Source organism: Streptomyces sp. NBC_00316, assembly GCF_036158715.1.
GTDB lineage: Bacteria > Actinomycetota > Actinomycetes > Streptomycetales > Streptomycetaceae > Streptomyces.
Window position 1 is genome coordinate 974,744 of sequence record NZ_CP108023.1, and the last position, 114,759, is coordinate 1,089,502.

At 70.2% G+C, this 114,759-nt stretch carries 98 protein-coding genes and 3 pseudogenes (2 of these 101 only partly in view); 47 read left to right on the forward strand and 54 right to left on the reverse strand.

From position 1 onward, the window contains the following. Positions 1-682, forward strand: partial view of a flotillin family protein gene (locus OG878_RS04485; RefSeq protein WP_328885532.1) — the final stretch only. Its footprint begins 863 nt before the window's first position; 682 of the gene's 1,545 nt are visible here — the last part of the coding sequence; its start codon lies off the left edge, out of view; the stop codon is at positions 680-682. Positions 683-858: 176 nt separating this feature from the next. Continuing rightward, positions 859-1,344, forward strand: a complete 486-nt coding sequence (locus tag OG878_RS04490) for a type II toxin-antitoxin system PemK/MazF family toxin (protein ID WP_328885533.1) — start codon at positions 859-861, stop codon at positions 1,342-1,344. Between the two features lie 269 nt (positions 1,345-1,613). Here the strand turns inward: OG878_RS04490 and OG878_RS04495 are convergent. After that, positions 1,614-2,445: pseudogene (locus OG878_RS04495) on the reverse strand (TIGR02452 family protein). 150 nt (positions 2,446-2,595) lie between these two features. Between OG878_RS04495 and egtA the strand changes: the two are divergent. Genes egtA through egtD form a run of 4 tightly spaced genes read left to right on the forward strand, consistent with a single transcriptional unit; the run spans position 2,596 to position 6,993 of the window. After that, positions 2,596-3,930, forward strand: coding sequence for an ergothioneine biosynthesis glutamate--cysteine ligase EgtA (gene egtA / locus OG878_RS04500; RefSeq protein ID WP_328885534.1), 1,335 nt, complete (start codon positions 2,596-2,598; stop codon positions 3,928-3,930). Continuing rightward, positions 3,927-5,279: an ergothioneine biosynthesis protein EgtB gene (egtB, locus tag OG878_RS04505; RefSeq protein ID WP_328885535.1), complete on the forward strand. Its 1,353-nt coding sequence runs from the start codon at positions 3,927-3,929 to the stop codon at positions 5,277-5,279. The genes egtA and egtB overlap by 4 nt, the downstream gene beginning before the upstream one ends. Continuing rightward, positions 5,279-6,034, forward strand: a complete 756-nt coding sequence (egtC, locus tag OG878_RS04510) for an ergothioneine biosynthesis protein EgtC (RefSeq protein ID WP_328885536.1) — start codon at positions 5,279-5,281, stop codon at positions 6,032-6,034. Before egtB ends, egtC begins: the two co-directional genes overlap by 1 nt. Further along, positions 6,031-6,993: an L-histidine N(alpha)-methyltransferase gene (gene egtD / locus OG878_RS04515; RefSeq protein WP_328885537.1), complete on the forward strand. Its 963-nt coding sequence runs from the start codon at positions 6,031-6,033 to the stop codon at positions 6,991-6,993. Before egtC ends, egtD begins: the two co-directional genes overlap by 4 nt. On the opposite strand, the gene OG878_RS04520 is transcribed toward egtD, so the two are convergent. The 3 genes from OG878_RS04520 to OG878_RS04530 all read right to left on the reverse strand — a co-directional run bounded on the left by OG878_RS04520 (position 6,936) and on the right by OG878_RS04530 (position 10,115). After that, positions 6,936-7,784 (reverse strand): lysophospholipid acyltransferase family protein, encoded by an 849-nt coding sequence (locus OG878_RS04520; RefSeq protein WP_328885538.1) that lies wholly within the window; start codon positions 7,782-7,784, stop codon positions 6,936-6,938. The two genes, egtD and OG878_RS04520, sit on opposite strands and share 58 nt — an antisense overlap. Beyond that, positions 7,781-8,659, reverse strand: coding sequence for a GNAT family N-acetyltransferase (locus OG878_RS04525; protein ID WP_328885539.1), 879 nt, complete (start codon positions 8,657-8,659; stop codon positions 7,781-7,783). The genes OG878_RS04520 and OG878_RS04525 overlap by 4 nt, the downstream gene beginning before the upstream one ends. 202 nt (positions 8,660-8,861) lie before the next feature. After that, positions 8,862-10,115, reverse strand: a complete 1,254-nt coding sequence (locus OG878_RS04530; protein WP_328885540.1) for an extracellular solute-binding protein — start codon at positions 10,113-10,115, stop codon at positions 8,862-8,864. Positions 10,116-10,317: 202 nt separating this feature from the next. On the opposite strand from OG878_RS04530, the gene OG878_RS04535 reads away from it, so the two are divergent. Further along, a complete protein-coding gene (locus OG878_RS04535; RefSeq protein ID WP_327127988.1) occupies positions 10,318-10,533 on the forward strand; it encodes a dodecin in 216 nt (71 codons plus the stop codon). A gap of 15 nt (positions 10,534-10,548) precedes the next feature. Here the strand turns inward: OG878_RS04535 and OG878_RS04540 are convergent, their stop codons facing one another. Next, complete coding sequence (locus OG878_RS04540; protein ID WP_328885541.1) at positions 10,549-11,037, reverse strand: phosphatase domain-containing protein; 489 nt, start codon at positions 11,035-11,037, stop codon at positions 10,549-10,551. Between the two features lie 116 nt (positions 11,038-11,153). On the opposite strand from OG878_RS04540, the gene OG878_RS04545 reads away from it, so the two are divergent. The 3 genes from OG878_RS04545 (at position 11,154) to OG878_RS04555 (ending at position 19,497) form a co-directional block, all read left to right on the forward strand. Then, positions 11,154-13,577 carry an excinuclease ABC subunit UvrA gene (locus tag OG878_RS04545; RefSeq protein WP_328885542.1) on the forward strand — a complete coding sequence of 808 codons (2,424 nt, stop codon included), beginning with the start codon at positions 11,154-11,156 and terminating at the stop codon, positions 13,575-13,577. A 329-nt stretch (positions 13,578-13,906) separates the two neighbouring features. Further along, complete coding sequence (locus OG878_RS04550; protein ID WP_328885543.1) at positions 13,907-17,095, forward strand: glycosyl hydrolase family 95 catalytic domain-containing protein; 3,189 nt, start codon at positions 13,907-13,909, stop codon at positions 17,093-17,095. 638 nt (positions 17,096-17,733) lie between these two features. Then, positions 17,734-19,497, forward strand: coding sequence for a glycosyl hydrolase family 18 protein (locus OG878_RS04555; RefSeq protein WP_328885544.1), 1,764 nt, complete (start codon positions 17,734-17,736; stop codon positions 19,495-19,497). Between the two features lie 63 nt (positions 19,498-19,560). On the opposite strand, the gene OG878_RS04560 is transcribed toward OG878_RS04555, so the two are convergent. Genes OG878_RS04560 through OG878_RS04575 form a run of 4 tightly spaced genes read right to left on the reverse strand, consistent with a single transcriptional unit; the run spans position 19,561 to position 24,535 of the window. Beyond that, positions 19,561-21,093 (reverse strand): acyl-CoA synthetase, encoded by a 1,533-nt coding sequence (locus OG878_RS04560; RefSeq protein ID WP_328885545.1) that lies wholly within the window; start codon positions 21,091-21,093, stop codon positions 19,561-19,563. 40 nt (positions 21,094-21,133) lie between these two features. Then, positions 21,134-21,880 carry a succinate dehydrogenase/fumarate reductase iron-sulfur subunit gene (locus OG878_RS04565; RefSeq protein WP_328885546.1) on the reverse strand — a complete coding sequence of 249 codons (747 nt, stop codon included), beginning with the start codon at positions 21,878-21,880 and terminating at the stop codon, positions 21,134-21,136. Beyond that, on the reverse strand, positions 21,877-23,826 hold the full coding sequence (locus OG878_RS04570) for a fumarate reductase/succinate dehydrogenase flavoprotein subunit (RefSeq protein WP_328885547.1): 1,950 nt from the start codon (positions 23,824-23,826) through the stop codon (positions 21,877-21,879). Before OG878_RS04570 ends, OG878_RS04565 begins: the two co-directional genes overlap by 4 nt. A gap of 1 nt (position 23,827) precedes the next feature. Next, positions 23,828-24,535, reverse strand: coding sequence for a succinate dehydrogenase (locus OG878_RS04575; RefSeq protein WP_328885548.1), 708 nt, complete (start codon positions 24,533-24,535; stop codon positions 23,828-23,830). Positions 24,536-24,630: 95 nt separating this feature from the next. Here OG878_RS04575 and OG878_RS04580 point away from each other — a divergent pair, with 95 nt between their 5' ends. Further along, a complete protein-coding gene (locus tag OG878_RS04580; RefSeq protein ID WP_328885549.1) occupies positions 24,631-25,551 on the forward strand; it encodes a LysR family transcriptional regulator in 921 nt (306 codons plus the stop codon). A 141-nt stretch (positions 25,552-25,692) separates the two neighbouring features. On the opposite strand, the gene OG878_RS04585 is transcribed toward OG878_RS04580, so the two are convergent. From OG878_RS04585 to OG878_RS04595, 3 genes are all read right to left on the reverse strand, one after another. Next, complete coding sequence (locus OG878_RS04585) at positions 25,693-27,867, reverse strand: putative bifunctional diguanylate cyclase/phosphodiesterase (protein ID WP_328885550.1); 2,175 nt, start codon at positions 27,865-27,867, stop codon at positions 25,693-25,695. Continuing rightward, the gene (locus OG878_RS04590; RefSeq protein ID WP_328885551.1) at positions 27,864-28,682 is read right to left on the reverse strand and encodes an SAM-dependent methyltransferase; all 819 of its coding nucleotides are present in this window, start codon (positions 28,680-28,682) and stop codon (positions 27,864-27,866) included. The genes OG878_RS04585 and OG878_RS04590 overlap by 4 nt, the downstream gene beginning before the upstream one ends. A gap of 201 nt (positions 28,683-28,883) precedes the next feature. Further along, complete coding sequence (locus OG878_RS04595) at positions 28,884-29,858, reverse strand: SCO0930 family lipoprotein (RefSeq protein WP_328885552.1); 975 nt, start codon at positions 29,856-29,858, stop codon at positions 28,884-28,886. 715 nt (positions 29,859-30,573) lie between these two features. On the opposite strand from OG878_RS04595, the gene OG878_RS04600 reads away from it, so the two are divergent. Beyond that, a complete protein-coding gene (locus OG878_RS04600; RefSeq protein ID WP_328885553.1) occupies positions 30,574-31,350 on the forward strand; it encodes a bestrophin-like domain in 777 nt (258 codons plus the stop codon). 163 nt (positions 31,351-31,513) lie between these two features. Beyond that, entirely contained in the window at positions 31,514-32,047 is a 534-nt protein-coding gene (locus OG878_RS04605) for a hypothetical protein (protein ID WP_328885554.1), read from the forward strand. A 110-nt stretch (positions 32,048-32,157) separates the two neighbouring features. Here OG878_RS04605 and OG878_RS04610 read toward each other — a convergent pair whose 3' ends face one another. Next, complete coding sequence (locus OG878_RS04610) at positions 32,158-33,003, reverse strand: polysaccharide deacetylase family protein (protein ID WP_328885555.1); 846 nt, start codon at positions 33,001-33,003, stop codon at positions 32,158-32,160. A 165-nt stretch (positions 33,004-33,168) separates the two neighbouring features. Here OG878_RS04610 and OG878_RS04615 point away from each other — a divergent pair, with 165 nt between their 5' ends. Together OG878_RS04615 and OG878_RS04620 are read left to right on the forward strand one after the other, a co-directional pair. Then, a complete protein-coding gene (locus OG878_RS04615) occupies positions 33,169-33,630 on the forward strand; it encodes a universal stress protein (RefSeq protein WP_328885556.1) in 462 nt (153 codons plus the stop codon). A 281-nt stretch (positions 33,631-33,911) separates the two neighbouring features. Continuing rightward, entirely contained in the window at positions 33,912-34,484 is a 573-nt protein-coding gene (locus OG878_RS04620) for a sigma-70 family RNA polymerase sigma factor (RefSeq protein ID WP_328885557.1), read from the forward strand. Here the strand turns inward: OG878_RS04620 and OG878_RS04625 are convergent. After that, a complete protein-coding gene (locus OG878_RS04625) occupies positions 34,415-34,615 on the reverse strand; it encodes a zf-HC2 domain-containing protein (RefSeq protein ID WP_328885558.1) in 201 nt (66 codons plus the stop codon). The two genes, OG878_RS04620 and OG878_RS04625, sit on opposite strands and share 70 nt — an antisense overlap. A gap of 129 nt (positions 34,616-34,744) precedes the next feature. Between OG878_RS04625 and OG878_RS04630 the strand changes: the two genes are divergently transcribed. Beyond that, positions 34,745-35,266: a hypothetical protein gene (locus tag OG878_RS04630; RefSeq protein WP_328885559.1), complete on the forward strand. Its 522-nt coding sequence runs from the start codon at positions 34,745-34,747 to the stop codon at positions 35,264-35,266. Positions 35,267-35,298: 32 nt separating this feature from the next. Here OG878_RS04630 and OG878_RS04635 read toward each other — a convergent pair whose 3' ends face one another. The 4 genes from OG878_RS04635 to OG878_RS04650 form a co-directional block, all read right to left on the reverse strand. After that, positions 35,299-36,528: a sensor histidine kinase gene (locus OG878_RS04635; protein ID WP_328885560.1), complete on the reverse strand. Its 1,230-nt coding sequence runs from the start codon at positions 36,526-36,528 to the stop codon at positions 35,299-35,301. Continuing rightward, a complete protein-coding gene (locus OG878_RS04640) occupies positions 36,525-38,009 on the reverse strand; it encodes a sodium/solute symporter (RefSeq protein WP_328885561.1) in 1,485 nt (494 codons plus the stop codon). Before OG878_RS04640 ends, OG878_RS04635 begins: the two co-directional genes overlap by 4 nt. After that, on the reverse strand, positions 38,006-38,368 hold the full coding sequence (locus OG878_RS04645; protein ID WP_328885562.1) for a hypothetical protein: 363 nt from the start codon (positions 38,366-38,368) through the stop codon (positions 38,006-38,008). Before OG878_RS04645 ends, OG878_RS04640 begins: the two co-directional genes overlap by 4 nt. A 62-nt stretch (positions 38,369-38,430) precedes the next feature. After that, a complete protein-coding gene (locus tag OG878_RS04650; RefSeq protein WP_328885563.1) occupies positions 38,431-39,243 on the reverse strand; it encodes a LytR/AlgR family response regulator transcription factor in 813 nt (270 codons plus the stop codon). Between the two features lie 72 nt (positions 39,244-39,315). Between OG878_RS04650 and OG878_RS04655 the strand changes: the two genes are divergently transcribed. Next, the gene (locus tag OG878_RS04655; protein ID WP_328885564.1) at positions 39,316-39,984 is read left to right on the forward strand and encodes an anti-sigma factor family protein; all 669 of its coding nucleotides are present in this window, start codon (positions 39,316-39,318) and stop codon (positions 39,982-39,984) included. Positions 39,985-40,018: 34 nt separating this feature from the next. Here OG878_RS04655 and OG878_RS04660 read toward each other — a convergent pair whose 3' ends face one another. From OG878_RS04660 to OG878_RS04685, 6 genes are all read right to left on the reverse strand, one after another. Further along, positions 40,019-40,879 (reverse strand): Fpg/Nei family DNA glycosylase, encoded by an 861-nt coding sequence (locus OG878_RS04660; protein WP_328885565.1) that lies wholly within the window; start codon positions 40,877-40,879, stop codon positions 40,019-40,021. Between the two features lie 34 nt (positions 40,880-40,913). Then, on the reverse strand, positions 40,914-41,771 hold the full coding sequence (locus OG878_RS04665; protein ID WP_328885566.1) for an amidohydrolase family protein: 858 nt from the start codon (positions 41,769-41,771) through the stop codon (positions 40,914-40,916). 1 nt (position 41,772) lies between these two features. Beyond that, a complete protein-coding gene (locus OG878_RS04670; RefSeq protein WP_328885567.1) occupies positions 41,773-42,084 on the reverse strand; it encodes an L-rhamnose mutarotase in 312 nt (103 codons plus the stop codon). Continuing rightward, positions 42,081-43,112, reverse strand: a complete 1,032-nt coding sequence (locus OG878_RS04675) for an aldo/keto reductase (RefSeq protein WP_328885568.1) — start codon at positions 43,110-43,112, stop codon at positions 42,081-42,083. The genes OG878_RS04670 and OG878_RS04675 overlap by 4 nt, the downstream gene beginning before the upstream one ends. 120 nt (positions 43,113-43,232) lie before the next feature. Beyond that, complete coding sequence (locus tag OG878_RS04680) at positions 43,233-44,639, reverse strand: wax ester/triacylglycerol synthase family O-acyltransferase (protein WP_328885569.1); 1,407 nt, start codon at positions 44,637-44,639, stop codon at positions 43,233-43,235. Positions 44,640-44,737: 98 nt separating this feature from the next. Next, positions 44,738-46,858, reverse strand: coding sequence for a SpoIIE family protein phosphatase (locus OG878_RS04685; RefSeq protein ID WP_328885570.1), 2,121 nt, complete (start codon positions 46,856-46,858; stop codon positions 44,738-44,740). Positions 46,859-47,062: 204 nt separating this feature from the next. Between OG878_RS04685 and OG878_RS04690 the strand changes: the two genes are divergently transcribed. The 3 genes from OG878_RS04690 to OG878_RS04700 all read left to right on the forward strand — a co-directional run bounded on the left by OG878_RS04690 (position 47,063) and on the right by OG878_RS04700 (position 49,747). Continuing rightward, a complete protein-coding gene (locus tag OG878_RS04690) occupies positions 47,063-47,503 on the forward strand; it encodes a cyclic nucleotide-binding domain-containing protein (protein ID WP_328885571.1) in 441 nt (146 codons plus the stop codon). A 259-nt stretch (positions 47,504-47,762) separates the two neighbouring features. Next, positions 47,763-48,311, forward strand: coding sequence for a DUF1990 family protein (locus OG878_RS04695; protein WP_328885572.1), 549 nt, complete (start codon positions 47,763-47,765; stop codon positions 48,309-48,311). Beyond that, positions 48,311-49,747, forward strand: a complete 1,437-nt coding sequence (locus OG878_RS04700; RefSeq protein WP_328885573.1) for a lipase maturation factor family protein — start codon at positions 48,311-48,313, stop codon at positions 49,745-49,747. The genes OG878_RS04695 and OG878_RS04700 overlap by 1 nt, the downstream gene beginning before the upstream one ends. Here OG878_RS04700 and OG878_RS04705 read toward each other — a convergent pair. The 3 genes from OG878_RS04705 to OG878_RS04715 form a co-directional block, all read right to left on the reverse strand. After that, positions 49,725-52,079: an alpha-L-fucosidase gene (locus OG878_RS04705; RefSeq protein ID WP_328885574.1), complete on the reverse strand. Its 2,355-nt coding sequence runs from the start codon at positions 52,077-52,079 to the stop codon at positions 49,725-49,727. The genes OG878_RS04700 and OG878_RS04705 overlap by 23 nt on opposite strands. Before the next feature lie 234 nt (positions 52,080-52,313). Further along, positions 52,314-52,487 carry a hypothetical protein gene (locus OG878_RS04710; protein ID WP_328885575.1) on the reverse strand — a complete coding sequence of 58 codons (174 nt, stop codon included), beginning with the start codon at positions 52,485-52,487 and terminating at the stop codon, positions 52,314-52,316. Positions 52,488-52,775: 288 nt separating this feature from the next. Continuing rightward, on the reverse strand, positions 52,776-54,260 hold the full coding sequence (locus OG878_RS04715; protein ID WP_328885576.1) for an SDR family NAD(P)-dependent oxidoreductase: 1,485 nt from the start codon (positions 54,258-54,260) through the stop codon (positions 52,776-52,778). Between the two features lie 183 nt (positions 54,261-54,443). Between OG878_RS04715 and OG878_RS04720 the strand changes: the two genes are divergently transcribed. Next, the gene (locus OG878_RS04720; RefSeq protein WP_328885577.1) at positions 54,444-55,322 is read left to right on the forward strand and encodes a SigB/SigF/SigG family RNA polymerase sigma factor; all 879 of its coding nucleotides are present in this window, start codon (positions 54,444-54,446) and stop codon (positions 55,320-55,322) included. Positions 55,323-55,424: 102 nt separating this feature from the next. Continuing rightward, positions 55,425-55,877, forward strand: a complete 453-nt coding sequence (locus OG878_RS04725; protein ID WP_328885578.1) for an ATP-binding protein — start codon at positions 55,425-55,427, stop codon at positions 55,875-55,877. A 74-nt stretch (positions 55,878-55,951) separates the two neighbouring features. Here OG878_RS04725 and OG878_RS04730 read toward each other — a convergent pair whose 3' ends face one another. From OG878_RS04730 to OG878_RS04745, 4 genes are all read right to left on the reverse strand, one after another. After that, on the reverse strand, positions 55,952-58,303 hold the full coding sequence (locus OG878_RS04730) for a GH92 family glycosyl hydrolase (protein WP_328891129.1): 2,352 nt from the start codon (positions 58,301-58,303) through the stop codon (positions 55,952-55,954). Between the two features lie 147 nt (positions 58,304-58,450). Then, the gene (locus OG878_RS04735; RefSeq protein ID WP_328885579.1) at positions 58,451-61,054 is read right to left on the reverse strand and encodes a PA14 domain-containing protein; all 2,604 of its coding nucleotides are present in this window, start codon (positions 61,052-61,054) and stop codon (positions 58,451-58,453) included. Between the two features lie 349 nt (positions 61,055-61,403). Beyond that, positions 61,404-61,595, reverse strand: coding sequence for a hypothetical protein (locus OG878_RS04740; RefSeq protein WP_328885580.1), 192 nt, complete (start codon positions 61,593-61,595; stop codon positions 61,404-61,406). A gap of 189 nt (positions 61,596-61,784) precedes the next feature. Next, complete coding sequence (locus OG878_RS04745; protein WP_328885581.1) at positions 61,785-62,498, reverse strand: (2Fe-2S)-binding protein; 714 nt, start codon at positions 62,496-62,498, stop codon at positions 61,785-61,787. Between the two features lie 210 nt (positions 62,499-62,708). Between OG878_RS04745 and OG878_RS04750 the strand changes: the two genes are divergently transcribed. After that, positions 62,709-63,983 carry a DMT family transporter gene (locus tag OG878_RS04750; protein ID WP_328885582.1) on the forward strand — a complete coding sequence of 425 codons (1,275 nt, stop codon included), beginning with the start codon at positions 62,709-62,711 and terminating at the stop codon, positions 63,981-63,983. On the opposite strand, the gene OG878_RS04755 is transcribed toward OG878_RS04750, so the two are convergent. Continuing rightward, positions 63,953-65,173, reverse strand: a complete 1,221-nt coding sequence (locus OG878_RS04755; protein WP_328885583.1) for a transglycosylase family protein — start codon at positions 65,171-65,173, stop codon at positions 63,953-63,955. The two genes, OG878_RS04750 and OG878_RS04755, sit on opposite strands and share 31 nt — an antisense overlap. Positions 65,174-65,836: 663 nt before the next feature. Here OG878_RS04755 and OG878_RS04760 point away from each other — a divergent pair. The 4 genes from OG878_RS04760 (at position 65,837) to OG878_RS04775 (ending at position 71,081) form a co-directional block, all read left to right on the forward strand. Continuing rightward, positions 65,837-67,366, forward strand: coding sequence for an SDR family oxidoreductase (locus tag OG878_RS04760; RefSeq protein ID WP_328885584.1), 1,530 nt, complete (start codon positions 65,837-65,839; stop codon positions 67,364-67,366). Between the two features lie 156 nt (positions 67,367-67,522). Further along, positions 67,523-68,965, forward strand: coding sequence for an NADP-dependent phosphogluconate dehydrogenase (gndA, locus tag OG878_RS04765; protein ID WP_328885585.1), 1,443 nt, complete (start codon positions 67,523-67,525; stop codon positions 68,963-68,965). Positions 68,966-69,213: 248 nt separating this feature from the next. After that, a complete protein-coding gene (locus tag OG878_RS04770; RefSeq protein ID WP_328885586.1) occupies positions 69,214-70,284 on the forward strand; it encodes a Dyp-type peroxidase in 1,071 nt (356 codons plus the stop codon). Next, positions 70,284-71,081 carry a family 1 encapsulin nanocompartment shell protein gene (locus OG878_RS04775; protein WP_328885587.1) on the forward strand — a complete coding sequence of 266 codons (798 nt, stop codon included), beginning with the start codon at positions 70,284-70,286 and terminating at the stop codon, positions 71,079-71,081. Before OG878_RS04770 ends, OG878_RS04775 begins: the two co-directional genes overlap by 1 nt. Before the next feature lie 23 nt (positions 71,082-71,104). On the opposite strand, the gene OG878_RS04780 is transcribed toward OG878_RS04775, so the two are convergent. Then, positions 71,105-72,481, reverse strand: coding sequence for a M64 family metallopeptidase (locus OG878_RS04780; RefSeq protein ID WP_328885588.1), 1,377 nt, complete (start codon positions 72,479-72,481; stop codon positions 71,105-71,107). 278 nt (positions 72,482-72,759) lie between these two features. Between OG878_RS04780 and OG878_RS04785 the strand changes: the two genes are divergently transcribed. Together OG878_RS04785 and OG878_RS04790 are read left to right on the forward strand one after the other, a co-directional pair. Then, positions 72,760-74,112, forward strand: coding sequence for a helix-turn-helix domain-containing protein (locus OG878_RS04785; protein WP_328891130.1), 1,353 nt, complete (start codon positions 72,760-72,762; stop codon positions 74,110-74,112). 567 nt (positions 74,113-74,679) lie between these two features. After that, complete coding sequence (locus OG878_RS04790) at positions 74,680-76,050, forward strand: diaminopimelate decarboxylase (RefSeq protein WP_328885589.1); 1,371 nt, start codon at positions 74,680-74,682, stop codon at positions 76,048-76,050. Between the two features lie 356 nt (positions 76,051-76,406). Here the strand turns inward: OG878_RS04790 and OG878_RS04795 are convergent, their stop codons facing one another. The 3 genes from OG878_RS04795 to panD are packed head-to-tail and all read right to left on the reverse strand — an operon-like array spanning position 76,407 to position 77,884. Further along, complete coding sequence (locus OG878_RS04795) at positions 76,407-77,033, reverse strand: aspartate/glutamate racemase family protein (protein ID WP_328885590.1); 627 nt, start codon at positions 77,031-77,033, stop codon at positions 76,407-76,409. Between the two features lie 39 nt (positions 77,034-77,072). Next, positions 77,073-77,432, reverse strand: a complete 360-nt coding sequence (locus OG878_RS04800; protein WP_443049057.1) for a GNAT family N-acetyltransferase — start codon at positions 77,430-77,432, stop codon at positions 77,073-77,075. Positions 77,433-77,458: 26 nt separating this feature from the next. Continuing rightward, the gene (gene panD, locus OG878_RS04805) at positions 77,459-77,884 is read right to left on the reverse strand and encodes an aspartate 1-decarboxylase (RefSeq protein ID WP_328885591.1); all 426 of its coding nucleotides are present in this window, start codon (positions 77,882-77,884) and stop codon (positions 77,459-77,461) included. A 420-nt stretch (positions 77,885-78,304) separates the two neighbouring features. Here panD and OG878_RS04810 point away from each other — a divergent pair, with 420 nt between their 5' ends. Further along, a complete protein-coding gene (locus tag OG878_RS04810) occupies positions 78,305-80,425 on the forward strand; it encodes a reverse transcriptase family protein (protein ID WP_328885592.1) in 2,121 nt (706 codons plus the stop codon). Between the two features lie 153 nt (positions 80,426-80,578). Here OG878_RS04810 and OG878_RS04815 read toward each other — a convergent pair whose 3' ends face one another. Beyond that, complete coding sequence (locus tag OG878_RS04815; RefSeq protein WP_328885593.1) at positions 80,579-81,292, reverse strand: EcsC family protein; 714 nt, start codon at positions 81,290-81,292, stop codon at positions 80,579-80,581. Between the two features lie 458 nt (positions 81,293-81,750). Here OG878_RS04815 and OG878_RS04820 point away from each other — a divergent pair, with 458 nt between their 5' ends. Together OG878_RS04820 and OG878_RS04825 are read left to right on the forward strand one after the other, a co-directional pair. Next, positions 81,751-83,568 (forward strand): GmrSD restriction endonuclease domain-containing protein, encoded by a 1,818-nt coding sequence (locus tag OG878_RS04820; RefSeq protein WP_328885594.1) that lies wholly within the window; start codon positions 81,751-81,753, stop codon positions 83,566-83,568. After that, a complete protein-coding gene (locus OG878_RS04825; RefSeq protein ID WP_328885595.1) occupies positions 83,565-84,608 on the forward strand; it encodes a CBS domain-containing protein in 1,044 nt (347 codons plus the stop codon). Before OG878_RS04820 ends, OG878_RS04825 begins: the two co-directional genes overlap by 4 nt. A 28-nt stretch (positions 84,609-84,636) precedes the next feature. On the opposite strand, the gene OG878_RS04830 is transcribed toward OG878_RS04825, so the two are convergent. The 9 genes and pseudogenes from OG878_RS04830 to OG878_RS04870 form a co-directional block, all read right to left on the reverse strand. Further along, complete coding sequence (locus tag OG878_RS04830) at positions 84,637-85,089, reverse strand: ATP-binding protein (protein WP_328885596.1); 453 nt, start codon at positions 85,087-85,089, stop codon at positions 84,637-84,639. 512 nt (positions 85,090-85,601) lie between these two features. Beyond that, a complete protein-coding gene (locus tag OG878_RS04835; RefSeq protein WP_328885597.1) occupies positions 85,602-86,189 on the reverse strand; it encodes a hypothetical protein in 588 nt (195 codons plus the stop codon). 732 nt (positions 86,190-86,921) lie between these two features. After that, complete coding sequence (locus OG878_RS04840) at positions 86,922-87,164, reverse strand: DUF5302 domain-containing protein (RefSeq protein WP_328885598.1); 243 nt, start codon at positions 87,162-87,164, stop codon at positions 86,922-86,924. A 212-nt stretch (positions 87,165-87,376) separates the two neighbouring features. Then, a pseudogene (locus OG878_RS04845) lies at positions 87,377-88,787 on the reverse strand (DEAD/DEAH box helicase). Between the two features lie 20 nt (positions 88,788-88,807). Next, positions 88,808-89,383 carry a hypothetical protein gene (locus OG878_RS04850; RefSeq protein WP_328885599.1) on the reverse strand — a complete coding sequence of 192 codons (576 nt, stop codon included), beginning with the start codon at positions 89,381-89,383 and terminating at the stop codon, positions 88,808-88,810. A gap of 134 nt (positions 89,384-89,517) precedes the next feature. Next, entirely contained in the window at positions 89,518-90,174 is a 657-nt protein-coding gene (locus OG878_RS04855) for a class I SAM-dependent methyltransferase (RefSeq protein WP_328885600.1), read from the reverse strand. A gap of 647 nt (positions 90,175-90,821) precedes the next feature. Next, positions 90,822-91,673, reverse strand: a complete 852-nt coding sequence (locus OG878_RS04860; protein ID WP_328885601.1) for an aldo/keto reductase — start codon at positions 91,671-91,673, stop codon at positions 90,822-90,824. A gap of 39 nt (positions 91,674-91,712) precedes the next feature. Further along, positions 91,713-92,741, reverse strand: coding sequence for a zinc-binding dehydrogenase (locus OG878_RS04865; protein ID WP_328885602.1), 1,029 nt, complete (start codon positions 92,739-92,741; stop codon positions 91,713-91,715). 48 nt (positions 92,742-92,789) lie between these two features. Further along, positions 92,790-93,767 (reverse strand): aldo/keto reductase, encoded by a 978-nt coding sequence (locus OG878_RS04870; protein WP_328891132.1) that lies wholly within the window; start codon positions 93,765-93,767, stop codon positions 92,790-92,792. Positions 93,768-93,981: 214 nt separating this feature from the next. Between OG878_RS04870 and OG878_RS04875 the strand changes: the two genes are divergently transcribed. Then, positions 93,982-94,890: a helix-turn-helix transcriptional regulator gene (locus tag OG878_RS04875; RefSeq protein WP_328885603.1), complete on the forward strand. Its 909-nt coding sequence runs from the start codon at positions 93,982-93,984 to the stop codon at positions 94,888-94,890. Between the two features lie 355 nt (positions 94,891-95,245). On the opposite strand, the gene OG878_RS04880 is transcribed toward OG878_RS04875, so the two are convergent. Beyond that, positions 95,246-96,388 carry a PP2C family protein-serine/threonine phosphatase gene (locus tag OG878_RS04880; protein ID WP_328885604.1) on the reverse strand — a complete coding sequence of 381 codons (1,143 nt, stop codon included), beginning with the start codon at positions 96,386-96,388 and terminating at the stop codon, positions 95,246-95,248. A gap of 483 nt (positions 96,389-96,871) precedes the next feature. Further along, complete coding sequence (locus OG878_RS42180) at positions 96,872-97,627, reverse strand: helix-turn-helix domain-containing protein (protein ID WP_443049058.1); 756 nt, start codon at positions 97,625-97,627, stop codon at positions 96,872-96,874. A 236-nt stretch (positions 97,628-97,863) separates the two neighbouring features. On the opposite strand from OG878_RS42180, the gene OG878_RS04895 reads away from it, so the two are divergent. The 9 genes from OG878_RS04895 (at position 97,864) to OG878_RS04935 (ending at position 104,832) form a co-directional block, all read left to right on the forward strand. Then, entirely contained in the window at positions 97,864-98,529 is a 666-nt protein-coding gene (locus OG878_RS04895; RefSeq protein WP_328885605.1) for a DUF4097 family beta strand repeat-containing protein, read from the forward strand. Positions 98,530-98,683: 154 nt separating this feature from the next. Continuing rightward, positions 98,684-99,502, forward strand: a complete 819-nt coding sequence (locus tag OG878_RS04900) for an alpha/beta fold hydrolase (protein ID WP_328885606.1) — start codon at positions 98,684-98,686, stop codon at positions 99,500-99,502. 263 nt (positions 99,503-99,765) lie between these two features. Continuing rightward, positions 99,766-100,440, forward strand: a complete 675-nt coding sequence (locus OG878_RS04905) for an ArsR/SmtB family transcription factor (RefSeq protein WP_328885607.1) — start codon at positions 99,766-99,768, stop codon at positions 100,438-100,440. After that, positions 100,437-101,174: an SRPBCC family protein gene (locus OG878_RS04910; protein ID WP_328885608.1), complete on the forward strand. Its 738-nt coding sequence runs from the start codon at positions 100,437-100,439 to the stop codon at positions 101,172-101,174. The genes OG878_RS04905 and OG878_RS04910 overlap by 4 nt, the downstream gene beginning before the upstream one ends. A 189-nt stretch (positions 101,175-101,363) precedes the next feature. Then, a complete protein-coding gene (locus OG878_RS04915; protein WP_328885609.1) occupies positions 101,364-101,936 on the forward strand; it encodes a dihydrofolate reductase family protein in 573 nt (190 codons plus the stop codon). A gap of 319 nt (positions 101,937-102,255) precedes the next feature. Beyond that, a complete protein-coding gene (locus tag OG878_RS04920) occupies positions 102,256-102,636 on the forward strand; it encodes a BlaI/MecI/CopY family transcriptional regulator (protein ID WP_328891134.1) in 381 nt (126 codons plus the stop codon). Continuing rightward, a complete protein-coding gene (locus tag OG878_RS04925) occupies positions 102,633-103,580 on the forward strand; it encodes a M56 family metallopeptidase (protein WP_328885610.1) in 948 nt (315 codons plus the stop codon). Before OG878_RS04920 ends, OG878_RS04925 begins: the two co-directional genes overlap by 4 nt. 268 nt (positions 103,581-103,848) lie before the next feature. Beyond that, positions 103,849-104,265: a MarR family winged helix-turn-helix transcriptional regulator gene (locus tag OG878_RS04930; protein WP_328885611.1), complete on the forward strand. Its 417-nt coding sequence runs from the start codon at positions 103,849-103,851 to the stop codon at positions 104,263-104,265. A gap of 141 nt (positions 104,266-104,406) precedes the next feature. Then, positions 104,407-104,832 carry a hypothetical protein gene (locus OG878_RS04935; RefSeq protein WP_328885612.1) on the forward strand — a complete coding sequence of 142 codons (426 nt, stop codon included), beginning with the start codon at positions 104,407-104,409 and terminating at the stop codon, positions 104,830-104,832. An 88-nt stretch (positions 104,833-104,920) separates the two neighbouring features. On the opposite strand, the pseudogene OG878_RS04940 reads toward OG878_RS04935, so the two are convergent. Further along, positions 104,921-105,178: pseudogene (locus OG878_RS04940) on the reverse strand (LacI family transcriptional regulator); the annotation flags it as partial. Positions 105,179-105,306: 128 nt separating this feature from the next. Between OG878_RS04940 and OG878_RS04945 the strand changes: the two are divergent. Further along, entirely contained in the window at positions 105,307-106,134 is an 828-nt protein-coding gene (locus OG878_RS04945; protein ID WP_328885613.1) for a calcium-binding protein, read from the forward strand. Positions 106,135-106,489: 355 nt separating this feature from the next. On the opposite strand, the gene OG878_RS04950 is transcribed toward OG878_RS04945, so the two are convergent. Further along, a complete protein-coding gene (locus OG878_RS04950; RefSeq protein ID WP_328885614.1) occupies positions 106,490-106,795 on the reverse strand; it encodes a hypothetical protein in 306 nt (101 codons plus the stop codon). 298 nt (positions 106,796-107,093) lie between these two features. Here OG878_RS04950 and OG878_RS04955 point away from each other — a divergent pair, with 298 nt between their 5' ends. Further along, positions 107,094-107,690, forward strand: a complete 597-nt coding sequence (locus tag OG878_RS04955; RefSeq protein ID WP_328885615.1) for a winged helix-turn-helix domain-containing protein — start codon at positions 107,094-107,096, stop codon at positions 107,688-107,690. Beyond that, the gene (locus OG878_RS04960; protein WP_328885616.1) at positions 107,680-108,645 is read left to right on the forward strand and encodes an MBL fold metallo-hydrolase; all 966 of its coding nucleotides are present in this window, start codon (positions 107,680-107,682) and stop codon (positions 108,643-108,645) included. The genes OG878_RS04955 and OG878_RS04960 overlap by 11 nt, the downstream gene beginning before the upstream one ends. Positions 108,646-108,747: 102 nt before the next feature. On the opposite strand, the gene OG878_RS04965 is transcribed toward OG878_RS04960, so the two are convergent. The 3 genes from OG878_RS04965 to OG878_RS04975 all read right to left on the reverse strand — a co-directional run bounded on the left by OG878_RS04965 (position 108,748) and on the right by OG878_RS04975 (position 111,405). Continuing rightward, positions 108,748-109,494: an IclR family transcriptional regulator gene (locus tag OG878_RS04965; RefSeq protein WP_328885617.1), complete on the reverse strand. Its 747-nt coding sequence runs from the start codon at positions 109,492-109,494 to the stop codon at positions 108,748-108,750. 99 nt (positions 109,495-109,593) lie between these two features. Continuing rightward, entirely contained in the window at positions 109,594-110,496 is a 903-nt protein-coding gene (locus OG878_RS04970; RefSeq protein WP_328885618.1) for an ABC transporter substrate-binding protein, read from the reverse strand. Between the two features lie 153 nt (positions 110,497-110,649). Continuing rightward, positions 110,650-111,405, reverse strand: coding sequence for an SDR family NAD(P)-dependent oxidoreductase (locus OG878_RS04975; protein ID WP_328885619.1), 756 nt, complete (start codon positions 111,403-111,405; stop codon positions 110,650-110,652). Between the two features lie 897 nt (positions 111,406-112,302). Here OG878_RS04975 and OG878_RS04980 point away from each other — a divergent pair. Further along, positions 112,303-113,274, forward strand: a complete 972-nt coding sequence (locus tag OG878_RS04980; protein ID WP_328885620.1) for an aldo/keto reductase — start codon at positions 112,303-112,305, stop codon at positions 113,272-113,274. A 294-nt stretch (positions 113,275-113,568) separates the two neighbouring features. On the opposite strand, the gene OG878_RS04985 is transcribed toward OG878_RS04980, so the two are convergent. Continuing rightward, positions 113,569-114,363 (reverse strand): alpha/beta fold hydrolase, encoded by a 795-nt coding sequence (locus OG878_RS04985; RefSeq protein WP_328885621.1) that lies wholly within the window; start codon positions 114,361-114,363, stop codon positions 113,569-113,571. A gap of 318 nt (positions 114,364-114,681) precedes the next feature. On the opposite strand from OG878_RS04985, the gene OG878_RS04990 reads away from it, so the two are divergent. Further along, positions 114,682-114,759, forward strand: partial view of a hypothetical protein gene (locus OG878_RS04990; RefSeq protein ID WP_328885622.1) — the beginning only. 639 nt of this gene lie beyond the right edge of the window; only the first 78 of its 717 coding nucleotides appear in the window; the start codon lies at positions 114,682-114,684; its stop codon lies off the right edge, out of view.

A 114,759-nucleotide genomic window follows, 5' to 3' on the forward strand; every position in this document is an offset into this window, starting at 1 on the left:
GGCGGACGTACGGAAGCCCGCGGATGCCCAGGCGTACGAGAAGCGCACGCTGGCGGAGGGTGAACGCGACGCCCGGATCTCGGCCGCCGAGGCGCATGCGAAGGAGACGGAGCTCGCCGCCTTCGCCGAGGCCAACCGGGTGAAGACAGCGGCGATCGCCGAGGCCGAGGCGACCAAGGCGCGCGGCGCCGCCGCCGCGTCGGCGACGCGGGCCACCGGTGAGGCCGAAGCAGCGGCGGCGCAGGCCAAGGGACTCGCGCTGGCCGAGTCGACGCGCGCCAAGGGGCTGGCCGAGGCCGAGGCGATCAAGGCACGGGCCGCGGCGCTGGCGGAGAACCAGGAGGCCGTCGTCGCCCAGCAGTTGGCGGAGAGGTGGCCGGAGATCGTCCAGGCGGGCGCGGGTGCCTTCAGCAGCGTCGACCACATGGTCCTGCTGAACGGTGCCGACGGCCTGTCGGAGATGTTCGCGAAGGCGCTGACGATGGGCGGTACGGGGCTGGGTCTGGCCCGCCAGCTGCTGGCCACGATGGGCCAGGACGACGGCAGGAGCAACGGTGGTGGCAGGGGGGCGACGGCGAAGACCGCGTCGCCGGCCAACGGTGTCGCGCCCGCTGTTCCGCCGTCACCGCTCAAGCAGCACATTGCGGTGACAGGCGATCAGGAGGACGGCGCAGCCACCTGACGAGACGCGGCCGCGGTGGCCGGTTCCCGTCCGTCGGTGACGGGCGGGAACCGGCCACCGCTGCATGTTGTCCGGCCGGGCCGCGTACCCGGGTCCCCTGCCGGATTCTTCCGGAATGCTGCATGTTCGGCGGACCCGCTCCGAGAAAGTGGACGTAGAGGTTCTACGGTGTCCGGATGACGATCCCTCATCGCACCACCGGCATTTCGCACACGACCGGCACCGGCACCGCGGCCGAGTTCCCCGGCCGCACCGGCCCGACCGCCACCGCCGAGGCCGACCCCCACGATGTGGGCCCGGTCCGCACCACGTACGCCCCCGACCGCGACGGCGATCCCGACCCGGGCGAGATCGTCTGGACCTGGGTGCCGTTCGAGGAGAACGACGGGCGCGGCAAGGACCGCCCGGTACTGGTGGTGGCCCGGGAGGCGGCGGGCACGCTGCTCGCGGTGCAGCTCTCCAGTAAGCAGCACGACCGGGACCGCGAGTGGGTGGCCCTCGGCGCCGGGCCGTGGGACAGCTCGGGCCGGCAGTCCTGGGTCGATCTCGACCGGGTGCTGCGGGTGCACGAGGACGGGATGCGCCGTGAGGCGTGCGCGCTGGACCGGGACCGGTTCGATCTGGTCGCCGGACGGCTGCGGGAGCGCTACGGCTGGGCATGATCCCCGCAGGCGCGGGCGGCCCGGACGGACCGGGCGCCCCACCGGCCGTGACGGCCGGCATTGACCCCATCGGCCCAACGTCGTCGTCACAGTCGGTGTCCACCCCAGTGGCCCAACGGCCTCATGAAGGGGGACCCTCTACGACGGGTCCGGCGTCACCTTCGCATGGATGACCCGCTCCGCTCGGTCACGGTGGGTTCTCCTCTTCCCGCCACGCATGCTGACGGGAATTCACTCTGCCGGTGAGGCCTCACCCCATCGGCCCAGCGTCACCGTCGTGGCTGCAGCACGTCCGCGAACGTATCGGCGAAAGCGTCCCGGGTGGCCGATGCGCGGCTGCGGTCGAGGATGCCGAAGACGATCTGCTCGAAGTGGCCGGCGAACCGGCCCCCGTCGGCCAGCAGCGCCCGGAACGCGCCGGCCACCTGCGCCGGATCGTTCATGAACACACCGCAGCCCCAGGCGCCCAGCACCAGCCTCCGGTATCCGCGCACGGTCGCGACCTCCAGTACCCGCTCGGCGCGGGACGCGAGCGCCGTGGGGATGCGGTGGGCCTCCTCGGGCGTCCGGCTGCGGATCACTCCGGCGTTGGGCGCGGGCGAGGTGAGGAAACCGACGGTGTACGGCGTCTCCAGCAGCCGCCCCCGGTCGTCGCGGAACACCGGCACACCAGGTGAGTGGATCACCCGGTCGGAGTAGAAGGCGCCGCGTTCGGCCCGGTGGTTCGGGGGCACGCAGCAGGGTGGTGTACAGCGCGGAGCAGCGGCACAGGGCCTCCTCCTGGGCCTGCGCGCCGTTGAGGTAGCCGCCCCCGGGGTTACGGGCGGAGGCGTAGTTCAGGACGGCGATCCTGCCGGGCCCTTCGCCGGTCATCCGGCGTGCCGCCTCCAGGCTGCTCTCGCCGGTCACCTGGAAAGCCGTGGTCCGGTCGGTGTCGACTGAGGCGACGGGCACCGGATCGGGCCCGTACACCCGCGTCCCGGAGAGCGCGGCGGCCATGGCGCGCCCAATATTGACCTCGCGCCCCTCGGGCGTGAGGTAGAGCCCGGCTTCGACGATGGACTCGGTCTCTGCGGCGATGGCGCGCAGACGTGCGCTCATCGGTACTCCCCCGTGTCATGCATACGGGGCATGGTCAACGCTCCTGCGACCCCCGCGCAACCGGATTTCCCTTTCGCACAAGGGCACCCTTGTGCGAATCACATGCAAGGGTTTGGGTGGTACGGACGTACCGAAGAAGGAGGCCCCGGAATGTCACCGGACGCACCCGTCAACCACGGTCCGACCGCGTACGACCGTCCCCTCGGTGAGGGCGAGGCGGAGGATTTACTGCGATGCATATGTTTCAAGACCGGCCCGCCCCGGGCCGTCGGCGTCGAGCTCGAATGGCTGATTCACGACCGCGAACGGCCGTGGACCCCCGTTCCCCCGCACCGTCTCGATGCGGCCATCGCCGCACTGCGTGCGCTGCCCCTGAGCGCGGCACTCACCTTCGAGCCCGGCGGACAGCTGGAGCTCAGTTCGCTCCCCGCCGACTCCCTGATGGCGTGCATCGACACCATGTCCACCGACCTGGCCGCCGTGCGCACGGCGCTCGGCCGGCTGGACCTCGCGCCGGTCGGTCTGGGCGTCGATCCGTGGCATCCCCCGCGCCGTCTGCTGCACGAGCCCCGTTATGACGCCCTGGAGGCCTCGCTGGACCGTTCCGGACCGGCGGGTCGCGCCATGATGTGCTCCACCGCTTCCGTCCAGGTCTGTCTGGACGCCGGAGAGGAGGAGCCGGGGCCGCTCGGATACGGGCGGCGCTGGCAACTGACGCATCTGCTGGGTGCGGTGCTGGTAGCGGCGTTCGCCAACTCGCCGTACCGGCAAGGCCGGCCGACGGGGTGGCGGTCCACTCGCCAGTCGCTGTGGGCCGACCTGGATCCGATACGGGCCCTGGCACCGTCCGGACGTCTCGCTCCGCGCGACGGCTGGGCGGCGCATGTCCTCGAAACCCCGGTGATGTGCATCCGGAGCGACGAGGCGCCGTGGGCCGTGCCGCACGGTCTGACCTTCCGCGACTGGATCCGCACGGGTGCCCCGCGTCCACCGCTGCGCGCCGATCTCGAATACCACATCACCACGCTCTTCCCACCCGTCCGCCCGCGCGGGCATCTCGAACTGCGCATGATCGACGCGCAGTTCGGCGACGACGGATGGATCGTCCCGCTAGCCGTCACCACCGCGCTGCTCGACGACCCGGAGGCCGCCGAGACCGTGTACCGCACCGTCAAACCGCTGGCCGAGACGGCGGGCCCGCTGTCCGCTCCGCGCAACCCGCTGTGGGTCGGCGCAGCCCGTGACGGCCTGGCCGATCCCGAACTGCGGGCGACGGCCCTGACCTGCTTCGAGGTCGCCCTGGATGCGCTGCCCCGGCTGGGCGCGTCCGAAGCGGTCCAGCGGGCGGTGTCGGGCTTTCACGACCGTTTCGTCGCCCGCGGCCGATGTCCGGCCGACGATCTGCCCGCGCTGCTCGCGATGCCCTCGGCGCAGGCGACGCCTGCGGCGTTCCGCACGGAAGAGGGAAAGAAGGCACGCTCATGACCAGCTCCCCCGCGTCCCCGACGCCTGAACCGGATACCGAAGCGCTCCGGAAGCGCGCTCTCGCGGCGCTTCTCACCGCCCGGGAACGCACCACTCTCCTCACCGACAGTGTCGACGACCGTGAACTGACCGCACAGCACTCGCCCTTGATGTCGCCCCTGGTCTGGGATCTCGCGCACATCGGCAACCAGGAGGAGCTGTGGCTGCTGCGCGGCGTGGCCGGGCGGGAGGCGATGCGCCCCGAGATCGACGGGCTGTACGACGCCTTCGAGCATCCGCGGGCCAGCCGCCCCTCCCTTCCGCTGCTGCCGCCCGCCGAGGCCCGCTCGTACGCCGCGGAGGTACGCGGCCGGGCGCTGGACGTCCTGGAGAACACCGCGCTGCTCGGCGACCGTCCGCTCGTGGAGTCCGGCTTCGCCTTCGGGATGATCGCCCAGCATGAACAGCAGCACGACGAGACGATGCTGATCACCCACCAGCTGAGATCGGGCCCGGCCGTCCTCACCTCCCCGGAGCCGCCCCGGCCCACCGACGCGGCGGGACTGCCCGCCGAGGTCCTGGTGCCCGGCGGACCGTTCACCATGGGCACGTCGACCGAACCGTGGGCGCTCGACAACGAACGCCCCGCCCATGCGCGCGAGGTACCGGCATTCCACATCGACACGGTCCCGGTCACCTGCGGCGCGTACCAGCGGTTCATCGAGGACGGCGGCTACACCGAGCGGCGCTGGTGGGCGGCGGAGGGCTGGGCGATGGTCCGTGAGCACGAGCTGACCGCCCCGCTGTTCTGGCACCGGGACGGCGGCCAGTGGCTGCGCCGCCGCTTCGGGGTGACCGAGCCGGTGCCCGCGGACGAGCCGGTGCTCCATGTGAGCTGGTACGAGGCGGACGCGTACGCCCGTTGGGCGGGACGCAGGCTGCCCACCGAGGCCGAGTGGGAGAAGGCGGCGCGTCACGATGCGTCCGCGGGACGTTCGCGGCGCTATCCGTGGGGCGACGACGACCCGTCCCCGGAACGGGCCAACCTGGGGCAGCGCCACCTGCGGCCCGCCCCCGCCGGGGCGTACCCGGCCGGGCAGTCCCCGCTCGGTGTGCGGCAGCTGATCGGCGACGTGTGGGAGTGGACGGCGAGCGACTTCCTCCCGTATCCGGGCTTCGCGCCCTTCCCTTACCGCGAGTACTCGGAGGTCTTCTTCGGGCCCGCCCACAAGGTGCTGCGCGGCGGTTCGTTCGCCGTGGACGCCGTGGCGTGCCGGGGCACGTTCCGCAACTGGGATCTTCCGGTGCGCCGGCAGATCTTCTCCGGATTCCGTACCGCGAGGGATGCCCGTACCGCGAGGGATGCCTGATGTGCCGCCATATCGCCTATCTGGGACCACCCGTGGCACTCGGGGAGCTGCTGACCCTGCCCCCTCACGCCTTGGTCCGCCAGTCCTGGGAACCCCGGCGGCAGAAGTACGGCACGGTCAACGCGGATGGTTTCGGCGTTGGATGGTACGCGGACGGCGACCCGGTGCCGGGGCGTTACCGGCGCCAGGGTCCCGTCTGGGCCGACGAGTCGTTCGCCGATCTGGCCCGAGTGGTACGGAGCCCGGCGCTGCTCGCCGCCGTCCGGGACGCCACCGAGAGGGACTCGGACGGTGAGGCGGCGGCCGCGCCGTTCGCCGCGGGGCGACTGCTGTTCAGCCACAACGGCGCGGTGAAGGGCTGGCCGGGGTCCCTGGCGCCGCTCGCCGCCACGCTGCCCCCGGCCGAGCTCCTCACCCTTGCGGCGCGCTGCGACTCGGCCCTGGTCTGGGCGCTGGTGCAGCACCGGGTGGCGCAGGGCGACGACCTGCCGCAGGCTGTCGCCGACACCGTGTCCGACGTCGCGGGGGCGGCGCCCGGCTCACGGCTGAATCTGCTGCTCACCGACGGCGCGAGGATCGTGGCGACGGCCTGGGGAGACACCCTGTGGTATCTCGCCGAGCCAGGGCTCCGCGTCGTCGCTGCCTCGGAGCCGTACGACGACGATCCGCACTGGCGCGAGGTCCCCGACCGCACCCTGCTGGTCGCGACCCGCGCCGAAGTCCTGCTCACCCCGCTCAAGGAGCCCACCCAGTGAGTCCCTTTCTGCTGACCCGCACCCTGCCGGCGGACGCGACGGACGCGGCGCTGCGCGCCGATGTGCTGCACGGTCTGACTCGGCACCCGAAGACGCTGCCTCCCAAATGGTTCTACGACGCGCACGGCAGCGAGCTGTTCGAGGAGATCACCCGCCTCCCCGAGTACTACCCGACCCGCGCCGAGCGCGAGATCCTGCTCGCCCGCGCGCCGGAGATCGCCTCGGCTTCCGGGGCACGGACCCTGATCGAGCTGGGTTCCGGCTCGTCGGAGAAGACCCGGCATCTGCTGGACGCGCTCCCCGGGCTGCACAGCTACGTACCGGTGGACGTGAGCGAGAGCGCGCTGCGCGGCGCCGCCGAGACGCTGCTCAAGGAGCGGCCGGATCTCTCGGTGCACGCTCTGATCGCCGACTTCACCGGCGGGCTGTCGCTGCCGGACACACCAGGACCCCATCTGGTCGCGTTCCTCGGCGGCACGATCGGCAATCTGCTGCCGGACGAGCGGGCGGTGTTCCTGAAGTCCGTACGGTCACTGCTGTCGCCCGGCGACACCCTGCTGCTCGGCACGGATCTGGTGAAGGACGAGAAGGTGCTGGTCGCGGCGTACGACGATGCGGCAGGCGTGACGGCGGCGTTCAACAAGAACGTACTGACCGTCGTCGACCGGGAGTTGGGTGCGGACTTCGACCCGGACGCCTTCGACCATGTGGCGCTGTGGGAACCGCACCACGAGTGGATCGAGATGCGGCTGCGGGCCCGCAGAGCACTGACCGTGAAAATCCCCGGGCTGGATCTGGTGGTGCCGTTCGAGGCCGGCGAGGAGTTGCGTACGGAGGTGTCGGCGAAGTTCCGCGAGGAGGGGATCCGCGGTGAACTCGCCGTGGCCGGGCTGAGGCTGTCTCAGTGGTGGACGGATTCCGCCGACCGGTTCGCGCTGTCGCTGGCCACGGCGGTCTGAGCGGCGCGGGCGAGCGCACGGCGGCCGGGCAGCGTGCCCGCGGGGATCGGCGGCAGGACGCCGATCTCGGCGGTCAGCCCGGCCGCCGTGACGACACGCCACAGCGAGGCGGCGAGCGGGTCGTCACCGACGAACGCGGCGGCGCCGGCGGCCTGTCCGTCCGTCCGCGCGGTGCGGTAGGCGATGCGTACCGGACGGACCTCGGCCTCCGTGTCGATCGCGGCCTGGAACACGGCGGGGCGGAAGCGGCCGCCGGGTCCGCGCCCGCACCAGGTGCTTCCTTCGGGGAACACCACGACCCGCGACCCGCCGCGCAGCGCCCCCGCGATGTCGCGCACGGTCGTGGGCAGCGCCCGCAGCCGGTCGCGTTCGACGAACAGGGTGCCGCCGAGGGCGGCGAGCGGACCGACTACGGGCCAGCGCCGGATCTCGCTCTTGGCCAGCATCCGGCCGGGGAGGACGGCGGCGACGAGCGGGATGTCCAGCCACGAGACGTGGTTCGCGACCACCAGCGTGCCGGTGTGCGCCGCCCCCTCCGGCGACTGCGGCCGGCCGGTGACCCGCACCCGTACGCCGAAGGCCCGCACCACCCCGTACGCCCACCACCGGATCAGCCGGTCCCGTGGCGCACGGCCGAGCAGCATCACCACCGGGACACACACCACGCCGGCCAGGACGAGGCTGCATCCGGCGAGCAGGAGAGCGGTGGCGGGGAGCCGGCCGCGTACGGGACCGGTGTGGCCGGCGCAGGTGCGCGGGGTGCAGGGTGCGGTGGGCAGCCAGACGCTCATGTCAGCGGGGCGAGGGACAGGAAGTGGCGCAGATAGCGTGGGTCGGTGCGGCGCAGTGACAGCAGGACGTAGAGGTCGGCGACGTTGAAGTCGGGGTCGTACGCGGGTGCCCCGCAGACCCAGGCGCCGAGGCGCAGATAGCCGCGGAGGAGCGGCGGGAGGCCGGCGAGCCCGGTACGCGCGGTGGTTCGCGCTTCGGCGCCCACCGCGACGGGTCGGGTGGCGGCGGTGGGCTGCCAGAGGCGGTGCGGGGTGACCCAGTAGTCCTCGGGCGCCAGGTACCTGGTCCGTACCGTGTCCCAGGAATCGGCGGCCAGCACGCCGCCGTCGGCCAGGGGGATCGAGCAGCAGCCGGCCAGCCAGTTGTGCCCGCTGCGCTCCATGTAGCGGGCGAGGCCGGCCCAGACGAGGGCGATGACGGCTCCGTCCCGGTGGGCCGGGTGGACGCAGGAGCGGCCGACCTCGATCAGGTCGTCGCGGATCGGGCCGAGCCGGCCGAGATCGAACTCGGTCTCGGCGTAGAGACGGCCGGCGATCCGGGCCCGGTCGGGCGGCAGGAGGCGGTAGGTGGCGATGACGTCGCCGGTCGCCACCTCGCGTACCAGCAGGTGGTCGCAGTATGCGTCGAAGGCGTCGCTGTCCAGACCCGGTTCGGGTCCGTCGAGCCGGGCGCCGAGCTCACCGGCGAAGACCTGGTGGCGCAGCCGCTGGGCGGCGCGCACGTCTTCCTGGGTGACGGCGAGGGAGACCCGGTAGTGCGCGGCGGGGGCGTCGGACGGTGCCGGGGCGGGCTGCGGCCCGGTGGGCTGCTCCGGCACGAAGGGGGTGGCGGTGGGCGGGCCGGTGACGAGCGGTGGGGTGGGCAGCGCGTTCATGACGGACTCCGGGGACGGATCGGCAAGGGCGGCTGCCGGGCTGACGCTGCTGCGGCGGCCCGGCCCCTTACTTCTTCCGTGACCGGCTGGATTCGACATGACCGCTGCGGAGAGCCTGGATGTGCGACGGCTGAATCCCGGGGTGTCCTGTCCGGTTGCGGACAGGACACCCCGCCCGGCACGGGAGGCCGGCCCCTCCGCCTCAGCTGCCCGCGAGCTCGGCGGTGATCCGTTCCGAGGCGGCCTTGGCCTCCTCCTGCGGGTCTCCGCCCTGCAGGACGGCGGTCATGTACGGCTTGATCGGGTTGGTGGCCTCGACCGCCGCCCACTGCGGAGAGTTGGGGGTGGCACGGCCGCGCCTGGCACCCTGGGCCATCGCGGCGGTGCCTTCCTGGCCCTCGATGACGTGCGCGAGGCTCGGCTTGTTCGGCACGTAGCTCATGGTCCTGGCGAGGTCCGCCTGCCACTTCTCGCCGGCCAGCGCCTTGATCACGTCGATTCCGGCGCTGCGCTGATCCGCCTTGTCCGGAACGATCAGATCGGACCCGCCGGTGAACACGGAACCGGGGTGCTTCGCGGTCTTGCCGGGGATCGGGAAGTAGCCGAGCTTCCCCTTGAGTTCGGGGTTCTTCTGCTCGATGAGCTTGGCACTGCCCGGCACGGAGATGATCTGCGCGACGTCGCCCTTCGCGAACACATCGGTCTGCGGGGGCTTTTCCTCGTCGGCGTCCTTGGGGCCGTTGCCGTACGACTGGAGTTCCTTGTAGAAGTCCATGCCGCGCAGAGCGGCGGGCGTGGCGAGGCCGCCCTCCCATTCGCCGCCCTTGTCGTCGGCCAGGTTGCCGCCCTCGTCCCAGATGAACCCGGCCAGGACGTACCAGTTCTGGCCTGCGAGGTACATGCCCTGGTTGCCGTCCTGATTGAGCAGCCGGCTGTCCTCGATCCACTCGTCCCGGGTCTTCGGCGGGGTCTTGATGCCCGCCTTCTCGAAGAGTTCCTTGTTGTAGATCACCACACGGTTGGCCGCGTACCAGGGGATGCCGTACTGGATGCCCTCGATGCTGCCCGGGTCGGCGAGGCCGGGGAGCCAGTCCTCGCTGCCCAGGTCACGCATCGACTCGAGGGTCAGATCACGCAGCCCACCGCTCTCCGCGTACTGGGCGACCTGCGTGTTTCCGACCTCGATGACGTCCGGGGTGTCCTCGCCCTTGAGGGCAGCGGTGACCTTGGGCCCGATGCCACTCCAGCTCTGGATCTTGAACTCCAGTTCGACCGAGGGGTGTTCCTCTTCGTACGACGCCGTGAAACGGTCCAGGAAATCGGCGGACACACTGTCCTTCATCAGCCAGATCGTGACCGTCCTGTCGCCGCCGCCTGCGCCCGGGAGATAGCCGCAGCCACCCAGCGCGAGGGTGGAGACGAGCGCTATGGCGCCGATGAGTACACGGTTCTTCACAAGGGTCACCTTCTGCGAGACAGCACGACAAAGTCAGAACCCGATGTGGGGGGACTGCGGGCGGTGCTCGCACGGGCGTGGCTGGATTTTGGTATGGACCTTTCGATTAGGTCAAGGAGAGTTCACGACACATTCTCCCCAGCATCCCCTCGCGTACCCGCGCCAGGTGGGGCACCGTGGTAAGGACGAAGGGAGACACAAGATGTCCAATCACACCTATCGGGTCACCGAAATCGTCGGAACCTCCCACGAAGGAGTCGATGACGCCATCCGCAGAGGTGTGGCGAGAGCCTCTGAAACGTTGCACAATCTCGACTGGTTCGAGATCACCCAGGTACGGGGGCAGATCGTGGATGGCCGTATCGAGCACTACCAGGTGGGCCTCAAAGTGGGCTTCCGACTCGACGAGACGAGCTGAACCGGCCCGGCGGGATCACGTACGCCCTTCGCGCTCCTGCGCATCCTTCATCGACGCCGAGACCGTCGCCCAGCGGGCCCGCACCACGGCGAACCCGGCCTGCTCGGCCGCATCACAGACCAGCTCGTCGTCATCGACCAGCATGCGCACCGCACGCTCCCGGCCCAGCCGCTTCAGGATCTCCAGCTTGGTGTGGCGGGCCGGCCGGCGGTCGTCGTTGCGGCGCATGTACACCCGCCCCTCGGGCAGGCCCTGTTCCGCCAGCCAGGCCACGGTGTCCCGGCGGCAGCGTTCGGGCCGTCCGGTGAGATATCTGATCTCGCACGCCTCGGCGCTGCTCAGCACCAGCCGTACGCCCTCGTCGAGCGGCGGATCGTCCACGGCGGCGGCGAAGAAGCCGCTCCAGTCCCGCCGGGCCCCTTCCAGGAAGTGCTGCCGGTGGCCGCTGTCCGCGAGCGTGCCGTCCAGGTCGAATACGGCCAGCGGCCGGGCGTCGTCTGTCACACACGCCACCCTAGGTCCGGCGGACACGGGGCGGAGCTCGATCGCCGCCGAAGCCGGGAACCGGAACGTCCGCCCTCCCTCGTCAGCCTGTCCAGATCCGTACGGAGACCGCGCACATGCCCACCCCCCACGATCCGTACGTCCGGGTGCGCGGCGCCCGCGAGCACAATCTGCAGGATGTCCACGTCGACATTCCGCGTGACACACTCACCGTCTTCACCGGCGTCTCCGGCTCCGGGAAGTCCTCGCTGGCCTTCGGGACGATCTACGCCGAGGCACAGCGCCGCTACTTCGAGTCCGTCGCGCCCTACGCCCGACGGCTGATCCACCAGGTCGGTGCGCCGAAGGTCGGCGAGATCACGGGGCTGCCGCCGGCCGTGTCCCTGGAACAGCGCCGCTCCGCGCCCGGCGCCCGGTCCTCCGTCGGCACGGTCACCACGCTGTCCAACTCGCTGCGCATGCTGTTCTCGCGCGCCGGGGAGTATCCGGCGGGCGCCGAGCGGCTGGACTCCGACGCGTTCTCGCCGAACACCGCCGCCGGGGCCTGCCCGGAGTGCCACGGCCTGGGCCGCATCCACCGTACGACCGAGGAGCTCCTCGTCCCCGACCCCTCGCTGTCGATCCGCGACGGTGCCATCGCAGCCTGGCCGGGCGCCTGGCAGGGCAAGAATCTGCGCGACGTGCTGGACGCACTGGGGTACGACATCGGCCTCCCTTGGCGCGAGCTGGATGCGAAGGACCGCGAGTGGATCCTCTTCACCGATGAGCAGCCGGTGGTGACGGTCCATCCGGTGCGCGAGGCGGGCCGGATCCAGCGCCCGTACCAGGGCACGTACTTGAGCGCGCGGCGGTGGGTGATGCACACCTTCGCGGACTCCAGGAGCCGTACCCTGCGGGCCAAGGCGGAGCGCTTCCTGACCAGTGTCCCGTGCCCGGTCTGCGGTGGCAGCCGACTGCGCCCGGAGGCCATGGCCGTGACCTTTGCGGGCCGCACGATCGCCGAGCTGGCCGCGCTCCCGCTCGCGGCCCTCGCCGAGGTGCTCGTCGCCGCGGGCGGTGACGACACCGCGCGGGTGCTGACGGCGGATCTGCTGGCCCGGATCGGGACGGTGACCGAACTCGGTCTCGGCTATCTCAGTCTCGACCGCACGGCTCCGACGCTCTCCTCCGGTGAGCTGCAGCGGCTACGGCTCGCCACGCAGCTGCGGTCGGGGCTGTTCGGGGTCGTCTATGTGCTGGACGAGCCGTCGGCCGGTCTGCACCCGGCGGACACCGAGTCGCTGCTCGGGGTACTCGGCCGGCTGAAGGAGGCCGGGAACTCGGTCTTCGTCGTGGAGCATCAGATGGACGTGGTGCGGCGGGCGGACTGGCTGGTCGATGTGGGGCCGCTGGCCGGTGAGCACGGGGGCAGGGTGCTGTACAGCGGTCCACCGGCCGGGCTCGCCGACGTGATGGAGTCGGCGACCCGGCGGTTCCTCTTCGACGCGACCGCGGTGCCGGTGCGGGAGCCACGTACGCCCTCCGGGTGGCTGAAGCTGATCGGTGTGGACCGGCACAATGTGCGCGGTGTCGACGCCGCGTTTCCGGTCGGGGTGTTCACTGCGGTCACCGGTGTCTCCGGCTCGGGGAAGTCGACCCTGGTCGGCCAGGTGCTCGCCGGGCTGCTCGCCGACCGGCAGGCTGCCACGACCGCCGGACCACCCGCAGAGCGGCCCCCGCCGGGGTGTGCGTCGGCGCACGGGCTGGACGCGGTGGACCGTCTCGTCCAGGTCGACCAGCGGCCGATCGGGCGTACACCGCGGTCCAATCTGGCCACGTACACCGGACTGTTCGATGTCGTACGGAAGCTGTTCACCGCGACCGACACGGCGCGCGAGCGCGGCTACAAGTCAGGGCGGTTCTCGTTCAATGTGGCGGGCGGGCGGTGCGAGACCTGCCAGGGCGAGGGGTTCGTCTCGGTCGAGCTGCTCTTCCTGCCGAGTACGTACGCGCCGTGCCCGGACTGCCACGGTGCCCGGTACAACCCGCAGACGCTGGAAGTGACGCTGCGCGGGCTGAACATCGCGCAGGTGCTGGACCTCACGGTGGAGTCGGCGGCCGGTTTCTTCGCGGGGACACCCGCCGCCGAGCGCAGTCTGCGGACGCTGCTCGACGTGGGGCTCGGCTATCTGCGGCTGGGGCAGCCTGCGACGGAGCTGTCCGGCGGTGAGGCGCAGCGGATCAAGCTGGCGGCCGAGCTGCAGCGCACCCGCCGCGGCCACACCCTGTATCTGCTCGACGAGCCGACCACGGGACTGCATCCGGCCGATGTCGAGGTGCTGATGCGGCAGTTGCACGGGCTCGTCGACGCGGGCAGCACGGTGGTGGTCGTGGAGCACGACATGGCGGTCGTCGCGGGCGCGGACTGGGTGATCGACCTCGGTCCTGGCGGTGGGGACCGCGGCGGACGGATCGTCGCGGCGGGGCCGCCCGTGGATGTGGCCGGGGCCGCGGGCAGTCGGACCGCGCAGTACCTGGCTGCCGCCCTCAGGTCTACTTGACGGCCCATCAGGTTCAACCGGCCTGTTTCCACAACTGCGGTCCGGCGGAGACGTTCACCACCGCCGACGCACGCTCAACTGGGCCCGTATCCAAGGGCATCAACACGGCCGGCCATCCCGAGACCTCCTGGTGCCGGGAGCGGGCGACTCCCGGGACCAGGACCGACAGAATCAGCCCTTCCTGGGGAGAAGGCGATCAGCAGAGACAGTGCCGCGCACTCTAGACATCCGATCTGTCATCCAGTGAAATGGCCTCGCCCTCGGCACACGTCGACGCATCTTTCTCATCTCCCCGTCAAAGAACCGATCAATGGGCCAGGAGGTCTCTCGTGACCAATGAACCCCAACCGCAGAGACGCAGCATCCTCAAGCTCGGCGGTACCCTCGCCCTCACACCGCTGATCACTCAGCTGACCGGGGGGATCCCTGTGGGGCGAGCCGTTGCCGCCGGGGCCGCCGCGCCGGCGTCCGTCCAGTGGCCGACCCTGTCGCGCACGTCACTGAACTATTCGATCCCTGCCATGGACTGGCAGTCGCAGGCCCTGCCGATCGGCAACGGCCGGCTCGGCGCCATGCTCTTCTCCAACCCCTCCGAGGAGCGCATCCAGTTCAACGAGCAGAGTCTCTGGGGTGGTGTCAACGACTACGACAACGCCCTCGCGGGCGAGCCGGACAGCGCTTTCGACACCGGCATGACCGGCTTCGGCTCGTACCGGAACTTCGGAGACGTCGTCGTCGCCTTCGGTCGTCGTGCGAAGGTCACGGCCCCGGGGGGACCGTACCGCACCTCCTCGACAGAGGGCGTCGACAAGACGTACGACGGCAACTCGAGCACCAAGTGGTGCATCGAGACGCCCGGCTCGAAGGTGCAGTGGCAGGTCGAGCTCCCCGACCCCGTCGAGGTCGCGTCCTACCGTCTGACGAGTGCCAACGACGTGCCGCAGCGCGACCCGCAGGAGTGGACGTTCTCCGGTTCGACCGACGGCGCCACCTGGACCAGGCTGGACAGCCGCACTCTGACGACGCCTTTCGAGAGCCGGTTCCAGACGAAGGAATTCACCTGTGCCGACACCGCGGCCTACCGCTTCTACCGGTTCGACTTCGCTCCCAAGGCAGGGGTCAGTCACTTCCAGGTGAGCGAGATCGGTCTGTCCGGCGTCGACCTCGCCGGGGGCGGCTCGATGTATCTGTCGTCGCCCAGTGGGCACTCCGAGGGTTCCGGTCGGGCCGCGGACATCTCACGTTCGGTGGACCGCGATCCGGCCACGGTCTGGCGGGTCGACGCCGTCGCACCGGCGGTCGTCTGGCAGGCCGACCTGTCCACCACGACCGTCGTCACCTCGTACACGCTGACGGCGGCCCCGGACCGTCCGCACGACGACCCCCGGCGATGGGCGCTCGAGGCGTCGCAGGACGGGCAGGCCTGGGTGACCCTCGACACGCAGAACCCCGGCGCGCCCTTCGCCGGCCGCGGCGAGACCCGGACCTTCCGGATCACCAACAGCACGGCCTACCGCACCTACCGGCTCACGTTCACTCCCGGCGAGTCGTCCGCCGGCTTCCAGATCGCGGAGGTCGTCCTCGAAGGCAAGGGGTTCGACACGCGGATGCAGTCCACGTTCGTCGACTACCAACGCGCCCTGCACTACTTCGAGGGTGTCCATGTCACCCGTTTCGGCGAGCCGGGGCGGCGCGTTCTGCGGGAGGCCTTCGCCAGCCGGTCCGCGGACGTCATGGTCTTCCGGTACACGGCGGACGGCGACCGGGCACTCTCCGGAACGATCTCGCTGACGTCCGGACAGGATCAGGCCCCGACGACCGTCGACGCCGACGCCCGGCGGACGGCTTTCAGCGGTGTCATGGGCAACGGCCTCAAGCACGCGTGCACCGTCCAGGTCGTGCACAGCGACGGCGACTTCAGCACCGACGGGTCGGTGCTCCGGTTCACCGGCTGCACGACCCTGACCCTGCTCCTCGACGCCCGCACCGACTACAGGCTCGACGCCGCCGCCGGGTGGCGCGGAGCCGATCCGGAACCGGTCGTCGCCGCGACGCTCGGCAAGGCGGCCGCCCGGTCCTACAAAGAGATACGCGACGAGCACACCGCCGAGATGCGCACCCTCATGAACCGCGTCTCCGCCTCCTGGGGCACCTCCGAGGACGCCGTCGTCTCCCTGCCGACCAACGCCCGGCTGGTGCGTTACGCAGCGGGTGGGCAGGACCCGACCCTCGAGCAGACGATGTTCGACTTCGGCCGCTACCTGCTGATCAGTTCCTCGCGCCCGAAGGGGCTGCCCGCCAACCTCCAGGGTCTCTGGAACGACAGCAATACGCCGGCGTGGGCCTCCGACTACCACACGAACATCAATGTCCAGATGAACTACTGGGGTGCCGAGACGACGAACCTGTCGGAGTGCCACGAGGCACTCGTCGGGTTCATCGAACAGGTGGCGGTGCCCAGCCGCGTGGCGACCCGCAACGCCTTCGGCAAGGACACGCGCGGCTGGACCGCCCGCACCAGCCAGAGCATCTTCGGCGGCAACGCCTGGGAGTGGAACACCGTCGCGAGCGCCTGGTACGCGCAGCACCTTTACGAGCACTGGGCGTTCACCCAGGACCGGGTCTACCTCCGCACCGTCGCCTACCCGATGATCAAGGAAATCTGCGAGTTCTGGGAGGACCACCTCAAGGAGCGCGAGGACGGACTCCTCGTCTCGCCGAACGGCTGGTCCCCCGAGCACGGGCCGCGTGAGGACGGCGTCATGTACGACCAGCAGATCATCTGGGACCTGTTCCAGAACTACCTCGACTGCGAGGCGGCACTCGACGCAGATGCCGACTACCGGGCCAAGGTCATGGACATGCAGGCGCGCCTCGCGCCGAACAAGATCGGCCAGTGGGGTCAGCTGCAGGAGTGGCAGGAGGACATCGACAGCGCCGACGACATCCACCGCCACACCTCGCACCTCTTCGCGGTCTACCCGGGCCGCCAGATCACCCTGAAGACGCCCGACTTCGCGGCTGCCGCCCTCGTCTCGCTCAAGGCACGATGTGGCGAGAAGGAAGGCGTCCCGTTCACCGCCGCGACGGTGTCGGGCGACAGCCGCCGCTCGTGGACCTGGCCCTGGCGGGCAGCCCTCTTCGCCCGCCTCGGTGACGGGCACCGCGCCCAGATCATGCTGCGCGGACTGCTGGCCTACAACACTCTGCCCAACATGTTCTGCAACCACCCGCCCTTCCAGATGGACGGCAACTTCGGCATCTCGGGCGCCGTGGCGGAGATGCTCCTGCAGAGCCACGACGGCGTCATCCACCTGCTGCCCGCCCTGCCGGACGAATGGAAGGCCAAGGGTTCCTTCACCGGGCTCCGCGCCCGCGGCGGCTACGAGGTCCACTGTGAATGGCGCGACGGGAAGGTCACGTCCTACAGGATCGTTGCCGACCGGGCGCGGAATCGGCGGAACGTCACCGTGCGTGTGAACGGCGTCGACACGAAGGTGAAGCCGATCAAGCCCTGACATCGCCCGTCCGCCGGCCGGAGCAGCGCGGCCCGTACCGTCGGCACAGCCGGTCTCTTCGCCGGCTGTGCCGACCGGCATCGGAACACGCGCCCTGCTAGGCAGTTGCCGGGACTGCAGGAAGAGCCCGAAAAATGGGAGTCCGCTCAGCTCGCAACATCCGGTGCGTGCGATCACGGGCGCTGGAAAGTCCTCGTAGCGAAGCCACCAGGGCATTTACGGCAACGCGGCGAGCGTGCCGGACGCCGCGAGCCGGGCGCCTGTTCTGCGAGCTCCTCAAGAACCGACGTCGGATCCGATGATCGAGCCGGCCGCCGAGCTGCAACGCGCCCGCCGCGGCCCCACCCTCTATCCACTCGACGAGCCGACGGCCGGCCTGCGTCCGGCCGATGTCGAGGTAATCCAACTCAGGCCCACGCATAGCGAGTTGCTGTTCCAGGTAAGCAATGGGGCATGAAACAGCAAAGAACATTGACCCCGAGTTGGTCCAGACCAATCATGGGCATGCCCTCACAGCCGATCGATGCGTGACGGCATGCGACCCCGGCCGGGATTCACAGGGAACGGGCCGCGCCCCTCACCGGACGCGGCCGAACCGTGCAATCCGCCCGTCGTCCCACCCCGCTGGGAGCATCCCCATGAGACGTTCACGAACAGTCGGCGCAGTCCTCTGCGCCCTGGCCACGGCGGTCGCGTCCGCCGGACTGGTCCTCGGATCGGGCGCCGGAGCTCAGGCCGCCGCGACCGCCGCCACCCCCCTGCCCGCGCATGTCTTCGCCCCGTACTTCGAGGCGTACAACGGCGACAGTCCCGCCGCCCTCTCCGCGGCGTCCGGCGCCAAGTATCTGACGATGGCCCTCATCCAGACGGAAGCCAGGGGTTCCTGCACCCCGTACTGGAACGGCGAATCGAGCCAGCCCATCGCCCAGTCGCAGTTCGGCGCCGACTTCACGACCATGCGGTCGCGCGGCGGCGACGTGATTCCGTCGTTCGGCGGGTACGCGGCCGACAACGGCGCCACCGAGATCGCCGACAGCTGCACGAACGTCGACTCGATCGCCGCGGCGTACGAGAAGGTCATCACGACGTACGACGTGTCCCGCCTCGACATGGACATCGAGGACAACTCCCTGACGAACAGCGCCGGAATCGACCGGCGCAACAAGGCGATCAAGAAGGTGCAGGACTGGGCCGCCGCCAACGGCCGGTCGGTGCAGATCTCGTACACCCTGCCCACCACCACGAGCGGTCTCGCCGACAGCGGTCTCGCGGTCCTGCGGAACGCCGTGTCCAACGGCGCCAAGGTCGATGTCGTGAACCTCATGACGTTCGACTACTACGACGGCGCCGCGCACAACATGGCCATGGACACCCAGACCGCGACGTCAGGCCTCCACGACCAGCTGGCCGGACTGTATCCGGGAAGGACGTCCGCCCAGCTGTGGTCCATGGTCGGCATCATCGAGATGCCGGGCATCGACGACTACGGGCCGGCCGAGACGTTCACCACCGTCGATGCCGCCCCGGTCTACAACTGGGCCGTCTCCAAGGGCATCGGAACTCTGTCCTTCTGGGCGCTGCAGCGCGACAACGGCGGCTGCCCCGGCACCGGCGGAAGCGACACCTGCTCCGGCATCGCGCAGGACACCTGGTACTTCTCGCATACCTTCGCCCCCTTCACGGGTGGCGGGACACCCGCGACGGACGACTTCTCGGTCGCCGTGGCACCCGGTTCGGCGACGGTCGCCCCGGGCGGCTCCACCACCGCGACGGTGAACACCGCGGTGACCTCCGGGAGCGCCAGGACCGTCGCGCTGACGGCGAGCGGGGCGCCCGCCGGAGTGACGGCGACGCTCAGCCCGGCCTCGGTCACCGCGGGCGGTACCTCGAAACTGACCGTCGGCGCTTCGGCGTCCACGGCCCCGGGCACGTACGCCATCACGGTGAAGGGAGCCGCCGGTACGCTCACCCACTCGGCCACCTTCACCCTCACGGTGTCCGGACCCGGCGGCGGTACGGGAGCGCTGGTGAACGGCGACTTCGAGTCCGGATCGCTCGGCCCGTGGAGCTGTGAGAGCGGCGGCGCCGTCGTCTCCACCCCGGTGCACGGCGGTTCGCACGCGCTGGCGGCGGCCGCCACCTCCTCACAGACCGGCGAGTGCACGCAGAAGCTGACCCTGTCGCCCAACACCAGGTACACGCTGAGCGGTTGGGTGCAGGGCAACTACGGCTACCTGGGGGTGCGGGGCGACGCGACGGCCAGCACCTGGGGCTCGTCGAGCGGCTGGGCCAAGGAGACGGTCGCCGTCACCACCGGCTCCACAGGTTCGGTGACGGTCTATCTGCACGGCTGGTACGCACAGGGCACGGTCTACGGCGACGACATCTCCGTCACCTCCTGACCGGTCCCCCATCCGGGAATCCCGGTCCCGGGAGCGGGCGGCTCCCGGGACCGGGCACGCGAGTCACGACGTGCGGTACGCGTCGCGCAGCCGCGACTTCGCCAGCTTCCCGGTCGGTGTCCGGGGCAGCGCGTCGGTGAAGTCGATGCTGCACGGCGCTTTGTAGTGGGCGATCCGGTCCCGTACGAACTCGATCAGCTCCGCGGCCAGCCGGGGTCCTGCCTCGATCCCCTCGGCGGGCTGTACGACCGCCTTGACGGCCTCGCCCATCTCCGGATCGGGAACTCCGAACACGGCTGCGTCCGTGATCTTCGGATGCAGGGCCAGGACGTCCTCGATCTCCTGCGGGTAGATGTTCACTCCGCCCGAGATGATCGTGAAGGCGCGGCGGTCGGTGAGGAAGAGATAGCCGTCCTCGTCGACGTGACCGATGTCGCCGGTGGTGGTCCAGAACGGGTGATCCGGGTGCTGGGCGCCGCGGGTGCGGCCGTCGTCGTTGTGGTAGCGGAACGGCAGCTCCGCACGCTCGAAGTAGACGGTGCCGGTCTCATCCGCCGGCAGCTCGGCGCCGTCGTCCGAGCAGATCCGCACGTCGCCCAGGAGCCCGGCGCGGCCCACGGAGCCGGGTTTGCGCAGCCACTCCTGCGGGCCGATGAACGTGATCCCGTTGCCCTCGGTGGACGAGTAGTACTCGTGCAGCACCGGGCCCCACCACGTCATCATCCGCCGCTTGACCTCGACGGGGCAGGGTGCGGCGGCATGGACGGCGACCTTCATCGACGACAGGTCGTAGCGGGCCCGGACCTCGTCGGGAAGTTTCAGGAGCCGCACGAACATGGTCGGCACCCACTGGCTGTGGGTGACCCGGTGGCGTTCGATCGCCGCGAGTGCCCCCTCGGCGTCGAAGGAGTCCATCAGGACCACCGTGCCGCCGGTGGCCGTGATGACGCCGCAGAAGCGCAGCGGAGCCGCGTGGTAGAGCGGTGCCGGGCTCAGATACACGGTGTCGGTACCGAATCCGTACATCGGCTGGAAGAGCTGGACGAGGGTACTCGGCTCCTTGCGCACGTCGCCGTCGGGCAGGACGGGCTCGATGCCCTTGGGGCGGCCGGTGGTGCCCGAGGAGTAGAGCATGTCGGTGCCGCGCGGCTGGTGGCCGGGCGGCTCGGGCGATGCGGCGGCGAGCGCCTTCTCGTACGAGCACGAGCCGGCGCCGCCGCCCTCCCCGTACACCAGGCGGATCGCCGGTTCCGGCACCGAGGCATCGACCTTCGCGGCCAGTTCACCCAGCGCGGCGGAGGTGATCAGCGCCTTGGCGCCGCAGTCGCGGACGATGTACGCCGCTTCTTCGGCGGTCAGGTGATGGTTGACGGCCGTGAGGTAGAGGCCCGACCGCAGCGCCGCCCAGTAGACCTCGATGACACGGGGGTCGTTGTCGGAGAGCAGCGCGAGATGGTCGCCGGGCCGCAGGCCCGCGGACCGCAGATGGTCGGCGAGCCTGAGCGATCTCTCTTCGAGCCGCCCGTAGCTGAGGGTCCGGCCGCCGTCGGCGGTGACGACGGCCGGCCTGGCGGGGTCGTGCGCTCCGGGATACATGCTCCGAAGGTAGCCCCGCCAGTTGACGGTATGTCAGTCCTCAGCGGCGCACTTTTCGGGTCGCCCGCAGCCACTCCTTGTTCATGGCCGAGATCGACGGCAGTGGGATGCCCTTGGGGCATGCGGTGGCGCACTCCCCCGTGAGCGTGCAGCCGCCGAACCCCTCGGTGTCCATCTGCTCGACCATGTCGAGCACCCGGGTCTCACGCTCGGGGGCACCCTGCGGCAGCACGTTGAGGTGATTGATCTTCGCCGAGGTGAAGAGCATCGCCGAGCCGTTGGGGCAGGCCGCGACGCAGGCGCCGCACCCGATGCACTCGGCGTGCTCGAACGCGAAGTCCGCGTCGGGCTTCGGCACGGGGGTGGCGTGGGCGTCGGGTGCGGTGCCCGTCGGGGCGGAGATGTAGCCGCCCGCCTGGATGATCCGGTCGAAGGCCGACCGGTCCACGACCAGGTCCTTGACGACCGGGAAGGCCGAGGCGCGCCACGGCTCGATGTCGATCGTGTCGCCGTCCTGGAAGGACCGCATGTGGAGCTGGCAGGTGGTGGTGCGTTCCGGGCCGTGGGCGTCGCCGTTGATGACGAGGCTGCACGCGCCGCAGATGCCTTCGCGGCAGTCGTGGTCGAAGGCGACGGGGTCGTCCCCGGCGAGGATGAGCTCCTCGTTGAGGGTGTCGAGCATTTCCAGGAACGACATGTCCTGCGAGATGTCGTCCACCTGGTAGGTGGACATGGCGCCGGGGGCGTCGGCGTTCTTCTGGCGCCAGACGCGCAGGGTGAGCTTCATGCGTAGCTCCGCTGAGTGGGGTGGACGTACTCGAAGACGAGGTCTTCCTTGTGCAGGACGGGGGCTTCGCCGGTGGCACTGAACTCCCACGCGGCGGCGTACGAGAACTCCTCGTCCCGGCGGGCGGCTTCGCCGTCCGGGGTCTGCGACTCCTCGCGGAAGTGGCCTCCGCAGGACTCGGCGCGGTGCAGGGCGTCGAGGCACATGAGCTCGGCGAGCTCGAGGTAGTCGACGATGCGGTTGGCCTTCTCCAGCGACTGGTTGAACTCGTCGCCGGTGCCGGGGACCTTGATGCGGCGCCAGAACTCCTCGCGGATCTCGGGGATCCGGTCGAGTGCCTTGCGCAGCCCGGCCTCGGTGCGGGCCATGCCGCAGTACTCCCACATGAGTTCGCCGATCTCACGGTGGAAGGAGTCGGGGGTGCGGTCGCCGTCGACGGCGAGCAGCAGGTTCAGCCGGTCCTCGGTCTCCGCGAGGGCCTCCTCCACGGCGGGGTGCGAGGCGTCGACCTCGTCGTGGTGCGGGTTGCGGGCCAGGTAGTCGTTGATGGTCGACGGGAGGACGAAGTAACCGTCGGCGAGGCCCTGCATCAGCGCGGAGGCGCCGAGGCGGTTCGCTCCGTGGTCGGAGAAGTTCGCCTCGCCGATGGCGAACAGGCCGGGGATCGTGGTCTGGAGGTCGTAGTCGACCCAGAGTCCGCCCATCGTGTAGTGCACGGCGGGGTAGATCCGCATCGGGGTCTCGTACGGGTTCTCGGCGGTGATCCGCGCGTACATGTCGAAGAGGTTGCCGTACTTCTCCTCGACCTTGGCCCTGCCCATCCGCTGGATGGCTTCCGCGAAGTCGAGGTAGACGCCCTGTCCGCCGGGTCCGACGCCGCGGCCCTCGTCGCAGACGTTCTTCGCGGCTCGCGAGGCGATGTCACGCGGTACCAGGTTGCCGAAGGCGGGGTAGATGCGCTCCAGGTAGTAGTCGCGCTCGTCCTCCGGGATCTCGTTGGCGGGGCGGTTGTCGCCCTTGGCCTTCGGGACCCAGATCCGGCCGTCGTTGCGCAGCGACTCGCTCATCAGCGTCAGTTTGGACTGGTGGTCGCCGGTGCGCGGGATGCACGTGGGGTGGATCTGCGTGAAACACGGGTTGGCGAAGTACGCGCCGCGCCGGTGGGCACGCCAGATGGCGGTGGCGTTGGAGTTCATGGCGTTCGTCGACAGATAGAAGACGTTGCCGTAGCCGCCGCTCGCCAGCACGACCGCGTCGGCGAAGTACGTGTCGATCTTGCCGGTGACCAGGTCGCGCGCGACGATGCCACGGGCCTTGCCGTCGACGATGACCAGGTCGAGCATCTCGGTACGGGCGTGCAGCTCGACGTTGCCCGCGGCGATCTGCCGGGACAGCGCCTGGTAGGCGCCGAGGAGGAGCTGCTGCCCGGTCTGGCCGCGGGCGTAGAACGTACGGGAGACCTGGACGCCGCCGAAGGAGCGGTTGTCGAGAAGGCCGCCGTACTCGCGGGCGAAGGGGACGCCCTGCGCGACGCACTGGTCGATGATCTCGACGGAGATCTGGGCGAGCCGGTGGACGTTGGACTCGCGGGCGCGGAAGTCGCCGCCCTTGACGGTGTCGTAGAAGAGCCGGTGGATCGAGTCGCCGTCGTTGCGGTAGTTCTTCGCGGCGTTGATACCGCCCTGGGCGGCGACGGAGTGCGCGCGGCGGGGCGAGTCCTGGAAGCAGAACTGGACGACGTGGTAGCCCTGTTCGGCCAGCGTCGCCCCGGCCGAGCCGCCGGCCAGCCCGGTGCCGACGACGATGACGGTGTGTTTGCGCCGGTTGGCCGGGTTGACGAGCTTGGCCTCGAAGCGGCGGGTGTCCCACCGTTCGGCGACGGGACCCTCGGGGGCCTTGGTGTCGACGACGGGTGCGCCGGTCTCGTAGTGGGAGTAGTCGGTCATGTCAGCTCACGACTCCGGTCATGACGGCGACGGGTACGCAGATGAAGCCCACCGTCAGTACGAGTGCAAGGGTGTTGGCGATGGTCTTGAGCACACGGTCGCGGGTCGCCCTGCCCGCGCCGAGCGTCTGGGCGGCGCTCCAGAAACCGTGCTGGACATGGAGTCCGAGGGCCAGCATGGCGACGATGTAGATGACGTTGCCGTACCAGGTGGAGAAGGTGTCGATGACGTTCTGGTACGGGTGCCCGGACTGGAAGCCGCCGGAGTGCACGGTGCCCGTCGTCAGGTCGAGGATGTGCCAGACGATGAACAGGGCGAGGATGATCCCGCCCCAGCGCATGGTGCGGGTGGCATAGCTCGCGCGGGGCCGCTTGTGGACGTACTTGCTGGGGCGTGCCCTGATGTCGCGGCGGCTCAGCTGGTACGCGGAGGTGGCGTGCAGCACGACGGCCGCGACGAGCACCACGCGGACGATCCACAGCGCCCACTCGTAGTGCAGGAAGGGCTCCCCCACGGTCCGCAGCCAGTGGGCGTAGTGGTTGAACTCCCCGGACCCGAAGAAGATCTTCAGGTTGCCCACCATATGGACGACCAAGTAGAGGAGCATGATCAGACCGCTCACGGCCATGATCGTCTTCTTGCCGACGGACGAGTCCCAGAGCGTGCGCGTCATGGACGGCCGTCGGTCCGTCCGCGTTGCCAATGCCATGGGCACGACGCTAGGACCGAAGGGCCTCATCAGTCCAAGACATGGATCACCTCATGTCCATAGGCATGGGCTATCAACGGGTTTATGCTACGTGTATGCAGTTCCAGCAGCTCACCTACTTCGTGGCCGTCGCCGAGGCGCGGCACTTCACGCGCGCCGCGGAGGAGGTGCATGTCTCGCAGCCCTCGCTCTCCCAGCAGATCAGGGCTCTGGAGAGCGAGCTGGGGGCGGAGTTGTTCAGCCGGGCCCGCGGCAACATCGCACTCACCGACGCGGGCGAGGCGCTGCTGCCGCTCGCCCGCCGGATCCTGGCGGACGCCGACACCGCCCGCCACGAGGTACAGGAACTGGCCCAGCTGCGCCGTGGCCGGGTCAGGCTCGGAGCGACCCCGAGCCTGTGCACGGGGCTGCTGCCCGACGTGCTCCGCGCCTTCCACGACCGGCATCCGGGGATCCAGCTGCTGCTGGAGGAGGGCGGCTCGCACGACCTCGTGCGGGAGCTGGCGCGCGGCGCGCTCGATCTCGCGCTCGTGGTGCTGCCGCTGCCGGCCGCGTCCCCGGCACTGACGACGGTGGAGCTGCTCCAGGAGGACCTGGTGGTGGTGTCGGCGGCAGAGGCCCCACGGCCGGGCAAGGGCGGGAGCGTACGGATCGCGGACCTGCAGGGCGAGCCGCTCGTGATGTTCCGGCACGGCTACGACCTGCGGGAACTGACCGTGGCCGCCTGCCGGGCCGAGGGGTTCGAGCCGTCGTTCACGGTGGAGGGCGGCGAGATGGACGCGGTGCTCGGGTTCGTGCGGGCGGGACTCGGGGTGGCGGTGGTGCCGAGCATGGTGGCAGGGCGCGCGGGACACGATCTGCGGGTGACGCCGCTGGCCCCGCCGGGGCTGCGGCGCACGATCGCCCTGGCGCACCGCAGCGACGTGGCACCGCCGCGGGCGGCCCGGGAGCTGCAGAAGGTGCTGCTGGCGAGCCGGCCGGACGGTCCCGGGGAACCGGGCCCGTCCGGCGGCTGAGGACTTCGTGCGGCCCGTGGGCGATCGAGGCGGACCGTGGCCCGGCCGGTGTCTGAGGGCATCCGCGGCCCGGCCGCCGCACCGGCGCTCCCCACGGTCCGGCCGGCGCACGGAAGCCGGGCCGGTGCCCACCGGCCCCGTTCAGACCGCGTCGGCCAGCAGCAGCGAGTGGATCCGGTCCGGCGCACCGGGCCGCGCGTAGTACCACCCCTGCGCCGTGTCGCAGCCCAGCTTCCGCAGCTGCTCCGCCTGCGCTCCCGTCTCCACGCCCTCCACCGTCACCGCCAGGTCCAGGCTGTGCGCCAGCGACACGATCCCCTCGACGATCTTCAGGTCGACCGGATCCGCCGGGTGCCGCTGCATGCCCTGGGTGAAGGAACGATCCAGCTTGAGCACGCTCACCGGCAGCCTCCGCAGATTGGCCAGGTTCGAGTACCCCGTACCGAAGTCGTCCAGCGCGATGTCGACGCCCATCTCCGCCAGCTGCCGCAGCGGCTTCAGCAGATCGTCGTCCGCTCCGATGAGCGCGGACTCGGTGACCTCCAGGCAGAGCGCTCCCGGCTCCAGCCCCGACCGCTCCAGGACGTCGACGGTCTCGGCGACCAGCCGCGGATGGTGCAGCTGGGTCGGCGAGAGGTTGACATTGATCCGCAGCGGGCCGCCGTCGCTGTGCCGCTCCTGCCAGAAGTTGGCCTGCCGTACGGACTCCTCGAGCACCCAGCGCCCGAGCGGCACGATCAGCCCGGTGTGCTCGGCGAGCGGGATGAACCGGTCCGGTCCGAGCACCCCGTGCTGCGGGTGGCACCAGCGCACCAGGGCTTCCGCGCCGTGCACCGTTCCGTCGCCGAGATGCACGAGCGGCTGGTACTCGATGAAGAACTCACCGCGTTCCAGAGCGGCGGGCAGCGCGGTGGTCAGCCCGTGCCGGGTGATCGCCCGCGCGTCCGCCTCCGCATCCGCGAGCTCGAAGCGGTTGCCGCCCGCCGCCTTCGCCCGGTACATCGTGATGTCGGCGCTCCGCAGCACTTCCGCGGCGCTGCGCTCACCGGCCGGACCCTCGACGACGCCGATGGAACCACGCACCGTCAGCTCGCGGCCGTCGAGCCTGATCGGGGCGGCGAGCACCCCGAGGATCCGGCAGGCCAGCTCGTCGACCTCCCCCTCGGTGCCGGCTCCGGTGGTCAGGGCCACGAACTCGTCGCCGCCGAGCCGCGCCACCATCTCGCCCGGCGCGGTCGCGCAGCTCTGCAGCCGGTCGGCGACCTCCACGAGGAGCCGGTCCCCCGCCGCGTGACCCAGACTGTCGTTGATCGCCTTGAAGCCGTCGAGGTCGAGGTAGCAGAGCCCGAAGCGGCTGCCGTCGTCGGCGGACAGCGCCTTCTCCAGCCGTTCGAAGAAGAGCGTCCGGTTGGGCAGGCCGGTGAGCGCGTCGTGGGTGGCCTCGTAGCGCAGCCGCAGATTGAGCAGCCGGCGCTCCGTGGTGTCCTCCATCAGCGCCAGCTGGTACTGCGGCCGGCCCTCGGCGTCCCGGAGGAGCGACACCGTGAGGTTGGTCCACAGGACGGTGCCGTCATTGCGGTAGTACGGCTTCTCGACCCAGTAGTGCTCGCGTTCGCCGCGCACCAGCTCTTCGTAGTACTTCCACACGTACGGCGAGTCCTCGGGGTGGACCCACTCGTTGACCTTGTGGCTGCGGACATGGTGGTCGAGCCCGCCGAACATCCGGGTCAGGGTGTCGTTGACCTCGAGCACATTGCCGTCCAGGTCGGCGATGCCGATGCCGATGGCGGCGTCCTTGAAGACGGCTCGGAAGCGCGCCTCGGTGGCGTGCAGGGCCTGCTCCGCGGCCGAGCGGGCGCTGAGCGCCGAGCGGGCTATGGCCTCCTGCTCGGCAAGGGTCCGCTCACGCAGCGCCTGGGCGAAGCCGCCCGCGAGAGCGTGCTGCATCCGGGCACAGCGGGCCCGGATGTCCTCGGTCGACAGCGCCACCGGGCCGTTGCCACCGCAGTAGAGCACGAGGTACGAGTCGACGACGCCGAGCGTGGAGCTGAGCGCGTCCGGGTCCGTGCAGTGTGCGTCCACGAGCGCGGACCCCACCTTGTGCGCGGACGCCGGATCGAACGGCCGGGCGTGCAGGATGTCGCTCAGTCTGCGGGCCAGCGGCAGCAGATGCTGCTCGAACTCCGGCCGGGTCATGGAAGTGGCCGTCGACGGAAAGATGGCCCGGCTCCAGATGGTGGCGAATCTCCGGAGCCGGTCCTCGGGACCGTCGGGCTCCGCGTCCGATGCGTCGGACGCTTGGGCGGGAATGCTCACGCCTTGCGTCCCACTCCTGCAAAGCCCGAGAAGGCGTACGGGTCTTCCGGCTCGTGCGCCACGGTGGCGTCGGGGCGCCATTCGGGCATCGCCACGAGGCCGGGCTCGATCATCTCGTAACCGTCGAAGAACCGGGCCACCTCGTCGCGCGACCGCATGATCAGCGGGTTGCGGATGTCCCGGTAGACGCCGACCGCACCGCCCGCCTCCTCCTCCGGCAGCGGAATGCCCTCGTACGAGGCGTGGGTGATGACGATCAGGCTGCCGGGGGCGAGTGCCTCGCGCAGCTCGGCGACGGCCGACTGCGGATCGTCGGCGTCCTCGATGAAGTGGAGGACGGCGACGAGCAGCAGCGCCACCGGCCGCTCCAGATCGAGAAGTTCGGTGATCTCCGGGTGCTTCAGGATCTCCTGGGGGCGCCGCAGATCGGCGGCGGCGATCACCGCCCGGTCATTGCCCTCGAGCACTGCCTGGCTGTGCGCGACCGCAACGGAGTCGTGGTCGACATAGGCCACTCGCGCCTCGGGGTCGGCCGCCTGGGCCACTTCGTGGACATTGCCGAAGGTCGGTATGCCGGATCCGATGTCCAGGAACTGGGTGATGCCCTCACTCACCGCGTGACGCACGGCCCTGCGCATAAACGCGCGATTGGCCTGCATGATCTTGGGAAGTCCCGGCAGGAACTCCATGGCCTTGCGGGCCGCTTCCCGGTCCACCTCGAAATTGTGCGATCCGCCCAGATAGAAGTCATACATGCGAGAGACGCTCGGCACCGAAATGTCAATGCCTTGCGGTGCCCAGGCGGGACGCTCCATCGATGTCTCCAACAAGTCGCCACGGCGATCCGGCCATGTTCATGGTCAGTGTTGACCAGAGGCTACTGATCGACCGCCAGGAGAGCGAGCGGAAACGGAAATTAACGGTCCGTTATTGGTCACACACCACTGGCATGTGCAACCGGCCCGTCGCTAAGTGTGACAATCAGCGACGGGCCGGTCCGGAACGGCTGTTGTGCGCTACTTCGGGGCTCCCACGAGCTTCGCTTCGGGTGACACGGCGTACCATGTGCCGCCGACGCCTTGGCCGTTGGTGTCACCGGGCTTCGTGTCGCCGGAAAACGTATAGATGGGCCAGCAGTCGATGGCCTGCTGCTTGAGTCCGTCGGGCCGATTGAAAGTGACAAAGCCCTTGGTGGTGACGCCGTCGACGTCATTCTTGGCCAGCGGCGCGACAACCGGCCACTTCGAGAGGCAGGCCCCGGTGCACGCCGACTTCATCGGCCAGGCGGTGTCCTTCTTGAACCGGTAGACCGTCATGCCGCGCTTGTCGACGACGATGTCCCCGAGTTTCGGGTCCTTGCGCACCGAAAGTCCGGCGAGATCGACCGGCTCCGCACCGACCGGCCCGTCGGCGTTCACCGCCGCCTTCTTGCCGTCGGGTGCGGCGGCGAACCAGGTGCCTCCCACACCCTGACCATTGGCGTCACCGGGCTTGGTGTCCTTGGCGTATCGGTACATCGGCCAGCCCGCAATGGTGAGCTGCTGAGTTCCGTCCGCGCGGGTGACCTTGCCGATCAGAGCGGCGTCGGTGCCGGCGGCGGCCATCACATTGCCCGCGGGAACGACCGGCCAGACCTTCGCGCAGTCGCCTTCGCAATTCGACTTCGGCGGACTCGCGGTGTCCTTGTCGAAGCGGTAGAGCGTGAATCCCTCGCTGTCCGTCAGGACCTTGCCCAGCTTCTTGCTGTCCCACACCGCCAGCTGTCCGGCCTGCTTCGACGCGGCGGAATCCGCCCCCGATTCGGAGCCGTATCCGCTGTCGGAGCCGTATCCGCCGTCCGTTCCGTAGCCGCTGCCGGCCTGGCCTGCAGGGCTCGCATTGCCCACGTTCTGCCCGATGGACTCGGTGCCCTTGTCCTGACCGCACGCCGTCGTCAGCGCCAACAGGGCCGCCGCGGTCACCGCGAGCGAGGCGTTCCGCCAGGTGTTCATGTCAACTCCCGTAATTCTTCTGCCAGTTGAGACGCGAGTCCGCGTCGTTCATGGCCCTAGGTACGGCTGGCGGGCGGTTCTTCGTTCAACGCGTCCCCAGATTTTTCCGGAGCCGCAAACACGCGGCACCCAAGATCCCCACCATCAGGGGAATCGGGACCGCCCTCCGCGTGCCGCCCGACCTGCCGGAACATGCTCCCCGTCGTGTACGGATCGCTCATGGGGCGGCTCACCGCAGCCGCCGCTCTCATCTGGCTCCTGGCCGCCCCGGTTCCCGCGGCGGCCGACAACTGTTCGTACGCCTCGATCGGGGACGGCGCCGTGAACTCGGCGGTCGCCACGACGGGCGACGGCCACTGCCAGGCGGGCCCCGCGCCCAAGCCGACTCCGCGGCCCGAACCACCGCCCCCACCGCCTCCTCCTCCCCCACCGCCTCCTCCCCCACCGCCTCCACCGCCTCCACCGCCTCCACCGCCTCCACCGCCTCCACCGGCGGAACCGGAGCCCGCACCACCGCCCCTGCCCCCCAAGCCCTCCGTACGCCCCACGCCGCCCCCGCCCAGGCCGGTCGCGCTCCCCGCCTACCGCAAGCCGCCGCGCAAGGTCCCGCAACGCGGCCCCTCCCTGGTCACCCTCACCCTGATGATCACCGCCCCCGCGGTGTTCGCCGTCGCCGTGCTACGTCCCCGCTCCCGATGACCCCCGGAGAAGCCACATGTCGGAATGGCTGGTTCTCACCCTCGCCATGGCGGCGGCCAGCGCTGTCGTCCTCACCATCGCCGTCCTCAACAACCGCCGGATCGGCGAGGACGACGACCCGTCCGAAACCCCCGATGTCATCGAGTACATGACGATGATGATCGGCGTCGTGTACGCAATCGTGCTCGGCCTCGCCATCGCGGGAGTCTGGGAGGGCCGCAGCGCCGCCCAGGAGTACGTGCGACAGGAGGCCCAAGCCCTGCACGAGGTGAACGTCCGCTCCTCGGTCTACCCGGCCGAGGTGCGCAACCGCATCCGCGCCGATGTCGCTGCGTACGTCAGCTATGTCGTCCACGACGAGTGGAAGGCGATGAGCGAGCACGGCGCCCTCACCGACCGGGGCGCCGAACTCCTGGGCCGGGTACGGGCCGATGTCACCGACTACCGGCCGAAGACCGACCACGAGGGGCAGGCCTATCAGCCACTGGTCGACCAGGTCGCCGCGGCCGACGACGCCCGCAGCGCCCGCGGGCAGAGCGCCGGTGCCACCATGCCGGGCGTCGTCTGGTTCGGTCTGATCACCGGGGCGCTGGTGACCGTCGGGCTCATCTTCACCCTGCAGATCCGCAGAACGTTCCGGGAACTCCTGCTGGCCGGGCTGTTCAGCGTGCTGATCGCCTTCCTCCTCTTCCTGATCTGGGACTTCGACTCCCCCTTCGGCCGCGGCATCTCGGCCACCGCGGCACCGTTCCTCGATCTGTTTCCCAACGCGGCCGCCGGACCGTCCTCCTGACGGCATGGTGGTGCGCCGCCCGAGGGACACCGGTGCCCCATTCGACGGACCCCGATCGCGCATGATATGCGGCACTTCTAACGTCTGTTCCATCGAGGTGCATATCTGACACTTTGTGGGAATCCGTTCCGCAGTTGCTCCTCGGGGACTCGGAGGAATCACGATGCGCGCGATACATCTCGCACCCGTCGCCCTGCTCGGCGCTCTCGTTCTCGCCCCGACCGCGCCGGCAGCCGCCGCGTATGCCGTGACGTCGGAGGGCGCGCTCAGCGCGACCGGATTCACCGTCGCCCCGTCGGTGATCGCGCCGGGCGGCCAGGTCACCCTGGCCGCCCGGGGGTGCTCCACAGCGGCAACGGCCAGTTCGGGCGTCTTCGACAGCGTCACCATTCCCAGCGGAGGCTCCGCCGCGGCCACGGTGGACTGGGATGCGAGACCGGGCGCTGTCTACGAAGTGACATTCATCTGCAACACGTCTCCGACCTCCACCGCGAAGGTCACGCTCACCGTGGCCGAGGCCGCCCACAGCCCCACCCCGGGTTCCACGTCTCTCACACCCAGCGGCGTGCAGGGTGGTCTCGGCGGCTTCGGCCGGATGAACGTCGCGGAGATCGCCGGCGGAACGGCGCTGGCGGTGGTCGCGGCCACCGGTGCCCTCTTCTTGGTGGGCCGGCGGAGGGAGAACCGGCACCACTGAACGGCGCGAGCCGAGGGTGGAAAGTGCGTCGCCCCGGGTCCCGGTCCAGGACCCGGGGCGACGGGCGTTCCGGGCCGCCGGCCCCGAACGGGGCAGCGGGCACCGTGCATTCAGCCGCGGCGCGGCACGGTGATCCGGTAGCCGTCGTCGAGCAGCTCGGGCAGGTATCTGCGCAGAGCGGCGACGCTCTGCGAGCGGTCGCCGCCGGCGTCGTGCGACAGGACCACGACGCCGGGCGCAGCTCCCTCCCGGACCCGGCGGACGATGCTGTCGACCCCGGGCTCGGTCCAGTCGAGGGTGTCGACCGTCCAGGCCATCGGCTCCATGTCCATGGCGGCGCCGATCTCGAAGGAGGTGCGGTTCCACGCTCCGTACGGCGCCCGGTACCAGAGCGGCGCGGCACCGGTGATCGTCTCGATCATCTCGCTGGTCCTGCCCAGCTCGTCGCGGATGCCGGCCCGGGAGAGCTCGGTGATCATCGGATGTGTCCACGAGTGGTTGCCGATGGTGTGGCCGTCGTCGGCGATCGCCCGCACCAGGTCCTGGTGGGCCTGGGCCGTCTCCCCGCAGAGGAAGAACATCGCGCGGACGTCGTACGCGCGCAGAGTGGCGAGGATCCCCGGGGTGTAGCGAGGGTCGGGGCCGTCGTCGAAGCTGAGCACCATGGCGTGGCCGATGTCGGGCAGCTCCTCGAACGGCCTGGTGCGTACCGGTGCGGGAGCGGGCCGGAGCCGGGGCGGGGCGGCCGCGGTCGTGGGCTGGAGCCGGTGGTCCGGGGGACGGACCACCTGGAAGGCCGACAACGGTCCGGCAATACCCTCCGTCGACGGCGCGGAGGGCCGGGCCGGGGTGCCGGCCGGGTCTGCGGCGTTCATGCGTACGACAGTAGCGGCACCGAGCCCGGCGGCCATGCGCAGCAGTGACCTGCGCCCCGGCAGCCTCTGATCATTCCTCATGGCCCACTGCTCGCACTGTGGCGGCGCCCTCCCTCTCAACGACACTGCGCCCGAAGGGTTTTGCACTCGATGGAGGGAGAACGTCCGCGGCGACGGGAGACTCGTGTTCCGGCGGCCGGGCAGCCCCCGCCGGGGACGGCGACGGGAGCGGCTAACCTCACTGCCGTGACAGACCAGCAACCCCACCGGTTCGAACGCGGCACAGACGGCCCGAAAGTGATCGTCGCGGGCCTCGACGGCTCCGATTCCTCTATGCGCGCCGCCGCGTACGCCGCCGGTCTCGCCCGGCGGCAGAACGCCACGCTCGCACTCGTCTACGTCCAGCCGGTGTTGCCCGCCGGGGCCGCGCTCGGCGCGCCCGTCGCCGACACGACCGGAGAGGTCGCGGAGGGGCTGGTGAGCGAGATCCGGGCGGCGACCGAGCGGGCGAAGGACCTATGGAATGTGCGCTGGGAGTTCCACACCTTCCGCGGTGACCCGTACAACGGACTGGTCACCGCGGCCGACGAGCTGAAGGCGGATGCCGTGGTGGTGGGCGCCTCGGAGTCGGCGGGGCACCGGTTCATCGGCTCGGTGGCGATCCGGATGGTGAAGGCGGGGCGCTGGCCGGTCACCGTCGTTCCGTAGACGGTCGGCGCCTGACGGTCCGGGAGGCGGGGCTCGCCGCCACGCGGCGTGCCCCGGCCGCCCCGTCGCGCGCCCGGCCGGTGCGGCGTCACGCCCGCCACGCGACGTCCGCCCGCCGTCCGTTCACCGCCCGAACGGCCGCTCACCGCACCATTCGCCGCTCTGTGCGACCGCTCGTCGCACGCCTCGGCCCATCTCCTGTTCGCCGCGGCCCGAATGCGTTCGTATACGGCGCAGGCAGCGACGAGGCGGCAGAGCCTCCGCGGGGAAGGGCGGGCACGATGACCACGACGACGACCGATGAACGGGCGCTCGCGCAGGTGCAGCGCGAACACGGTCCGGCGCTCCTCCACTTCCTGCTCGGGCTGACCTTCGGCGACCGGCAGCGGGCCGAGGATCTGCTCCAGGAGACGTTGGTGCGGGCCTGGCAGCACCCGGAGGCGTTCCACGGTCCGTACGAATCGATGCGGCCGTGGCTCTTCACGGTCGCGCGGCGTCTCGCGATCGACGCGCGCAGGTCCCGGCAGGCCCGGCCGGCCGAGGTCGGCGACATCGCGCTCGAGAGCGCCCCCGTCCGGGAGGACACCGCGGAGTCCGCCGTCGCCGCGCTCGATGTGCGCGAGGCGGTGCGCACGCTCAGCCCCGAGCACCGCGCGGTGCTGGTGCACATATATTTCCGCGGGCTGAGCGTGGGCGAGACGGCCCGGGCGCTCGGCATACCGGCGGGCACGGTCAAGTCCCGTTCGTACTACGCACTGCGGCTGCTGGCGGGCAATCTGCCCGGTTACTCCCCCAGCAGGTCCTCCTCATCGAGCAGGGCGAGCAGGGCCGCCGCCTCCGCGACCTCCACGTAATCGGCGGAGCAGCCGTCGCAGTGCCGCAGGTGCCGGCAGACACGACGGGTCTCCCCGGCCGTGAGCGCATCGAGAACGTAGGCGCCCAGCAGCTGGCGCACATGCGGGCCCTCCCCGGGATCGGCGGTCATCGCAACCTCATGTCTGTCCTGTGACGGATCCGGCGCGACGGATCCTGTCCTTCTGGCCACGCGCGGCACGCTCCCCCGGTTCAATGCTGCCTGTAGCCCGGTGCCGAGAAGAGAAAGAGGCGAGACGGGATGCGTCCGGAACGTACGGATGGAACCAGTGGGGGCGGGCTGCTGGTCCCGATGGCCTGGATGTACGCCGAGTACATCGCGGATGAACTGCTGCGGACCGGCGATCTGATGGAGCCGTCGACGCTGGAGTACCGTGCGGGGCGCGACGCGCTCGCACTGACCATTTTCCTCTCCGACGGTGCGGCGGCCGATGCCCTGCGGGCCACCCGGATGGACGAGCTGCGGCTCCTGACGGCGTACGGGACGGCCTGGCGCGGCTGGGTCTGCGAGCGGCTCGACGTGCTGACGGCGGCCCAGGTCCCGGAGGACGGGCGGGGCGGACCCGACCCCGATCTGGCGCTGGCCCGCGTCGCGTGGCGGTGGCTGGAGGAGACGGAACTGCTGGCGGCCGACCTCGATGCGATCGGACCGCCGCCGTGGGAGCCGGTGGCCGAGGAGCAGCCCTGGGAGGCGGCCCAGGTGTGGACGCCGGCCTGGCAGCTGGGCCTGCCGCTGGGGCATCTGGCGATCCATCTGTACTGACGGGAGGCGCTGTGGGCTGCCCGTGGCGGCGGTCACGAACCGTGGACCCCGGCACGGTACTTCGGCAGCCGCACGGTGATCTTCATGCCTGCGCCGATGCCGGTCTCGATGACGAGCCCGTAGTCGTCGCCGTACACCTGGCGCAGCCGTTCGTCGACGTTGAGCAGCCCGATGCCGGCGGAGGTGCCGCCCTCGCCGCGCAGGATCTGCCGGAGCCGTTCCGGATCCATGCCGGTGCCGTCGTCCTCGATGACGACTTCCGCCTCGGAGCCCGCGTCCAGGGCGCTGATGGTGATGCGGATGGGGGCCTCGCCCGCTCGAACGGAATCGAGAGCTCGGGGCATGGTGACGGCGCCTTCGAGTCCGTGCTTGACCGCGTTCTCGACGAGCGGCTGGAGGCAGAGGAACGGCAGGGCGACGGGCAGCACTTCGGGCGCGACCTGGAGCGTGACCGAGAGCCGCTTGCCGAAGCGGGCCCGGACGAGCGCCAGATACTGGTCGATGGAGTGCAACTCGTCGGCGAGGGTGGTGAAGTCGCCGTGGCTGCGGAACGAGTAACGGGTGAAGTCCGCGAACTCCAGGAGCAGTTCGCGGGCCTGTTCGGGGTCGGTCCGGACGAACGAGGCGATGGCGGCCAGCGAGTTGAAGATGAAGTGCGGGGATATCTGGGCGCGCAGAGCCCTGATCTCGGCCTCGATGAGCTGGGTGCGGGACCGGTCGAGCTCCGCGAGTTCCAGCTGCACGCAGACCCAGCGGGCCACTTCTCCGGCCGCCCTGGCCAGCACCGCGGACTCGCGCGGGGCGTAGGCGATCAGGGTGCCGAGCACCCGGTGGTCGACGGTCAGGGGCACGGCGACGGCCCAGCGCAGCGGGCAGTCGAGGTCGTCGCAGTCGCTGTGGAAGGCGGTGTCGCGGCCGCTGGCGAGTAGCCCCTGCACCTGGTCCATGACGTGCGTGCCGTGGTGGTCTCCCGCGCCGTCCCAGACGAGCACCCGGTCCCGGTCGGTGAGGCAGAGCGCATCGGTACCGAGCAGGGAGCGCAGCCTGCGGGCGGACTTGCGGGCGCTCTCCTCCGTGAGCCCGGCGCGCAGCGGGGGCGCGGCGAGCGAGGCGGTGTGCAGGGTCTCGAAGGTGGCGTGCTCGACGGGGGTGCCGACATCACTGGTGCGCACGGGCCGGGCGGTGCGGCGGCCGAGCAGGAACCCGCCGCCGAACAGCAGGAGTACGAGCAGGACGAGCACGGCATATCCGGCCCCGGTCATCGGTGCCTTCCAGGCATCAGTGCTTCCGGCAGATGGAAGCGTGTCATTGCGGCGTTCGTACCCGGAGGTATGCGGCCGGGCGTGGCGAGCGAGACCAGGACCATCGCGAGGAAGCCGACCGGAACCGACCAGACCGCCGGCCAGGCGAGCAGTGTGTGCGGCCACCCCGGCGGGCGTACCGCGCCGCTGACCGTGATGGCGACGGACAGGAGCGCAGAGCCGCCGCCGAGCAGCAGTCCGGCGATCGCGCCGGGCGGGGTGAGCCGCCGCCACCAGATCCCGAGGACCAGCAGGGGGCAGAAGGACGACGCGGACACGGCGAATGCCATGCCCACCGAGTCGGCCACCGGCAGTACCCGGCTGACCATCAGCGAACCGGCCAGCGGCGCGCACATCGCCAGGACGGTGGCCAGCCGGAAGTGCCGCACTCCGCGTGACGGCAGGACGTCCTGGGTGAGGACTCCGGCGACAGCCATGGTGAGACCGGAGGCGGTCGACAGGAACGCGGCGAACGCACCGCCCGCGATGAACGCGCCCAGCAGATCCCCGCCGAGCCCGCCGATGGCCCGCTCGGGCAGCAGCAGCACAGCCGCGTCCGCGTCCCCGCCGTGGATCAGCTCGGGGGCGTACAGCCTGCCGAGCGCACCGTAGACGGGAGGCAGCAGGTAGAACACACCGATGAGGGCGAGCACCACGACCGTGGTGCGACGGGCGTCGCGGCCGTTGGGGCTGGTGTAGAAGCGGACGACGACGTGCGGCAGCCCCATGGTGCCGAGGAACGTGGCGATGATCAGCCCGTAGGTGGCGTACAGCGGATGGTCGGCGCGGAACACGGTCAGCTGCTCGTCGAACGCTGCCCGGGGCCGCCCGCTGCCGTGCCAGGCCAGCACCAGAAAGATCGCGGGCACCAGGAGCGCGGTCAGCTTCAGCCAGTACTGGAAGGCCTGGACGAAGGTGATGGACCGCATGCCGCCTGCCGCGACGGACACCACGACGACGGACGCGACGAGCACGTCGCCGAGCCAGCCGGGCGCCCCGGTCAGGATCTTCAGGGTGAGTCCGGCGCCCTGGAGCTGCGGGACGAGATAGAGCCAGCCCGCCCCGACGACGAGGATGCTCACCAGCCTGCGTACCTGCCGCGATTCGAGCCGCCCCTCGGCGAAGTCGGGCAGGGTGTACGCCCCCGAGCGGCGCAGCGGAGCGGCGACGAACACCAGCAGGACCAGATAGCCGGCGGTGTAGCCGACCGGGTACCAGAGCATGTCGGGGCCGTGGACGAGTACCAGGCCGGCGATGCCGAGGAAGGAGGCGGCGGAGAGGTACTCACCGCTGATCGCGGCGGCGTTGAGCCGGGGCCGGACGGTGCGGGAGGCGACATAGAAGTCCGAGGTGGTACGGGAGATGCGCAGCCCGAAACCGCCGACGAGGAGGGTGGCGAGAACGACGGCGGCCACGGCCACCACCGCGTACGTGTGGCTCACGGTGCGGGGCGGCCTTCCACGAGCCGGGCGAAGTCGCGTTCGTTGCGCTCGGTCCGCCGCACGTACCACCAGGCGATCAGAGTCAGCGGCGGATAGGCGGCGAAGCCGAGGACCGCCCAGACGACGGCGGCGCTGTGCAGGGCCTCGAAGACCAGGGGGAGGGTGCCGACGACCACGGCGAGGACGCTGAAGGCGGTGAGTGCGGCGCGCAGCTGACTGCGCATCAGCGAGCGGACATAGGCGCCGCCGAGTGCGGTCTGCTCGTCGATCTCCGACTGGGTGCGGTAGCGCGGCAGCGGTCGTACCCGCCGGGGCTCCCCCGTCACCACTTCACGCCGGGGCGTCGACTCTGCGGACATGGGCCCGGAGTGTACGCAGCCGGGGGCGCGCTGGGAAGGGCTCGACCCCGGGTAGGCCCTGGTCAGCGGCCGGTCTGCCGCATCAGGAGATCCCGCAGCGCGCGGGTGTGGCGCCGGCTCACGGCGAGTTCCGCGGTGCCGATGCGGACGCTCATGGTGCCGGCGTCGAGCCGCAGTTCGTCGATGCGGCCGAGGGCCACGAGGTGGCGGCGGTGGATGCGCACGAAGCCTCGCGAGCGCCAGCGTTCCTCAAGGGTGGTGAGGGGAATGCGGACGAGGTGGCTGCCGGTGGCGGTGTACAGCCGCGCGTAGTCGCCCTGCGCTTCGGCGTACGCGATGTCGTCGATCGGTATGAACCGGATGAATCCGCCGAGTTCGACAGGGATCTGGTCGGCGGCGCTGTCGTGGACGGACGTGGAAGGGACGGACGCTGAAGGGGCTGTCGCGGAGTGTCCCGGCCCCGGGTGGCCGAACCCTGAGCGGTCACCGACCAGTTCCGCGACGCGGCGTACGGCTTCGGAGAGCCGTTCGCGGCGCACGGGCTTGAGGACGTAGTCGACGGCCTTGAGATCGAAGGCATGGACGGCGAAGCCCTCGTGGGCGGTGACGAAGACGATGAGCGGGGGCGCGGCGAAGCCGGCCAGCAGCTGGGCGACGTCGAGTCCGGTGAGGCCAGCCATGTGGATGTCGAGGAAGACGACATCGATGGCGGCCGGGTCGTCGGGACCCGCGTCGACTGCGCCGCCGATCCGCCGCAGTGCCTCGGTGGCCCCGGTGGCCCCCTCGGCGCTGCGGATGCGCGGGTCGGCACGCAGGAGGTAGAGCAGCTCCTCGAGGGCGGGTGCTTCGTCGTCGACGGCGAGTACGCGCAGCATGAGGCCGGAGTGTAGAGCGTGTCGGGCGCAGTTGGCTTGAGTGATTTACAGGCCGGTTCCGTACATGACGGCATGCACACCCCGGAACCTCATCGCAATGTCGGCGCCTATGCCCTGGGCGTGCTCGGCGCTGCGGACGCCTTCCGCTTCGAGGAGCATCTGGCCCAGTGTCCCGTGTGCGAGGTACGGGCCGCGGAGTTCCGTGCGGTGACCGCGGTGCTCGCGGAGCATGTCCGGCGCACGCCGCCCGGGGTGGAACCGGTGGTGCGGGCAGGACCGGAGCTGGTGCGGCGCGCGGTCGGTGCGGTGGCGGCGTTACGGCGAAGGAGCCGTCGGCGGCGGCTGGCGCTGGTGGCGGCGGCGGTGGTCCTCGCGGTGGGCGGACCGCTCGCGGTGCTCGGTGTGCCGGCCGGGCCGGGCGTTCCGCCGGGGAGGGCACAGCCGCAGTTCTGGTCGGCGGCCGAACCGTCCACAGGAGTGGCGGCCGTGGTGACGGCCGGTGCCAAGGAGTGGGGCACGGACATCGGTCTGGAGGTGGCGCGCGCGCCGGTGGCGGGGGTGTGCGCGCTGGTCGCGGTGGGCCGGGACGGCAGCGAGGAGACCGTCACCACCTGGTCGGTCACCGGACCGGACGAGAAACCGGTGTCCGTGCAGGGCGGAGCGGCGCTGCGGCCGGCGGACATCGACCACTTCGAGGTGCGGGCGGCGGACGGGCGGCGGCTGCTGCGGCTCACCCGCTGAGCGGTCGGTGGAGACAGCAGCCGGGAGCAGCGCGCTATTTGAGCAGCTTGGAGAGCCGGCGGTCTGCCAGCGGTCGGCCGCCCGTCTGACAGGTCGGGCAGTACTGCAGCGACGAGTCGCTGAACGAGACCTCCCGGATGGTGTCCCCGCAGACCGGGCACGGTTCGCCGGTGCGGCCATGGACGCGGAGCCCGCTCTTCTTCTCCGCCTTGAGCTTGCCGGCGGCCACTCCGCTGGAGCGGGCCACGGCGTCGTGGAGCGTGGTGCGCAGGGCGGTGTGCAGCCGGGTGATCTCGTCGCCGGTGAGGCTCGCGGTCAGTTTGAACGGTGACATCTTCGCTGCGTGCAGAATCTCGTCGCTGTAGGCGTTGCCGATGCCCGCGATCAGCGACTGGTCGCGCAGGGCGCCCTTGACCTGACGGCGTTCCCCGGCAAGCAGCGCGGCGAACGCTTCGCGGTCGAAGGCGTCGTCCAGCGGATCGGGCCCGAGCCGGGCGATGCCGGGCACGTCGGCGGGCTCGCGCACGAGATATACCGCGAGGCGTTTGGTAGTGCCCGCCTCGGTGAGGTCGAAGCCGTCCCCGCCGGTGAGCACGGTACGCAGCGCGAGAGGTCCCTTGCCGGGGCGCGGCGGGGCGGCGGGGAAGCTGTCCTTCCAGTGCAGCCAGCCGGCCCGGGCGAGATGGGTGACCAGGTGCAGCGGGCCGACGCCGATGTCCAGGAACTTGCCGTGCCGGGCGACACCGGTGACGGTGCCGCCCTCCAGTGCGGTGAGCGGTGGGTCGTAGGTCTTGAGCACGCTGACGGCGAGCGGCAGGACGCGGGCGATCTCCTTGCCGACCAGATTCTCGTCGAGAAACACCCGCAGGGCCTCGACCTCCGGTGGTTCGGGCATGGTTCCCAGGGTGCCGCAGCCGACGGACCCGTGCCTATCGAAGTCCGTAGACCCGTTCGGCAGTGGTGGCGAAGACCGCCTGCCGTTCGTCGTCGGTGAGCCCTTCGGTGAGGGTACGGGCGGCATCGACGACATCCGCGTAGCTCGCCGCGAGCCGGCAGACCGGCCAGTCGGAGCCGAACATCAGCCGGTCGGGCCCGAACGCGTCGAGAACGGTGCCGGCGTACGGGCGGAGGTCGTCGACCGTCCACGAGCGCAGGTCGGCCTCGGTCACCAGGCCGGAGAGTTTGCAGACGGTGTTGGGGTGGACGGCCAGGGCCTTGATGTCGTCCGCCCAGGGGTGCAGGCGCCGGGCGGCGACGGGCGGCTTCCCGGCATGGTCGAGTACGAAGGTGAGCTCGGGGTGCACAGCGGCGGCCTGCACGGCGGCGGGCAGCTGGTGGGACCGGACGACCAGGTCGTAGACGAGTCCGGCGGCGGCCACGGCGGACAGTCCGCGGCGGACGTCGGGGCGCAGCAGCCACTCGGGGTCCGGTTCGCCCTGGACCTGGTGGCGGATGCCGACGAGCCGGTCGCCGCCGGGGAGCTCGCGCAGTGCGGCCAGCGTGTCGGCGATGCCGGGCGCGGTGAGGTCGGTCCAGCCGACGACGCCCGCGACGAGGTCGTTGCCGTCCGCGAGGGCGAGGAACTCGGGGGTCTCCTCGGGCACGGTGACGGTCTGGACGAGAACGGTGGCGTACACCCCGGCGGCTCGGGCCTCGGGCTCCAGCTCGGCGAGGGTGAAGGTGCGGGCGAGGGGGGCGAGTTCGTCTCCGGTGATCCACTCCTGGTCGCGTACCGACAGGTCCCACACATGGTGGTGGGCGTCGACGATCCGTTCCGGGCCGGTCATGTCACAGCTCCCAGGCGACGGGCAGCCCGGCTGCGGCGCCGTCCGACGAGTAGTCGTGGGCGACATCGAGGAGTTCGTCCATCCGGGCCTGCCAGGCGACGTTGACGGGGAGCTGCTCCAGTTCGGCGAGGAGCCGGGCGTAGTCCGCGCACTCGATGACGTGGAAGAGGTCGGTGCCGCTGCGCCAGATCGTCCAGGAGGTGGCGCCCGCCGCGCGGATCGCGGTGGTGAGTTCCGCGGGGACTTCGCGGTGCGCGGCCTCGTACGCGTCGATGCGGTCGGCGCGGACCTTGGTGTGCAGGGCGATCCTCATGCTCGGTGTCCGTCCTCGGTCAGCGGGTCGTCGGCGGGCGGGCTCTCCATGGGCGGGCCGTCGGCAAGCAGGCCCTGCGACCGCAGGTCGTCCCAGAGCGCGTCCGGGATCTCGCGGGCGAACAGCCCGGCGGCGTCGTGCATCTCTTCCGGAGCGCGGGTGCCGACGAGCACCGTGGCGACCGCGGGGTGGGCGAGCGGGTAGCGCAGGGCGGCGGCGCGCAGCGGTACGCCGTGGGCCTCGGTGACGGCCTTGATGCGCAGGGCCCGGTCGAGCAGGGCCGGAGGGGCGGCGGCATAGTCGTAGGTCGCGCCGGGGCGGGGGTCGGCGAGCAGCCCGGAGTTGAAGACCCCTCCGATCACGACGCTGCGCCCACGGGCGACCGCCTCGGGCAGCAGCCCGTCCAGCGCGGACTGGTCGAGGAGGGTGAAGCGGCCGGCGCAGAGCACGGTGTCGACGTCGGTGTCGCGCAGGAAACGGGTGAGCATCGCGGTCTGGTTCATGCCCGCGCCGATGGCTCCCACGACACCTTCCGCCCGCAGCTTCTCCAGGGCCGGGTAGGCCGTGCGGAAGGCTGCCTCGGCGTGGTCGTCCGGGTCGTGCAGATAGGCGATGTCGATGCGGTCGAGGCCGAGCCGCTCGAGGCTGTCGTCGATGCTGCGGCGTACGCCGTCGGCGCTGAAGTCCCAGCGGCGTCGGTGGGTGGCGCGCACGGCGAAGCCCTGGGAGAGACCGTCGTCCGGCGCGGCGCCCGCCGGCAGGGGGTCGAGCACCCGTCCCACCTTGGTGGACAGCACGTAGGCGTCGCGCGGCCGGTGGCGCAGGGCTTCTCCGAGCCTGCGTTCGGAGAGGCCGAGCCCGTAGTGCGGTGCCGTGTCGAAGTAGCGCACGCCCTCGTCCCAGGCCGCGTCCACGGCGGCGGCGGCCTGCGCGGGATCGACCTCCTGGAAGAGATTGCCGATGGCGGCCGCCCCGAAGGACAGTTCGGTCACCTCGACCGCACTGCTTCCCAGCCTGTTTCGCCGCATGGCGCTGCCGCCCTCTCCAATGATCGTTGTTCCCGCACAACGAATATTCATCGGATCACTTGGGCGCGTCAACACCCTCGGCGCGAGCAGGTGACCCCCGCGCGGCGAAATCTGTCCGATCTATCGAGTGGCGACCTGAGCCATCGGCAGCAAGGCCAGCAGATCACCCAGCTCGTCCTCTGCACAGCGGGCCAGCTGTTCCAGGTCCGGGACGGCCTTGCCGTCGGCCACCAGGCCGATGTGCACCTGGCCGCCGTACGTGGACATGGCGACGGCCAGGGACTGACCACGGGCCAGCGGCGCCATCGGATAGACGGCCTGCAGCGGGCAACCGCCGAGCGAGAGCGCCGAGCGCGGCAGCGGCACGCTGGTGACCAGCACGTCGAAGAGCATCCGGGCCGCACTGCCGGCCAGCGGGGCGCCGAAGCGATGCGCCAGGGAGGGAAGCTGATCGGCGAGTACGGCGACCGCGCCGGCGCCGCGCAGCGGCCCGGCGGCCTTGTTGCGGTCCATGGCCGTACGGACGTCGCGCAGCCGCTCCCAGGGGTCGGCCTCGGAGAGAGGCAGTCCCAGCAGATAGGCGGAGAGCCTGTTCCCGGTCGCCGCGGTGCCGCCCGGACGTCGCCTGGAGACGGGGACGAGGGCGCGCGGATCGGCGTCGGGCAACTGCTCGCCGCGCTCCAGCATCCACCGGCGCAGCGCCCCGGCGACGATGCCGAGCAGGACATCGTTGGTGGTGCCGCCCACCGCCCGGCGGATCCGGCGGACGTCCTCGGCGTCCAGGTCGGTGGTGGCCAGACGCCGCGTGCCGCTGGAGGTCGCGGTGAGCGCGGGGGCGCCACGCAGATCGAGTCGGCTGGCCCGCACGACGGAGGCGCCGACGCCGAACGCGCGTCCGAGGTCCTCGATCCGGCCGAGCGCGAGGCCGGCCACCTGGCGCGGCCCCGGCATCCAGGAGCGGGGCGGGACCGTGCGTGTCAGGCGGGCGCTCGCGCCACCCCGGGCGCGGGCCCCGAAGGAGGCGATCTCGTCGAAGATGCCGGCTCCGATGGCGACCGCGCGCATTCCGTCGGCAAGCGCATGGTGCAGCTTCACGAGCACGGCGAAGGTACCGTCGTCGGCGCCGCTGATGAGGTACATCTGCCAGGGCGGCAGCCCTCGTTCGAGCGGCTGCTCCATCAGTTCCCCGGCCAGCCGGGTGGCCCCGGCCATGAACCCGGCGCCGCCCGGACCCGCCTCGCCGTGGGGCAGCCGTACGCGCGCGACGTGCCGGTACACGTCGAAGTCCTTGTCGACGGACCAGGCGGCGCCACCGACCGGCAGCAGGACGTCGCGTACGCGCATCCGCAGCCGGGGGATCGCGGCGGCGCGGGTGCCGAGCAGGCGCAGAACGGTTTCGGCGTCGACGCCGGGCGCAGGGGCGGGTGGCGGGGAGAAGACCGCCAGGGCGCCCAGGTGCATGGGGTGGGCATCGGATTCGAGGTGCCAGAAGGCCAGATCGAGAGGTGCCAGTAGCTCAGTGCCCAACGGATCCTCATGTCATCGAAGACAAAGATTGCCGGAGTCAACGACTGCCGCAGTCGCAGTCAATCGCCCTCGATCGGTTACGGTCAAGTACAGACATGTTACTTTCTGTTACCGTCGGGTAGGATGGGCGTCCGTTCCGTCACTCCCGGCGGCTGCTCGCGCTCCGGGACGATGAACTCGCACCACACGCACTTGCCCGTGCCGCGGGACTCCACACCCCAGGCGTCCGACAGCCGTTCCACCAGCATCAGGCCCCGCCCGGACACGCCCGTCACCCCTGCGTCCCGGCGCCGCGGCAGCGCGCTGGACCGGTCCTCGACGTCGACCCGCAGCCGCCGCTCCGGCCCGGTGAGCACCCGGATGGTGACGATCGCCCCGCAGTCGGTGTGTATCAGCGCATTGGTGATCAGTTCGTCGGCGGCCAGCTCGACCTCGTCCGCCCGTTCCTTCGCGCCCCAGGCCCGCACCGCGGACCGGATCATGTGCCGGGACGCAGTCAGCGCATCCGGGTCGTTCTGGGCGACATGCTGCTGGAGCCGGCCGCCCGGCCGAGGTGCGTGCGCGGCCTTGCGCCGCAGCAGCAGCACCGCCACGTCGTCGTCGCCACCGCGCTCGTCGACCGCGTCGCAGAGCTGGTCGGCCAGTTGCTGGAGGTCCTGCGGACCGTTGCGGACCATGGCGGTCAGCAGCTGCATTCCGTCGTCGAGGTCGGCGCCGGGCAGCTCCACCAGCCCGTCGGTGTAGAGCACCAGCGTCTGGCCCGGGTCCAGCTCGGCGGTGCTGACCGGATAGGCGAGCCGCCCGAACTCGGCCGACAGTCCCAGCGGCAGACCGCCCTCGGCCCGCAGCAGCCGGCAGCTTCCGTCGCCGTCCCGGATCAGCGGATCGATATGGCCGGCCCGGACCAGCTGTATCACCCCGGTGGTCAGGTCGACCTCGGCATAGGTGCAGGTGGCGAAGCGGTCGGTGTCGAGTTCATGGAGGAAGACGGAGGCCCGGGCCATGACCGTGGCCGGACTGTGCCCCTCCGCCGCGTAGGCGCGCAGCACGATGCGCAACTGCCCCATGACGGCCGCCGCGTCCGTGTCGTGGCCCTGCACGTCCCCGATGACGGCGCCGACCCGGCCCCCGGGCAACGGAATGACGTCGTACCAGTCGCCCCCGATGTCGCGCCCCAGCCGGGCCGAGCGGTACCGGACGGCTATCTGCGCGCCGGGCACCTCGGGGATCCGGCGGGGCAGCATGGCCTTCTGGAGGCCCTCGGCGAGGTCGTGCTCCTGTTCGTACAGCATGGCCCGCTGGAGGCTCTGGGCGATGGAACTGCCGAGCGCGATCAGCAGATTGCGTTCGTCGCCGGTGAATCCGTCCTTGTCGCTGTAGAGAAGGCCGATCGCCCCGATGGGGCGAGCCTGGGCGATCAGCGGCAGATAGGCGGCGGAGGTGATGCCGAGACCGCTGATGTGCGGCCACAGGACCGGGTACGAGGTGGCGAAGTCGTCGGCGGACTCGATGAAGCGGGGCGTGAGCGTGCGGATCACTTCACCCATCGGATACGGCTCGTCCGTACGGGTGTACCGGGTGCCCGGCACGAAGGACCCCACGGGGCCGTCCGCGACGAGATGGATACGCCCGGCCTCGTGCAGCCCCACGACGAGACTGGTCGCCCCGAGGTGGGCCAGGCCCTGGGAGTTCTTCAGCACGTCGATGACGTCCTTGACCGTACGGGCATGGGCCAGGGCGGCCGTGGTGCTCTCCACCACGCTGGTGCGGCGGCGCCGGTCCTCGTCCAGCTCACGGCGGGCGGTGGAGTCGGCCAGCTCCTGAGTGGCGTCCCGGACGATGCCGATGATGCGGTGCGGGCGGCCGGTCCCGTCGCGACGGATGAAGCCCTGGGTGTGGGTCCATCGGAGGGTTCCGTCGCGCCGGAGGATGCGGAAGTACGCCCCGTAGGTGCTCTGCCCGTTCTTGAGTGCCTGGGCCACCATGGCGTCGAGGCGCGTGCTCTCGTCGGACGGTACCCGCTGGCCCAGGGTCCCCGGCCGGTCGTCGTACTCGTCGGCCCGCAGGTCGAACACGTCGAGAGCGGGCCGGTCCATATGCATGAGGCCGCTGTCGAGGTCCCAGTCGAAACTGCCCATACGGTTCAGGGCGAGGCTGAGATCCGGGTGGGCGGGCCAGTCGTCCGGAAGTGACAGGGCACCCACTACCCGATCATCCATGCCGGTCACTCTGCCATCAATTGTCCGATTCTTCGAACGCGCCCGATCGTCGGCCGCACGGCGCAGGGGGCTCATCCGAACGGACCGGACCGTGGCCGAGCGGCGGCGCAGAAGTGCGCTTATCGTTCACAAGAGGTGGTGCACCGGTGCGGCCGAGAGACCGCGTGCGCAGCAGCCCGGAATCCGGCGTGGACGGAGGACGGAATGTCAACGGCCAGGAATCTGCTGAGCGCTATCCCGCCCGAAACGCGAGCGCGGCTGCTCAACGACGCGGCCCGCGAGGTGTCCCTGCCCACCGGTACCCGGATCTTCGAGGAGGGCCGGAGGGCGGACCGCTTCTGGATCATCCGGTCCGGACAGGTGGAACTCGACCTCCGCGTACCCGGCCGCCGGGCGGTGGTGATCGACACGCTCGGCCGCGACGACCTGCTGGGCTGGTCCTGGCTGTTCCCGCCCTACCTCTGGCACCTCGGCGCCACAGCGGTGCACCCGGTGGACGCCCTGGAGTTCGACGCCGCGACGGTGCGCACACTGTGCGACGAAGACGCCGATGTCGGCCGCGTGGTGTACAAGTACGTCGCGCAGACCGTGGCAGAGCGGCTGCACGGGACCCGCACCCGACTGCTCACCCTGTACGGCCCCTGAGACCCACCGAACCCTCCCCCGGCCCTCACCCGCACGGGCTCACGGCACCACACACCCCCTCCGCAACCGCGCACCCTCATCGCGGTTGGCCGGCGCCCCTGCCGCACCTCATTGAACACGTTCAAGAAGGACTCTAGAGTCGGTGCGACAAGCATGTGAAGGGGTTCAAGGCGGGGGGTTGCGCTGTGTCCGCATCAGACGGTCCGATGGTGATGCCGGCCCGCACCGGCCCGCTCACCGACCACCGAGGCAGGACGTCATGAGCACCCTCACCTACCCCGAGGTCGGCGCCACCCGGCTCGGCCCGCTCCCCGACGGGTACCACCATCTCCACCACCGGACCGCGGTGGGCCACGGCCGCGCCGACTTCGAGGCTGCGGGCGCCGCCGTCACGGACTGGCGCATGCACCGCGCCGCCGGTGCCCGGTTGCGGGCGTCGACGGACCGGGCCGAACCCGGGACCGCCGTGCGGGTGTCGATCGGCCTCGGCCCGGTGCGGTTCACCGGGCTGTGCGAGGTGGTCTGGACCGCGTACGGGAAGGAGCGCATCGGCTTCGCCTACGGAACACGTCCGCGGCACCCGGAGTGCGGTGAGGAGTGCTTCCTGGTGGAGCGGGCGGACGACGGGACGGTGTGGTTCACCGTGCTGGCGTTCTCCCGTCCGGCGCGCTGGTACACCCGGATCGCCGGGCCGCTCGTCCCGGTGGTCCAGCAGTGGTACGCACGCCGGCTCGGCTCCGCACTCGGCGGCATCGTGGCAGCCGGCCGAACCGGCCAGGCCGCGCCGGAGCACCGATACTGGACGTGATGGAGTGGTTCACCGCAGATGGCTACTGGCTGAGCCGGCTGATCTTCCAGCGGGCTCTCGCCGGCATCTATCTGGTCGCGTTTCTCGCCGCCGCGCTCCAGTTCCGGGCGCTGATCGGCGAACGCGGCATGCTCCCGGTGCCCGAGTTTCTGCGCCGCACGGTCTGGCGCGACACCCCCGGTCTCTTCCGCCTCCACTACTCCGACCGCTTCTTCGCCGCCGTCTGCTGGACGGGCTGCGCCGTCGCGGTCACGCTCATCGCGGGGGTGGACTCGTACGTTCCGCTCTGGGCCGCGATGCTGCTGTGGCTGGTGCCCTGGGCGCTGTATCTCTCGATCGTCCAGGTCGGCCAGGTCTGGTACAGCTTCGGCTGGGAGTCGCTGCTTCTGGAGACCGGCTTCCTCGCCGTCTTTCTCGGCAACGCGGAGACGGCACCGCCGGTGCTGGTGCTGTGGCTGCTGCGCTGGGTGCTGTTCCGGGTCGAGTTCGGCGCCGGTCTGATCAAGATCCGCGGCGACGCCTGCTGGCGCAGGCTGACCTGTCTGGACTTCCACCATGAGACCCAGCCGATGCCGGGCCCGCTGAGCTGGTTCTTCCACCGGCTGCCGAAGCCGTTCCACCGGGTCGAGGTGGCGGCCAACCATGTCACCCAGCTCCTCGTCCCTGTGCTGCTCTTCGCCCCGCAGCCGGTGGCGAGTGCGGCCGCCGGGCTGATGATCGTCACCCAGCTGTGGCTGGTGCTCTCCGGGAACTTCGCCTGGCTGAACTGGGTGACCATCACCCTCGCCCTGTCCGCCGTCGACTGGTCCCTGGTGACTGCGCCGCCCGCACAGTCCTCGCCGCCGCTCTGGTACGAGGTGGTGATCATCGCCGTCACCGCCCTGGTCGTGGTGCTCAGCTACCGCCCGGCACGCAATCTGATCTCCCGCCGTCAGGTGATGAACCGCTCCTTCGACCCACTGCATCTGGTCAATACGTACGGTGCGTTCGGCAGCATCAGCCGGGTCCGTCTGGAGATCGTCGTCGAGGGCACCGACGAGCAGCTGCTCCACCCGGGCACGGTCTGGCAGGAGTACGGCTTCCGCGGCAAACCGGGCGATCCGTACCGGCTGCCGCGCCAGTTCGCCCCGTACCATCTGCGGCTCGACTGGCTGATGTGGTTCGCGGCGCTGTCCCCCGCGTACGCCCAGTCCTGGTTCGGCCCGTTCGTCGAGCGGCTGCTGGAGAACGACCGGGACACGCTGCGCCTGCTGCGCCACAACCCGTTCCCCGACCTGCCGCCCACGCACGTTCGCGCCGGCGTGTACCACTACCGGTACACGACCTGGCGCGAACTGCGGGCCACCGGACGCTGGTGGCATCGCACCTACGTGCGGGACTTCATCCGGCCCGTCACGCTCGGACCGTCGTTCCTCAGTCCGACCAGGCGACCTTGAAGACCCAGGCGTGCTTCCCGGTCCTCCGGGCGCCCGCCGGCACGTCGATCACCAGCGAGCCGCCCGTGGTGCGCCAGTGGAGCGGCCGGTCGTACCCGAGCAGCGTGACGCGGTCGCCGCTGCGGATCGGCACCGGGGCCTCGACGGTGAGGGTGGCGCCGGGCTGCGCCAGCGAGTGGATGTAGAAGGCCCTGTCCGGCCGGAGGGTGAACCGCAGGTCCTCGCCGAGCTGCGGCATCCGTGACCAGTACGTGGTCCCGTGGATGGCCTCGCCGTTGGTCTTGAGCCACTCCCCCGTCTCGCGCAGCCGGCGCTGCATGATCTCGGGGATCGTGCCGTCGGCCTTCGGTCCGATGTCGAGCAGGAAGTTGCCGTTCTTGGAGACGATGTCGACGAGCGAGTGCACGATCTCCTCGGTCGTCATGTACTTCTCGTCGGGCGTCTGGGCGTTGTAGCCGTACGAGAACGGGTCGAGGCCCCGGCTGGATTCCCATTTCGCCGTGACGATCTGGTCGTACGTCGTGTATTCGGGCGTCGTGAAGTCGTATGTCCCGATCCCGGAGCGGTTGTTGACCGTGACATCGATGGGCCGGCCCCGGTTCTTGGCGTGGTTGAAGTACTCGGACAGCACCCGGTGACTGTCGTTGTCGCCGCCGATGTCGCACCAGAGGATCTCGGGGTCGTACCCGTGGACCAGCTCCAGCATCTGCGGGCCCTGGAACTCCGTGACGTAGTCCTTGCCCGCCGTGTATCCGGTGTACGGGACGGGCTCCAGGGTGTAGGGGTTGCGCGGGGCGTGGCCCATCCATGGGTGGTCGGGGTTGAACCACTCGGGCATCGAGAAGTACAGCCCCCGGTGCAGTTCCGGGGTGTAGCGGCGCGAGGCGTCGAAGAGCTCCTTGACCAGGTCGCGCCCCGGACCCATCTTCACCGCGTTGCGGTCGGAGAGCTTGGTGTCCCAGAGCGCGAAGCCCTCGTGGTGCTTGGAGGTGAGGACGTGGTACTGCGCGCCCGCGTCCCGGAACAGCTCCACCCAGGAACGGGGGTCGAAACGCTCGGCGCGGAACTGCGGGATGAAGTCGTCGTAGTTGAAGGACTCGCCGTACGTGGCGCGGTGGTGGGCGTACGTCGGGTTGTTGGGGTCCTGCATCTGGTTCCAGTACCACTCGGCGTACTGCGTGCCGACCGGCGCCCAGGCGGGCACCGAGTAGACCCCCCAGTGGATGAAGATGCCGAACTTCGCCTCCTGGAACCAGTAGGGCGCCTGATGGGTCGCCAGGGAGGTTTCCGTGGGCTGGTAGTCGGGGACGCCGAGGGTGAGCGAGCGGCGGACGGTGGCCGCCTGCCGGCCGCGGCCGCGCGCGACGACGTTCCCGTCCTGCGCGGTGCCGGGTGCGGTGCCCGGCCTGCTGCGGATGCCGATCCGGACGCGGGCCTGGTCGCCGGGGGCGAGCCGGGTGATGCGGGCGGGTTCGACGGTACGGGCTCCGGGGACGTCCACGGAGAGGCTGAGGCCGTCGGCGGCGAGGACGGCGACGGTGCCCGCATTGACCACGGTGGCCTCGACGCTCTGCGCGCCGGAGTCCAGCAGCGAGGTGGTGGAGTGCGCGTCCCGCAGGGACAGTGCCCGCCCCTCGGCGACCGGCTGGAGCGACAGCGCGAAGATGTGCAGGGATGAGCTGTTGGCCTCGGCGGGCCGGGTGGTGGGCAGGGTCAGCGCGACGGCTTCCCTGGTCGGGTCGAACGCGATCTCGGTGACGGCGATGGAGACCTGGTGCGCGTCCTTGTCACCGTCGGGGCGGTAGCGGTATGCGGCGGTGAGCGCACCACTGCCGGAGTACCAGTCGGGGCCGCCGAGGGCCGCGGTCGATGTGGTGCCGTCCGCATAGTGGACGGTGGCCTGGCCGGAGGCTGCGCCGTAGCTGCATGCCGTGAGGAAGAGCCCGGAGAGGTAGCGGCCCGGAGGCAGGTCGATGCGCTGGCCGAGGGCGACGATGTTGTTCTTGGCGCCGGAGTCCGGGATGAGGAATGTGGTGCCGTCGATCTCTCGCTCTCCGGCCGGGAGTTCCTCACCGGGGAAGGTGTAGCCGGAGCCGTCGAAGTTTCCGCCGCGTGCCTCGGCGGTATCGATGCCGTCGTTGTCGAACCAGTTGTCCAGGGGCACGGTGACGGCGGCTGGGACGGTGCCCCAGTCACTGTCAGGGGCGTCCGGCTCCGGGTGTGCGGCGCCGGTTCGCGGGGCCGCATCGGCGGTGGCGGGGGTGAGCAGGGCGGCGCCGACTGCCGCCCCTGCCGTCATTCCGAGTACATGGCGTCTGGGAAGTTCGGTCATGACATCCGATGATTGGAGCATGGCAGGAACCTGTCAATGCAATCTTCCAGACAGAACGAAACTTCTTCCCCATAGCCATCGGATGACTGAGCAGTGGCACTGTGGAACCGGGCGCCGCCCGCTGCAGTGCCGGACCACACGCCGGAGCCCCGGCCCTCCGTGGTGACGGGGGGCCGGGGCTCTGGGCTGACGGGCCGTGGCGAGTGATCGGGCCGCGCGGGTCGGGCCCGGGGATCAGTCGATGCCGGGCAGGATGTGCGGCTCGGCGAGGTCGTCCTCGTAGCCGGCCAGCCGGATGGGTGCGGCCTTGGCCCAGACTTCGATGTTCCGGAGCTTCTCGGGCCGTCCGGCCCGCTCGCCGTGGCGCTCCGCCGGTTCCTTCTCGTCCTTCGTCAGTTCTGGTGTCACCGCGCACTCCTTTGTGTCGCGTAACCCCGGGCGTCGCCGAACCTCCGGTCTCATGACCGGGAAAATCGACTGCCACCAGGGGCAGGGGCAGGAACAGTTCGGTCGCGGTGGCGCCGGGTGTGGGTCAGGACGGCGGTCTGGTTGCAGACCTGTCCCAGGACGGCCGAGGAGGTTTCGTGGATCCCTTGGTGGCGTCCGTGCCCATCAGACTAACCAAGTGAGCGCATCCCTGCTCGATGGAACGTGTGCAGTGGGTCACTTTCGGACACCCTGCGTGCTGAGCTCCTCTTACCACCCCGCGGGCGCGTAGTCCTTGAGGAAGCAGCCGAACAGATCCTCGCCCGCTTCGCCGCGCACGATCGGGTCGTAGACCCGGGCGGCGCCGTCCACGAGGTCGAGCGGGGCGTGGAAGCCCTCCTCGGCCAGGCGGATCTTGTCGGGGTGCGGGCGCTCGTCGGTGATCCAGCCGGTGTCGACGGCCGTCATCAGGATGCCGTCCTTCTCGAACATCTCCTGGGCGCTGGTGCGGGTGAGCATGTTCAGCGCAGCCTTGGCCATGTTGGTGTGCGGGTGGCCCGCACCCTTGTAGCCGCGGCTGAACACGCCCTCCATGGCGGAGACGTTGACCACGTAGGCGCGCTTGGCAGCCGTCGCCGCCATCGCCGGGCGGAGCCGGCTGATCAGGATGAACGGCGCGGTGGAGTTGCAGAGCTGGACTTCGAGCAGCTCGATCGGCTCGACCTCTTCGACCGTCTGGATCCAGCTGTTGGTGTGGTGCAGGTCGGGTACGAGTCCGCCCGCGTCGATCGCGGTGCCGGCAGCGATCCGCTCCAGTGAGGCGGAGCCGGTGACCAGGGCGAGCTCGGTGACGTCCTGGGCCGTCAGCCCTTCCTTGCGGGCCGCGGGCAGGGCCGCGACGCGGTCGACCGAACCGCTGCCGAAGGTGCCGATGACCTCGGCGGCGGGCAGCTCGCCCGCGGGCAGCGGGGCGGACTCGGCACTCACCAGTTCGCTGTACGCCTGCGGCGAGCGGCGTACCGTCTGCGCGGCGTTGTTGATCAGGATGTCCAGCGGACCCTCGGCGGCGACCGAGTCGGCGAGTGCCACGACCTGGGCGGGGTCGCGCAGATCGATGCCGACGATCTTCAGCCGGTGGATCCACTCGGCGCTGTCCGGCATCGCCTTGAAGCGGCGGATCGCGTCGTTGGGGAAGCGCGTGGTGATCGTGGTGTGCGCGCCGTCGCGCAGCAGCCGCAGCGCGATGTACATGCCGATCTTGGCGCGGCCGCCGGTGAGGAGCGCCCGGCGCCCGGTGAGGTCGGTCCGTGCGTCGCGACGGTCCCGGTTCTCCTTGGCGCACTGCTGGCAGAGCTGGTGGTAGAACGCGTCGACCTCGACGTACCGGGTCTTGCAGATGTAGCAGGACCGGGGCCGCTGGAGTATCCCGGCGATCTCGGCACCCGCCGAGGAGGACGGCAGGACGCCCTGGGTCTCGTCGTCGATGCGGTCGGCGGAGCCGGTGGCGGTGGCCTCGGTGACGGCCTTGTCGTGCGCGGTCTTGGCGGCCCGGCGCTCCTGGCGGCGGCGCTGCTTCACGGTCCGGTAGACACCGGCGGTGGCACGGCGCACGGCGATGGCGTCCGGGTGGTCGACCTCGATGGTGTCGAGTTCGTCGAGCACGCTCAGGCAGACGGCCAGCCGCTCCGGGTCGATACCGGGACCGAACTCATCGATTCCGGGAGCGAACTCCGGGCTGTCCTCTGTCACCGTCATTGCCGTTCCTCTGTCGCTTGTCATGGGGTCGCTGGTCACGGGCAGAGCGCCCCGATCAAGTCTGCCATGCGGCGAGCGCTGCTCCGTTCGCGTGAAGCGGCGCCTCGGGAAGAAAGAGGCATGACTTCGCGCGGGCCGGGCAGGAGCGCGTCGACAGCATTCGGTTGCGGGGAGGGCGACGTCATGGCAGCCAGGTCCGTAGGGACGGACGGAGCGGTGGGCGTACCGGCACAGCGCATCGACGGGAGCGATGAGCTGCCACGGGTCGAGGACGCGGGCAGGATGGCACCGGCTGACGCCCGTGCGCTGTCGAAGCTGTTCTTCGACCGCCTCCAGGATCTGGAGGAGGGGACGCACGAGTATGCGTACGCGCGCAACACCCTGATCGAGATGAACCTCTCACTGGTGTCCTTCGCCGCGTCCCGCTTCCGCCACCGGGCCGGTGACGACAGCGAGGACATCGTCCAGGTCGGCACGATCGGTCTGATCAAGGCGATCGACCGGTTCGACCTGTCGCGGAACGTCGAGTTCGCCACCTTCGCGGTGCCGTACATCGTCGGCGAGATCAAGCGGTTCTTCCGTGACACGACCTGGGCCGTCCATGTGCCGCGGCGGCTGCAGGAGCTCCGTGTCGACCTGGCGAAGGCCAAGGAGCAGCTCGCACTGGAGCTGGACCGGGATCCCACGGTCAAGGATCTCGCCGCGCGTCTGGAGCGCTCCGAGGACGAGATCATCGAGGGCCTGGTCGCCGCCAACGGCTACGCGGCGGGCTCCCTGGACACGCACACGGTCGACAGCGACCGCGGCCAGGACCGGCGCACCTTCGTCGACGTGCTGGGCGCACCCGATCCGGCCATGGAGAGCGTCGAGAATCTGCATGCGCTGGCGCCGCTGCTGGCGGGGCTCGACGAGCGCGAGCGCCGGATCGTGCAGATGCGCTTCGGTGCCGAGATGACGCAGGCGCAGATCGGGGCGGAGCTGGGGGTCTCCCAGATGCATGTGTCCCGGCTGCTCTCCCGGATCGTCGGCCGGCTGCGTGCCGGCATGTGCATCGACAGCTGATCCGGGTTGTCCGCGTTCCAGTGGAATAGGACCGTTGACCGTGGGCAGGCGACGGGTGAAAGAAGGTCTCCGACCTCCCCTGCGTCGCCCTGGCTGGAGCACATGAAGGATCAGGTCCCCCTGCGGCCGCCCGGCCGGCCGGGCGAGCAGCGGCCCGTGGTGGTGCACTGCGCCGAGTCGTTCGACGGCAAGCCCGGCTGCATCGCGGAGGCCCGGGCTCTCGCCGACAGTTTCCTGGAGAGGCTCGCTGCGCAGTCGCGGGTGGTGTTCGGTGAGCGCACCCGCGGCGATCTGATGCTGGCGGTCAGCGAACTGGTCACCAACGCGGACCGGTACAGCCAGGGTCCGTATCTGCTGGAGCTGGAGGGCACCGCCGAGCAGGTCAGTGTCACGGTGTACGACAGCAGCTCGGCGCTTCCGCTGTTCAGCTGCCCCGACCCGGCCCGACCCGGCGGGCACGGCATGGAGATCGTCATTGCCGTGTGCGACCGGCTGATCGCCGAGCGGGTGCCGGTGGGCAAGCGGATCCGGGCCGAGTTCGGACTCAGCAGCTGAGCCGCGGTTCGGACGCGGCAGCTGAGCTGCGGGGCGGACGGGAGACCGCCCGCCCCACAGCCACGCCGTCCCGGTCAGCCCAGGGCGGGCGGAGCGTCCGCGGGCGAGGTGCCCCACGCCGAGGGAGCACTGCCCACGGTGAAGGCGAGTGACCGCGCCGAGCGGATGTCCTCGGTGGTGAGGTACGTGCGCGACTGCGTCGCGCCGTCGATGGTCGCCGACTGGATGTAGCGGTCGGCGTCCGACGCTCCCGGTGCGCTCACCGTGAACGACCCGTGCGGGTAGTAGCGGCGGTCGAGCGTGAGATCGACGCGCTCGAAGGCCGGCGTCGACAGACCCCAGGTGTCGGTGCCCGGCTGGACCGGGAAGACACCGATGGACGAGAGCACCATCCAGGCGGACATCGTGCCGAGGTCGTCATTGCCCGTCATGCCGGTCGGGGCGTCGGTGAAGAGGGTCAGGGCCGCATGCACCACGTCGGTGGTCTTCCACGGCTGCCCGGTGGAGAGATAGGTGTACGGGGCGATGAGGTCGGGCTCGTTCTGAGGGTTGTACTTGTCGGCGTTGTAGTACGCGTACGGGCCGTTGACCCAGACCTCGCGGGCGGTCTTCGCGGGATCGGCGAGCAGCTGGTCGTACGCGAAGAAGGAGTCGAGCCGCTGGTTGGCGGCGTCCTTCCCGCCGATCAGGCCGACCATGCCGGGCAGGTCCTGCGGTACGAGCCACTGATACTGCCAGGACGTGCCCTCGTGGAAGCCCTCGCTCTGCGCCGGGTCGGCGGGGCCGGTGAAGGCTCCGGAGACGTCGCGGGCGCGGAAGAAGCCGGTCGAAGGGTCGAAGATCTTCCGGTAGTTCTGGGCGCGGTCCTCGTACCGCTTCGCGTCGGCGTCGTGGCCGAGGTCGCGGGCCATCTCGCCCAGCATCGCGTCGGAGAGGGCGTACTCGAGAGTGGCGGAGGCGCCGTGGTCGAAGTCGGAGTCACCGGGCTTGGCGTGCGGACGGTCCTTGATGTACGGGGCGAACCCGTCCTTCAGGTACTGCACGTTGGCTTCGCGGCCGACGGGCGCGGAGTCGGTGGGCGGGACGCCGTCGGCGTTCTTCTTCAGGGCGCGGTACGCCTCTTCCTCGTGTCCCTTCAGCAGCCCCTGCTGGTAGGCGTTGGTGAGGAACGGGGTGACGGGGTCACCGGTCATGATGTTCGTCTCGACCGTGCCGTAGCCCCACTTGGGCAGCCAGCCGCTCTCGGCGTCGATCCGCAGGACCGAGATCGCCATGTCACGGGACTCGCGCGGAGCGAGCAGCGAGAGGAGCTGGGCCTGGGTCCGGTAGGTGTCCCAGAGGGACCAGTTCTGGTAGTAGGTGAAGCCCTTGGCCTGGTGGGTCTTCTGATCCCAGCCGGTGTAGCGGCCGTCGACGTCGCTGCCGACGTTGGGGGCGAGGAACGAGCGGTACAGCGACGAGTAGAAGGTGCGGCGCAGCGCGTCACTGCCGCCCCGGGCCTCCACGTCGTCGAGCCGGTCCTCCCAGGACTGCTGGGCGGCGTGCTCGACGCGGTCGAAGCTGCGGCCGCCCTCGGCGCGCAGGTTGAGTGCGGCGCCCTTGGCGTCGACGTAACTCAGGGCGGTGGTGGCCTCGACGGTGCGGTCCTTGGTGGTGTCGAAGCGCAGCCAGGCACCGTTGCGGGCGTCGGTGGCCGAGGACTTCTTGGAGCCCTCGGTGACGGTGTCGCCGTTCCAGGTGCCGGAGGTGGTGAACGGACGGTCGAAGTGGGTGATCGTGTAGACGGTGTAGGACTTGGTGTCCTGGCAGAAGCCACTGCCGGTGATCGCGGTCCGCACGGTGCGGTTGTCGAGGATCTCCACCGTGGACGAGAGCGTCCGGTGCAGCGACTGGCCCGCGTTGAGCAGGACGTTGGCCTTGTCGGTGGCGGGGAAGGTGTAGCGCTGGACGCCGGTGCGGCTGGTCGCGGTGAGTTCGGCGTCGATGCCGCTCTTCAGCCCGACCTTGTAGTAGCCGGGGCTCGCCTTCTCGTCGTCGTGGCTGAACTCCGCCGCGTACTTCGCGTAGTCGGTCTGCGTGACGTCGCCCGTGGTGGGCAGCGTCGGCAGATCTCCGCCGAGTCCGCAGCCGACGCCGGAGAGATGCACGGCGGAGAAACCGCGGATGTGGTTCTCGGCGTAGTCGTAGCCGGTGTTGTGGCCGGTGTCCGGGGAGAGTTGCACCATGCCGAACGGCACGGAGGCGCCGGGGTAGGTGTTGCCCTCGTTCTGGGTGCCGATGAACGGGTTGACCAGATCGGTCAGTTGCTCGTCCGCCCGGGGCGCGGCCTGGGCCGTGGCCCCGGTGGTGAGGACACCGCCGAGAAGCGCGACAGCGGCGAATGCGGCCGCCGGGCCGCGGAGTCTCGGCCGTGGATTCCGGTGCATCCGTGGGGTCCGGCGCATGGGGTACTCCTCCTTGGACAACGTTGTCAGAGCGTGATCATTCTTGGTTCCCCGGCGATCCGCGTCAAGGGTTCGGACGCGAACGCTCCGGCCCGCCCGGGGAGGGGCGGGCCGGAGAACTGTCGGCGGTCAGGCCGACGGGCACCCCGCGACGACGGGGTTCGACGCATCGCGGACGAGTGCGTCCTGCGCCGCCTTGACCCGCTTCACGTCGGGCTTGACGATCCGCCGGTCGTAGGTGAGCAGGCCGTTCAACTCGCCCTCCACGTCGGAGATCTGGGTGTAGACGGCGCCGTTGCTGCCCTTGCAGGCGAGCGCCCGCACCTCGTCGAGCTTGGCGATGTAGTCGTCGGTGTAGGTCGACTGGTCGACCGCGATGTACGACTGCTGCACGGCCCAGGCGTGGCCCGGCACCGCCAGGCCGAGTCCGCCGTACTCGCCGCTGACCAGGGCGCGTCGACCGTCCGGTGCGGGCAGGGCCGGGCTCGGATAGCCGTGCTCGTCGATGATGTCCCCGGTGCCTCCGTCGGCGCCCAGGTTGATGCCCGACATGCTGTTGACGAGCCGGGTCGGGTCCCAGGACTTCGCCTGGTCGGCGATGCGGGCCTCGTCGTACTGGCCCCAGCCCTCGTTGAACGTGACCCACATGACGACCGACGGGTGGTTGTAGTGCTCGTCGATCATCTCCTTCATCTCGTGCTCGTACTCGGTGCGTGCGGCGGCGGACGGGTTGACGGTGTTCATCGCCGGCATGTCCTGCCAGACCAGCAGGCCCAGCTTGTCCGCCCAGTAGAACCAGCGGTCGGGCTCCACCTTGATGTGCTTGCGCACGGAGTTGAACCCCATGGCCTTGTGCATCTTCAGGTCGGAAGCGAGTGCCTCGTCGGTGGGGGCGGTGTGCAGCCCGTCCGGCCAGAAGCCCTGGTCGAGGGTGGCCATCATGAAGACCGGCTTGCCGTTGAGCACGGTGCGCGGGGTGCCGTTCACATTCTCCACGGCGATCGACCGCATCCCGAAGTAACTGCCGACCCGGTCGGAGCCGACGGAGACCTCCAACCGGTAGAGGTGCGGGTCGTTCGCGGACCACAGGTGCGGGTGCGGAACACGCAGGTCCAGCGTCGAACCGGTGCGGCCGGTCACGGTGCCGACCTTGCGTTTCCCGTCGTACGCGGTCGCCGTGACCGGCACCCCGTCACGTACCCCGTGCACCTCGACGGCGACCTTCTCGCCCTGGACGTCCGGGGTGAGCTTCAGCGAGTCGACGTGATCGGTGGCGACCGGTTCCATCCACACGGTCTGCCAGATGCCGGACGACGGGGTGTACCAGATGCCGCTCGGGTCGAGGCGCTGCTTGCCCATCGGCGGGTTCTCGCCGTCGGCGGCGTCGGTCGGGTCGTAGACGCCGACGATCAGCTCCTGGGTCCGCCCCGGCTTCAGCGCATCGGTGATGTCGGCGCTGAACTTGTCGTAGCCGCCCTTGTGTTCGGCGACCTCGTGCCCGTTGACATACACCTCGGCCTGCCAGTCGACGGCACCGAAGTTCAGCTGCAGCCGCTTGCCCTGACCGACCTTCCACCCCTGGGGAACGGTGAAGGTGCGGCGGTACCACATCCGGTCCTCGTGCCGTTCGAGGCCGGAGAGCTGCGACTCCACCGGATACGGGACGAGGATCTTCTCGCCGAGCTTCCTGCCGACCGGGGGCTGCTCCCCCGCCTTCGCCGCGGCGAACTCCCAGGAACCGTTGAGGTTCTGCCAGTTGTCGCGGGTGAGCTGCGGCCTCGGGTACTCGGGCAGCGCGTTGTGCGGCCCGACCTCGTCGGCCCACTTCGTGCGGAGCTCGTACGTGGAGTGGTTGGGCCCGCTGGACCAGAAGGCTCCGACGGCCTTGCCGTCCTGGCCGGCCAGCCCGCCCTGGCCGTCGTAACGGATGTCTGCGAGTCCGTTGGCATCGCCGGCCTTGTTCCCGACGACCGGTTCCTTGAGCGCGACGGTGAGGCTGCGCGGGTCGGCGGGATCGGCCTTGATGGCCCCGAGCGGCCACGTCGCGCCGCCGATGACGGCGTCGAGGTGGTTGGTGAGTCCGTCGGGCAGGGCCGCGAGCTTCTGCGCGAAGTCCAGCTTGAGAGTGCGGCCGTCGGCGAGGACGGTGGCACCGATGGCCCCGTCGTAGGCGAAGTCGTCCGGCAGCCGGAAGGCGGACTGCGGCACGGGCTCCTTGGTGCCACCGGGCTCGGTCCACCTGAGGTGCAGGTTGGACCCGCCGAAGTGTTCGAAGTACTCGACCTTGAAGTCGTAGGCCTTGCCCGCGGTCAGCTCGACCGGCTGCGAGGTCTGCTCCTTCTCCCAGTCGTCGACCCAGTGGTCGATGACAGGCTTTCCGTCGATCCAGAGACGGAACCCGTTGTCCCCGATCATCGAGAAGACATGGGAACCGGTCTTCTCCGGCACGATCTTCCCGGTCCACCGGATGCTGGCGTCGTCGGCCTGCCCGGTGGCCGAGCTCAGCCGCGATTCGAGGCTGGGGAAGTCGATGTCCGGATCGAATCCGGTGGCCTTCAACTGCCCGAAGTCGAAGGCTCCCGGGGCGGACTGGGTGTAGTACTCGCCCTTCAGACCGTGCACTTCGGCGGTGCCGCCGGGGTCCGGGGCGGCGGACGCGGCGGGCACACCGGACAGCCCGGCGGTTCCGAGTGCGGCGGCGAGAAGCAGGACGAGTTTCTTTCTGATGCGCACGGATCCTCCTTGGTGAGGAAGGGTGGCGGCTCGTTGCAACAGGATGTACAACGTTGGAAGGAACGGCAGTTGGCATGACAGCACGACACCCGCCCGGCTGTCCAGGTGCATGACATCCCGAAGGGGAGGGCCGGAAGGAAGTCTCGGAACGCCGGCGACGGAGCGGCAGGCAAGACGGCCGCTCCGCGTCTCGGCCTGCGCATTCCCGGCCGCCGGCACCTCGCCGTCCCGGGCTGACGCAGACGCCGCACGCGCGGTCCGGTCCCGCTCCTGCCGGCGCCGCGGCCGACGCCGCCGAGCGGAAGCGGCGTCGGCTCGGGGGAAGATGAGGAGTGGTCGGGGCGAGGCCTCAGATCTTGTTGCCTGCGCGCAGCCACGCGATGTGGTCGCCGGCGGCTCGCTCGGTGCCGTACTCGGCCCGGTAGCCGGTGTCCGCCTGGAGACGGCCGATGTCGAGGACCAGGTGCGACGCATCACCTCCGGCGGGAAGGCCGACCGCGCTCCTCGTCGCAGGACTACGCCGGCCGTGACGCTCGCGCATGACGGAGTCCTCGCGTAAACGGTCCTTACCTGGAGCGTGATCAGGAACGGATCACCGAACCACCGTTGATCTTGGTCGCTTCTCAGATCCCGCTCCCGGGCAGACCGTCCCCGTCCGGCCCGCATCCGCACGCCGGAAGCCCGCCACGGGATGAGCTCGAAGGCGGAACAGATCCTTACGGGACAGCCCTCAGGGAGCGGAAGCGCCCGGCCGGCGGTCGAAGACGCAGTCCCCGCAGAGGCCGGCGCCCGGGCACCGGTAGTAGAGGCAGCAGCTGTTCCTGCGGAATGCCGGGGTGTGCGGGGTACCGGTGTTCCGCAGGTCCGGGTGGTCGAAGAGCTCGGCGGCCAGGGCGCGGGCCCGCTGGGCCACGTCCGGGCGGTGATGGGTGCGGGCCCACGTGATCAGTTCACGCAGCGCTCCGGCCAGCGCCGAGCCCGCATTGCCCCACAGCAGCCGGGGAGCGAGGGGGCCGTCGCGGCGGATCGCCTCGGCGAGCGGTACGAGATGGCCGTACTGGACACACTCGCGTATGCGATCCGCGGTGCCCGGCAGGGTGTCCGCGCAGCCGAGCCACAGGTCGTCGGGGGCGGAGTGCTGCGGGTCCCAGTGGAGTGCGGCCGGCGAGAGATCGGGGAAGCGGCCCGAGAGCGCGGCCGGTCCCAGGGCGGTCGACCAGAGGCGTGCGGCCAGTCCCAGGTGTGCGACGGACGCGGCGACCCTTCGCTCAGGGGTACGCAGCCGGGCGGCGACGGTGTCGATGCGAGCCGTGAGCGGTGCCGCCTCCCCCGCGTACAGGCGGGCCAGCGGCCGGTGAGCGCCGCCGGGCACCGGTGTTCTCCGCAAAGCGAAGAAACCGCCCAGCGACGCCGCCTCGGCCTGCTCACTGCGCTGTTCCTTCACGGGCTCCCCCGACCACTCCCGGTGACGCCCCGGACACCCCTGGGGCCCTGTCTCACCGTTCACCGTATCCGTGCGGGATGATCGTCATGAGGCTCGGCGGCGAGAGGACTACCGTCGGGAGGAGGACACAAAAACCACTCCTGTACTACGAAGGCAGTACGTCAAAACGCCGTCTCAAGGACGACGACTCGGCGGCTTTGAAGGGTCATCGTGGTGTACATGAGCTCCCTTGCACTGTCCGTGCTGCTGTCACTGATCTCTGCGGTCGCCTATGCGGCCGGGGCGATCGTCCAGGAGCGCGTCGCCACGGCCGGGGACGGCCGCTCGCTCGCCCCTCTGCGCAACCGCATCTGGTGGGTGGCGGTGGTGTTGAACGGTGTGGGTGCGGTGCTGCACGTGCTGGCGTTGGCCTACGGACCGCTCAGCCTGGTGCAGCCGCTCGGTGCCCTGACGATCGTCTTCGCGCTGCCGATGGCGGCACTCTTCGTGCGCCGCCGGGCCAGAGCGACCGCCTGGCGTGGCGCGATCATGACGACCGTCGGTCTGGCGGGTCTGCTCTCGCTCACCGGCAGCAAGGAGTCGCACCCCCTGGGCAGTCCGCAGCAGTTGATGCTCGCGACCGTGACGTTCGGTGCGGTGGCGCTGCTCCTGCTGATCTCGAAGGGCATGCGGCCGCCGGTGGTGCGGAGTGTGGTGCTGGCCGGAGCCGCCGGTGTCGCCTTCGGTATCGCGTCGGTGTTCACGAAGACGGTGGCGATGCAGTGGACGGCGGGCTCCGTCGGCGCGGGGCTGCCCACGCTCCTGGTGATCGCGGCACTGGCGGCGGCCGGACTGCTGCTCTCGCAGTCGGCGTACCGGGGAGCCGGCCTGACCGCACCACTCGCGACGGTGACCGTGGTGAATCCGGTGATCGCCGCGGCCGTCGGCATCACGCTGTTCGGCGAGAGCTTCCGGCACGGCACGGCGGGCACAGCCCTTGCGCTCCTCTGCGGTGCCGTTGCGGCCGGCGGACTGATCATGCTGACGACGGAGCGGTTGAGCGCGGAGCGGCGCGAGGGGCAGCGGGTACGTGGGGCGCGCCCGGACGCTTCGACGGTCGCCACGGGGAGCGAAGAGGGCACTTCGGAGGCCGTTGCCGCGGGGGGATCCACGGAGGAGGCCGTGGGGCCCTCGCCCGATCCCGCGGAGTCCGGACCTGCCGCGGTCGCATGGCGGGAGCCCGCCGGGGTCGGGGCGGGCGCAGCACCACCCGCGACCGTCACGGCCGCGGAAGCGTTTCCGACGTCGCTCCCGATGACCGTCACGGTGCCTGTCCTGCCGCTGGAACGCCGTCGTCGGATCGGGCGGGTGGACTTCGGCCCCGCACGGCGGTCGCGCGCCGGATCCACCCGGCGCGGGGCGCTGTCCGCCGAGCCGGGTGAGACCGACGAGCCCACGGAACCGCGCGGGAACGTTCAGACCTTGACCCCGCCCGCCCGCAGGTAGGCCAGCGGGTCGATGTCGGAGCCGTAGCCCGGCCCCGTACGGATCTCGAAGTGCAGGTGCGGACCGGTGGCATTGCCCGTGGACCCCGACCGGGCGATGCGCTGTCCGCCGCTGACACGCTGGCCCTCGCGCACATGGAGGGCGGACAGGTGCGCGTACTGGCTGTACCTGCCGTCGCCGTGCCGAATGACGATCTGGTAGCCGTACGCGCCTGCCCAGCCCGCCGAGACGACCGTGCCGGAGGCCACCGCCTTGACCGCGGTGCCGGTGGGAACGGGGAAGTCGACGCCCGTGTGATAGCCGCTCGACCACGCACCGGCCTGACGGTAGGCAGTACCGACGCGGGTCGCCGACACGGGCGCGACGAGCCCGGTGTGCTGCTCGGCGTGCTCGGTCTTCTTCGGCTGTGCCTTCGCGGTCTGGTGAGGCTTCGGCCCGGTGGGCCGGTGGCTCGGTTTCGCCGGCCGGTGGCTCGGCCGTGCGGCGGGCCCGGTGCCGGTCTTCGGGGCGGCCTGAGGGGCGCCCTGCACATCCAGGGTGAGCCGCTGGCCCGGGAAGATCAGATCCGGATCGTCGCCGACCACCTTCCGGTTCGCCGCGTAGAGGCGCTGCCAGCCACCCTTCACCTGCTCGGTGGCCGCGATGCCCGAGAGGGAGTCGCCGCGCGCGACGGTGTACGACACGCGCTTGCCGGGCACGGTGGTGGGTGTGGCGGAGGCCTGCTCCGCCTTGGGGCTCGCCTTCGCGGGCGTGGAGGCCGGGGCGAGTCCACGGGTCCGTTGCGACTGAACCGTGATGTCGGGGGTGTCGCCGCCGCGTGTCAGGCCCGCACGCACGGAGCAGGTCGGCCAGGCGCCCGGGCCCTGCGCGTCCAGCACCTTCTCCGCGATGGCTATCTGCTGTTCCCGGGTGGCCAGATCGGCGCGTGGGGCGTAGGCGTTGCCGCCGTACGCCTCCCAGGTCGAACGGGTGAACTGCAGCCCGCCGAAATAGCCGTTGCCCGTGTTGATGTGCCAGTTCTCGGTGGACTCGCAGGCGGCGACCTTGTCCCAGACATCGACCGATGCGGCGCCCGCCGAGGCGGCGGTGACCAGTGGGAGCGCAATGCCTGCGCCGCCGGCCGTGACGGTGAGCGAGGCACGGTTGATGCGGCTCGGCTGGTATCTGCGGTGTCGTCCGTTCGCGGCCATGAATCGGCTCCCCCACTGGCTGTAGGACACGTCGCAAGCGGACAACTTATGGGCAGACAAGGGGTGATGACAAGGTGGCGGCCGAGACGGCTGTGCACCGAACCGGAGCGTGAGCCTGTCGTCCAGCACAAGGTCCCCACGCTGCAGCGTGTTCCGCAGGGACTCCGACGGAATCGGCACGGCCTGTCTCGGAGGGGTAATGGTGAACAGCGACAGCATCGGCGCAACGCCGGTGATCCCGGACAACTCCGCCCAGAGGGAACGCCGTTCGTTCCTCCGCGGGAACTGCTCGGCAGGGAACTCACCCTCTGCGCCGCTCGAACTGCGCGCTCCGGCCTCCGTTTCCGTCACACCGCGCCGCTTCGTCGCGGCAAGCCCGGCGGCTGCCGCACGCCGCTGTCCGCAACCCTCTTGAAGCCGGGACCCGATGTCGGCGCCTCGCGACCACTCCATGGGCAACATGCTTGAGGCCGTGGCCGCCCGGGCCGGACGACCCGTGCTGCGGACCTACCGCAGCAGCGCCCCCGTCCACGGACGTGGCACCCGCTGGTCACCCGCTCGGGGGCTTCCTGCCGCCCGAGGCATCCGCACCTCGTCGGGGAGCGGAAAACACCGCGCGCGGGCACGGTGGAAGAGTGGGCGATCGAAACATGCGGAGGCGCCATGAACCACGGGAACGGCGCACCGGGACTGCGTTGCCTGGTGACCGGAGCGACGGGCTACATCGGGGGGCGGCTCGTCCCCGAACTGCTCAAGGCCGGACACAGCGTGCGCTGTCTCGCACGCACACCCGAGAAGTTGCGTGATCATCCCTGGGCCGGCCGGGCCGAGGTCGTCCGCGGTGATGTCATGGACCCGGAGTCCCTGGGGACGGCGATGCGGGGAGTGGACGTCGCCTACTACCTGGTGCACGCGCTCGGCAGCGGATCGGACTTCGAGGCCACGGACCGGAAGGCGGCCAGGACATTCGGCGAGCAGGCGCGCGCCGCAGGTGTGTCACGCATCGTCTACCTGGGCGGGCTCACACCCGCCGGAGTCCCCGAGCACGAACTGTCGCCGCATCTGCGCTCGCGTGCCGAGGTCGGCAGGATCCTGCTGGAGTCGGGCGTGCCGACCACGGCGCTGCGCGCGGCCGTGATCATCGGCTCCGGTTCGGCCTCCTTCGAGATGCTGCGTTACCTCACCGAACGTCTACCGGTCATGGTCACGCCGAGCTGGGTGTCGACCAGGATCCAGCCGGTCGCCGTCCGTGACGTACTGCGGTATCTCGTGGGCAGTGCAACCATGCCTGCCGAGGTGAGTCGCACATTCGACATCGGCGGCCCGGACGTCGTCACGTACCGGGAGATGATGCAGGACTACGCGACCGTCGCCCGCTTGCCGCATCGGCTGATCCTGCCCGTCCCGATGCTGACGCCCCGCCTGTCGAGCCACTGGATCGGGCTGGTCACACCCGTCCCTGCCTCCATCGCACGACCGCTCGCCGAATCGCTGAAGTACGAGGTCGTGTGCCGCGAGCACGACATCACCCGCTACGTCCCCGACGGGCCGGGGCAGCCGTTCACCTTCCGCAGGGCGCTCACGCTCGCACTGCAGCGCGTGCGGGAGGCGAACGTGACCACCCGATGGTCGTCGGCCTCGGTGCCCGGTGCACCGAGTGACCCACTGCCCACGGACCCCGGCTGGGCAGGCGGCAGTCTCTACACCGACGAGCGGGAACTCGACATCGGAGCCGCCCCGGAGGCCCTGTGGCGGGTCATCGAAGGCATCGGGGGCGAGAACGGCTGGTACTCCTTCCCGCTGGCATGGGCCGTCCGCGGCTGGCTCGACCGTGCGATCGGCGGGGTCGGACTGCGCCGCGGCCGCCGGGACGCCACACGGCTCAGGGTGGGCGACTCGCTGGACTTCTGGCGGGTCGAGGAGATCGTGCCGGGCCATCTGCTGCGGCTGCGCGCGGAGATGCGGCTGCCCGGCCTCGCCTGGCTGGAGCTGTACGCCGAGCGGGGCAGGACCGGAGGCGCGCACTACCGGCAGCGCGCGCTGTTCCATCCCCGCGGGCTGCTGGGCCACGCCTACTGGTGGAGCGTCGCCCCGTTCCACGCCGTCGTCTTCGGCGGGATGGCGCGCAACATCGCCCGCGCCACCGAGCTGCCCACCCGGTCGGAACAGCTCAGGGCGGCCTCCGCCCTCTGAACGACCGGAGGCCGAACGGGGCACCACGGCACTCGACCGTACGGACGGTTCGCCGCTGCAGCGTGAAGGACGTACGGCGACGTGAACAGGCCGTCCGCGCGCCCCGTATCCATACTGGTCATCCCGGCATCCTCGACAGATTGCAGGAGCACACAGATGAGCGGCACTGCGCAGATCGGCGTCACTGGACTCGCGGTGATGGGCCGCAATCTCGCCCGCAACTTCGCCCGCAACGGCTTCACCGTCGCGGTGCACAATCGTACGGCTGCAAAGACCGACGCCCTGGTCAAGGAGTTCGGCGACGAGGGCGCCTTCGTCCCCGCGCGCACGCCCGAAGAGTTCGTGGCGGCCCTGGAGCGCCCGCGCAGGCTGGTCATCATGGTGAAGGCGGGCGATCCGACGGACGCCGTGATCCAGGAGTTCGCCCCGCTGCTCGACGAGGGCGACGTCATCATCGACGGCGGCAACGCCCACTTCGAGGACACCCGGCGCCGCGAGAAGGAGCTGCGCGAGCGCGGCATCCACTTCGTCGGGGTCGGTATCTCGGGCGGCGAGGAGGGCGCGCTGAACGGGCCGAGCATCATGCCGGGCGGTTCCACCCAGTCGTACGCATCGCTGGGACCGCTACTGGAGAAGATCGCCGCGAAGGCGAAGGACGGCACTCCGTGCACCACGCACATCGGCCCCGACGGTGCCGGGCACTTCGTGAAGATGGTCCACAACGGCATCGAGTACGCGGACATGCAGTTGATCGCGGAGGCGTACGACCTGCTGCGCAGGGTGGCGGGCTACTCCCCCGCGAAGATCGCCGAGACGTTCCGCAGCTGGAACACCGGCCGGCTCGACTCCTATCTGATCGAGATCACGGCGGAAGTCCTCTCCCACACCGACGAGGCGACGGGCAAGCCGTTCGTCGACATCGTCCAGGACCGGGCCGAGCAGAAGGGCACGGGCCGCTGGACGGTGCAGATCGCACTCGATCTGGGCGTGCCGGTCTCCGGGATCGCGGAGGCGGTCTTCGCCCGTTCGCTGTCGGGTCACGCCGATCTGCGGGAGGCCGCGCGAGGGCTGCCGGGCCCGTCGGCCACCCCACTGGCCGAAGCCGAGGCCGCGGCGTTCGCCGACCGGGTCGAGCAGGCGCTGTACGCCTCCAAGATCGTCTCGTACACCCAGGGCTTCCACCAGATCCGGGCGGGCAGCGAGACGTACGACTGGAAGATCGATCTCGGTGCGGTGGCGGCGATCTGGCGGGCCGGCTGCATCATTCGGGCGGCGTTCCTGGACCGGATCCGGGCGGCCTACGACGCTCAGCCGGAGCTGGTGAGCCTCCTCTCCGACCAGCAGTTCGCCGAGGAGATCGGCGGGGCGCAGGACGACTGGCGGACGGTGGTCGCCGAGGCGGTGCGCCAGGGGGTGCCGACCCCCGGGTTCGCCGCCGCGCTCGCTTACTACGACGGTCTGCGCGCCGACCGGCTGCCCGCGGCGCTCACCCAGGGACAGCGGGACTTCTTCGGGGCCCACACCTACCGGCGTACGGACCGTACGGGATCCTTCCACACGCTCTGGGGCGGCGACCGGTCGGAGACCGCGACCGGCTGACCGGCCGCGGACCGCTGTTCGCCCGGCCGGGTCACCGGGGGTGCGACGGGGCCGCGCGCATGCGTAAGTAGCAGCGGGTCCCGCCGTCGTCCCGTACTCCCGCACCGCCGGGAGGGCGGCACCCCGTGGAAACCACCGACCGACACCAGCCACCCGCGCCCCGGCTGCGTCCACCCCCTACCCGGGTGCCGCCGGCACCGCACCGACGCCACGACCGCGCTGTCGCCACCACTCCTCGGAGCCGCCGCATGCCCGACGCCGTCCCGGACCCGGCCGTCGCCCAGCCCGTCGTCTCACCGCTGACCACCGCAGCCCTGATCCTGGTCGCCACGATCGAGCCAGGTGGTGAGGACGCCGTGCGCGACATGCTCCCCGACCTCGGGGCGTTCGCCCGGTCCATCGACTTCCGGTTCCCGGGCACCGATCCGGCCTGTGTGACCGGGTTCGGCTCGGATGCCTGGGACCGGCTGTTCGCGGGGCCGCGTCCGGCCGGACTCCATCCGTTCCGGGAGCTGCACGGTGCGCGTCACCACGCACCCGCCACCCCCGGCGATCTGCTGTTCCACATCCGCGGCGAGCGGATGGATGTGTGCTACGAGTGGGCCACTCGGCTGCTCGGCAGACTCGGCGGAGCGGTGGAGGTCGTCGACGAGACCCAGGGGTTCCGCTATCTCGACCACCGGGACCTGCTCGGCTTCGTCGACGGGACGGAGAACCCGGTGGGTGCCGATGCGCGGGCTGCGGCCCTCGTGGGCTCCGCCGACCCGGACTTCGCCGGTGGCAGCTATGTCATCGTGCAGAAGTATCTCCACGACCTTGCCGGCTGGAACGCGCTGAGCACGGAGGAGCAGGAGCGGGTCATCGGCCGCACCAAGGCCGACGACGTCGAAATGTCCGATGCCGTCAAGCCCGCCAACTCCCATGTCGCACTGAACACCCTCACCGCCCCGGACGGGTCGGCGCGCGAGATCCTGCGCGCCAACATGCCGTTCGGCAGCTTCGAACAGGGCGAGTTCGGCACGTACTTCATCGGTTACGCCGCCGATCCGGACGTGACCGAGCAGATGCTCCGCAATATGTTCCTCGGCAGCCCGCCCGGTACGTACGACCGCATTCTCGACTTCTCGACCGCGGTCACCGGCACCCTCTTCTACGCCCCCTGCGCCGACTTCCTCGACGCCCCGCCGCCGTCCCCCGCCCTGTCCGGAACCGAGTCCCTGCCGCAGCCGGTGTCCGCGCCGGCGGCCCGGACCCCTGCTCCGACAGGTGCGGGCGACGGTTCGCTGCACATCGGCAGCCTGCAAGAAAGCGCCCAGTGATGAACAACCTCCACCGCGAACTCGCCCCCGTCACGGAAGCCGCCTGGGACCAGATCGAAGAAGAGGCCCGGCGTACCTTCAGCCGCCATCTGGCGGGCCGCCGCGTCGTCGATGTGACGGACCCGGAGGGACCGGCGTTCGCGGCGGTGGGTGACGGGCATCTGCAGGACATCGATCCGCCGACGCCGGACGTCATCGCCCAGGCCCGCACGTCGACGCCGGTCATCGAGTGGCGGGTGCCGTTCACCGTGACCCGGGCGGCCGTGGACGACGTCGAGCGCGGCTCCGACGACAGCGACTGGCAACCCGTCAAGGACGCCGCCCGGACCTGTGCGTTCGCCGAGGACATGGCCGTCATCGACGGCTATGCGGCGGCCGGGATCACCGGTCTCCGGAACGGCTCCTCGCATCCTGCGCTGCCGCTGCCGGCCGACGCCCGCGACTACCCGACCACCGTGAGCCAGGCACTGACCCAGCTGCGGCTGGCCGGCGTCGACGGCCCCTATCGGCTGCTGCTCGGCGCCGACGCCTACACCGAAGCAACCGAGACGTCCGACCACGGCTATCCGGTGGCCACACATCTCGCGCGGCTGCTGGACGACCGGATTCTGTGGGCGCCCGCGGTCAAGGGCGGGGTGCTGCTGTCAACCCGTGGCGGCGACTTCGAACTGCGGCTGGGCCAGGATCTGTCCATCGGCTACCAGGACCACGACGCGACGCACATCCGGCTCTACTTCCACCAGTCGTTCACGTTCCGCATGCTGACGCCGGAGGCCGCGGTCCCGATCATCGCCTGAGGCGGGAGGCTGGAACGGCCCCGCTACCTCCGGTGCCCGGTGGCCTGGACGCTCCAGGTGAGCCTGTCGGTGGCCAGGGCGCGGACGGCGGGGTCCCGGATGGCATCCGTACGGTCCACGGCCTCGGCCGTCACCTGGTGACTGCGACCGTCGGCACGGACGCCGAGCGAGCCGGGGGTGACGGCGGTACGGCCCCGGGCGTAGACCCTCTCGACGCCGTCGACGTACCAGCGCAGATCCGTCCGGGCGAGCCCGGTGGTGCCCACAGCCAGGCTGACCGAGATCCGCTTGCCGTGCTTGATCGCGGTGTTCGTGTCGAGCGTGCTGCTGAGCACGTTGCCCGCGCGGTAGAAACCGGCGATCATCGCCTCGCGTCCGGGCAGGTTGAAGTCGGTGCTGGACAGCTCACGCATGATCGAGGTCGAGGTCGGCCGGTAGATGCCGTACGGGTAGTAGGTGCTCCCCTCGTACGTGCCGACCGTGGAGCCCGTCGGGTCGCTCTGCCCCAGCCAGCGGTACCACTTGGCCTGCTTCTCGATGAGCTGCGCCGGGGTGTACGTGGTGGAGTTGGGGCCGTCCGTCTCGCCGCCCGTCCAGGTGCCGTACGAGGGGTAGGTGTACTCGTCCTCCAGCAGACCCACCGAGTGGCCGATCTCGTGGGCGGCGATCATGCTCGACGACGAGTGGTCGGAGGAGAGGGTGGACACCCCGTTGAACGGGTAGCCCTCGGCCTGCAGACCGGAGTAGCCGGCTCCGCCGTACTTGGTGGAGTTGGCGATGACGACGACGAGATCGGCGGCAGGCGCCTCGGCCGCGTACGACGCCACCTTGTCGATGTCGGTGCAGACGAGACGCTCGGTGTCCGCGCACCAGAAGTAGCTGGAGAGCGCCGTGTCCTTGACGACGTCGGCGCCCGGATCGCCGCTGATGCCGGACTCGTTGGAGACGGCGTCGACGGTCCAGACGTTGAACAGGTTCCGGTAGCTCCGGTACGGCTCGATGGCGGTGATGTCGGCCCACTTGGCGGTGGCGTCCGCGTGGAAGTCGTCCTGCTGGTCGGCCGTGTAGCCGTCCCCGATGATCACGACATCGAGCCGGTCGTCGGTCGAACCGGTCACGGCCTGCTCGCCGACCGTACCGTCCACGGCGGTCTCGGCGGCGCTGAGGGACGCCCCGGAACTCCGACCGGTCCGCGCGGGTGCGTGGGCCGGGACCTCGACGGTCCTCCCGGCGCCACCGGGCTGCGGGAAGTACTCGACCCGGTGGCTCCCCCGTCCGTCGGTCCCGGTCGGGGCGGCCGCCGCGGGGGCAGTGCCGGCTGCGGTCGCTGCCAGGAGACCGGCGAGGACGAGTCCCGCCACCGACCCTGCCGTTCGGCGCGTTCCTGGGCGTACATGCATGTAGAACTCCTTGAGAGCCTCGAACTTCGGGCGGACGCGAGTCGGCGCAACCGTTGATTAACTTGTGAGTTAAATAGACTTAGCGCGACACTTAACCTAAAGGCGCGTCGGACACGGAACAAGGCCCGGACGGCGCATGGTTGAAGTCCATCACCGGGCAACCGCCCTTCATGGGGCGCAGGGTGAGATGTGGGAAGCAGGAGGGCGACTCAGTGGCCGCGAAGCACACCGCAGGGACGGACACCGGGCAGGAGCCGCGCGACGGGGGCGAACCGGGGATCCGGCGCGGGCCGTCCGACGACCCCGGCGCCATCGGGCGACGCGTGCACCGACTGCGCACCGAGCGCGGTCTGACCCAGCGCCAGCTGGCCGAACCCGCCTACACCCCGGCGTACATCTCCACCCTGGAGGCGGGCAGGGTCCGCCCCTCGGAGGCGGCCGTACGTCATCTCGCGGATCGTCTGGGGGTGACCTACGAAGAGCTGGAGACGGGACGTCCCGCCCGTCTCGCCACCGACCTGCGGCTGAAACTTGTCGATGCCCAGCGGACCCTGGCCACCGGCGCCGCCGAGGACGCCGTGGCCGACTACACCAGGCTGCTCGCCGAGGCGGAGCAGCTCGGCCTCGACGGCGAACGCGCCACGGCTCTGCTGGGGCTCGGGCAGTGCGCACTGGAGACGGGCGATCTGCCGGTGGCCCGCGAGCACTTCGAGGCCGCGGAAAAGCTGCTGGCGAACGCCCCGCTCCCGCAGCGCGCCCCTGCCGTGCGCGGCCGGGCCGTCGCGCACCTCCTGGCGGGTGAACTCCGGTACGCCTGTTATCTGTTGGAGAGCGCGATCGATGAACTGAACGCCTCCGGTCTGCAGGACCCCGGTGCACTGCTGCTGCTGTACACGGCCGCGATCGCCCCCTACATGGACATGGGCGCCCACGCGCGTGCCGCGCAGGCCGGCGAACTGGCCCTGTCCCTGGCTCCCCAGGTGTCCGACCCGGAGCTGGTCGCCGGGCTGCACCGGGGCGTTGCCCGTACTCTCATCGCGGCCGGCCGCACACAGGAGGCCGACGCCTCGCTCGCCAAAGCAGCCGAGATCTACCAACAGCTCCAGATCCGTACGGAGATGGCGCACTGCCACTGGATGCGCGGCTACGTCCGTGCGCAGGACGGCGATCTGTCCGGTGCCGAAACCGAACTGCGGGCCGCCCGCGACATGCTGGCGTCGAAGCGGGCCGCGCTCTACACGGCGCAGGTCGAGGTGGAACTTGCAGATGTCCTGCGCCGACTCGGCAAACGGCAGGAGGCGGAGGCCCTGCTGCTGCGGCTGCTCGGCGAACTGCAGGCGGACCGGGGCTCGGTCCATGCGGGCGGCGTGCACCGGCTGCTCGGCCTGATCGCCGAGGAGCGGAGCGACCTCGACCGCGCCGAGGAGCATTACGTCACCGCGCTCGGCCTGCTGGAGCGGGCGGGCGCCGCCGGTGACCTCGCGGACATCTGCCGGCTTCTCGGGGATCTGCTGCGGCGGGCCGGCCGTACCGAGGCCGCAATGGACGCGTACCGGACCGGCCTCGGCCACCGCGCGGCACCCGGCAGCACGACGCTGGGTCCGGCGCCGGTGCGCCCGCCGACCTCGTAGAGCACAGTGCGCAGGGCGGTGCAGTGCCGCAGGGCGGGTGTCGGCGTTCGCCGGTGTGACGCGCCACGTTCGGGACCGCCTCCCCGGAGCGGCCGGCGCTCCCTCCCAGCCCCACCCGCCCCACGTAGCTCCGGCGCCTGAACCCGGTCCGGCTGCTGATCCGGAAGTCATGCTCCGCGAGATGCCGGCGTTCGACGACGGCGGGACGCTCCGTCCGTCGCGGGCAGCGGGCCTGTGAACGACCTCGCATGGACCGGCCCGGCGACCGGCGGCGAGCCGGCCCGCTCGCTCGCCGCCCATGTCGACGCACCGGGCCATGTCGCACGGGCGGACCGGCGGCTCGCCCTGCACCCGCAATCCCCGCGGTACGGGCTGCGCCGCGCCCGGGAGCGGTTCGCGTCGATCTCGACGCCCCCGACACCCGGCTGCTCATCACTCCCGCCGTCCACCTCAGCGGATAGATTTGTCCTGTATTGCTACAACCGTTGGCCCCACGGCCAAGGACCGAAACCGATCCTGTCCCGTCCGACAGACACCTGCGGGACTCCCATCACCGGGTCTCGACACATGCCTCTCACCTCGCCCGCTCCCGGCCCTCCGTCCTCCGCGCGTGTCGCCGCCGCGGTCCGCCACGCCGTCGGGGCCGGGCTGCTCGGAGAGTCCCGGCCCGTCGCCGGGTTCATCGACGCCGATGGCGTACGCGACTCGGTGGCCGCCCTGCAGGACGCTTTCGCCGCGACCCCGGGCGTGCTGCACACCTTCGCTGCAAAGGCCGCCTCCCTCGTCCCCGTGCTGCGACTGCTCGCCGACTCCGGCATGGGGTGCGAGGTCGCCAGCCCCGGCGAGCTGAGAATCGCCCTGGACGCCGGTTTCGCGCCCTCGGTCATCGTCCTCGACTCCCCCGCCAAGACGCGCGACGAGATCCGTCAGGCGCTCGCGCTCGGCGTGACACTCAATGCCGACAGCCTCGACGAGGTGCACCGGATCGACTCGCTGCGGCCCCGGGGCGCGCCATCCGTCATCGGGATGCGCGTCAACCCGCAGGTGGGCAGCGGTTCCATCGGGGCGATGAGCACGGCCACGGCGACCTCCAAGTTCGGCGTGGCGCTGCGCGATCCCGGCGCGCGCAAGCGCGTCGTACAGGCATTCGCCGACCACTCCTGGCTGACCCAGTTGCATGCCCATGTCGGCTCCCAGGGCTGCTCGCTGGAGCTCATCGCGGCCGGTGTCGCCGAGACGTACCGGCTCGCGGAGGAGATCAACGAGACGCTCGGCACGCGGCAGATCACGAGCATCGACATCGGCGGCGGCCTTCCCGTCAACTTCGACGACGACTCGGTCCGGCCGACGTTCGCCGCGTATGCGGCGGCGCTGCGGACCGCGGTGCCGGGACTCTTCGACGGCCGGTACCGGCTCGTCACCGAGTTCGGCCGGTCACTGCTCGCCAAGAACGGCTTCATCGGGGCGCTCGTCGAGTACACGAAGGATGCGGGGGGCCGCCGTGTCGCGCTGACCCACGCGGGGGCCCAGATCGCCACCCGTACCGTCTTCATGCCCGAGGCGTGGCCCCTGCGGGCCGGGGCGTTCGACGCCGAGGGGCGCCCCAAGGGCGGTCCCCTGCTGGTCCAGGACGTCGCGGGGCCGTGCTGCTTCGCCGGGGACGTCATCGCACACGCCCGGAAGCTGCCGGAGCTGCAGGAGGGCGACTTCGTGGTGCTGTACGACACCGGCGCGTACTACTTCTCCACACCGTGGTCGTACAACAGCCTGCCGAGGCCGGCCGTGTACGGCTTCAGCGTGGCCGGCGACGGCTCGGGCGGGGACGCGGTGCGCTTCGCGCCGGTGCGTGACGCCCAGTCACTGGACTCGATCGCCGAGGAGAGCGGCGCGGGCCACGCCGACTCCCTCCTCGCGCTCGGCCTGCGGAGCGGCCGGTAACGGGCCCCGGCGGTACGGGCCGGCCCGTCATCCGGGCGGATGCGGCTGCGGCTCCGGTTCCGGCACCGGTTCGGGCTCGGGCCTCGGCGGCTGCGGAATCGGGTCGGGCGAAGGACCGGGGGGCACCGGACCGGGCACGGGTGGTACGGGCGTCGGCTCGGGCAGCGGCGACGGCGGTCCGGGCATGGGCCCGGGTGTCGGCGCGGGCGGCACCGGGTCGGGATACGGGTTGGTCATCTCGGGCCTCCGGGACTGCGGGCGGATCTCATGTCCACCGTCTCCCGGAGCAGCTGCCCGCGCCTGCCGAGTCCATACGTACGGGTTCGGTTCTGCCGGACGAGAACCCGTACGGCGGGTCAGCGCGCCGCGGCGGCCGCGGCGGCGAGCCCGGGACGCGGGCTGGAGAGGACCGGGATGCGAGTCGCTGTGCGGGCGACCGCATCGGCCATGGACGCCTGGGCCAGCACGATCACATCGGCGTCCGTCACCCGGTCGGCGGCCGCGGCCACCAGCTCCAGGTAGCCGTCGCGGTCACCGGCCTCGAACCGCGCCCAGGCGCCGTCGACCAGCACCGTACGGATGTCCACGCGCCGGCCGTCCGCCTCCTCGGCGAGCAGGGCAAGCGTCGGGGGCAGCGTGTCCTCGATCGCTGCAAGGACCACCACCCGGTCCTGCGCGACAGCGGCGGCCGCCATCGGGCGGTCGACCCGCAGGACGGGGACGCCGAGTGCCTCAGCGGCGGACTCGGCGACTCCGCCGATCGTCGAACAGGTGCAGAGCACCGCGGTCGCTCCCTCGGCGACCGCACCGGCGAGCAGCTCCCCGATCTCGCCACGCACCGCGTCGGGGCCGGTGGCCCGGGCCCGGGCGAGCAGGTCCTCGTGCACGAGATGACGCAGCGCGAGACCGGGATGCTCGGCATCTCGGAGGCCGTCGAAGACCGGGACGTGAACCGGGGAGGTGTGCAGGAGAGCGAGTGTCATCGGTGAAGGCCCGGGTCCTGTTCGGAGGAATCGGTTCCGTTACAGCTCGGGATGGGACTTGAGCTGCTCCTTCGCCCGCTCCACCAGCTCGGCCGGGGCCGCCGGGGCCTGGTCGGGATGGCCCAGGGCCCACTTCGCGGCGTACGAGCAGAGCGGGACGACGGGCACGTCCTCGCGGGCCGCCAAGGCGTAGAACTCCTGGACCAGGGCCCCGGCGAAGCCCTTGCCCTTGTGCTCCGGCTCGACGACGGTGTGCACGGCTACGAGCGCAGCGGGCGTGCCCTCCATCACGAAGTACGCGATGGTTCCGGCGGCCTTGCCGTTCTCGTACGCGATCAGATTGCCGTTCGTCCGGTCGTCACGGATCTCGAGTCCGATCTGCTCGGCCAGCTCTGCCATGGCGGTGCTCCCTCGATGATGCGGTTTCAGCGCGCTGCGGGAACAGCGTACGGGCTGCGCTCGGTGGCGGTTCCGGGCACGGGTGCCGAGGCATCCGCTCCGAGCGCGACGATCCGGTTGTCCGCGTCGACATGGACGATCCGCGGGACCAGAGCGCGGGCCTCGGCGTCGTCGACCTGGGCGTAGCTGATCAGGATGACCAGGTCGCCGGGGTGGACGAGGTGGGCGGCGGCGCCGTTGATGCCGATGACGCCCGAGCCGCGCTCGCCTTCGATGACGTACGTCTCCAGGCGGGCACCGTTGTCGATGTCGACGATGTGCACGAGCTCACCGGGCAGCAGATCGGCTGCTTCCATCAGCTCGGCGTCGACGGTGACGGAACCGACGTAGTGCAGGTCGGCCTGGGTCACGGTGGCCCGGTGAATCTTGGACTTGAACATGGTACGAAGCATGGGGAAACTCCCGGAAATGTCTGCTCCCTGCCTGCTTTCTGCAGGTCAAGGGCGGTGTACGCAGCGTACAACCATTCGCATGTTCGGTCAGCTGTCGCCAGGTCATGGAAACGCTCATTGCGGAAGGTCCGTAGGCATGCATAACAGCTGCTCTCGGGTGACCTGCCTGTGAGTCCGACTCGCAGGGAGGCTACGATCCGGCTCAACGCAGTCGACGGGTCTCAGGAACCCATCCCTTGCGATGGGCCCTCCGGTCTGGGGCACCTCGGTGCTGATCACACCGAGTGCTGGGGATCGGTCCCTGTGCTTGCACAGGGCGGCGGAGGGATACAGCGGACCGCCCGCCTGTCGGGCTCGGAAAATCCACACTCAAGGTGAGGCTCGCCGACTGCGTCTCACGAGCAGGGACGAGGCGGTTCGGTGACGACGACAGACGACTTCGCGGATCTCACCCCGGACCAGTTCCTTGAGGCGGTGGTCAGCGGCTCGATCTACCCCTACACCGAGCATCGAATACCCAAGCGCCGCGGCGGACTGCGGACCTTGCACGCCCCGGTCCCGCGGTTGTCCGAGATGCAGCAGGAGATCCTGGCCCGCCTGGAGACTCTTCCAGCCGGCTTTCAGCCACACCCGGCAGCGTTCGCCTACCGACGTGGCCGCTCCGTCGTGGACTGCGCTGCCGCCCATCTGCGAGGCCACACCGTGATCCGCCTGGACATCGCCGACTTCTTCGGGAGTATCCGGGAACGGCACGTCCACGCCGCTCTGAAGGACGCCTGGACTCACCCGGCGAAACGGGGATACCGGTTCGATCTTGCGGAAATCGACAAGGGCCGCCGGGAAATCGTCCTGCGTCGTGCCGGTCGCACCCTGGGCGCGTACACCACGGCCCGGCTGGTCACCGTGTCACCACCCGAGCCGAACCAGACCTGGACGAACCGTGGCACCGGGCGTCGGAGGGTGCGCCTGGAGGCCACTGGACAGGACTTCTCCGTTCGCCGACCCGGCCTGGTCTACAAACACACCCGCGAAGGGTTCCTGCCACAGGGCGGCGCCCCCACAAGCGGATACCTGTCGAATATCGTCATGCGCGACGTCGACGAGGTCGTCACCCACCACGCCGAGTCCTTGGGGTTGCGCTACACCCGCTACAGCGACGACATGTACTTCTCAAGCCGTAGGCTCGTTCACCACGACGATGTCGACCGTCTCGTGGCTGGAGTCAAAAAGGCCCTGGAACCGCTCGGCATGAGGCTCAACACGAAGAAGACCTTTGTGGCCCGTCCCGGCGCACGCCGCAGCGTGCTGGGCATCCTCGTCGACGGTCCCGCTCCTCGTCTGACGCGCGAGTACAAGCGCCGCATCACCAAGCATGTGCGAGGAGCTGCGTCGTTCGGTATCGAGCAGCATCACCGTCACCAGAAGTTCAAGGACCTGGCCGAGCTGGACGCCCACGTGACCGGGCTGCTGTCGTTCGCGCACATGGTCGAGCCCGGCTGGGCCGATATACAACTCGCGGACTGGAAGCGGCTGCGCGAGATTCCCTTCACCCACGACGACCCGGTGCTCGTGCAGCATGGGCTCGATCTGCCCTGGGACGAGGAGGTTGAGGCCTCCCAGGCAGACCTGGCCAAGGCCTCGATCGACGACCTCATCCGCGGCGCCCAGCGCTATCGCTCGTCCTTGGACTACCTACAGATGCTTGAGTTCGTCGGCCGGTTCAAGCGGTATGCGCCGTTCAACGCCATGTTGGTCCACATGCAGAAGCCCGGGGCACGCTACGTCCTGTCCTCCTCGGAGTGGATGTCGAAGTACCGGCGGGCACTCAGGCCCGGTGCCCAGCCGCTGCTGATCTTTCAGCCCCGCGGGCCCTACATGCTCGTGTACGACGTCGGCGACACCGAATCCCTGCCCGGAGCCCGGCCTATGCCCAAGGAGATCATCGCCCCGGTATCGGTGTCCTGTCGAGCCGGCGAGAAGGAAGTCGCCGAGGTCTGGCACCACACCGAGATGAACCTCGCACCCCTGGGAGTCCGGCTCACCCTGGTCGACCACGGGGCTTCCTCCTGCGGACGGACGTACCTCACCAGGTCCGGCACTTCTGTCGAGCGTCCCGGCAGCAGGCCCGGGGACCGACCGGAGACATACCCGACGTTGTTCGAGATCGAGGTCAACCGGAACTTGCCCCTGCTGGACCGGTACGCCACGCTCGCCCACGAGCTCGGCCATCTGTTCTGCGGACATCTCGGCGCAGGCCCTGGGGGAATCTGGCCCGACCGGCGCCTCCGGCATCTCGCGGACGAGGATGCGGTGAAAGTCCATGCACGCAACGAGGTCGAGGCCGAGTCCATCGCCTACATGGTCCTCAAGCGCCTGGACCCGGATGTCCGGATGGGCGGCTACATCACCGGACATCTTGGCCCCGACCAGCAGGTTCCCGAGACCGTCGCCCTCAATCTCACGTTCAGGGCCGCAGGCTCGATCATCGAGATGGGCAAGAAGCGCATCCCTGCGGCCAAACTCCAGAAGTCCAAGAAGTGATCAGGGTCCTCGATCTTGTACGACGATTACGGGAAGACGGACCGCTCATTGTCCTGATCCTCCGGGACGACGAAGCACAACCTGACGGGGCGCGGGTGCTCGCCCGCACGTGGGGACCCGCAGAGGCTGCATCGTGGACCCGGCGGCCATCACCTACGTGGCGTCGGTCTGGGGGTCGTCGTCCCAGTCGGTCGCCAGTGCGGCCGGCAGCGGCAGCCCGTACTTGTCGCACAGGAATCGGGTCTGGCAGTACCGCTGGGCGTCGGCGGCCACCCTGCCGAGGATCGCGGAATTCATGCCGGCGCCGATGAGGACACCCACGATGGGCACGACCTTGGCGACGTTTTTGACCGGCACCCTGGAGCCAGCGGGGCCCAACTGCTTCATCAACTTCTCGAGGGAGGCCAGGAGGCGGTGGTCCTGGCGGAGCTTCTGTGACCAGTTTATGCGTCCCTTGACCGCGTTCGCCGCCCGTGCGGTCTCACGCAACGGCTTGGCTTTGGCGGCCTGTGCCATGAAGGACCGCTGTACCAGGCGTTGAATGAAGTCCTGCTCCTTGGGGTCTTTGGCGTCGTAGCCGTAGGAGTACGCGATGCGCACTGCTATCGACGTGCTCAGGACCTGGACGACGAGGATGTCCGCTGTCATCGCGACAGGGACACCGGCGACGGGGACCATCGCCAGCACGCCCATGGCGCCGCCTTCGACCGCGCCGGTGGCCCGCCACTTGAGGGTGTTGCGGGTCAGCAGCCGGTCGCAGACCTTACGGTCGACCGCATTCACGAGCCGAAGTAGGTCGGTCCTCAGCGCCGCCTGCCTGCACGGGGCCGCCCGGATCACAGCCAACTCCTCGCCCTCCTCGCTCACATGACCAAAAAAAGTAAGGCCGGGCTACGCCGAAGCCGTGCTTTGAGCGCTGCCGTACGGTGCCGGGGGCAGCCCTACGAGCACGCCGCGGCTGAGTAACCGCTCAGGTGTAGGTCGCAGTCGGACAACGCGTTCGATGTCAGCCCGTTGGCGACTCTCACGAGCAGCGGTGGCGCGTTCATCGCCGTCCTCAGCGCGGGGATGAACGTGCTCAATCACGTGAAGCGCAACATGTAGCGCCTTCAGGGGCGGCCCGCTGGGAAGCGGGCCGCCCCTGTCTGCAGCCTGCGCCGCAGGCCGCGGCGAACCTGCTGTCGCTCTCTTTTGAAGCCGTGGCCCTGCAACCTCAGCTGGATGTTGCTCTCGGTGATCTCGTTCTTCGGCGAACCGGTTGACGGTAACCGGAGATCACTGCTGGAATCACTCTGCGTACACGCGGCGGGTGAGAAGAGAGACACATGGCGGCACTGGACAACGTGAAGCTCAAGGACGTACTCGCGGATGTCGCGTCCGGGGCGTTACAACTGCCCGACTTCCAACGGAACTGGAAGTGGGACGACGACCGGATCAGGGCAATCATCGCGACTGTGACACTGGACTACCCGCTCGGCGTGGTGATGACGCTGCAGACAGGCGGTGCCACTCGCTTCCGCTCACGCACACTCACCGGGGCCCGCCCCGAGGGCGATCCGAAGGCGGACCTCCTGCTGCTGGACGGACAACAGCGCCTCACCTCCCTCTTCCAGGCGCTGTGGCTGGACGCTCCGGTGGAGACGTCGGACTCCCGCGGTAAGCCCATCGAGCGCTGGTACTACGTCGACATCGAGAAGGCCGTCGGACCGTCCGCCGACCGCGACGAGGCGATCCTGTCCGTCCCGGCGGACAAGGTCCTCCGCACCGACTTCAACCGCACGGTGGTACTGGACCTGAGGACCCAGGAGGCCGAGTGCGCGGCGGGGCTCTTCCCGCTGCACCTCGTCTTCGACGCCCAGCGCGTCAACCAGTGGAAGAAGGGCTACATCAAGGCGGACGAGGAACGGAACTGGGACCGCTGGGGCCAGTTCGACGACCTGGTCCTCCAGCAGGCCCGCGCCTTCCAGGTCCCGATGATCCGGCTGGGCGCCTCCACCTCCATGGACGCCGTCTGCGCGGTGTTCGAGCGCGTCAACACGGGCGGCGTGCCTCTGAACGTCTTCGAGCTGCTCACCGCCACCTACGCCGGCGAGCCCGAGTACGTGGAACGGACCGGCGACTACTACCAGCTTCCCGAGGTGTGGCGGGAGATCAAGCAGTCGCTGGCGTCGAAGTACCCGGTCTTCGGCCGGCTGGACAGCGGCCTGGAGAACGGCCTGAGCAGCATCGACTTCCTTCAGGCCATCGCGCTGGTACGCACCTGGGAGCGCAAGGAGGCGGGCGTCGGGGCTGCAGTGTCCTGCAAGCGGCGCGACCTGCTGGATCTCCCGCTGGCGGACTTCGTCCGCCTGGCTCCCGAACTGGCCGAAGCCTTCGCCTGGGTGGGCGATTTCCTGGAGCGGCAGTGCATCGTCCGGCACAACGACCTTCCGTACAAAACGCAGCTCGTCCCACTCGCGGCCGCCCGCGCCATTCTCGGCGACGCAACGGAGGGCCTGGGCCCGGAGGAGAAGATCGAGCAGTGGTACTGGTGCGGGGTACTGGGTGAGATGTACGGCGGCTCGACCGAGACACGCTTCACCCGTGACGTCGAGCAGCTCGTTGACTGGATCCAGCGGGAGGACCGCTCTCCCGACACGGTCGCGGACGCCTTCTTCTTCGCCGAGCGGCTCGACAGCCTCACCACCCGCAACAGCGCCGCCTACAAGGGAATCTACGCACTGCTGATCAAGCAGGGTGCGGTCGACTGGCACTACACGGACGCCCCACTCAGCCCAGGCCGGCTCGACGAGTACAGCGTGGACGTCCGGCAGATCTTCCCCAAGGCGTGGTTCCGCCGGGGCAACAGCCAGGGTCTGCCGACGAACTCGATCGTGAACAAGACCCCGCTGTCCTACCGTGCCACGATGGACATGTTGGGAGCGCCCTCGTCCTACCTCTCCACCCTCATCGCCGCCTCCGACATGCGCCCCGAGTGGTTCGACGACGTGGTCGCCACCCACCTGATCGATCCGGAGTCGCTACGCGAGAGCGACTACAAGCGCTTTTACACCGACCGTTCCCGGCAGTTGCAGGACCTGGTGCAGTCCGCTATGGGCAAGCGCACCATGCTCCGTGACCCCTCGGAGGGCGAAGCGCGATGACCACCAGGCCCAGCGAGAAGGATCTCGCAGCGCTCAAGGGCAGCACCGTGCCCGTGCAGGGAATCCTCGACCTGTTCCAGGTACGGGTCCGCGATCACCGCACGGTGCACCTGATCTCGCAGGCGCTGGCGGACTCGGGACTGACCACGCTGCCGGACTTCGCGGTCTGCGGACTGCGCAGCAGTGTCGACGTGGTCCCCATCGCCTCCGTCCCCGCGCAGGCCGGGCCTGTCGAGAGCGACGCCGGGGAGGAGGCGGACGAGGCCCTCCCCTCACTCCCCCAGCGGCTGCTGCTCGGTGACATTCCGTCGGCCAAGCGGGGCGTTCGCGGCGTCACCCTTGGCAACTCCCTGGCACACGCTACCTTCCTGATGCGTACCGAGAGTTTCTCCCAGGTGCCGGTGACCACCGGTATGGCGCAGATCCACGGCGTGGTCACCTGGGGTTCGGTGGCCAGGATGTACGAGGCGGGCAAGGCCGCCTCGCTGGAGAACGCCATGGAGAAGGACTCCCTGCCGGTCGCGGACACGCGACAGGAGCTCTTCGCGGCCCTCCCGGTGGTCAAGGAGCACGGTTACCTGCTCGTGCGCGGCGACGACGGCTGCCTGTCGGGCATTGTCACCGCCGCGGACGTCACGGAGCGCTTCGAGGGGTCGGCGCGGCCCTTCTTCGTCGTCGGGGAGATCGAGTCCCTGCTGCGCCGCTGCCTGGGCGCGGCCCTGGACGAGGAGTCCGTCAAAGCTGTCCAGACCAACAAGAAGCCCGAACACCGCACCGGCCAGGTGTCGGACCTGATGTTCGGCGACTACCTGAGGCTCCTGGACGGCGACCAGACGAAGCAGTCGCTCGCCGAGCGGGCCGATCTCAACTGGGAGGCGCTGAAGTGGCCGAACATGCCCCGGGAGCAGTTCATCGGCCGTCTTAAGCGGGTGAAGGACATCCGTAACCGGATCGCCCACTTCGACGAGAAGCCGCTCCCGAAGCAGATGATCGAGGAGCTGACCGCCTTCGCCGCGCTGCTGCGGGCGTTCGTCTCCTGATCGCGCAGTCCCCGCCGGACCATTCGGCTCACGACGGGTGCGTGATCTCCGCCCACACGGTCTTCGTGTGGGCGTCTCGCGTCTGGCAGCCCCACTTGTCGGCGTACCCGGCGACGAGGAGCAGGCCCCGGCCCGTCTCCGCCACCAGCGCGTCCGGGCCGGTGGGCGTGGCTGCCGCTTTCGGAAGGCGTTCCGGGCGGGTGTCCGCGACCTCGATACGGACACCGCCCGGGAGCCGTGCCAGCGACAGACGGAAATCCCGGCCGGGCAGCCGGCCGTGCGTGATCGCGTTCGCCGCCAGCTCCGCCGTGACGGCCACGGCGGCGTGCGAGGCCTCCGAGTCGTACGGGATGCCCCAAGCGGCGAGCCGCTCGGCGGTGAGGCGGCGGGCGAGTCGGGCACCGCGTCTGGTGCTGCTGAGGCGGATGGTGAACTGCTCGGTGGAGACGGAGGCTTCGGGGGCGGTGTCGGCCAGTTTCATGCGGTGACCGTCTCGCCACAGCCGCCGTCCTTGCCAGGTCGGAGGGTGGTAGCCGATCGCGGGTACGGCTCCGGTACGGGTTTGTACGGCCGTTGTACGGGTCCGCACCGCGCATCGGTTGAACCGAGGCGTCGTTGAGCAGGTCGCACCAGGACTCTGACAGATCAGGGGGCGACATGGGCAGGGCAGCGGAGCGCACGTGCCAGACGACGGGCCGACGCAGGCCGGAGAGGGAACGGCCGGGGGCCTCGTCGTCGGCGAGGTGCATCGCAGACAGGGCGGTCGGCGCGAGCCGTGTCGCGCCCTGCCCCTGGGAGGAGTCCCCGGTGCGCTGGGTGGCGATCTGCCAGTCGGAGATCTTCAGCCGCGGGCTGAGCCAGGCGGCCTCCTCGCCGACGGCCTTGCCGGGGCCGCCGTCGGGGCGCGGCAGGACACGGATGGCCCGTTCCGCCTCCCGTCGATGCAGGCGACAAGAGCCGCCTGGTCAACGGCATATACGGGCAAACCATCCTTTACGTCGCGCTGTAGGCGAGTTCAGCCAAGGCGAGCGCCTGCTTCAGGGTCTTTTCATCGCGGATCTGGATGCTCACCCTGTATTGGCGATGGCCAGTGGTGAGCGGATAGACGTCCGGTGCCAGTTCCGCGATCTCATCGCTGTGCTGCAGGCGAAAGTTGATCAAGCCCGTGGACGCGAAGGCATAGGCAAAACCGCCGTACTGGCTGCCCTTGCGTCGGAGGCGGAGGTACCCGGAATAGTCGAGGGGATCGCCCTCCTGCCACGTCTTACGCTTGATGCCGTGCACTCCCACGCTCTCCCAGGAGCCGGCTTCCGCCATGAAGTCGATGAACTGCGGCGCAGCGGGGTTGAAGGCGAGCTGCGCCTTCACCGTCTCCTGCCCCTCGTCCGCAACCCCCGGGACGTCACCCTCGACGCGCCATCCGAAGTCCGCGAAGTCATCACTGTCGGGGTCGGCGACCACTCGGGTCGTCCGGCGCGCGGTGTCGACCGTGCCGGGCTGCTGCTGGACGAGTTCGCGGACCACCTCGGACGCGTCGAGTTCCTGCGGCGTGCCCTCGAAGCAGAAGTAGGTGAGCTTCACGGGTCCCCTCCCCTTATACGAACCGTGTCCGAGCGGACACACTACGCCTGACGACAAGCCCAACAACACCGCCGCCGGTACGCGTACGGATCGGACCTCGGCCGCGAACTGGGCCCAGCGCTCTCGCCCCCGAACTGGACCCGGCTCAGCCCCGCGTGCTCGCGCAGCGCCTGCCGGTTCGGGTGGGCGCTTGCTGTCCTGGCGGTGTCGATAGGGTCCGCTCGTGACGTACATAGAACGACCGTGCGTCGATCAGCCGCAGCAGAACGGGGCAGCACATGTCCTTGCCACGCCGGATGCCTACTGTCGCCCGGGCCCGGACAACCGCCGTCGATCTTCACAGCGGTACAGCGGGCACGGTGGGCGCGCGACACCGGCCGCGTGCCCTCGGACGAGGCAGTGCCCTCCTCCCGAAATGATCAGTGATTTGGACGGCTCCGGTGGTGACGCCGGCTGGGGTGGCCGGACGCGCCGGCGTCGCACCGGGCTGTCAGCTACGTCCTGGCCACCGTGCAACGTCGGCGGCCGGATGTCCTGGCCGGAATGCCCGTGCGGCGGCGCCACCGACCCGCGCCAACCGCAGCTGGGCCATTCCCACAGGCGAGACCGCCGGCTACCCCTCGCCCGCAACGCGCACAGGGGTACGCGCACGTTGCGGGCCACTGCACGGGGCGCGCGAGTGGGTCGCGCTCAGAGTGCTGGTAAAGCGGCCGGATCCCGGGACTGATCGACTCAGCCGCCGCTCTTGCGCCTGAACGACCGCTGGCTCGCAGCCGGGCCGTGCGCCGCACGCACCTTCGACGCATCGGGGTTGGCGGCAATTTCAGCGGCGTCCGCCTGCGCACCGCGCTTGCGCGCCAGGGCTTCGCGGAACTTGCGCTTGAGGTCGTAGTTGCCGTCGCTGTCCGGCGTCAGAGGGGACGTCTCAGGGGCAGCCGGCTCCGAACCTTCCGTAGGTACGGGCTCTGCGGTCATGGTGACCTCCTGGGTTCGGGGGCGGGCAAGCACAGCTTGTCATGCCGGGCGCACTGCGGGGCGCCGGCAACATCATCCTGCTCCGTTCCGGCGGGTATCCCTCTCGCGGCCAAGGGTGTTCGCTTCGTAGGTGAGGCGCACAGGACATCTTCGGGCCGGGCCGCGGGGTGTCGATCCCGTGGCCAGGGCATTCACTGCCAGGACAACGGCTCTCAGCCGTTGCGACGCACGAGGGCGGCCTTGCGGGCTTCGGCGAGCTTGCGGGCCTCGCCGGCCTTTCGGGACTTGCCGCCGGCGACGCGGGAGGTGTCCTTGCTGGTGCCGAGGCCGCGGAGGGGAGCGTTGGTGTTCTTGGGCCGGGGCACGGCGGGCCCGCCGTCGAGCGGGGTCCCGGAGGGAGCCTTGGCGCCGGTGATCCAGCTCAGCTCCGCCTCGCCCGAGCGCACCTTGGTGACGGTTGCCTCGATGCCGGCCTCGGCCATCATTCGACTCGTCTCGCGGCGCTGGCCCGCCAGCACGAGCGTGACCACGCTGCCGGACTCACCGGCGCGGGCGGTGCGACCCGCCCGGTGCACGTAGTCCTTGGGGTCGGTGGGCGGGTCGACGTTGACCACGAGATCGAGGTCGTCGACGTGCAGGCCGCGGGCCGCGACATCGGTCGCCACCAGAACGGTGATGTGGCCGTTCTTGAACTGCGCCAGGGTCCATGTGCGCTGTGGCTGGGACTTGCCGCTGTGCAGGGCCGCGGCAGCACCCCGCTGGCCCGCAGATGCCGGGTGAGCTGGTCGACGGCGTGCTTGGTGTCCAGGAACAGCAGTACGCGGCCGTCGCGGGCGGCGATCTCCGTGGTGATGGCGTAGCGGTCAGGGCCGTGGACGACCAGAACGTGGTGCTCCATCATCGTGATCGTGCCCGCGGACGGGTCGACCGAGTGGACGACGGGGTCGTGGAGGTAGCGGCGGACCAGCTGATCGACGTCGCGATCCAGAGTGGCCGAGAACAGCATCCGCTGACCGTCGGGGTGCACCTGGTCGAGGACGTCGACAACCTGCGGCAGGAATCCCAAGTCGCACATCTGGTCAGCCTCGTCCAGCACGGTGACCCTTACCCGTCCGAGGCGGCAGGCGTTGCGCTCGATCAGGTCGTGCAGGCGTCCGGGGGTGGCGACGACCACCTCGGCTCCCTGGCGCAGCGCGGCAATCTGCCGGCCGACCGACATGCCGCCGACAACCGTGGCCATCCGCAGCCGCAGTGCCTCGGCGTACGGCGCCAGCGCCTGGGTGACCTGTTGGGCCAGCTCCCGGGTGGGCACAAGGATCAGAGCGAAGGGCTGCTTCGGTTCGGCGCGCCGGCCGTACGTGTCAGCAGCGGTAGGCCGAAGGCGAGCGTCTTGCCCGATCCGGTGCGCCCGCGCCCCAGGACGTCACGCCCCTCCAGGGCATCGGGCAGGGTGGCGGCCTGGATCGGAAATGGTTCGCGCACGCCGAGTCCGCTCAGTGTCCGCAGCACCTCCACCGGCAGTTCCAGACCGGCGAAGGAGACGCCCAGGGGCAGCGCCGGGGGCGTGGCCCCGGGCTGGGCGGGGCCGCCGTGAGCGATGCCGGAGTCATCGGGATGCTTCATGAACAGCCTGGGCTGGTCGATCAGGTGCGCAGGCGTTGGAGTTCGTCAGCGCGGCGGTGGTCCTTCGGTCGCCCGAGAGCCCGCCGCATGCGGATCAGGTCGTCGAGTGCGACGTAGCGGATCGTGAAGCCCGACGGGTCCTGGGCGCTCACGGCCCTGGTCAGGCACGGGGTGACATCCATGCTGCCCCAGGGCAGGGCGGGTGTGCACAGGTCGCCGCCGGCACCGGTCACTTGGTAGGCCACCTGGGCGCGGTCGAGGTCGGGCAGGGCGCTGCAGCCGGAGGCGGCCAAGGCGTTACGCAGGCTGTACTCCTGCTCAGGGGTGCCGTCCCAGAGCAGGTCCAGGTCGCCGGTCAGTTCGGTGGAGCCGTGCATGATGCCCGCGACCTGGCCGATGACCACCGCGTGCGAGCCGGCCTCGTGCAGCGCCCGGAGGAAGGGAAGCGGATCGAAACCGAGGGCCCCGTCCGTGGCGAACGTACCGGCGAGGTCGTCGGCATCCTCCGGCCGGAGCCCCGTGGCTGCACGCTCGCGGGTGACGTCCCGGGTCCGGCGGATGGCCTGACGAAGTCTCAGGGCGACAGAGTCGTTCATGTGGCTCATTCAACAACAAGATCAACGAACCGCCGGTCTCGTCATGCCTACGACCAGGACCGGAGATCAGTAAGTGCCGGTTCGGATCGGGAAGAACCAGAGCACGGAATGAGCGCATGGCCGATCGAGCGCCCTCAAGCATTCCGGGCTTTGCGTGCGAGCAGTTGAACCTCCTGGAACTGCCGTCGGTCCGTGGGCTGAGGCTCACGGACCATCCGGGCCACCTCCGCCAACCCGGACGTGCGCAGCATCGCGGCGAGATGATCAGGCGACCACCGATAGGCCGGCGCGACTGTGTGATCGAAGACCTGCGTCGGGTGAGACGGATCATCGCTGGCTGAGAAGCCGACCAGAAGGTGACCGCCAGGTGCCAGCACGCGGTGGAACTCCGCCAGGATGACGGGGAGTTCTTGCGGCGGAGTGTGGATGATGGACCACCGTGAGAGTACGCCGCCCAGCGCGCCGTCAGCGATGTTCAACGCGGCCATCGAGCCCGTGTCGAACCGCAGGTCCGGATAGGCATGGCGAGCCGACTCGATCATCGCGGAAGAGGCATCGACACCGAACACCGAAAGCCCCAACGCGTCCAGATGGGCGGTGATATGGCCAGGTCCACATCCGAGATCCGCGACCTGACCGTCCCCACTCGCGCATACGACCTCGGCGAAGGCGCTCAAGATCGCACGGTCCAAAGGCCTGTCATGCAGTTCGTCGCGGAACCGCTGCGCATAGATGTGTGCAGCAGCGTCGTAGCCCTCGCGGGTGACACTCAGAGCATCGTGTTCGACCATGCTCGCGACAGTAGTTCCTGGCGCGGAGGCGAGCCGAGAGAATCACGATCTTCCCTCCCGCCTGTCCGCCGTGGCCATCGCTGATGCAGGCCGGACGCAATCGCACCCGCCCAGACAGCGACGGGCATGCATACCTCCCGGCTCCCCGGCTGCCGGGAGGCAGACGTGGGATCTCAGATCCCACGGCCGAATCTCAGGGCCAGTAGTCACTCGGTGACCGGCTGGCCACCGATTCGAGACGGGCTGCTCAGCCTGTTCGCTGTGTGGAGTGCGTCAGACGTGCGGCAGACCTCCCATGGACAGTCTCCTGGCAGCGCGGCCCGTCAGCCACCGGCCCGCGCCGGGGGTACGTCATGGCCGATCCATCCGTAACGTTCAGTGTTCGCCGCCACGATGGTGGAGTTGTCGAAGACCGGGCGTGGACGACAGTCTCGCTCGATCTGTTGCGTTCGCTGCGCCGTGGTGGACGTGTCGCTGGTACAAGGAGCGGTGACTCCGGTGAGCAGCGCGGCGCGCAGGATCGTGCGGCGCTGGGCCGAAGTGCGGTCCTGCTCGTTCAGAGGCCCTTCGCGCAGGGATCCGACGGTGGGAGGGGCGAGCAGCGGCTCGCGGTGCGGTACGCCGCTCGCCCCTGGGGCGGGTGCGGGTCAGGCTTCCAGGCGGCGCCTGGCGAGCCAGGTGACGATCTCGGGGTCGTGGTGGTCGAAGAACAGCGAGCTGCCGGTGTCGAGGGTGGCGATCTGGGCCATCTGCTCGTCGGTGAGCTGAAAGTCGAAGACGTCGATGTTCTCGGCCATGCGCTCGGCGCGCACCGACTTGGGGATGGCGACGACGCCGCGCTGGGTCAGCCAGCGCAGCACGACCTGGGCGACCGACTTGTCGTACTCCTTGCCGATCCCGGCCAGGAGCGGGTTGGTGAACAGGTCGTTCTTGCCCTCGGCGAAGCCGCCCCAGGACTGGATCTGCACCCGGTTCTCGCGCATGAGGTCCTGGTAATCGGCGCGCTGGAAGAAGGGGTGGGTCTCGATCTGGTTGACCTGCGGGGTGATCTCGTTGTTGACGATCAGGTCGAGCAGCCGGTCGGGGTAGAAGTTGGCGACCCCGATCGCCTTGGCCACCCCCTCGCGGTTGAGGGCCTCCATGGCGCGCCAATGGCCGTAGACGTCGCCGAAGGGCTGGTGCATCAGGTACAGGTCGAGGTAGTCCAGGCCCAGCTTGTCAAGGGACGTCTCGAACGCGCGGCGGGTGTTGTCCTGGGCGGGGGCGTCCTGGACCCACAGCTTGGTGGTGACGAACAGGTCTTCGCGCGGAATGCCGCTGGAGGTGATGGCGCGGCCGACGGCTTCCTCGTTGCCGTAGGCGGCCGGGGTGTCCAGCAGGCGGTAGCCGACGGCCAGTGCCTCGGAGACGGCGCGCTCGGTGTCTTCGGCGGGGATTTGGTAGACGCCGAAGCCGAGGAGCGGCATCTCGACGCCGTTGTTGAGGGTGACTGTCTGCATGAAAGGGATGTCCTTCGCTGTGCGGGTGGGGGCAGGTGGTCAGGGGCGGATGAGGGCCTTGAGGACCTGGCGGTCGGCCATCGCCCGGTAGGCGTCCGGAGTCCGGTCGAGGGCGAATTCCCGGTCGAAGACGCGGCCGGGGGCGATCGTCCCGTCCAGGACGTCGGGCAGCAGCTGCTCGATGTAGGCGCGGGCGGGGCTGGCACCGCCGGTCAGGGTGATGTTGCGCATGAACTCGGCCGGACCGATCGGTCCCTGCTCGTACTGCGGGACACCGAGCCGGCTGATGGTGCCGCCGTCCAGGACCGCCCCGAGCGCGGTGTCGAGGGCCGGGCGGGTGCCGACGGCCTCGATCACCTTGTCCACGCCGCCGGTCAGTTCGCGGATGCGGGCAATGCCCTCCTCGCCGCGCTCGGCGACCACGTCGGTGGCGCCGAACTCACGGCCGAGGCTGGTGCGGGCCTCGTGGCGGCCGGCGAGCACGATCCGCTCGGCACCGAGCCGCTTGGCGGCAATCACTGCGCACAAGCCGACCGCGCCGTCGCCGACGACGAGCACCGCATCGCCGCGGCCGACGCCGGCGGTGACCGCACCGTGGTGGCCGGTGGTCATCACGTCCGACAGCGCCAGCAGCGACGGGAGCAGCGCGGAGTCGGCGGCCACCGGCAATTTCACCAGGGTGCCGTCCGCGTACGGGACGCGGACGGCTTCGCCCTGGCCGCCGTCCACACCGTCGAAGCCGTACCGGCCACCGTTGCGGCACGAGATGTGCAGGCCCTTGGCGCAGTAGTCGCAGGTGTTGTCGCTGTAGGTGAACGGGGCAACGACAAGGTCACCCGCCTTCAGACCGGTCACGTCGACGCCGGTCTCCTCGACGACCCCGAGGAACTCGTGCCCCATGGGACGGCCGGTGTCGGTGACGGGCATCGACCGGTAGGGCCACAAGTCGCTGCCGCACACGCACGAGGCGACTGTGCGGACCACGGCGTCGGTCGGCTGGACGATCTTGGGGTCGGGCCGGTCCTCGACGCGGACGTCGCCGGCTCCGTACATCACTGTTGCACGCATGAGGGGTGCTACTCCAAACAGGGGGTGGACTGTCGCAGCGGGGCGGAATCAGCGTTCGAGCATCTGCGCCTGCGCCTCGGTGTGCGTGTCGCCTGCAGCAGGCGGCAGGCTGCTGAGCTTGTCGAGCTGAGGGCCGGTCAGCGCGATCGCGTCGGCGGCGGTGTTCTCCTCCACCCTGCTGACCCGCTTGGTGCCGGGAATCGGGGCGATGTTGTCACCCTGGGCGAGCAGCCAGGCCAGGGCCACCTGCGCAGGCGTGACACCGACCTCCGCGGCCACGCCCTGCACCTCGTCGGCGATCGCCAGGTTGCGCTGGAAGTTCTCGCCGGTGAAGCGGGGGTTGTCGCGCCGGAAATCGCCCTCGTCGAACTGGTCGGTGGAGCGGACGGTGCCCGTCAGGAAGCCGCGGCCGAGCGGCGAGAACGGCACCAGGCCGATGTTCAGCTCCCGCAGGACCGGCAGGACGCGCTCCTCGACCCCGCGCGTCCACAGGGAGTATTCCGACTGGACCGCGGTGACCGGCTGGACGGCGTGGGCGCGGCGGATCGTGTCCGGGCCGGCCTCCGAGAGGCCGAACGCGCGCACCTTGCCCTCGGCGATCAGCTCGCGGACGGCACCGGCGGTCTCCTCGATCGGCGTGTTCGGATCCACCCGGTGCTGGTAGTACAGGTCGATGTGATCGGTGCCCAGCCGCTTCAGGGACCCCTCGACGGCGGTGCGGATGTTGGCCGGGCTCGAATCCAGGTTCCAGGCCCCGCCGCCGCCGTGGGAAACCAGGCCGAACTTCGTGGCCAGCACCGCCTGGTCCCGGCGCCCCTTCAGCGCCCGCCCGAGCAGCTCCTCATTGGTGTACGGACCGTAGATCTCGGCGGTGTCGATGAGCGTGACACCCAGCTCCAGCGCCCGGTGCACGGTCCTGATCGACTCCGCCTCGTCGGAACCGGAACCCGTGTAGCCGTGGGACATCCCCATCGCACCGAGACCGATCCGGGAAACCTCCAGGTCACGGAGTTTGATGTACCGCATCTCGTTCTCTCCCATCCATGGCGTACCCGGCACCCTCGCTCTCGCCCGGCCACGTCATGCCTGTGGTGGCTCCGGCAGTGTTCCGGGGTGTCGGCGTCCTGCTCCTTCACCTTCGCCCTCATTGCACCGGTGTGGCAGGGCGGGCTCTTCAGGGGTAATGACAGGGCCCCCCTCCCGCCTGCGCGGCGGGTACCGAGCGGGTGAGACTGGAGTCATGGCATCCGAGAGCGCGCACAGCGAGGGCGCCGAGCTGGGCCGCTACCTGCGCGCCCGCCGCACCCAGACCAGCCCCGAACACGTCGGCCTCACCGTCGGCGCCGGCATCCGTCGCACCCCCGGCCTGCGCCGCGAGGAGCTGGCCACCCTCGCCGGCATCAGCATCGACTACTACGTACGCCTGGAACGCGGCAAGGAGACCCGCCCCAGCCCCGCCGTCCTCGACTCGCTCGCCCGCGCCCTCCACATGGACGACCAGGAACACCAGCACCTGCGCGAGCTCGCCGCCCGCGCCGCCCGCTACGTCTCCGAACCACCGCCCGCGCCCAGCCGCACCGTGCGCCCCCATCTCAAACTGCTGCTCGAATCACTGCGCCCGAACCCGGCCTACGTCATCAGCCGCAGCATGGACATGCTCGCCTGGAACCCCGGCGGCCTCGCCCGCTACGCGGGCCTGGACGACTGGCCCGTCAAACAGCGCAACCTGGCCCGCTACCTCTTCTTGCACCCTGCAGCCCGCGACCTCCTCCCCGACTGGGACCGGCAGATCACCGCGTGCGTCGCCCGCCTGCGCGCCATCGCGGGAACTGCCCCGGACGCCCCCGACCTCACCAACCTCGTCGGCGAACTCCTCCTCAAGAGCCCCGACTTCGCGGGCCTGTGGGAACGCTACGAAGTGACCGGACGCAAACCCGCGCACAAGACGTTCCAGCACCCGCACGTCGGGACGATCACCCTGACCTCGCAGTCACTGCACGTGGAAGGCACCCCCGGTCAGCGCATCGGCGTCTACACCGCCGAACCCGGCAGCCCGGACCACGACGCCCTGCTCTTGCTCGACATGACCGCACCACGGCCGGCAGAACGTCCCGCTCCCGTCCCGAAAGCCACCGGCCGGCAGCCGTAGGCCACCACGGGCGCGCGACCTGCAGCCGCCGCCTCACAGGCCCGTGAGCGAAATGCCACGTCCCTGGGACAACGCCACTGAGCCACGACGTGAGACAGCCGAAGGAGTGCTGGTCAGGGGCGTGGCCCCTGCCACGAACCGTGCGATCCCACAGCAGAGCTCGCGGAAGAATCCGCTGTCGGCCGCGGAAGGCTGCGCATGTCCCCTCGATCAGCGACAGTCGATCCGGAGGAGGGACAACACCTACCGGCAGCTCGTACCGACACTCAGTTGTCAGGGGCGCCGTCTCGTGGTGCGGGTCCCTTCACCAGCGGCCGAGCAGTTGCTATCCGTGTGGATCGCGGCCAGTTGTCGGTCATCGTGCGATGGTCGCCCTTGTGCGGCGGCCGTTGTGGGGCGGCGTGCGGTGGATGGCGATGAGGGCGGCGTCGTCGTTGAGGTGGCCGCCCGCATGGGCGAGCAGGTCGCTCTGGATGTGGTGGAGAAGCACCTCGGGAGGGCTGTCGGTCCACTGGGCCGCGCGTTGGGCGAAGGGATAGAAGTTGCCGATGGGGTTACGGGCTTCGATGACGCCGTCGGTGTAGAGCAGGAGGGTGTCGCCGGGCCTGAAGGGGGCCTCGTCGACGGTGTAGTCGTCCGGTGCCGCCTCTCCCATGCCGATGCCGAGCGGAGGCGCGGGGGTCAGGTTCGGCAGGGTGACGGTGTAGTGCGGGCTGAGCAGGAGCGGGGCCGGGTGGCCGCAGCTGGTTATCCGGATGATGCGCTCGCGGTCGGGAATTTCCACGAGCAGGACGGTGACGAAGCTCTCTCCGGCCTCGTTGTCGGGGGCGAAGTCGCTCTGGTACCGACTGACGCTGCGGTCGAGGGCTGATGCCAGGGCGGGCAGGGTGGTGTACTCGTGGACGGCCTCGCGGAAGGCGCCGAGCAGCAGAGCCGCCTCGCCGATGGCGTCCAGGCCCTTGCCCCGCACGTCGCCGATCAATACACGGGTCCCATCGGTGTCGCGGATCGCTGCGTACAGGTCTCCCCCGATCTGGGCCTCCTCCTCTGCCGCCAGGTACAGACAGGCCGTTCTCAGCGGGCCGATCCGGTCCGGGAGCGGCCACAGCAGTACCTGCTGCGTGGCCTTGGACACTGCCCGTACCTGCGCCAGCTGTCTGCCCTTCCGCTCCCGCACCAGGCTGAAGAACACGGTCAGGCATGTGAGCAGAGCGAGGGACACCAGCTGCACATCGATGTTCCGGGTGAAATCTTCGTACGCGCCGATGAGTACCTGGGCGGCCACGGCCAGGATGCCCGTAAAAGCGGTCATCCGGGGGCCCGCGAAGGAGGCGGTGATCGCGGGCGCGATGACGAGCAATGGCCCGAGGTGAATGTCCTGGGGAGCCAGCACGTCCACGAGGGTGATCACTACGATGAGTGCGAGGGGTACCGCGAGCAGCGCATACCGTCGATGCCACGGCGGCCGCAGCCCGGTATGAGACAGGCCGAGGGTCATGTCTTCCACCATGCACCCTCGGGCGGCGGACCCACGAACGCGAGCCGGCACCCCCGTGATGGGCCGGTCCCGGCAGACGACCACGACGACGTGTGGTTACCGAGCGATCCCTGTTCGCTCATCCCATCAGTGGCCGTGGCGTCGTGGAGTTCCCTGGGCCCCCGATCGCACGAGGAGCGGAGTCGACCCCAGCGAGCGTCGGCTGCCGCACTTCGCCCGGTAGCTCTCCGCAGCGTCCTGCACGTGGCGCGTGGCCCTCTCGGCGTTGCCGTAGCCGTTCAGCTCGGCCGCCTTGGTGCTGCCCTGCCCGGCTCGTTGCAGAGGCGGAAGAACGCCTCGATCCGCTGCTGCTCCTTGGAGGGCGGAAAGTGGGAGGGCTCACGCCTTCTTCGCCATGCCCGCCTCCGGGCAGGGTGACAGTCGGCCGCCGGTTTCCGAGGCGCAGCCGGCTTCGCCCATGGCTGTGACGATCGAGACGGCTGTCTATCCACGGTCCGGACTTGGTCGGGCGGCGTCGTTCGAGGTTGTTTCGGGTTTGGCGTGGAGGACTTCGCGGGCCTGTTCGGCGGCGCGGGTGATGCTTTCGCTGATGAAGTCGAGGAAGCGGGCGATGTTCTCCAGGCGGGTGGCGGCGGGAGTGTGGGGGCCGAGGATGGCGACGCCTTGGCGCGCGGTTTCGACGAGTTGGTCGTTGGACCGGGCGCTGGCGATCGTCGCCTGGTAGAAGAGTTCGTCGTCGACGACGTAGCGGTCGCGACGGCGTTCGTCGCGTTCTCTGCGGACGAGGCTCTGGCTCTCCAGGAAGGTGATCGCCTTGGAGATGGACCCCGGGCTGACCTGGAGGCGCCGAGCGAGTTCGGACGCGGTGAGGCTGCCCGCGTCGGTGGTGAACAGGCAGGTCAGCACCCGGGCCGCCATCTTGGTCAGGCCCGAAGCCATGAGGACGGTGGCGAACGTCTCCTCGTACTCGGCCACTGCCTCGCCGTCGCGTCCGTGCGGCTGGGGGGCCGACTCCGGCCCTCGGGAGGAGGCGGACCTGCGCCGGTGGGCGCGGCGTTCGGTGGCACGGTGCGCCAGGTCGGCGCGGTAGGCGGCGGGGCCGCCGTTGCGCATCACCTCACGCGTGACCGTCGAGGTCGGACGGTCGAGGCGTCGGGCGATCTCGGCGTAGGGGAGGCTGTCGGCCAGCCCCAGAGCGATCTGCCGGCGTTCCTGCTGGGTGAGCCTGCCTCCCGGCATCGCGATCTCCTTGGTGATCCTTCGTGGCGGCCCCCAATCCCCACTATAGCGTTCACTCCCTATCCATTGCAATGATCAAGGTGAGGACCGTTGCATTATCATCATATTCATTGCAACAGTTTATCGGCTCCTAGCTGCATAGATGCAGATTCTGCGCAACAGACATGTTGCCCAACCATGGAATGCAACGTAGCGTTTCCGTTGTCAGAAACAACGAGCGAGTACGGGAGAGCACGATGCAGAAGTTCGACACCCCCGCCCCCATCTCCGCCGTCCTGGACATCCCTGCCGGACGCATCCGGTTCATCGCCTCGGACCGCGCCGACACCACCGTCGAGGTCCTGCCCGCCAACCCCTCGAAGAGCCGCGACATCAAGGCCGCTGAGCAGACCACCGTCGCCTACGCCGACGGCGTCCTGCGGATCACGGCCTCGACCGCCGACAGCCGGCTCTTCGACCCCTCCGGATCCCTGGAGGTCACCGTCCAACTGCCCGCCGGCTCCCGCATCGAGGCCAAGGCCGCAGGCGCCGAGCTCCGCGGCATCGGACGCCTCGGCGACGTCACCTTCGACGGCGCGTACCGCCAGATCAAGATCGAGGAGGCCGCGAGCGTCCGCCTCACTGCGGTCGACGGCGACGTCGAGCTCGGCCGGCTGGGCGGCCCCGCGGAGATCAGCACCGCAAGGGGCGACATCCGGATCGCCGAGGCCGTGCGTGGCACGGTCGTGCTCCGCACCCAGTCCGGCGACATCTCGGTCACCGCCGCCGCCGGCGTCTCGGCCGCCCTGGACGCCGGCACCGGCCACGGCCGCGTCAGCAACGCCCTCAAGAACGACGGCACCGCCGAACTCGACATCCGCGCCACCACCTCCCACGGCGACATCACCGCCCGCAGCCTCTGAAGCAGCGGAACCAGGACGGTCCGGCCGGGCCCACCGCGATCGAGATCCTGTCGGTCGTCGCCGAGGACCCGGCCGACCGTCCCGAGAGGCTTGCGAACCACATGCAGGTCCTGGAGAAGTCGTACGAGACGCCTCACACACCCAGGGGGAACACATGACGAAGAACAGCTCATCCTCGACCGGTTCGAAGTGGACCGGCATGGTGCCGGTCGACGATACGGCCCTGGCCGTCACCGACACCGGCGGTCCCGGTATCCCTGTGGTCTACCTCAACGGCCAGTTCGCCACCCAGGGGTACTGGCGGCGGGTCGTCGCCGAACTGGGAACGGGGTGGCGGCACATCACCTACGACGAGCGGGCCCGCGGCAAGAAGTCGCAGCGCTCCGCGGACTATTCCTTCGAGGCCGCCGTCCGGGACGTCGATGCCGTTCTCGCGGCCAGGGGTGTGGACCGGGCGCTGGTGGTGGGCTGGTCCTACGGGGCGGTCGTCGGCGCGCACTGGGCCGGCCGGAATCCGGAACGTGCCATGGGCGTGGTCCTGGTCGACGGCGCGTTCCCGTACGACTGGCTCGACGAGGCCATGGAGCAGCGGATCCGGAAGCTGTTCCGGCGGATGAGCTGGTTCCTGCCACTGCTGCGCCCGACGGGCCTGGCCCCGCGGATGACCGCCGAACAGCAGGCGAACAGCAACATCGAACTCGGCAGGCTCTCCCGCGAGCGCGAGCTGGGCCCCGTGCTGGACGACATCACCGTCCCGGTGCGGTACGTGGTCGCTTCGGGGACTTCCTTGGGAAGCCGCGGTGATGAGCAGGAACGGATTCGCACCAGCCTCGATGCGGTGACCGCCCACAACCCGAACATCCAGATCAGCGCGAAGGTCGCCGGCAACCACGGTGCGATCCTCAAGAAGGACTTCCCGGCCGTCGCCGAGGCCGTACGCGAGGTCGCGGCCCTCGACCGCGGGGGGTTGTGAGCTGCTGTCGGTTTGCTGCACCTGACAGCGCCTCTTCCGCACCCAGCAGCGACGGGAACGGCTTCACCGTGTCGTACCGAGCCGCGAACGCGTTGCGCACAGAGGTCTCCGTCGAGTCCTCGTCCTGCGGCACCGGTCGGGCTTCCTGTCCTCGCGCCGCGTGGCACCTTCAGGCCGCCGCCATGCGGTTCGGACATCGGCCGGGATCGACCGACGACTTCTCCTGTCTTGACAAATTTTTTTGTCGGTCGGATCCTGGAGTGGTGCTGGACGTCGCTGTGATCGAAGAACCCGCCGCTGCCGAGGCGTCCCTGGACCCGATACGGTCCCGGATCCTCGCCGCCCTGGCCGAGCCCGGCTCGGCCGCCATGCTGGCCGGCCGCCTGGGGCTGCCCCGCCAGAAGGTCAACTACCACCTGAAGGAACTCGAGCGTCACGGCCTGGTCGAACTCGCCGAGGAACGACGCAAGGGCAACGTCACCGAGCGCATCTACCGCGCCACCGCCGCCTCGTACGTCATCTCCCCCAGCGCCCTGGCCGCCGTCAGTCCGGACCCCTCCCGGTCTCCGGACCAGCTTTCGGCGCGCTGGCTGCTGGCGCTGGGATCTCGGCTGGTACAGGAGGTCGGCGCCCTGGTGACCGGCGCATCCCGGGCCCGGCGACGGGTGGCCACCTACGCCATCGACGCGGAGGTGCGGTTCGCCTCCGCGGCCGACCGGACGGCGTTCGCCGACGAGCTGACCCAGGCCGTGACGGCCCTCGTCAGCCGTTACCACGACGAGTTCGCCGCCCAGGGCCGCAGCCACCGGGTGATCGTCGGCCTGCACCAGATCCCCGCCGCGCCCGACGGCACACCGCAGAGCCCGGCCGGACCGCAGCCGAAGACCGGGGGGACACCAGGACACGAGTCCGAACCACGACAGGAGAGCCCGCGATGACGCACCCCTTCGAGATCGAGCAGGAGACGACCCTGCCGGCGAGCCCCGAAGAGGTCTGGGAGGCGATCGCCACCGGGCCGGGAATCGACTCCTGGTTCATGGGGCGCAACGAGGTCGAGCCGCGTGAGGGTGGCGCCGCCGCCATGGACACCGGGGGCAACCGGGAGGAGTCGGTGGTCACCGCCTACGAACCCGGCAAACGCTTCGCCCTCCGTACGGCCACCGCCGAGGACGGCCGTTTCATGGCCTTCGAATACCTGATCGAGGGGCGCGGAGGCGGCAGCACCGTGCTCCGCGTCGTCCACAGCGGCATGCTCGGCGACGACTGGCAGGACGAGTACGACGCGCTGCGCCGCGGCTGGCCCTTCCACCTCCACACGCTCCGCGAATACCTGGCCCATTTCCGGGGACGCACCGGCATCCCCGTCTTCGCCGTGGCGCTCTCGGGCGAGCAGCCCGCGCAGCAGGGCCGGGCGGCCCTCGCCCGCGGACTGTCCCTGCCGGACCCGATCCCGGTGGGCGCACCGGCGCACGCCGAGCCGGCCGGCCTGCCGCCGCTGGACGGTGAAGTGACGTGGTCGGACGACGAACGCATCGAGGTCCGCACCGCCGACGGGATCTACACCTTCCACCACGCCCCCGGCGTGATGGTGATGTTCCACCACCTCTTCGGCCCGGACACGGACAGCGCCGAGGCCGCCTGGCAGCAGTGGCTGACCGGCCTCCTCACCTGACCCTGACGCGTCCGGGCACACAGCCGCACCGTCGGGACACCCGGACGCGCATCCCCGCAGCTGCTGGACCAGTTGCTCTTCGCAGTGGTCACCGGCGCCTCAGCATCGGGCGCCCGCGCCGCAATACGCGGCCCGGGCGCCCACCGAGCAGTCGCACCACGCACACCCACGACACCGAGGAAATACACCATGCGCACTGTGATCAGCACCGCCTTCATCTCGCTCGACGGCGTCGTCGAGGGCCCCGGTGGCGAACCCGGCTACCGCAACTCCGGATGGACCTTCAAGGACATCGACTTCGTCCCCGAGGCGTTCGAGATCAAGGGACGGGAACAGCAGGAGTCCACCGCGATCCTGTTGGGCCGGGTCAGCTACGAGGCATTCAGCCCCGTCTGGCCGGACATGGCGGAGTTCACGCACTACAAGACGATGCCGAAGTACGTCGTCTCCACCACCCTCACCGACGACAGCCTGGTCTCCAACTGGGGCGAGACCACCATCCTGCGCTCCCTCGACGAGGTCGCGGCCCTCAAGCAGACCGACGGCGGCCCGATCATCGTCCACGGCAGCGCCCGGCTGAACCACAGCCTCTCGGACGCGGGCCTGATCGACCGCTACCACCTGCTCGTCTACCCGCTGCTGCTCGGCGCCGGCAAGCGCCTGTTCAGCACCACGGACAAGGACACCCAGAAGCTGACGCTGGTCGAGCACGAGATCTACATCAACGGGCTGCAGAAGCAGGTCTTCGACGTCGCCCGCTGACGACGCCCCGGGCATCCCGCTCCGCCCTGGCCGGGCGAAGACGGACATCAACCGCCCCGCCACAAGCCGCAGTAGCCGCCCCGGACGAGGACGAGCGCGGCCGTGCGGAACTCGACCGGGTTCCCTGATGGCCCTGCGGGCTCGCGAAAGCCGGTGCGAACCTCCTCCGGTATCCGCGTATTCGCCTGCCCTGACGGCTCGACGGGGAGGTGATGCGGGCCAAGCCGGAGCCCGTGCCACGCCCCGTAAGGTTGGGCAAGGCAAACCTATTTGGGTGTCCGGGCGTGTCCGTCCGGGGCAGCAGCAGGGCGGTGACGCAATGGTGGAGGACGACCGGGACGCAAGGCGTCCGCACGGTGAACTCGTCGCGGACGTGCTGGCGATTCTGTGGGCGGCCGAGGGACCGTTGACGCCGCAGCAGATCAACGCCGCGCTCGGTCGGCACCTCGCGAGGACGACGGTGACGACGATCCTGACCCGCCTGCACGACAAGGGGACGCTCGTGCGGACCCGCGCGGGGCGGGGATTCGTCTACGCCGCAGCGGACGACTCCGCCGGGCTGGCGGCCGGGCGCATGCGCCGGGAACTGGAGCGGGAGCCGCACCGCGACCTGGTGCTGAAGCGGTTCGTGTCCTCGCTGTCCGAGGACGACGAGGATGCGTTGCGGCGTCTGCTCCTGGAGTCCGAGGAAGACGAATGACTCTGGTCCTGGCCCTGGTCATGCTGGCGCTGATGCTTCCGTGGGGCGCGGCGGCGGCCACCCGACGGCTGGCCGTGCTCCTGCCGCCGCGGGAGGCGTGCGCGGCGCTGACGGGGGCCGCCGTGCTGTTGGCCGGGGGCACGGTGGCGGCGCTGGTCGGCCTGTTCCACGTGCCGTTCCTCGCCTCCCTCGAACAGATGCCGCTGCCACGGATGGCGGCCGAGTGGCCGGCCGCGGTGCCGGTCGCCGCTGCCGCCGGGACGGTACTGGTGCTCCAGACGGTGCTGGTGGTCCGCCGCTGGTTCGAGCACCGCTCGCTGCTTGCGCACGCCTGGGCGTCCCTCGGCGACGCGGTGCCCGACGGCGACCTGCTCGTGGTGCCGGGTCCCGACCCGCAGGCGTTCGCGCTGCCGGGACGGCGCGGGCGAAGCGGGCGGGTCGTCGTGACGACGGGCATGCTCCGGGCCCTCGGCCCGGCGGAGCGCGAGGTGCTGCTCGGCCATGAGCGGGCGCATCTGGCGGGTCGCCACCATCTCCTGTCCGCCACCGCCTACTTGGCCGCCGCGGTGCACCCGGCCCTGCGGACCTTGCGCCCGGCCCTGGACTTCCACCTGGAGCGGTGGGCGGACGAGGCGGCAGCCTCCTCGGTGGGCGACCGGCGTCTGGCGGCGACCGCGATCGCACGCGCGGCGCTGGTCGGTGCGTCCGCCGAGCGGGCGGGCAAGAGCCGTGGCCCGTTGCTGTCGGTGAGTAGCGGGCCGGTCCCGCAGCGGGTCGAAGCCTTGCTGCAACCGGTACCGGTCCGGCCGCCGGCGCGCAGGGCACAGGCGGCCGTGGCAGGGCTCGTGACAGTGGTGACGGTAGCGGCTCTGCTGGGACTGGTGCTGGCGTACGGGCTGCATGAGTACGTGGAGTTCGCCGCTGAAGCTGTGCGAGGTCGCTGAAACATCCAACTGACGACATCGATGTAGACCGACGCCTGGGGCGCCCGTATGCTTGGCCCAGGTCTGCTTCACACACCTCTGCAGGCGTGGAGCGCCGCGTGGGTCCGGGGCCGAAGGCGCCTCCGTGCCCGATGGCGGCGGGCCGTGAGCGCCGGTCGTCCGCGAGGCCCAGGCCTGAAGTGACGTCCCCTCCCCAGTGATTGGATGCGGCGTGTACGACAGGGGGAACGGGTCGTCGAGTCCCTCCGAGCAGACGGTGCATCTTCTGGTGGCAGCTGGCAGGGCCGTGGACACGCTGATGGCCGAGCGGTTGAGTGTGCGCGGGTTGAGCCCTCTCCACCGGTCGGTCCTTGACACGCCGGCCGCCTTGGGGCCGCACGCCCGGCTCGATCTCGCCACGCAGGTCGAGATGCCCGAAGCCGACGTCTCGCGGGTGATCGGTGATCTCCTGGCTCAGGGCCTGGTGCAGGTGATGGTCGTCCACATCGGCGGCCGGCACGAGGTGGTGACGCTCACTCCGGCCGGTACGGCGGCGGTGGGGGCCATGCAGGATGACATGGAATCCGTGCAGGAAGTACTGCTGGCATCCCTCACGAGGGGTGAGCGCACTCAGCTGCATTACGTGCTGCGGCGGGTGTACGCGACGGCCGCCCGATGCGGCGGGGTGCGCTCGGTTCCGTCCTAGGGCGCGTATGAAGTTGTGATCGATGTCCGCGTTTTGCCTGCCGGTCGGGCTGGTGTGCGGTGCAAGTCTCCACTGTCCGGCCGCCGGTGTGTGACATCAGCCGAGGCCGGAGGACACGCAGCGAGGCGAACCGGCTTCTCGGTGTCCGGCATTGTCACGCCCACCACATCCGGCGATCGTGTGGGCCTCGCCGGAGCGAGCGTGACGCACGGCCTCACCCGATCGGAGAACGAAGTGGGCTTCATGGCATGGGTGGTAGGAACGGGCATGCTCATGGGCCTGCTGGCGATCACAGTGGGGCTGGTGACGCTCCGGACAGGGTGGCTCCTGCCCCCGGCGCGCCGCAGCGTCACCAGGCCCCGGCTCCACGGCCTGGGTGGCCTGCTGTTGGGCATGTCCCTTGTTCTGCAGGGCCTGTTCTACTTCAGCATCCTGCCGAGCGTTTCCTGGGAGATCCGCTTCTTCGGCGGAAATGCCCTCTTGTTCACCGGTCTCCTCCTGATTTCCTCCGGCCAACTGATGGCGCGCCGACGCGGCCCGGCCCACACCGATCGCTCAGGCGTATGACGGGTCTGCCCGGCGCCCCGGTGGCCGGTCGCCGGGGCAGAGACTTGTCCCGTCAGACGTGCACCCGGTGCACCCTGGGCACTGCCGGACCGTGAGGCGGGAGCTCTGTCGCAATCGGCACCCAGCAGGAGTCCGCTCGCGCTTGCGCGCCTTTCCCCCGTGCCGGCACACCGGGTCCGGATTCGGCGAGCACGGGCACCGGCCGTGCCTCCTGTAGCGCCGTCGTCGGGTACCAGCCGGAGCCGGCCGGAGTGAAGAGCCACGCGGCGAACCCGTTCCGTCGCCGGTGCTCGGCCTGGTCGACAGCACCTTCGCCCCGGGTGAAGCCGAGAGCCTCAACCGCCTCTCACAGCCGCTTTTGAGCCCGCTGGCCCGTTCGATGGACGGCGTGCGGCAAACGGATTCAGGTGTGTCCGAAGCACCATTCCGTGAGGCAGACCTCCTTCTGCTACCCCTCAGACCTGGAGGTCCTGCATGGCTCGGCTCCTCTCGGCCGGCATCGTCTCAGCGGCGTTGATCACGCTGGGAATTCCGGCGACCACCGCTGTCGCCGCCCCTCCCACCTGTTTCGGCATTCCCGCGACCCTCACCGGCGCGGGCCCCCTCACCGGCACACCTGGCCGCGACGTCATCGTCGGCTCCGCGGGCGCCGACGTGATGGACAGCGTCGCCTTCGGAGGCAATGCCGAGGGCGGCGGCCGGGACCACCTGGAAGGCGGCAACGGCAACGACGGCCTGCTCGGGGACTCGGCGACCCCCTTCCAGGGGTCCGCAACCCGCGCAGGCGACGACGTGCTCCGTTCCGGGCCGGGTACAGCCGAAAGCATCATCGGGGACAGTGAAGGCATCGACGGGGCCCACGGAAGCGGCGGTGACGACATCATCGATCTCGGCGCCGACGGCGGTATCTTCGCCATCGGCGACCACAACATCGGCGACCCCGCGGGCGGGCAGGCGACCGGAGCGGGCAACGACCGGATCACCGGCGGCGCGGCCGACGACCTCCTGTTCGGCGACAGCTCGGTCGGCGACGCCTCCCGGACGTTCGCGGGCAAGGATGTGATCGACGGACGCGGCGGCGACGACCGCCTCTTCGGCGACAACGTGAACTGCGACGGGGATGCGAGCGTCGGCACGGCCGGCGGCCGGGACGTACTCCACGGCGACACCGGCGACGACGCCATCTTCGCGGGCCCCGCCAACGACCTCCTGGACGGCGGCGCGAACACCGACTCCTGCGACGGCGAAGCCGGCAACCACGACGTCGCCGTGCGCTGCGAGTCCGTCACAAACGTTCCCTGACCCCTGAACAGCACCCGGCGACGCCCGCGTCCTGCGACGCGGGCCTCGCGGCATGCCGGGCCTCCCCACGTCGCCTGCCGGTCCCGGCGGCGACGAGAACCCGGCTCACCGACGTCACGGTCTTCGACCACATCGCCCGCGCCTCCACATGGCCGAGGCCCGGACAGCCACCTGGCCGACGGAAGGAGTCGTGCGTGCAGGGCCCGCGCCATCCCGACAGATGAGTGAAAGCCAGAAGGACTTGCCAAGGTCGGCAAGCCCCTCTGTCGATTCCAGTGAGGCCAAGGCTCCTTGTCCCGCCCCGAGATGCCGGCCAGGGCCACGGTGCCTGGACGAGTTTCGACCGTTGCAGAGGTCAGGCCAGGGTGGGGATGAAGCCGCCGCGGGCGATACCCGAGCTCAGCAGGAAAGACCAATCGAGCACCTCGGGCAGTTGTTCCAACGACAAGACCACTGCTCCTCCGGCATGTTCGGCATCCGCGCACCAGTCGGTCATGTCACCCGACACGGCGCGTCCGTCGGTGCCGTCGAGCACCGGTGCGGCGAGGGCGGGGACGACGAGTCCGTGTTCCTCCGGTCCGTCGACGACACACAGGGTGAGCCTGGGGACGATGCTCCATCCCTCGCAGAGGGGCACTGCCCCGTCGGGCGCGGTCAGCACTGGCCGGACGCTCAACCGTCGATGTGCGTATGGCCGTCAACGGGCAGGCCAGTACGCCGTCGTCGGGCGGTACCGCACCGGATCGGGCGGGGACTCACGGGGACTGCGGCTGCCACCGGTGGCCACAACCAGTCGGTGCCGGAGTCCTCATCCCGCGAACCTGGACCCCCTGTCGCTGCGGCGTCCGCTCCCGGAGCCCCGCATCCGATGACCCACTGGGACGCTCCAACAGCCGAAGCCGCCAAAAAAAGCCAAAGAGTACGTTGACATTCTCGGATGCCAACGTACTCTTTGACATATGCGACTGAGCGATCCCAAGGCAATCCGCGCCCTGGCCCACCCGATCCGGCTCGACCTGTTGGAGACCCTCGGCAAGATCGGCCCGGCGACGGCGGCGAGCTGCGGGCGGGCGCTGGGCGTTTCGCAGGCCAGCTGCTCCTTCCATCTGCGCCAGCTGGCCAAGTACGGCTTCGTCGAGGACGCCGGGCCGGGCGGCGACCGGCGTGAGCGGCACTGGCAGGTCACCGACCGGCAGATGCTGCTGGGCGACAGCGCACAGGTCGATCCGCTGGTGGCGCAGCAGCTCAGCCGGGTCGTGGTCGAGCGCGAGGCCGCCCGTGCACTCGACTGGGTGAACCGCTCGCCCGGCGAGAGCGACGAGTGGCGGGACGCGGCCCGGGGCATGGCTGCCACCGTGCGGGTCACGGCCGCAGAGGCCGCCGAGATCAAGGCACAGTGGCGCGCGATCCTGAGCCCGTACCTGGCCAGGGACGCCGCCGAGGTCCAGAACACCGCTCCGGAAGCATCCACCGACGACCGGCGCCACGTCCGTTACTTCATGGCAGCCTCACCGTTTGCCGACATAGACCTGGGGGACAGTACCGATGACCACTGACAACACAGTCGACCCGATCGACTTCACCCGCAACGCGCCCGTGGCCGGCAGCCTCGATGTGCAGTGGAACCACGGCGTGCGCTGCAAGCGCGACGGCGCTGAGCCGCTCATCCAGGTGCACGCCTACGACGAGCACACCTTCGTGCTGCGCCAGAGCAAGACTGTCAGCTACGAGGCCCCCTTCATCTATCTGCTCTTCGGCAACGAGCGGGCCCTGCTGCTGGACACCGGGGCGACCGCCGACCCGACCCGCTTCCCACTGCGGAGCACTGTCGACGAGTTGGTGGACGCCTGGCTGCGCGAGAACCCGCGTCCGGGTTACGAACTGGTCGTGGCCCATACGCACGGGCACGGCGACCACGTCGCTGCCGACGCCCAGTTCGCCGACCGTCCGGCGACCACGGTGGTGGCCAGGAATCCGGAGGCGGTCCAGGAGTTCTTCGGCTTCACCTCCTGGCCGCAGGAGACCGTCGACTTCGACCTCGGCGGCCGAGTCCTGGAGGTGATCGGCTCACCGGGTCACCACCGGGCGGCCGTAACGATCCACGACCCGTGGACGGGTATCCTGCTCACCGGTGACACCGTCTACCCGGGCCGGCTCTACGCCTTCGACTTCGCGGAGTTCACCGCGACCCTCGACCGACTGGTGGACTTCACGCAAACCCGGCCGGTGACCCACGTCCTGGGCTGCCACGTCGAGCTCACCTCCCGCCCGGGCGTGGACTTCCCGCTCGGGGCACGGTACCAACCGGACGAGCGCCAGCTGCAGATGACGGTGGATCAGCTGGTCGCGGTGCGGGACGCGGCATACGCGGTCGCCGACCGGCCCGGGGTGCACACCTTCGACGACTTCATCCTCTTCAACGGGCCGTGCACCGGTGCGCAGCTCCGTCTGATGGCCCGCGGCCTGTCTCACAAGGCACGCCGTGCCCTCGCGGCGGCCGTCGGCCGGTGACGGCGAGCCAGGCGTCCGCGCCCGCAAGGCATCACGCAGGGAGGCGACGTCCGGGCGGCAGTCCGGGCGTTGCGACGCCGGCCCCCAGCCGGCGGGGCCTCTTCAGTCAGGGAGCGAGAGCCCCCTGGTCACACGTTGCGCCGACGCCAGCAGCCCCGCCCGGACCTGAGTGGTCCGGTACATCCGGTCCGACCGGAAGGAGATACCGAGTGCACCGACCTGGTCATGGCTGTACACGGGCACCGCGAGACACGTCGTACCGCAGGTGTACTCTTCCCGGTCCATGACGACCGGCGCTGTCCGTGAGGAGTCCAGTTGCCGCATCAGCTCCTCCCTGCGCGTGATGGTGCTGGGCGTGAGTTCGATCAGGGAGTGGCGGGAGAGGTAGTCGGCGCGCGCCTCCTCGTTCAGTTCACGCAGCACGCTCTTGCCCAGTGCCGTGGCGTGTCCGGCGTCTTCGAAGCCCACGCAGAAGTCCACGCGCGGAGCCCGGGCACTGTCGACGATTTCCGTGACGTGGATTTCGCCGTCCTCGTACAGGATCAGGTAGACGGCGACTGAAAGATCGTCCCGCAAGGAGGCCAGGACCGAGCGGACCTGCTGGTTGCGTCCGGCACCCAGCGGGTGGCGTTTACCGGAGAGGACGAATGCACCGTCGTCCAGCTCTGTCATGTATCCGTCCTGGACAAGCACACGCAGCAGCCCCTGGACGGTGGCCGATGGCAGCCCTGTCTCCTGGGCCAGCTGCTGCGCAGGGGCACCTCCCACGTGCGCCCCTGCGGCCTCCATCACGCGGAGAGCGCGCCGGACGGACACGGTCAAGTCGGGGCCGGCCTGGTGGTCACCCATGCAACCAAGCATGGACCCGATACCGGAGGGCAGCAACGCGTCTTCCGCACGTGTCCGCCTGGACGCACAGAGTGATGTACGGCGACCGTATGCCGCCGGTCAGCACCCTTCGCGCGGCGCTCCGCCCGGGAAGGTGGTTGCGGTGCGGTAGAACTCGGCTGCGGGGAGGGTGGCGGGGACGCCGATTTCGGCGGCGACCGCGGTGATCGCGGTGGCGCCGACGGCGAGATCGACTTGGCCGTCGGTGGTGAAATACGGTGCGATGAACGACTCGTAGTGGGCTCGGATTTCGTCTGCGGTGTGTCGGCCGAGGAACGTCTGCATGTGCCGGACCGTGGTGTCGGGTTCGTTGTGGATCGCTTGCAGGGCGCGCCGGTGGGCTCGTACGACGGCCTGGACCGCGGGGTCGTCCGGGTGGATGTAGGTGGGGTCGATGGCCACGCCTACGGTGGGGATCCGGAAGTGGTCGCCGACCCAGGCCAGCACCTGCCAGCCGTACTCGGCGGCTATCGCCTCCGGTGCCATGGTGCTGCCGACCAGAGCGGCGTCGATCCTGCCGTCGTGCAGCCGGCGCAGGTCCATGCCGTAGTCGCCGGGCGGGCGGACGATGGTGTGGATGTCGCGGTCCGGGTCGAGGCCGGCCTGTCGCAGCACGATCCGGGCGAAGCACCCGGGTGCGGTGTGGGGGGCATGTACCGCAAGCCGTCGGCCGGTCAGGTCGGCCAAGGAGGTCAGGCCGGGGCGGGCGAGGAACCAGAACAGTGGGCGATGGGTGTTGACATTGAGTGTGACCCAGGGGGTGCCATGGGTCAGTCGGGACAGCAGTGCCCGGCCGAGCCCGATGGTCGCGCCACGGCGCAGTCGCTCCTCGTCCCAGGAGCAGCCGTCGCGCAGTGCGACGTGGACGCCCTCGGCGGCGTAGTAGCCCTGCTGGTCGGCGATGTAGGCGACCAGTTCCTCGTGCAGGCCCCGCCCGACGTAGGCGAGATCGATCGTGTACATGAACGTCTTTCCTTGATCGTGTGACCGGCATGCGCCGGCGCGTACCGGGGGCCCGGCCGCTGCGGCCCGTGGTGCTGAGGTGACGGTGCACCGGATGCGGTCCGTCGGCCGGACCGGGATGGTGCGGCCTCGCGTGCGGAGGGCAGCACGGCATCAGTACATGGACAACCCGCCGTTGACCGCGGCCGTGGTGCCGGTCATGAAGGCGTTGTCCTCGCCGACGTAGAAGGCGACCGCTCGGGCGACGTCGGCCGGGTGCGCCAGGCGGCCCAGGGGGGTGGCGGCGATCTGCCGCTGCTTGAGCTCTTCGTCGAGCGCCTTCGCCATGCGGGTGTCCTCCACCGGGCCGGGCGCGACAACGTTGACGGTGATGCCCTGCGGGCCCAGTTCCTGGGCGAGGTACCGAGCCAACTGCTCCAGTGCGGCCTTGGCCGTGCCCAGTGCGACCATGCCCTCCCGGGGCCGGCGGCTGAGGCCGGTACCGAGATAGACGATGCGCCCCCAGCCCTGTTCGGTCATGGCGGGCAGGACGGCTTTGGTGACGGCGAACGCCGCACGCATCTCGCCGTCGAGCTTGCCGCCCAGCTCTTCCCACGTCATGTCCTGGAACGACTTGATGACATACGGGGTGAGCGCGTTGTGCACGAGGACGTCGATGCCGCCCCATGCCGCCTGAACCTCCTCGACCATGCTCTCGACCGCCGCTGCCTCGCGCACGTCGGCCTGCACGGCCATGGCCCGGCCGCCTGCGGCCTCGATACCGGCGACGACCTCCTCGGCTGCCGTACTGCTGCGCAGGTAGTTGACCACCACGCGCATCCCTCGCTCGGCCAGAAGACGCGCGGTGGCGGCGCCGATTCCGCTGCTGGCCCCTGTCACCAATGCCACCCTGCCGGATGCACCAGTCACGGGCCCACCTCCTGCTCATCGTCGTGGGCCGTCGGCATGACCGCCTGGCGTCGTTCACCGTCCATGCCGGGGTGTGCTGAGGGGATCGTCCTGCAAAGCACGCTGTCGACGGTCGCCCGCAGCAGATCGGCCGCGGTCCGGTCGGGTTCGCTCGGCAACTACGAGGTGAGCAGCCGCTCCAATGCGCCGCGGGTTGTCTCACTCAGCAGCCCAGGCGGCGCCGGGAGCAGTCCCCCGCCGGAACAGGCTTGTCGAACCGCCGGTAGACCCACGTCCACACGCTGCTCCACGTACTGGCGGAGCATCGCGTCGCCCCGCCCGGTCGCGCGCCGGATTGCGCCCGCGGTCACTGTCTGCCGCGATACAGGAACCGCTGTACCCGCACACCGGACAGCTGCACTTCTGCGTCCTCGGCCGCCGCCACCAATCTACGCTCCACCACGGCGCAATGCAGCGCGGGCGCAGATGCATCAGGCTGCCGTGCGGGTGATCGCCGACAGTGCTCAGGACGCACTCGATCGCGCCCGGCGCACCGGGCTTCAGGCCCAGCTCGGCGAACGTCCCGAGCCGGGCGACCAAGCGACCGCCACGGCGGGTTCGCCGTCCGACGTTACGCTGCAACTGGCGGCCCACCGGGCAGCTCTCCACCCCCGGCTCGTCATTGCCCCGAACGCGAAGAGGGAGATCCGTGACACGACCACGGTCACCGCCGGCGCCCAACGCGGTCCACACCGCGCACACGCATATGCAGCGCACCGTCATCACCCCGGACGACGCCCGGCCGCGAAGCCACAGGCGCCGTCACCGAAGCCGGGACGGAATGTGGTGGACGCGGCGGCGGTACCGCGGTGCCGCTTCGTTCTCTGCACCGCTTCCTCCCGTACTGAAAGGGAAGTCATGGAATACGTGAAGCTGGGCTCGACCGGCCTGGACGTCTCACCGCTCAGCCTGGGATGTATGAGCTATGGAGTGCCCCACCGCGGCAGCCACTCCTGGACGTTGGACGAGGAGGCGAGCCGGCCGTTCATCCGCCGTGCGGTCGAGGCCGGGATCAACTTCTTCGACACGGCAAACGTCTACTCCGACGGCACCAGCGAGGAGATCGTCGGGCGTGCACTGGCGGAGTACGCCCGCCGCGACGAGACGGTCATCGCCACCAAGGTGCACGGCACCATGCGGCCCGGGCCGAACGGCGGCGGCCTGTCCCGCAAGGCCATCTTCACCGAAATCGACAACAGCCTGAGTCGGCTGGGCACCGACTACGTCGACCTCTACCAGATCCACCGCTGGGATCCGCACACCCCGATCGAGGAGACGCTCGAAGCCCTGCACGACGTCGTGAAGGCGGGCAAGGCCCGGTACATCGGGGCCAGTTCGATGTATGCGTGGCAGTTCTCCAAGGCGCTGTACACCGCCGAGCGGCACGGTTGGACCCGCTTCGCCACCATGCAGAACCACTACAACCTCCTCCACCGCGAGGAGGAGCGCGAGATGCTGCCGCTGTGCGCCGATCAGGGAATCGGGGTGATCCCCTGGAGTCCACTGGCGCGCGGACGGCTGACCCGGGACTGGGACGCAGACAGTGTACGGAGCGAGACCGACGAGTTCGGCAAGACGCTCTACCAGGAGAACGACCGTGTGATCGTCGAACGGGTTGCTGCGATCGCCAAGGAGCGAGGCATTCCGCGGGCCCAGGTGGCCCTGGCGTGGGTCGCCCAACAGCCTGGCGTCACTGCACCGATCGTCGGAGCCACCAAGCCACACCATCTGGACGACGCGATCGCCGCGCTGTCCGTGGAGCTCACTCCGGAAGAGCTCAAGCAGCTCGAGGAGCCGTACAGCCCGCGCGCGGTCGTCGGGTTCGCCTGAGGAAGCGGCGGGCATTCCGTCGGCGGCGCGGATGGTGACGCCCTTGTGCGGCTGGTCTCCTGCCGGGCCGGGGCCCAGGCAGCCTGCGCCTGGCCGGCCGCGCCGCAGTCCTTGCCGGACCCGCGCCGGGGAGTGAAGGGTGTCCCCCACGATGCACACCGGTTCCGCGCGGCCACCCGACGGGTCCCACGCGACGATCGCCAGGTGTCCAAGGGTCCCCCGGTCTGGTCACGGCAGCCCAGGTCAGCCATGCCCCGGCGCATTGGTTGGCGCTCCTTGTGCGCTCACCAGCAGTCAATCGGCCTCGTATCGTCGCTGTGCCAGTGCGGCGAGCGCCGCTGCCCACTCGGTGGTCGCCTCCAGGTGTACGTCGTGCCCGGCGTCCACGGTGACCATCCGGCTGTTCGGCAGCCGGGCGCGCATCTCGTGAGCCTCCGCCTCCGGCACGATCCCGCGCGCACCACGGACGAGGACCGCGGGGCAGCGGATGGCCTCCCAATCCGCCCAGTGGGGTGCGTCGTCCGCGAGTGCGGCCGTCATCACGTCGGCGTCCCACTGCGGATAGCCGCCGTCTGCCCGCCACTGAAGGCCGTCCACCCATGCGGGGTGCGGGAGGAAGGCGGTGGCTGCCTCTCGGTCCGTGAACGGCACCGGCCACGAGCGGAGCCAGTCGACGACCTTCTGCCGCTCCGACACGCATCCCTTGCTGGGCGATGCGTCCGCCATGGCCAGGCCACACACCAGGTCGGGATGGCGGGCCGCCATCAGCATCGCGGTGTGCCCGCCGAGGGACTGCCCGGCGACCACGACCGGGCCGACGCCCAGCGACACGGCAACGGCCGCGGCATCCGCCACGAACGCCGCCCGCGACATATCCGTCGGCCGCCGCTCGCTGCGGCCGTGCCCGCGCTGGTCGAACGCCACCACCCGCAGTCCGGGCAGCAGAGTTGCTGCGGTCGCGTCCCACTCACCTGATTCACCGGCCAGGCCATGCATGAGGAGCACGGTCGGCCCGTCCCCGCCGTAGTCCTTGATCGCCAACCGCGCTCCGTCGCGGCGGAGCTCCCGCCACACACTTGTCGACTGCATGCTCCGATCCTTGCGCAGCCGGGACGTAGCCGTGAACCCCAGGTACGTCATGCTCGCGGTGGCCGAGCGGCCGGCGCGAGGTGCACTTCGAGCGCCGACTTCCCCCCGGAGCGGACCGCAAGCTGAAAGCGCGCATCACAGATCGCGGCGGCCGGCTCACCTCTGCCGCCCTCCCACGCCGTTCGACGCACAACGGCCTGGGGACGAAGAGCAGCCCTCGCCGATTTCGATTTCGAGGATCCCCATCACTGCCGATCACGTGAGCCGGATGGCGATCCAGCAGGCCGGGCAGCCACTGGCTCGGGTTACTGTCCGCGAATGTCAAGCACACGTACGCACGGCAGCTATCGGACGGGCGGCCTATGGGTCACAGCAGGCATATCGCTCGGCATCGTG

Excerpts from the sequence above, each read along its gene's own strand:
- OG878_RS04490 (WP_328885533.1), top strand. The coding sequence starts at position 859 with ATGACGATCCCTCATCGCACCACCGGCATTTCGCACACGACCGGCACC.
- egtA (WP_328885534.1), top strand. The coding sequence starts at position 2,596 with ATGTCACCGGACGCACCCGTCAACCACGGTCCGACCGCGTACGACCGT.
- egtB (WP_328885535.1), top strand. The coding sequence starts at position 3,927 with ATGACCAGCTCCCCCGCGTCCCCGACGCCTGAACCGGATACCGAAGCG.
- egtC (WP_328885536.1), top strand. The coding sequence starts at position 5,279 with ATGTGCCGCCATATCGCCTATCTGGGACCACCCGTGGCACTCGGGGAG.
- OG878_RS04520 (WP_328885538.1), bottom strand. The coding sequence starts at position 7,784 with ATGAGCGTCTGGCTGCCCACCGCACCCTGCACCCCGCGCACCTGCGCC.
- OG878_RS04525 (WP_328885539.1), bottom strand. The coding sequence starts at position 8,659 with ATGAACGCGCTGCCCACCCCACCGCTCGTCACCGGCCCGCCCACCGCC.
- OG878_RS04535 (WP_327127988.1), top strand. The coding sequence starts at position 10,318 with ATGTCCAATCACACCTATCGGGTCACCGAAATCGTCGGAACCTCCCAC.
- OG878_RS04545 (WP_328885542.1), top strand. The coding sequence starts at position 11,154 with ATGCCCACCCCCCACGATCCGTACGTCCGGGTGCGCGGCGCCCGCGAG.
- OG878_RS04555 (WP_328885544.1), top strand. The coding sequence starts at position 17,734 with ATGAGACGTTCACGAACAGTCGGCGCAGTCCTCTGCGCCCTGGCCACG.
- OG878_RS04560 (WP_328885545.1), bottom strand. The coding sequence starts at position 21,093 with ATGTATCCCGGAGCGCACGACCCCGCCAGGCCGGCCGTCGTCACCGCC.
- OG878_RS04565 (WP_328885546.1), bottom strand. The coding sequence starts at position 21,880 with ATGAAGCTCACCCTGCGCGTCTGGCGCCAGAAGAACGCCGACGCCCCC.
- OG878_RS04570 (WP_328885547.1), bottom strand. The coding sequence starts at position 23,826 with ATGACCGACTACTCCCACTACGAGACCGGCGCACCCGTCGTCGACACC.
- OG878_RS04575 (WP_328885548.1), bottom strand. The coding sequence starts at position 24,535 with ATGGCATTGGCAACGCGGACGGACCGACGGCCGTCCATGACGCGCACG.
- OG878_RS04580 (WP_328885549.1), top strand. The coding sequence starts at position 24,631 with ATGCAGTTCCAGCAGCTCACCTACTTCGTGGCCGTCGCCGAGGCGCGG.
- OG878_RS04590 (WP_328885551.1), bottom strand. The coding sequence starts at position 28,682 with ATGGAGCGTCCCGCCTGGGCACCGCAAGGCATTGACATTTCGGTGCCG.
- OG878_RS04595 (WP_328885552.1), bottom strand. The coding sequence starts at position 29,858 with ATGAACACCTGGCGGAACGCCTCGCTCGCGGTGACCGCGGCGGCCCTG.
- OG878_RS04600 (WP_328885553.1), top strand. The coding sequence starts at position 30,574 with ATGTCGGAATGGCTGGTTCTCACCCTCGCCATGGCGGCGGCCAGCGCT.
- OG878_RS04605 (WP_328885554.1), top strand. The coding sequence starts at position 31,514 with ATGCGCGCGATACATCTCGCACCCGTCGCCCTGCTCGGCGCTCTCGTT.
- OG878_RS04610 (WP_328885555.1), bottom strand. The coding sequence starts at position 33,003 with ATGAGGAATGATCAGAGGCTGCCGGGGCGCAGGTCACTGCTGCGCATG.
- OG878_RS04620 (WP_328885557.1), top strand. The coding sequence starts at position 33,912 with ATGACCACGACGACGACCGATGAACGGGCGCTCGCGCAGGTGCAGCGC.
- OG878_RS04625 (WP_328885558.1), bottom strand. The coding sequence starts at position 34,615 with ATGACCGCCGATCCCGGGGAGGGCCCGCATGTGCGCCAGCTGCTGGGC.
- OG878_RS04630 (WP_328885559.1), top strand. The coding sequence starts at position 34,745 with ATGCGTCCGGAACGTACGGATGGAACCAGTGGGGGCGGGCTGCTGGTC.
- OG878_RS04635 (WP_328885560.1), bottom strand. The coding sequence starts at position 36,528 with ATGACCGGGGCCGGATATGCCGTGCTCGTCCTGCTCGTACTCCTGCTG.
- OG878_RS04645 (WP_328885562.1), bottom strand. The coding sequence starts at position 38,368 with ATGTCCGCAGAGTCGACGCCCCGGCGTGAAGTGGTGACGGGGGAGCCC.
- OG878_RS04650 (WP_328885563.1), bottom strand. The coding sequence starts at position 39,243 with ATGCTGCGCGTACTCGCCGTCGACGACGAAGCACCCGCCCTCGAGGAG.
- OG878_RS04655 (WP_328885564.1), top strand. The coding sequence starts at position 39,316 with ATGCACACCCCGGAACCTCATCGCAATGTCGGCGCCTATGCCCTGGGC.
- OG878_RS04660 (WP_328885565.1), bottom strand. The coding sequence starts at position 40,879 with ATGCCCGAACCACCGGAGGTCGAGGCCCTGCGGGTGTTTCTCGACGAG.
- OG878_RS04665 (WP_328885566.1), bottom strand. The coding sequence starts at position 41,771 with ATGACCGGCCCGGAACGGATCGTCGACGCCCACCACCATGTGTGGGAC.
- OG878_RS04670 (WP_328885567.1), bottom strand. The coding sequence starts at position 42,084 with ATGAGGATCGCCCTGCACACCAAGGTCCGCGCCGACCGCATCGACGCG.
- OG878_RS04675 (WP_328885568.1), bottom strand. The coding sequence starts at position 43,112 with ATGCGGCGAAACAGGCTGGGAAGCAGTGCGGTCGAGGTGACCGAACTG.
- OG878_RS04685 (WP_328885570.1), bottom strand. The coding sequence starts at position 46,858 with ATGGATGATCGGGTAGTGGGTGCCCTGTCACTTCCGGACGACTGGCCC.
- OG878_RS04690 (WP_328885571.1), top strand. The coding sequence starts at position 47,063 with ATGTCAACGGCCAGGAATCTGCTGAGCGCTATCCCGCCCGAAACGCGA.
- OG878_RS04695 (WP_328885572.1), top strand. The coding sequence starts at position 47,763 with ATGAGCACCCTCACCTACCCCGAGGTCGGCGCCACCCGGCTCGGCCCG.
- OG878_RS04700 (WP_328885573.1), top strand. The coding sequence starts at position 48,311 with ATGGAGTGGTTCACCGCAGATGGCTACTGGCTGAGCCGGCTGATCTTC.
- OG878_RS04705 (WP_328885574.1), bottom strand. The coding sequence starts at position 52,079 with ATGACCGAACTTCCCAGACGCCATGTACTCGGAATGACGGCAGGGGCG.
- OG878_RS04715 (WP_328885576.1), bottom strand. The coding sequence starts at position 54,260 with ATGACGGTGACAGAGGACAGCCCGGAGTTCGCTCCCGGAATCGATGAG.
- OG878_RS04720 (WP_328885577.1), top strand. The coding sequence starts at position 54,444 with ATGGCAGCCAGGTCCGTAGGGACGGACGGAGCGGTGGGCGTACCGGCA.
- OG878_RS04725 (WP_328885578.1), top strand. The coding sequence starts at position 55,425 with ATGAAGGATCAGGTCCCCCTGCGGCCGCCCGGCCGGCCGGGCGAGCAG.
- OG878_RS04730 (WP_328891129.1), bottom strand. The coding sequence starts at position 58,303 with ATGCACCGGAATCCACGGCCGAGACTCCGCGGCCCGGCGGCCGCATTC.
- OG878_RS04740 (WP_328885580.1), bottom strand. The coding sequence starts at position 61,595 with ATGCGCGAGCGTCACGGCCGGCGTAGTCCTGCGACGAGGAGCGCGGTC.
- OG878_RS04755 (WP_328885583.1), bottom strand. The coding sequence starts at position 65,173 with ATGGCCGCGAACGGACGACACCGCAGATACCAGCCGAGCCGCATCAAC.
- OG878_RS04760 (WP_328885584.1), top strand. The coding sequence starts at position 65,837 with ATGAACCACGGGAACGGCGCACCGGGACTGCGTTGCCTGGTGACCGGA.
- gndA (WP_328885585.1), top strand. The coding sequence starts at position 67,523 with ATGAGCGGCACTGCGCAGATCGGCGTCACTGGACTCGCGGTGATGGGC.
- OG878_RS04770 (WP_328885586.1), top strand. The coding sequence starts at position 69,214 with ATGCCCGACGCCGTCCCGGACCCGGCCGTCGCCCAGCCCGTCGTCTCA.
- OG878_RS04775 (WP_328885587.1), top strand. The coding sequence starts at position 70,284 with ATGAACAACCTCCACCGCGAACTCGCCCCCGTCACGGAAGCCGCCTGG.
- OG878_RS04780 (WP_328885588.1), bottom strand. The coding sequence starts at position 72,481 with ATGCATGTACGCCCAGGAACGCGCCGAACGGCAGGGTCGGTGGCGGGA.
- OG878_RS04790 (WP_328885589.1), top strand. The coding sequence starts at position 74,680 with ATGCCTCTCACCTCGCCCGCTCCCGGCCCTCCGTCCTCCGCGCGTGTC.
- OG878_RS04795 (WP_328885590.1), bottom strand. The coding sequence starts at position 77,033 with ATGACACTCGCTCTCCTGCACACCTCCCCGGTTCACGTCCCGGTCTTC.
- OG878_RS04800 (WP_443049057.1), bottom strand. The coding sequence starts at position 77,432 with ATGGCAGAGCTGGCCGAGCAGATCGGACTCGAGATCCGTGACGACCGG.
- panD (WP_328885591.1), bottom strand. The coding sequence starts at position 77,884 with ATGCTTCGTACCATGTTCAAGTCCAAGATTCACCGGGCCACCGTGACC.
- OG878_RS04820 (WP_328885594.1), top strand. The coding sequence starts at position 81,751 with ATGGCGGCACTGGACAACGTGAAGCTCAAGGACGTACTCGCGGATGTC.
- OG878_RS04825 (WP_328885595.1), top strand. The coding sequence starts at position 83,565 with ATGACCACCAGGCCCAGCGAGAAGGATCTCGCAGCGCTCAAGGGCAGC.
- OG878_RS04830 (WP_328885596.1), bottom strand. The coding sequence starts at position 85,089 with ATGAAACTGGCCGACACCGCCCCCGAAGCCTCCGTCTCCACCGAGCAG.
- OG878_RS04840 (WP_328885598.1), bottom strand. The coding sequence starts at position 87,164 with ATGACCGCAGAGCCCGTACCTACGGAAGGTTCGGAGCCGGCTGCCCCT.
- OG878_RS04850 (WP_328885599.1), bottom strand. The coding sequence starts at position 89,383 with ATGAACGACTCTGTCGCCCTGAGACTTCGTCAGGCCATCCGCCGGACC.
- OG878_RS04855 (WP_328885600.1), bottom strand. The coding sequence starts at position 90,174 with ATGGTCGAACACGATGCTCTGAGTGTCACCCGCGAGGGCTACGACGCT.
- OG878_RS04860 (WP_328885601.1), bottom strand. The coding sequence starts at position 91,673 with ATGCAGACAGTCACCCTCAACAACGGCGTCGAGATGCCGCTCCTCGGC.
- OG878_RS04865 (WP_328885602.1), bottom strand. The coding sequence starts at position 92,741 with ATGCGTGCAACAGTGATGTACGGAGCCGGCGACGTCCGCGTCGAGGAC.
- OG878_RS04870 (WP_328891132.1), bottom strand. The coding sequence starts at position 93,767 with ATGCGGTACATCAAACTCCGTGACCTGGAGGTTTCCCGGATCGGTCTC.
- OG878_RS04875 (WP_328885603.1), top strand. The coding sequence starts at position 93,982 with ATGGCATCCGAGAGCGCGCACAGCGAGGGCGCCGAGCTGGGCCGCTAC.
- OG878_RS04880 (WP_328885604.1), bottom strand. The coding sequence starts at position 96,388 with ATGACCCTCGGCCTGTCTCATACCGGGCTGCGGCCGCCGTGGCATCGA.
- OG878_RS42180 (WP_443049058.1), bottom strand. The coding sequence starts at position 97,627 with ATGCCGGGAGGCAGGCTCACCCAGCAGGAACGCCGGCAGATCGCTCTG.
- OG878_RS04895 (WP_328885605.1), top strand. The coding sequence starts at position 97,864 with ATGCAGAAGTTCGACACCCCCGCCCCCATCTCCGCCGTCCTGGACATC.
- OG878_RS04900 (WP_328885606.1), top strand. The coding sequence starts at position 98,684 with ATGACGAAGAACAGCTCATCCTCGACCGGTTCGAAGTGGACCGGCATG.
- OG878_RS04910 (WP_328885608.1), top strand. The coding sequence starts at position 100,437 with ATGACGCACCCCTTCGAGATCGAGCAGGAGACGACCCTGCCGGCGAGC.
- OG878_RS04915 (WP_328885609.1), top strand. The coding sequence starts at position 101,364 with ATGCGCACTGTGATCAGCACCGCCTTCATCTCGCTCGACGGCGTCGTC.
- OG878_RS04920 (WP_328891134.1), top strand. The coding sequence starts at position 102,256 with ATGGTGGAGGACGACCGGGACGCAAGGCGTCCGCACGGTGAACTCGTC.
- OG878_RS04925 (WP_328885610.1), top strand. The coding sequence starts at position 102,633 with ATGACTCTGGTCCTGGCCCTGGTCATGCTGGCGCTGATGCTTCCGTGG.
- OG878_RS04945 (WP_328885613.1), top strand. The coding sequence starts at position 105,307 with ATGGCTCGGCTCCTCTCGGCCGGCATCGTCTCAGCGGCGTTGATCACG.
- OG878_RS04955 (WP_328885615.1), top strand. The coding sequence starts at position 107,094 with ATGCGACTGAGCGATCCCAAGGCAATCCGCGCCCTGGCCCACCCGATC.
- OG878_RS04960 (WP_328885616.1), top strand. The coding sequence starts at position 107,680 with ATGACCACTGACAACACAGTCGACCCGATCGACTTCACCCGCAACGCG.
- OG878_RS04965 (WP_328885617.1), bottom strand. The coding sequence starts at position 109,494 with ATGGGTGACCACCAGGCCGGCCCCGACTTGACCGTGTCCGTCCGGCGC.
- OG878_RS04970 (WP_328885618.1), bottom strand. The coding sequence starts at position 110,496 with ATGTACACGATCGATCTCGCCTACGTCGGGCGGGGCCTGCACGAGGAA.
- OG878_RS04980 (WP_328885620.1), top strand. The coding sequence starts at position 112,303 with ATGGAATACGTGAAGCTGGGCTCGACCGGCCTGGACGTCTCACCGCTC.
- OG878_RS04985 (WP_328885621.1), bottom strand. The coding sequence starts at position 114,363 with ATGCAGTCGACAAGTGTGTGGCGGGAGCTCCGCCGCGACGGAGCGCGG.